We start from the raw sequence: 115,343 nt of genomic DNA, 5'->3' as shown, positions 1-115,343 counted from the left end.
GCCGATACAGGTCCCAGCATCATGACCTGCAGGTGGAATATATACTTTTTTGAAAGGAGTTTTTAAGATGATCTTTCCGTTGGCTACAGAATTTTGAGCTACACCGCCAGCAATACACACAGAATCTAACCCAGTTTTTTGTTGCAGATGCGTCAGCATATGATAAATCACCTCTTCGGTAATTCTTTGTATAGATGTTGCCCAATCTCTATGCGATTGTTCTAATGGCTCTTCGGTTTTTCTGGCAGGGCCAAATTCGCTAAGCAAGGCCTCGCTGTAAAGACTATCCATGGCTGGAATGCCTCCTTCCCAAGCCATATTTACGCCTTTAGTAGGATGATTGAAGTACTTTAGTTCTAACTCGAAAAGACCATTATGCTTAAACTTAATCACCTTTCTCAGCTGATCCAAGTATTTCGGTTCACCGTAGGGTGCTAAGCCCATTACCTTATATTCATCACCGTAATGCGGAAAACCTAACCATTGTGTAAAGGTGGTATAAAACACACCAATGGAATGCGGATAAGACACCGTTTCCATCACCTCTATTTTGTTGCCCTTACCGATGCCGGTCATGGTACTAGTGAAATCTCCAAAGCCATCAATAGAAAGCAATGCCGATTTTTCAAAAGGTGAAGCAAAGAAAGCACTAGCCAAATGACTTCTATGATGCTCTACATTATGAATTTTAGCCTTTAATTCTCCGGCCTGTAAATTGAAATGTTGCACAAATTCATCTTCTATAGATGCCGCCTTTTTTAAATTTTTCACCCTATCAAGGATGTTGCTCAGCTTCAATCTATTCTTTAGCGCAGTCATAGCTTTTTTGCCTAAGTTCGCTTTAGGATCTCTTGAAATAGCAATATGATCTATGTCTTTAATTGAAATGCCTGCTTCTTTAAGACAGAAGTTAATTGCCTCAGTAGGAAAACCCGCCCAATGTTTAATTCGCCTAAAACGTTCTTCTTCAGAAGCTGCGATAAGCTGGCCGTTTTTGTAGATACATGCAGACGAATCTCCATGATAAGCATTAATTCCTAAAATATACATAATAATTTGCTGTCGTTAAATAACTGATTGCGAAGATATAAAAATGATAGATGTTCTAAAACAAAAAGGAGTATAGGGTTATGCTTTAGCAACTTTGCTAATATATTTTAACCAAATGTACACCAGTATAATCAATACGGCGTAAACTACAATATTGAATAGGTCGTGGTGATCCATATTTACTAGTGGATCTCTGCGGTTCCAATACAAGGATAATAATACGAGTCTCAAAGTGTTCAGCAGCTGAATAACGATCAATCCTAAAGCTAAGAAGCCGTATCTTGCTTTTATCCGACCTGGAAATGTAATTACAAATGCAGCGAATACGCTCATGACGCCATACCCTAAGCAACTATAAACCATGGTGAACCCATATTTACCGATCACTTTCAATTGGTATTTGTTTGTGTAAACAATATAATCGAACCATCTTAAAACCGTTGCAGTACTCTCAATAGTGAACCTGCGCCACCAATTGATATAATTTAAATGTTCATCTAAGAAAGGGATATAAATACCACCTTTGGCCGTTACACCTATAAATGCGGTATTAAAACCTTCCAATAGGAAATAGAGAGCTATAAAGTAGACTACGAACCTAATATAAGGATCTTTCCAGCGGGAAGAGATGTAGTTAATGAGCTTGCTCATTTCTTTTATTGTTTAATTTTTCTTCAATTTTAGTATCAATGATTATTCTAAACCAAAATCCTTGAAGGAAATGAAAAAGGATTCCAGTCCTCCCATCTAAGAAGCCTAATTTAAATGTCATTCTATATCCAAAATATAGGAAAGGTCTTACAAAACGAGGCATGTTCCACCAAATACGTTTTAAAGAGGCCATTCGCTGATATGGGTCGCCAAATAAATTAGGTTGAATGCTCTGTGTTCTCAAGGCCTGCATTCGCTCTATTTCCTCTTCGGCCACTAAGTCGCTGTACCTATTATGTTTGCTAATCCAAAAACTAATTTCATTTTCTTTCAAGTTCTCTTCTAAAATGTGCCCTTTTTTCCAAATAAGAGTATTACCTGTTACAAGAAACCGATGATCCATGTTCTCATTTAGGTCCGAATATCCAAAGTTACGACGAAACATTTTAAGCTGATATTTCGGATAGTAACCTCCGTATTTGATCCATTTACCTTTAAAGATGTTTTTGCGATTGAAGTAGATACCATTGATCTCTCTGTGTTGATCATCGTTAAAGCTAGCTAGTTGAGTAAAAAGCTCAGCAGTTACGACTTGATCAGCGTCTAGTCCGATAATCCAAGGCGTTTGAATATCGAAATTTTTAAGCGCAAAATCCCATTGTTTAGGGTGGTTTTCAAAGGAATGATACTTTATTTCTGCACCAAAACTAGCGGCAATCTGTAGAGTTTGATCTGTGCTTCCAGAATCTAGTATGAATAACGGCGCATTTAAACTACTGATGGAATTTAGCAAACGAGGAAGATGGATTTCTTCGTTAAAAGTTAGTATAATAAAACTAAATAGTTTGCTCATTTAAATGGTAGCTCTTATGACCATAGACTTCCAAAGATAAGGTAATCTTCCACAGCCGACGAAATGAGTAACTTTAAAGCCCTGTTCTGTTAGCAGCTTGCTCAAAGTTTTTTTAGACCATAGTTTAATGTGCCCGCCATCCCAAAGAGGATCTGCGTGGCTGTCCCATTTGCCTGTTAGGGCAATAGTAAGATTTTTAAGATAACCGTGATAGGGAGTTGACAATATAATTTCGCCTCCTCCATTTGTTAAAAGTATTTTCTTTGCAAACGAAATAAAAGTTCTAGGATCATAAAGATGTTCAATTACTTCCGTTGAGATAATTGTTTTAATTTTTTTACTTTGCAATTCAAAAGGCAAATCGTCTGAAGATAGATCCTGAATAAAAAAATTGTCATGATTTATCTTCTTTGCCTGATCAATGCCTTGCAAAGACGCATCTGTACCATATGCAGTAAAACCTTTTGATAACAAGGTATTTGTTAACCACCCATTACCACAACCTAAGTCTAGAATATCTCTATCTATATCCTTTTTTAGTAAAGATAATATAGGTTTTAATAGATAAGCTTGAGTATGAGCAGGTTCTGTGGTAGGGAAACCATAATCTTTGTATTCAGACATTTATTATATTAGTTTATAAAGTTCAAGATATTTATTTACGAGTTTGTCTTCATCAAAATCTGCTCTAATTATATTTAAGGCATTTTCTCTGATATTCGTTCTTTTTGCTTTCTCAAAAAAGGAAGTTTTTATACCCTGTGCTAATTTGTCAGGGTCATTTGTATCAAAAACCCATCCTAGGTTTGTATGCTCAACATAATCGGCAAGACCTACGTTATTACTAACTAAGACAGGAGTTCCTACAGACAGCGCTTCTATCACTACATTAGCGAAGTTCTCCTTAAAAGATGGTAATATAAGTAAGTCAGATGATGCTAACCATTGAAATTTTTGTTCATCGTTTAAATGACCTAACCAACTTATTCTATCGCTGATCTGATACGAGGACGTTAGAGTTCTTAAGTTATCCACATAAAGAGGATCTCCCTCTCCTCCAATATTTAAATGCCAATTTATGTCAACTGTAGCAAGCGCTTCAAATAGATTTTCCAATCCTTTTATTTCATTAATCCTACCTAGAAAAATAAGATTGAACCCCTCTATTTTTCCATTATTAAGTGGAGAAAAAGATGGCATTTTTACAAAGTTTGCGATTATGGTCGTCTCTTTATCTAGAAATCTACGGATGTCATCATTTTCTATCTTACTTGTAGCGTGAACGTATACATATTTCAGTAGACTTTTACCTATGAAAAAATGTATCACCCTTTTGCTAATTGAGTTATTGTTGCTTAGCGTATACTCGTTTAACATCCCTCTGGGTGATAAGATGACTTTTACACCATGCCATTTGGCTACCAGCGCAGAAAAAATGGAAACCAAGTTCCACCAGGCGTGAATATGAACCACAAGCTGCGGCTTTGATGATTGGCGTTTGACATTTTTGATTGTTCGGTGCAGAAAACTCAAAAGGGACGGAGAAAAGTGCGTATGATCTTTCGTTAAGCGTTTGAAATAATACACCTTCACACCATCTACCAATGTTTCTTTACCAATGGGTACATCCAATTCATCCTTGCCGTTAGCGGTAGTAGCTAATACTAGCACATCTTGGCCAGCTTTCACCAGTTCTTCCGACAGTTTGGAAACCGACATGGTTGGCCCGCCGTAAACGTAGGCTGGTTTATAGGCCGCACATATTTGGATGATCTTCATACCCCCTTAGCCCCCTGAAGGGGAAAAACAGTATAATGTCTTGAAAATGTCGATTTATTATTCACTCGTATAAAAACTCCCCTTTAGGGGTTGGGGGTTGACAACTTACTATGCTTATAACCATAAGAGAAATAAACAATAAGTCCGACAACTAACCAAATACCGAAGCCTACCCAATTGCTCAGCTCTAATTCGCACATCATATAAAGACAGCTAATTAAGCCCAATACAGGAATTAAGGAAAGATTTTTGGTGATGGATAAATAAGTTACGATCAAACAAATGATCATAAATATCCACATCGGAATTTTATGCTTGAACAAATGCCATCCACTTTCATATTTCTTAAGTTCGCTTACAGCCGATTTGGTCATGAAGCTTTCGTATTGCTCGGTTTTTAGGTTGCTCAAATAAGCTTCTGCATCAATTTGTTTGCCTTGCAACACCACTGGACTAGCACTAATTTCGTTCTTCACTGTTTGCAATTCCTCCGCATTTAATGAAGTTACAAAGGTTACAGGACTAATCACTTTGGCTTCGTTGGTGATAAAAGCTATTGTTTCCTTTTTGAATTGCGTAAAGGCAATCACGAAACCGCCAATTAATAGGATAGGCGCAACAAATTTTGCGTTTACGTAAGGGATCTTAAATTTACCTCGTTGTACATCTGGTCTGTTTTGAAGTACTAAAACCCCTGCACAAACCAATACAAAGGCAAACAAGGTGCCAATAGAACAAAGGTCGGTAACGGTAGTTAGGTTCAAAAATAAAGAGGGGATAGCCACTACAAAACCAACTACAATGGTAGAAAAAGATGGGGTTTTAAATTTAGGGTGGATTTTAGAAAAAGCAGGAGGTAGAAGACCATCACGGCTCATGCTCATCCAAATGCGTGGTTGTCCCATTTGAAATACCAACAGTACAGATGCCATCGCAAATACTGCACTCACGGCAATAATGCCACTCATCAATTTTAAATCAATCTGATCAAACACGTAGGCCAATGGATCGCCAACGGCTAAGGTGTTATATTTTACAATACCAGTTAAAACCAATGCAATAGCAATATATAGGGTTGTACAAATGATAATTGCCCACATCATCCCTCTGGGTAAATCTCGTTGCGGATTTTTACACTCTTCTGCTGTAGTAGAAATGGCATCGAAACCGATATAGGCAAAAAATACAGCCGATACGCCCTTCAGTACACCAGATATTCCATTAGGTGCAAATGGGTTCCAGTTTTCTGTATCTACATAGAATACGCCTACTGCCAATACCAACAAGATCACTGCTAGTTTAACCACTACCATGGCATTGCTGGCATTTCTAGATTCTTTCATCCCTCTATAAACCAACCAGGTAATAAAGATGATGATAGCTAGCGCCGGAAGATCGGCAACCAAATGGAAGCCTCCAATTTGTGGTGCGGTATTCCAAGCGTTGGCCGCAATACGGGTAGCATCATCTAAGTTAGCCATGCTCTTGCCTGCGTTTACCAAGGCTTCGGCATGTTTATGACCATTATAGGCGCTCAGGTAATCCATACTTGCCCAATCTGGCACATGGATACCATTAATGCCTAATGCGGGTATTTTGATGGAAGAGAGTAAGCCTGTAAAGTAATCGGACCAGGAAATGGCCACCGTAATATTGCCAATGGCATATTCCATAATCAACGACCAACCAATGATCCATGCCACCAACTCGCCAAATGCTACATAAGAATAGGTGTAAGCGCTACCAGAAACAGGTACCATCGACGCAAATTCTGCATAAGCGAAAGCTGCAAAGCTACAGGCAATAGCAGTAAAAATAAATAAAAAAATTACTGCCGGACCACCATCGGCACTTGCTTTACCAATGGTACTGAAAATCCCCGCGCCAATAATTGCTGCAATACCGAAAGCTGTAAGATCTCTTACGCCTAAAGTTTTATGTAGTGATGCTTCATGATCGCCATAACCTTTTTGGGCATCGGCCAATATTTTGCTAACTGATTTTTTTCTGAATAGGTTGTTTAGCATTTGCTAGGTTTTGTTTGATGTTGGCGCAATTTACGATTTTAGATTTATTTTATACGATGCATCTGAACGAGGTTCGTCATACCCAAATGATTGGGTGGGCGTAATTCGATAGAAGGGTTTATTTACCACCTAAGACACCTAAGTACATATCAGTTGCTTGATTTTGATTAACCGTATGAGACATTTAAGTTCATTTAAGATTTGGTTATTATGCACAAGCTCTAATCTTAGCGTCATGCCCAACTCGATTGGGTATCGTAATGCGATAAAAGGATTTTATTTACCACCTAAGATACCTAAGATCACTTGAGTTTTTATAGCATGCTATGCTGACATCACATAACACACTAACACAAATACGGGTATCCAAAATGGTTAAGCACTATATGTCCCCCTTTGGAGGGGGTAGGGGGAGGAATTAAGCCTGCTCCTATAAATCTTCGCCAGATCTCTTACCCCAATTTCTCCAACTCTTCCTTCACAAAGCTCGCTAACTCTTTGATATATTCTGCGCTGAAATCGAATTTGATGCCCGCAGTTTCGTAAATTTCATTCATTGGTTTAGTATAACCCAAAGCCAAGGCATCTAAATATTGTTGCAATCCTCTCTCAGAATTTTCCTTATAGTTTTTCCAAACGGCAATAGCACCTAGTTGTGCAATGGCGTATTCAATATAATAGAAAGGAACCTCGAACAAGTGCAACTGTTTTTGCCAAACGTTACCGAATTGCTGTTCAAATTCACTCCAATCTGCAAAGCCAGCACCAAAGCGAGTATAGATCTGTTTAAAAGCTTCTTCTCTATCGGCAGCGTTGTGTTCTGGGTTGGTGTAAATCCAATGTTGGAATTGATCGATCACCGCTACCCAAGGCAAGGTCTTTAATACATCTACCAACTGCTCTTTCTTAGCCCTGATCAAATCATCTTCCTTGTCGAAATACACCGACCATTGATCCATGGAAATTAACTCCATACTCATCGAAGCCAGCTCTGCCACTTCAGAAGGACAGTGTTTGAAATCATTCAATTCCAAATTGGCCGTTAAAAAGGTATGAATTGCATGACCACCTTCGTGCACCATAGTGGTTAAATCGCGTAGGGAATTGGCCGAGTTCATAAAGATGAAAGGTGCACCCGTTTCTGCCAGTGGGTAGTTGTAACCTCCAGGAGCTTTGCCCATTCTGCTTTCCACATCGAAAAGGTTGTTTGCTTTCATGATGGCTAATTTTTCACCTAAAGATGGATCGATCTGATTGAAACAAGCAATCGACTTGTCGATTAAATCTGCACCATTTTGGAAAGGCTTTAATGCCGGTTTCCCAGTAGTGCTCACTTCTAAATCCCAAGGTTTCAATTCTGCTAAACCCAAAACTTCTTGGCGTTTTTCGGCTTGCTCCTTTAAAATCGGCACAATTTCCTGCTCAATGGCTTCCGCAAATTTGTAACAGTCTCTTGGCGTATAATCAAAGCGACCCAAAGCTTGGAACATGTAATCTCTGTAGTTCTCGAAACCTGCGTTTAAACCTACTTGGTGACGTAGTTTCACCAATTCATCAAACAAGATGTTCAATTGGTCTTTATCCACCAATCGGCGTTGTTGTATGGTTTCCCAAACCTGCTGACGAACGCTGCGGTCGGTATCTTTTAAGAAATTGCTGGCTTGCTCCAAAGTGTACTCCTGATCGTTAATTGTCACACTCATGGCACCAGTAATCCCTTGATACTTTTGTTGTTTTACTTGTAGCTCAGTGAATAAAGGAATGTTTTCTTCCCTGAATAACTCTAAAGCCTTACGAACGCCACGGAGGTAAACGAAATATTTCTGTTCGTCTAACTCATCTACATAAGCGCTTTCTACTAATTTCTTATTCAATTCATTAGCAAGTGGTGCAATTTTCGGTTCAATCTCTGTAGCAAAATATTGAAAGTCTGTTACCAATTGCTCATTTGCGGTATCACAGCTCATTTTAATGTAACGCCATGCGAAATCTTCTTCCAGTGCTGCCTCCAGCTCGCTCTTATCTTTTAGCCATTGCTCAAGTTCAGCAGCGCTATTGATTGTTCTATGTTGTAATTCCTCGAAAATAGGAGCTAGGTTCTCCCATTTAATTTCTAGGTTTTGGGGGATGTAGGTACGTAGTATCATTTGTAGTTCTAATTTGATATTTACTTTAGATCAAAATGGTTTAAGATGTCTCTCCTGCAAAATTTTATCAATTGTTGAATAGATTTTGTGTCATTTTTATAAAACAAACTACGTGAAAAAAGTAGTTGATTATTTTATCTCTTTTTTGGAATCTCTCAGAAAGATATACTTAAATAGATCTTAAAGTCTAAACTAGTCTCTCTAAAATATTGTTTAATGAGTTCGACTTTAGGATTGTATTGGAGGTCAGAAAATCAATATTTGTTCTAAACTTGACATTGGTTATACTTTCTCAAGTGTCATTTAGATGTTTAAGGTATATATTAGTCTGTATTTGAAATGACCAATTTTTTATAATTTCAAAAGAACGTTGACCAAAGGACACATAATTTCTTTCTCTGATTATTTGTAATATATAATCGCCTAAAGATGTAGAAGATTGGTTTTCAAATATATATCCATTTTTATTATGTTCGATTAAGTCAGCAGCACTACCTACTTTATTGCTGCATATAATTGCCTTTCCACAAGCCATAGCTTCATTAATTGAAAGACCCCAAGTTTCACTTTTTGAAGGCAAGCAAAATATATCACACGCTTGGTAAATTACGGGCAAGTAATTTTGGTTCTGGAAATCCAAAAAAAATATATTCTTGTTCTCTTGTGCGAGTGTTTTTAAATGTTTTTCTTGAGACCCATTGCCAACCATTAGCAGCTTTATATTTGGTTGCTTTAAATTAACTAATTTAAAAGCATCTATTAATATTTGTAAATTTTTCACGTGGTCAAATTTACCAGCATATAATATTACTATATCGTTTGAGGAAATACCTAGTTTTTGTTTTAATATAACTACATCAGTTAGCCTATTTGCAGAAAATCTTTCGTTATCGATAGCATGAGGCGAAAAAATTAACTGCTCGTTTTTGATACCATAATTTTTAAAATAAGCTCTGTTATTGGTGCCGACATAAAATGCTTTATCAATATATCTATATACCCACTTTAAGTACACTTTTTTAAAAAATGATTTTAAATTTCGTTTTTCATTTAATAAAGTAGAGTCCCCTCTAAACCAAATGTGTATTTTACCTTTGAAATATTTCATCGTATTAAAGTGGCTTTTGTAGATGTAGCCGTGCACCAATATCGAATCTGGATGAAATTTTTCTATATTATCTATAAGTTTTGGATTTATAATTCCTTTACTATGATGCGAACCTGGTTCATTTGCTGAATTTTCTACAAATTCATAATCGTAACCTTCCAGTAACGGAATATCCCATTGGATTTCTTTACGAAAACCAGGATCGTATTTATTTGTTAGCCAAGATTCTCCCCATGTGTAAAATACCTTTAATTCGCATTTTTTAGCTAACAGCTGGAATACGGGAACATAGTATTGGATGGGGTGGGTAATTACTACAGCTAGTTTTTTCATGAGAAAGTTGATTCTTCTTTATAATTACTTAATCGTTATATTACTTTCATCTCTTCAAGCAATTTTTTTAGAATCTTTAAATAAGAAAAATTTCCGTCAACTATTTTTTGATAACCTTTTTGTGTTAGTTCTTTTAATTCAGATCTATTCTTTAGATATTTTTTAATTAATGGAATAATTTCATCTTCCTGCTCCCAAAGAATAGCTTCTTCTTTTGAAAAGAAGGATTTAATTTCTTCATTGGCTTCACTAATTAATGCAGTACCACTTGCTGGAATTTCAAAAGTTCTCGTTGTATGTTTTTCGTCACATAACTTAGAAACAAAACCAAAAGCTATTAATGAAGAAGAAATGAATTTTGTGTAATCATGATTAAACAGTCCGCTGCCGCAGTAGGTTAAGTTTTTATTTCCAATATTAAATTGAATAAATTTTTCCCAGTTTGGTCCGGCTAGTTTTAAAGAGATATCATTATCTAAAACCATTTGCAGAATTTTTTCTCTATTAGGTTCGTGATGTCCGATAAAAGCGATATCTTTTTTTTGCTCAAAAGAGTGATGAGGCATATGGACAGTTGGATCATAACCTTGTGTACAATATAATAGGTTAGCTCCGCTTTGTTTATAATAAGCTAGTTCGTAAGATTTTGTGGTAATGCAATAACTGTAATAAGGGATAGATTGGGAAAACAGCCTCGATTGGTGATATGTGAAGGCCGGATCTGGTGTGAAATGGATAATTTTTTTTGCGTTATTTTTTAAATGCTTTACTGTTTCTGGTGTAATTATTACACCTTTATCTATCCAAACAATATCAAATGAAGATTTTTCTGTTAAGGCAGTAATTTCTTTATTTATTTTGTGGAGAAGTGGCCCTGTTTTAAATCTCCAAGCTAAGGATCTGAATAATTTATTACTCGATTCCGATTTTTTTTGTAAATCATACTCAATAAAAACGAAATCTTTGAGAATAGATTTTAAGCTTAACAGCCGCATTGCAGACGTACTTCCCTCATGGCATTGGCCTACATATAATATAGCTCTTTCTTTTTTCATTGATATTTAAGTCTTTTAAGGAATAGTTTTAACGCAACAATTACCAATACCGAATTTCTGAAAAAATTAATAAATGGGTTTGCAGGGTCATCAATTGAAGCTAAGTTGTTTATTAAGGCTAAATACAATATAATTCCTCCAATTCCATATGTAGGAAAAGTCCAAATAGTTTTATATAGTATACCAAATGCAATAAAGATGGGGATGATATATAAAAAGCTCCCCAAGTCTAAAATAATAAAGCCAAAAAGAGAGGGAGAAATAGAAGTACCGGTAGGCCTATTCAAAATTTCTTCATTGAAAATTTTTCCTGCTTCTTGTTTAGGTTTATCTTTCCAAATAACTCTGGGTATAAAACCAAATATTGGTGAGAGTATAAATTTTTCCTGTAAGTGGAAATCTACATTAACCTTATCTACATCATATAATTTATAGGATAATGCACCAAATTGACTAAGATTTAATCTCGAGATTACTTTGTCAAAAGTGTTTGCTACAATTTCGGCGGGAGCTTCTATAGTGACCGTTTCTGTATTAATTTGATTAATAATATCATTGAATTCTATAATGTCATTGTTTTTCCTGTCCGAGAACGTTTCTCTCATAGGCTCTATAATTACATAGGCTATAAGGATAGAAAATACGCTTAAGACAATAAGTGACTTTGAAGGCTTATTGTAAATAAAAAAATGCGATACAAAGACCAATAGAAATGTTCGGATCACGTTTCCCTTCATACCCGAAGCCAAACTAAAAAGTACCTCTATACAAATAATTATAAAAAATAGATTTTTATATCTTTTGGTCTTGAAAAAAATTAAGCTAATGATTAATAACTGTAAGCTCGATACAGATGAGATAATATGAAAAACCTGACTAAAGTTTACATTTTGTTCTGTAACATTACTATTTGAAGCCCATCCGTATTGCCCACTATTAATTAAATAAATCTTTAAAAGTGTAGAAATGACGAAAAAGGTTATAAATACTGGATAATTGATCTCATTACTAAAAGCGAGATTTTTTTTTAAATTCAAGATATTTGAAAAAGAGCGGTTAAAAGCATTTGATATTCCATTTAGTTCATAACCTATTAAGATACATACAAGCGCAATATTGACCCAGAACATTAGTTTCGCTAAGTAGTAATAAGCAATAAATTCTTGGTCGGAAATTAAAGGTAGATAATCAAATTTACTCTCGCCCAGTAAAATGTAATTGCTTACGCCGTATGGAAGAAGAAATGTTAAGATAAAGGCTATACATATAGGATGCAATATGCCTATTTTTCCAAGCTGATCAATCTTAAAGTAAATTTCGACACTAACAATAATACAGGTTAAAAAAGTTTGATATAAGAATATTTGCTTGGGACTGCTTTCTATCAAATTGAGAGAGTATAATATAAAGCTTAAGGAGAAATAGCAAATAATCCTAAATAAAATATTCAAAACGCTAAAGTTTAAGAAGTTTTTTTGTTTTACTAAATTCGGGGAGATAGTAAAAAATAATGATAGGAAGTATTAAATATAGATAGAAAAGATGCAAGCCGTAATGATTAAATATGCACACACATATCGCTAAAAGTAACGTAGTCAATAAATTTAGTACTAAGAATGGGTTTTTACTAATATTGATGTTAAAATGGTTGATACAGAATATAAGTGGAATCAATGTGCTGCAAATTAACTCAGAAATAAGAATGCCAAAACCTATGCCAGCTACGCTCCAAATTTCATTAAATAAGTATATCAATGGAAATGTAGTAATTATCCTAACAAAGGTGATGTAACGTAATATTTTTAATTGGTTGGTACTTACGATAATTTGATAGTATAGCGCACTTATAGAGGAGAATGCAACAGCAATTACTAAACTAAAAAGTAATAAAAAATCAAAATGTAGCTTGTAGTGAGTCCACTTATTGTAAATTGTTTCAATAAACGGTAGTATTAAAATTATTCCTGTGTTTATAAAAAACGAGCTTGCGAAAGAATATGCTCGAAACAACAATGTGATGTTATGATTGTCTTTAGTTGCGTATAGCCTTGTTATTTCAGGATATATAGAATTGGTTAAAATGGTAGTACCGGCATTTATAGAATTTGTCAATGTCCGCATAGTACTAAATGTAAGCGATACAGTAGAGTTTGCAATGTGTGAAATTAAAATAATACTTCCATTTAAATTTAGTTGTTGACCTAGCGAATTGAAAGTAAAAGTAAAACTCTTTAATAGGTTTTGAAAACCTGTTTTGAGACTGAAACCGCTCCACCAAGGGTAAAATTCTTTGGTAATCTTTCTTATCCTCAAAAAAAGAAAGAAGTTGATAATACATGTTAGTACTGAATATAATATACAAGCATTTAAAATACTGAAATTAAAATAACCAATGGCTATAAGCGATGCAAATTGTAAAAAGCGGGTAATGATTCCCCATATCTGTGTTTCATTGAAATAATTTAACGGAATAAGCAAACGAACAAGAATGCCACCTATACTCCCACAAAGCCACCATGATATAATTAGAAGTAAAAAGCCCCAATGGACACTATTTTGGACAATTTTATCGTTTTCAATACCTAAAGGATAACTCAGATTATTTGTGATTATCAATACCACGACAATCACAATTTGGATTAACCCAAGTATGACTGCAATCATGATGGAAGATGATAAAGATTCTTTTGCTTTAAGCCTGTCGGTATGACATTCTAAATTAATTTTGTTTCCTATGTAGGCGGTATGGCCTGTGTCTAATATCTGAAATATACCATAAGCCGCCATTATTAATATCCACATAGAATAAGAACCTTCGCCCCAATAGCTTAGTAAAAACGGAATAAGTAAAATGCTCTGTAGAAAGGACAGAATAAATGAGAGTAAGCCTAGAAAACTGCTCTTTATAACCCTTTTTACTATTGTTCTTTCCATCAATTACCTGTTTCGTAAAAGGTTAATGATTACAGTTTTTAGTTTGCTTGAAACGTGTTGTTTAAAATCTTTCAAATAGATATATCGAAGGACTATATTCTCTTGGATACTGTTTTTATATTCCTCAATTGGGTACTTTTTAATATTTAGTATTTCTATAGGAAGTTTTAAGCTATGTTTGCGTGCGTACCTCCAAGCCGAAGCATTGGTTGGATGTAGGTTTTTTGTCGCTAGATTCCATTTTAGCCACTTAACATTATAAAAATCCTTTAAAAAATCGTTTGAATGCGACTGTGTTTTGCTTTTTCTGTACATTTCTTCATCTGTACGGACATAAGCCAAATGATACATATTTTCAGGAAGCTTAGCTGCTTTTGTGCCGTTTGTAGTTCTCCTTGCTGAAAATACTGTTGTAGTTTTTAGATTCACTACAACTGTAGGAGAAATTTGTTCGTGCTCTCCATTCGAGTCAATAAGTATATAATCCCTATTTTTCCAAAAATTAATCCAAGAGGTATAATAGAAATCGAAATTTGGGTGTTCTTCTATATATTTTTTATTTTTTACAAAGCTATCTTTATGATAAAACTCATCAGGATCAATAACGAACATATAATCAAACCCCTGTTTTTTCGCTTCCTCTAAACATTCGTTTCGCATTTGTTCTTCATAGTCCCAAGTATCTTCAATCAATTCAATTTTGTCTGCGTGTTTAGATTTTAATATAAACTCTTTTGTTAAACTATTAGTAATTGTTTTTCTAGCTTCAGGTATATACGCAAAAGGGACTTTACTATATCCAATAAATATTTTATCGAAATGAGGTCCACAATTTTCCAAACACTGATGGAAAAAATCCTTGTTATCGAAACCTAGTATCTGTACACAGAATTTCATAGTCTATTTCTGAAAAATTTTATCCTTTTTCCATCTTTTAAAAGAAGAAATAACATTACGTCTTTCTATTATCATGTGTTTTAAGGAGACAAGCTTTAAAATCATTAACCAGTTGTTTAAGTATTTGATATTGAACTTCTTGCTTTTGAAGATATGGCTAAACATATACTTAGGATAGACATAAAATCCAAATAAGATAACTTGATTATAAACAAATTGCCGCACATAACTAGCTCTCGTTGTTTTTGCAAATCTATCTAAATAGCCAAAAGTGTTAGCAAGCCTAGCTCCATATTTATTAAAACTTTGGGTTATACCATCCTGTCTCGGATGTTTACATGCTATAACAGGTCCCGCAGGTATAATCACGATTTTACCATTTCTAGCTGCTAAAATGCTTATAATTAAATCTGCTGATTTATTTGACTCCCAGATATGCTTATCATCTTCCAATAAGTCCTTGTTTAGTAGCCACATTGATGGAAAGCCCAATTCATATCCAGATTTAACAATTCTCTCTTGGTACTCTTTAGGGCTAAAGTAAATCGTTTCGGAAATTTGCTCGGGTGTTTCAAATACTCCAGTACTGGTAAAGTAGTTAGTGGGCAAAGTAGATATTAGTGAAACATCATCTTGTATATGTTGAGTAAAAGATGATAATCCTCCCTTAATAAGGTAGTCATCTTGTTGAATAAATTTCACCCATTTTTTTTTGGCATTTTTTAATAAAAAATAATGATTTTCCCATAAACCTAAATTTTTAGAGGGCTGAATAATTTTTACGTTCTCAAAAATTGAAAATTCTTTTTCGAGCTCCACAAAATTGTTGTTAGGACTACAATCATCAGATACTATTATTTCACCAGGTTGCTCATTAATTGCAGTGTATATAGCTTTTTTAGTAAATTCGGTTTCTAAGTATGATGGGATCAGAATAGATACATCATTAGCGGATATCGGCACTTTTGGGATTTAAGGTTTAAAGAGGATTTATGCTAATTACAAATCCTTTAGTAACAATTGATAATCTATTTCTTCTTTTTTAAGCCAAGTTCTGCTTTTGACACCGTTCATGCCGTCAAGTAGGGAACCGAAATCAAATAAGAAAATATTCTTTTTTAATAAGTTTAATCTTTTCATTAACACCCTGCCGCTACAACCCATCGCTACGATAACTACGCCAAAATTTGTTCTGTTTGCTAAAATAGGGGCTACTTGCTGCTCAATTTCATCAATAGCGTTGTAGGCATTATTGTCAGGAGTACCAATAATTTGTATTTCTTCACCAAACAACCTTTGCAGAAGATTTTCTTTAACGTGCTGATTACCTATGAATAAAAAAGTCTTCGATTTTAAGGCTTTTAAAAAATCATTAGCTAATGCTGGGTGATAAGTAGCTGCATAGTGCAAGGCTACCGGACTGTAAATCTGGTGCCCGATAAAATATGGATAGCTGCTTTTTAAAAGATGAGAGGCATAGGCATCTGATACAAGATGATTTCCGGAATACATCTCTTTTTCATAGCCAAAAGCTTGTGAATGTATACTTAAAGATTTGTAAATATTTTCACCAGATAGCGTAAAGGCTTCTTTCATTTCTGTTGCGAGTTTTTCAGAAGCTTTTTGGTATAAGTCTGTTTGGTTGTTCAACAAGAATACGTCTCCGTCTCCAAACCTCATGTAGCAGCCTCGCTGTTCCTGTACTATCGTCTCTTTTATTTTAATTAGGGTTTCGAGAGGAGAAACAATCCTAATGCTATTAACCGTCTGCACTAGTTTTTCAGAAAATAAAATATCTTCCAACTTCCGCTTAACTGGTTTAACTTTTAAAATGCGCTTAAAAATTGCTTGGGCAATATTTCTTAAAATCTTACGCAATTCCTTTTTCTAATGTCCAATTTGTAGGCGTAAAAAATCTCATATGCTTAGGGAAATTTCGTTTTCTAAAAACAGCTCTTCCTTGTTCCATATAAAATTCAAAAGCATCGCTTACACGAGCAATTTCTTGTGAGTGTGCTATGCCAAACCAAATATGAATAACATATTTTCCGGCGGCAAATAACAATTCATGCGTTTTAATGTTGAGTGTATAAATACTGTTAATATCTATTTGATCAAAACTAATGTCATAATCTTCATTAGAAATATGTGAAATGAGCTCTCCCGATGGAGTTTTGATATCTATCGCTACGCTGAAGTCTTTTATTTTTCTTAAAAATTTGATCTGTAGAGAAATTTCTAGTTTTTGACCTATAGACAGTATGCAGTTTTTGGTCAGTTCTTTTTTTAAATCAGAGAATTTTAAAGAAATGAGCTCTATATCTTCAAGTGTTTGGTAGGTTTTCTCTGCGGTAATATGATGATCAGTAGAAGTGGTGTATGCTGCGATACAGCTTTCGATAGTTCCATGATAAGCAATAGTACCATTTTTTAACAAAATGCCTTTACTGCATAATTGTTGTACACTACCCATATTATGGCTTACGAAGAGTACCGTTCTACCTTCGCTTTTACTTACATCGCCCATCTTGCCAAGGCATTTGCTTTGGAATTCGGCATCTCCTACAGCAAGCACTTCATCTACAATTAAAATTTCACTTTCTAAATGGGCTGCAACTGCAAAGGCCAAGCGCACATACATACCAGAAGAATAACGTTTTACGGGTGTGTCAATATATCTTTCTACACCAGCAAATTCTATAATTTCATCTAATTTTCGAGTAATTTCTTTTTTGCGCATGCCTAAAATGGCACCATTTAAATAGATATTTTCTCGTCCGGTCAATTCTGGATGAAAGCCTGTACCTATTTCTAATAATGAGGCAACGCGACCTTTACCTGTGATACGTCCAGAAGTAGGGGCGGTAATGCGACTTAATACTTTCAATAAGGTGCTTTTTCCTGCTCCATTTCTACCAATAATTCCTACAGCATCACCTTGTTCAATCTCGAAGTTGATGTCTTTTAACGACCAAACAATATCAGTATTGCCTTTCATTGTACGGTTGTTGGTTTCGCCAATTCGTAGAAATGGATCTTCTTTACCGCGTATGCTGGCATACCAACGCTCTAAATCACGGCTAATGGTACCAGTACCTATTTCACCTATTTGATAGGCTTTACTGAGGTGCTCTACTTTAATTGCTATGTTTGACATTTATTTAGTCGCTAACTTTAGAAATGCTCGGGTTTGCATAGACTCTTCTTTGCATTTGAAGAAAAAGCGGTAAGGAAAAGTTATTAAGGTATTTAAAATATGCTTGAAAAAATGAGGTTGCTTTAAGCCGTATTTAAGCAAATATCCAATGAAATATGCGCTTCCCTTTTGTTCAGAAGGATTTGCGTATGCTGCCTTTATACTCGCCAAAGTTCGTTTCCATTGTGCGCCTAAAGTATGATTGACTGTTTTAATATTGCGGTCGTGGTAGATATAACTATGATCTACGATACAGATTTTCAAATTGTGCCATTTCACTCTATCGCAGTAGTTGTCGTCTTCGCCGTAATGGAAAAACGCCGGCGAAAAACCACCTACTTTTTCTATGCATTTGTTGCTAACCAACCAAGCTGCTGCATTTACAAAATCACAATCATAAATATTTTCAAGCTGCTCAGACGTCTTTTCCGAAGCTGATTTTTTACGGCTAGCATTATCTAAATAGTTAGAAAAGTTTTGATCCATAGCACTTCCTTCAGCGTTTACATGTATAGGACTTAAAATTCCATAAACTGGATACTTTTCAGCTATGTAAATGAGCTTAGACAAAGTATCCGGCTGTACGCTGGCATCTTGATTAAGTAAAAAGGCAAAGTGATAGCCTTTATCTAAACAGATCTCCAAGCCGATATTATTTGCTTGTCCAAAACCGAGGTTTTTCTTCGTACAAATCAATTGCACATCAGGAAAATGTTGCTGAATATATATTCTAGTATGATCTGTAGATGCGTTGTCTATTACGATAATATCAGTATAATAGTCAGACTTAATCAATGAATTTAGACAAGTGCCAATCCAATTGTTAGTTAAGCCATTGTATGTAACTATAATTGATAGAACAGTGTACACTTTGATTTATCTTGCTTGTGCAGTTTTCTTCATTACGATCTCGGTTTCAATAATTTTCTCAAAACCTTAAAAGCGAATGATTTTCTAAATTTCTCATCAAAAGGGATCAAATACCAGATACGCTTTCTTCGAATAAAAGTATTGTTGAAATAATGTTCTAAGTTAATTCCCTTTTCTTGCGCTCTTAATATTCTAACCACCCAAACCCAATAGTAGGCCAAATCTCCCTGCGCATTGGTAGATATACCCTTATCATGAAACCTGTAATAATACAATGTTTCAGGAAGATGGATGCAGTTGCCAGTATCGTAAAGTTTTAGATAAAGGTCTTGGTCTATTGCTCTTTTGAGTGTAACATTTAAACCACTTGTTCTTTCGTAAAATTCTTTTTTAAACGTAGCAAAAGGACCTATTCCCTTATCATTAAAAAAGGCATATTCCCCATTAATTACTTGTTCAGTTTTATACTCACGAGTGATTTGCAGGTGCTCATTACACTCGTAATAGTCGCTGTAAATTAAAGCAGCCTTAGGCTTGTTCAGGTGCGCCCGCACCATTTTGCTAATGGCATCGAGTGTAAGTGTGTCATCAGGATCTAAAAACCCACAGATTTCACCAGTAGATTCGTCGATACATCTCTTTTTTGTATAGCCTACGCCTTTATTCTCCAAGTTGCTCAGCAGTTTGATATGGCTGTGCTTTAAGTAGGGCTCAATAAAGCTTAGCGAATTATCTGTAGAAGCGTCATCTATAATGATAACTTCAATGTTCGGGTAATCTTGCTTTAAAACGCTGTCTAGGCATTCGGAAATGTACCTTCCGTTATTGTAATTGGCTACTAAGACGCTAAAAAGAGGCTGCATTAAACAGTGTCTACGAAATTCTTCTCTACTTTATTAAATACCACAATACCCACTAGAAGAATAACTAAAGTAATAACTGTAGTGTAACCAATTGCACCCCAGCTAAAAGTGCCACTGCCTAAAAAGCCGTATCTAAAAGTCTCGATCAATGGAGTCATTGGGTTGTATTGCACTAGCCAACCCAAAGGTTTTTTAATTACTATGCTTAGCGGATAGATGACTGTGGTGGCATACATTAGTAACTGTACGCCGAAAGTGACCAAAAAAGCTAAATCACGGTATTTAGTCGTCATAGCTGAAATTAACATACCAGCTCCTAAACCTAATAAGGCCATTAAAAGTATGATGAGAGGAAATAAAGAAATAGCCCAAGTAATACCGAAATCTTCTTTGGCAATAAAATAATAGTACGCCATTACCAATAGGAACAACAAAAATTGTACACCAAATCTTATCAAATTACTTACCACAATGCTCAACGGCATAATTAACCTCGGGAAGTAGACCTTGCCGAAGATATTAGCATTGTCTTTGAAAACGGTGGATGTTTTGGTCAAACAATCAGCAAAATAATTCCAAGTAGTAATACCCGCCATATAAAATAATGGCTGCGGTAAATCATCAGTACTGATTTTAGCTAATTGTCCAAAAATAAAAGTAAATATGATGGTAGTAAACAGCGGTTGTATAAAAAACCAAAGCGGTCCTAATATGGTCTGTTTATAGAACGATACGAAATCTCTTCTTACCAAGAGCCAAAGTAAATCTCTGTAGGCCCAAGTATCTTTCAACTTTAGGTCTAGCAATGAGTTTTGCGGCTCAATGCTCCAGTCGTACGATTGTCGGGTGTTCATGGATTCGAATTGCGTTTGGCGTGAAGCGTTCAGTTAGATAAATTTAATAGTAGCTTTTTCTTTTGGTTGGCGTTATCACTAGCCAATGTTTTTCTGTATTTTATTGTTGATAATACCAACAATGGGTTTAGCATTGCTATCAATTAAGTGATTCTGCAATTAAACAATTAACCTTTTCTACGTATTGCTCAAAACCAAAATGCTTCAATGTCAGTTCCTGCTGTATTTTTGGTTGATGCTGAGTATTATGGATCGCTTTCTGTATGGCTTCAATAATTGCTGCTTCGCTATCAGGGTTTACTAATTGACCTAACTGACCGTTTAGAAGTGCGTCTGTGCTACCATCAACGTTTCCACCAACTACCTGACAACCACAAGAAGCAGCCTCTATGAGTACGATACCAAAACCTTCTTTTTTACTTGGTAGTACAAAGCAATCAGCCAATCTATAGTGTGCTTCAATTTCCTGTTCATCTATAAAGCCAACGATTTTTATATTTTCGGTAACCTTGTGCTTCTCGATTAACTGTGTCAATCGGATTTGCTCCTGCTCTTCGGCTTTACCGCCTATAATATAAATGAGTTGGGGAAACTGATCTCTTAGTTCTTTCAAAGCATTGATTACCAAATCATAATTTTTGGCGTGTTCAGTAGCCGATAACCTGGTTAGCGTAAACAAAACAAAAGCGTCAGGTTTAATATGGTATCGCTCTAGCAGGTTTTTAGGTTTGTCAAAATCCTTTATCACTTTGTAAAAAGGATCGATCGTGTTGTTCAGCACTTTAATATTTGCCGATGGAATTTGATGCCTTTCTATCAATTGATGTTTGGTATAATTGCTTACTGCCCAAATTTCGACTTTCTCTTGTAAGAACTTCTTTTTCCAATTGGGGATTGCTCTCCAAACTTCAATGCCGTGCGCCCAAAGGATAATTTTTGCACTTGGCTTTATGCGCTTAACTATTTTGCCGAATAGCAATAAGTTGATGTGACTTAAAATCAACTTATCTGTACTAAATGCTTTTTTTATTAAGGCCCAAGCGAAAGAAACTTGTTTTCCTCCAAATCCTTTAAAGTTACTCTTTGCAATATAACGCTTGTCAGCATGAGTATTGTCATCATACATCGAAAAAGTACTTAGCTTAACATCCTCATTTTGCTGAATTGCAAAAATGAGAGACCTGCAAGCTTTTTCTATCCCGCCTGTAATGCAAAATGTTTTTAAAGTAAGAAAAAGAATGTTCAACGAAAACTAATAAATAATGACTAATAATCAATTACCGATATACAATGATCAAATAAACAACCGGAAAATAAACTAATGAACCAGTGAACTAATCTCACAGCTTCGCCCTTTCAGTCCCATTTTGGTACCTAAGGGTATTAATTTTGATCCGATAGCTATCGGATGATTAAGTCTAGAATGATTGAATAAGCACGGATTAAGGTAAGAGAAAATATTCTCTCACTCCAATCATTCAAAATTCTATATCTTCTACTTCAACGGCTCTACATAGGCCATCGAAGTTTTCACTTCAATTGCGTAGCCCAAGTTTTCTAGTTTTAAAACAAGGCTTTTTTTATTTTTGATTGACACTAGGTAGGCAATCATTCCCTTAAAAGGACCTGCATTAACCAATACTCTTTCGCCAGGCTGAATATCATGTTCAATCAGCTCTAAATCTTCGCCCGAAGCCATCAATAGCTTCAAGTCATCCATTTGTTTATCAGGCATAATGGCAATTTTTCCTGAAAAATACAGGAAACGACTAATACCTTGCGTCATGAAAACTTCTGCGTGTTCTTTGTTAGAGATGCGAACAAAAAGATAGGATTTAAACAACGGCTCTTCTACAATTTTCTTGCGGTCGCTCCATTGCTTCACTTCCTTTTTAAGCGGTAAATAGGCCTCAATTCCTTTTTTTTGTAGTTCTTGATAGGCCTTTTTCTCTGCTCTAGAATTCGTATACACCGGATACCATCTGTACAAACTATCGATCATTGTCTATTTCCTTTTCCAAAATTCCCACCATTTCTTGTCTTGCTCGTCACTGTAGTAGCCACTACCATTGCCCGTATTCGAATAATCGGAATAATAGTAGTAATTAGCATAGTAACTGCCTGTATAATTGGTGGTATAATATCTGCTGTGTAGGATGTCGTTATCAAATGCGTTTAAAATAATCGCAATGTTAGAGAGGTTAAATTCTTTCGATAATCGCTCTGGTACAGAAGCAGCTTGGTATCGAGATACGCCCGAACGCACTACAAATAAATTTACATCGGCCATTCTAATCAAAGGAATAGCATCAGAAACCAAACCTACTGGTGCGGAGTCTACAATTACAAAGTCGTAAGATTTGGTCAACTCTTCCAAAAGATTTTTCATTTTATCAGAATACAATAATTCTGAGGGGTTAGGCGGTACAGGCCCAGCCGGGATAAACCTTAAATTTTCTACTTCAGTATCAAAGGTAATTTCCGACAGCTCAGCTTGGTTAGAAAGATAAGAGCTTAAGCCTTTGAGGTTGCTTACCTTAAAAGTGTGTTGCAATTTCGAACGTCTTAAATCGGCAGCAATTACAATTACTTTTTTATCGATCAAACTTAAGGTACTGGCCAAGTTTACGGTAGTGAAAGATTTACCTTCGCCAGAAATTTCTGAAGTAATACACACTACCTTGCTCTGTTTTTCGGAAGCTAAGAAACTCAAATTGGTTCTTACCGATCTTACTGATTCAGCAAAAAGCGACTTTGGATTTTTAATGGAGAGGATCTGACGGTTGTCTTCGTCAATCGTGTCTTGATATTTCCGAATTACCCCAATGATAGGGATATTGGTTAAGCTTTCAATCGTTTCTTTATCGTAGATAAAAGGGTTCAACATCCTCACCAAAAATACCAAGCCAATACCAGCTACTAAGCCCATTATTAAAGCAGTGATATAGGTTTTCTTGTGGATAGGGGAGATTACGTTAGTGTTGTACAAAGCTAAATCTACAATGGTAGCGCCTGGTGTGATCGCTGCTTTACTGATTTGTGCTTCTAATTTCTTTTCAGATAGATAGCTGTAAACCTTTTGATTGATCGCTGCATTAGAAGTGAGATTGATCAATTCACGCTCTGCTTTGGGAATGGTGTTGAAGGTTTGTTTGATAGAGCCGATTTGCTGCTCAAGAAATGCTATAGTTTTTTGGTTCTTTTGACGTTGGCTATTGGCATTGCTTACGAAGGCCGATTTAATGTCTAAAATCTGCTTGTCAATATGTTGTACCTTGTCTGAAGTTGACTTAAAGGTGGCAAGCGCTACTTCTCTCTCCGTTAGTAAAGTGTTGTATTGCGCCAGTAAAGAGCCAAGCATAGGATCTGTAATGCCCTGCAAATTGTAATTAATAGCATTTAAATTTTTATTGCCTACAATTTCTTTCTCTAATTGATTAATGAAAATACCTTGCAGATTGAGCGTGTTTTTCTCAGTTTCTAAATCGGTAAGTTTCTTCATTACATCTTGTCCTGTAGCAGAAATATCTAATACCTTATTCGCAACTTTAAACTGTTCCAGCTCCGAACCAGAAGATCTAACGGCTTTAGACATATTCTGTTGTAAAGTGTCTATGAACTTTATTGTTTGCGTAGCTGAAATGGTTTTCTGCTCTCGATCATAACTTACGTAAGATCTTAATACAGCGTTTAATATGTCTGTAGCAAAAAACGGATTTTTATCGGTTTGAGATAAGCTAAGGATGTTGGTGCCTTTTGTCTCGTTCATATTCAGGCCACTGGCGATGCGGCCTATAAAACTCGATGGTGAATTGAATTTAAAGCAGTAAACTGAGCTGTTATTGTTTGAAAAGGTGCTGTTGGTGATTTTGAACTTAATACCCGGAACAGATATAATTTGACCTGTTTGGTAGGTTTTAACCACTTCTTGGCCATTTTCTTGATGACTTAATTTAAAAGACTTGTTGTCAATAGGCTCATACTCGAACAGGTTACGGAAAAACTCTAAGCTGTCTTGCTCGATAATGGCGATACTTAAAGGTTTTTGGGGATAGATATCGCTGGTTCTTATCCGTCCTTTAAGATAGAATGAAATTTTATAATCTAAACTTTTTGCAGCATTTAATAAAACCTCCCTAGATCGAATTACAAATTGCTCTGATTGTATCTTGTTATTCCGATCAAAATTGCTCCTTACATTTATAAGCTCAGAAATTTCTGAACGCTTTTCTTCAAATTTTAAGGATGCACTGGTATTAAAAATGGGAGGTGTATACCAAAGATAAATATAGGCAATTACCATGGCTATAATGACAGTGCTAGCTACCCAATACCATCTGCTAAGTATAATCTTTACGATTTTAACATAGTCTATATCTTGCTGCACATTCGCGTTTCCGTTGACCTGTTGTTCCATCTATTTGGCAATATTGTAAATAAGTAATAAGGTGTTTACGGCAACTAACCCAACTTGGATAAAGGTAGAGTAAGCTTGGAAATTTTGGCTGCTAGAGGCAATTCTTCGAGGTTCTACATACACAATATCTTTGGCACGTAGTTTAAGTTTCGGATCTTTGATGAAGCTATAGTCGTTCAGATTGACTTGAATGATCTCTGGATTAGCCCTGTCGCCTCTAAAAATCCTCACCATTTTCCTGTTGGCATTGATATTCACACCACCAGCATCTGCTAAGAGGTCAATCAATTCGTAATCTTCTCTGTCGATGATATATTTTCCTTGTTTGCCTACTTCACCTAGTAAAACAATGTAGGCATTGGCAATCCGCACATCAATTAGGGGAGCATTTAGTTCTTTGGCTTCGTATGCTTTTTGGATGGCCGCCGCAGCTTGTGTACGGTTTAAGTCCGATACTTTAATGTTTCCAATTTTAGGCAGCACTACTTCGCCGTTAGCATTTACTTTAAAAGTAATATAGATGTTTTGTAAATTGTAATTAGTCACCTCGGGTCTTCTGACTATCAGGTTCATGTCTTGTACATTTCTAATAGCCAATTCATCTTCGGGCTTAATGAGGTTGTAGTAATCTTCACTTTCGGCCACGTTGCTATTAATTACCCTAACGGTCTTTACAGTATCGGCATCGTACGGTGTCTTTAGCAGTGCCTGTCTGTTCCTAAACGAACAAGAGCTCAATAGCAGTGCAACAAGACCAATAAAAAATGGTGTTGTTAGGTATAATTTGTTGTACTTCATTAGTTTGAATGAAGGGGCAAATTACAACTTTTTATTGTTAGTCAAACGATAAAAATAAAAAACAGGTGTTAAGAATTTTTAAAACCATTGGTTTTAAGCTTTCACAAAGGATGCTTTTTTCAGCGCTTTCAAATGTTGCCTGATAATTCAGTGTTAATCGTATGAAAAATTAGAAATAGAACTGCCATTAGCTAGGGGTCTGCTTCGTACCTGCTTCGGTACTTGTTCGGTAAAAGTGGCGTTTTACCGAAGCAGGTACGAACACTAACCGAACAAGCACCGAAGAAATACTGTTTTAGATGTGCGAAGCGTTGGTAAGAAGTGTTTTGAAAATTATTGATGTATTGCCCCTTAAGGGCAATATTCTTAGACACTAGCCAATGGTACTCCATTGGCTAGTGTAGTGATAGGCTTTCAGCATAACTAAATAAATATCGGAAATCGCCCACCAAATTGCCTGAAAGGCTTTTATAAGCTAGCACAATGCTTGTATTGTGATTAAGCGCCAAGTAGCAACACCAGTTCCACACAGCCTACACATGATCTAGCATTAGGATGATACATGAATAACACATGATCAACACAAGAATGGTACATCATCAACAGATGAATCACACATGGTGAATTAATAATTTCCGCTATTGCGCAGTATTTGTATTTTTACAACCAATAAATCTAAAAACTTTGAAAGTAACCATCATTACGGTAGTTTATAATGCAGAGCAGCATCTTCACGACTGTATCAAATCCGTACTAGCGCAAAACTATCCTAACATAGAGTATATTTTAATTGATGGTAACTCTACTGATCGCTCGTTTCAAATAGCGCAAGAGTACGCAGATCGTATAGCTGTATTGATTTCGGAACCAGATCGTGGAATGTATGATGCCTTAAACAAAGGAATTGCCTTAGCAACCGGAGAAGTGATAGGTATTTTAAATGCTGACGACTTACTTGCCGATGAAGATGTGATCACAAGAGTGGCTGAACTATTTCAGCAACGTAAAGTAGAAGCAGTTTATGGCGACTTAAACTATGTGGCGCAGGATGATGTCAATAAAATTCAGCGTAAATGGCGTGCTATGGAAGCAAAGCCAAGGGATTTAGCCTTGGGCTGGATGCCCGCTCATCCTACCTTATATATAAAAACATCACTTTTCGAACAGTTTGGCGGCTATAAGCTAAACTATGGCTCTGCGGCAGATTACGAGCTGATGCTACGATACCTTTACAAACATAAAGTAACCACAGCGCATTTACCTAAATTGATGATTAAAATGCGTAATGGCGGTATGAGCAACCAATCCCTAAAACATCGGTACGCCGCTTTCCTTAATGATTATACTGCCTTAAAGCACAACAATGTTCCTTTACCTGTATTAGCCCTGTTGCTGAAAAAGCTTAGAAAAATTAGGCAATTTTTTTAAGGTGTGTTGTGTTTTTAATATCCCAAGTTTAAAATTATAACACCCTTCTTAAATGCCCTTACGTGTCTTATGTGGTTAAAAAACAGTCGTAAAAGCATATATCTCATCTTAAATGAACTAAAGTGTCTTAGGTGGTAAATTATTTAATTTAAAATTAACAACGCTCAGTTTATATTACCTTATATATCTTATGTGGTTAAAAAAAGTCGTAAAAACACATGTCTCGTCTTAGTGGACTAAGATTTCTTAGCTGGTAAAATATCCTTGCATAAGCTTATGCGTAAGTAAAATACCCAAAAATGGGTATGTGAATTTTTAACGCTTTTTGCTTTTTTTGAAATAATACAACTGAGTTGTTTAAATAAATCATATTTTTGACTGTCAATCATTTATAGAACGACAATGCCCAAACAACTATTTGCCGAATACCCTTTGGTGTTCTATATTTCTATTATTACGCTGGCGTATCTGTTAGTGAGGTTTGCTATACCATCAATTATCCACGCTGCTAACAAGCATAGTTTATTTGATTCTACAGATTTACATCGCAAAGAGCATAAAGGAAATATTTCTAGATTGGGCGGAATAGGTCTTTTCTGCGGCTTCACCATTACAGTTTTATTGTTTGCTACAACGGTACATTACCAGGAAGCAAATTTCTTAATAGCATCTAGTATTTTATTATTCGCCTTAGGGATTAAAGACGACATCTACGGCGTTAGTCCAAGTACTAAATTTGCATTACAGATTGTAGTTGCTTTAATTTTGGTTGTTCTTGGCGATTTTAAATTATCGAGCCTATATGGTGTATTCAATGTTTGGGATGTACACCCTGTGGCCGGAGGTATTTTTTCCATCGCACTAATTATCTTCATCAATAACGCATTTAATTTGATAGATGGGGTAGATGGATTAGCAGGTACTGTGGGTGCGATTGTTAGCTTGTGCTTTGGGGTATTTTTTGCCTTGGGGAACGACGTAGCTTATGCCTTTATCGCCTTCTCGATGTTGGGTGCAATTTTAGGTTTTTTAGTTTTCAATTATCCGCCAGCAAAGATTTTTATGGGCGATACGGGTTCGTTGATTATTGGATTAGTTTGTGCCGTATTAGCCATTAAGTTTATTGAGATCAATAAGGTTGGTGTTGTTCCTGGGCCTTTCTTTAGTTCTGCACCCTCCATTGCAGTAGCGGTGCTTATTGTTCCTATTTTCGATTCATTACGTATATTTTTTATTAGATTGATTAACAGGAAATCTCCTTTTAGAGGCGATAGAAACCATATTCATCATCGTTTGTTGCGCTTGGGTTTAAATGCAAAGCAAATATTGTTGGTCACTGTAGCCTTTAACGGAAGCATGATTGCGCTAACATTAATGTTGAGCCATCTTGGTAATTTCGCACTTATCTTCTTGCAAATTGCAGTTTGTATGGTATTCAATACTGTGCTAACCTATGTAAAAGGTAAAAAAGTGAGAAAAACCTATACCATTAAGGATGTTTTCCTGAAGGATACCGTTAAGGTGTCATAGTTTCTTCTTTATTTCAATTTCTGATTTTCTATTCTGCAGATATTGGTAGCTTTGCGATGTAGAATGATATCGTTCTACTTTATCATCACCCACCAAAATGAATATAGCCATCAATGGTTTTGGCCGCATCGGTAGAATGTTCCTGCGTGCTGCGTTACAAAGAAAATTCAATGTCGTTGCCATCAACGATCTAACTACAGCTACAACTTTAGCTCATCTATTCAAATACGATTCTGTTCATGGCGTGTACCCAGGTGTGGTGTCTGCCAATGAACATTATTTGAATATTGACGGTCAGCAAATTCAAATTATAGCGAACAGTAACCCAGAAGTTTTACCATGGACGGACTTAGGGGTAGATCTTCTGATAGAAGCAACAGGCAAGTTTGCTAACAAAAAAGGTGCTGAAAAGCATTTACAAGCAGGCGCTAAACAAGTGCTAATTTCTGCACCAGCATCAGATAAGGAAGTTCCAATGGTGGTAATGGGTGTTAATGATGATACTGTAGATTTTTCATCTCCAATTCTTTCTAACGCTTCTTGTACCACTAATAATGTAGCACCAATGGTGAAGGTGTTGGATGATATTTGGGGTATCGAAGATGGTTACATTACCACAGTGCATTCTATGACAGGCGATCAAAACTTGCATGATTCGCCACACCAAGATCTGCGTAGAGCAAGAGCGGCTTCTTCGTCTATTATTCCGACTACCACAGGCGCTGCAAAGGCGATTACGCATATTTTTCCGCATTTAGATGGGAAATTGGGTGGGGCAGGTATAAGGGTGCCAGTTTTAAACGGATCGCTAACAGATTTTACTTGCATCCTTAAAAAGAAAACTACCATACAAGCTATTAATGATGCTTTTAAAAGTGCAGCGAGTGGCGCCATGTCTAATATTGTCCAATACACCGAAGATCCAATAGTTTCTATCGATGTCATCAACAATCCTTACTCTTGTGTGTTTGATTCTCAGTTGACCTCCATTGTTGGAGATTTAGTGAAGGTAGTAGGCTGGTACGATAATGAATCAGGTTACTCGAATAGGCTGGCGGATGTAGTAGAGAAGATAATGATGGTTAATAAATAACCAATAATCAATTTACAATAATCAAATTACTAGCGGTGCCTGAGAATAGAAGCATCCAAAAACAATGAAACAATTTAGCAATAAAGCAATTTAACAATATATCAAGCAACTATGATCAAATTTGTTCCTTTAGAGCTAGTGCTGCCATTAAGAAGTAAGATGCTAAGAAATGGCGCTCCTGAGAATGAATGTGTTTTCCCCACAGATAGCATCGAAGGTGTTTTTCATTTGGCATACTATGTAGATGAGACTGAGGTTGCAACGGTAGCTAGTTTCTTTCCGCAAAATATGGAGGATAAAGAGGGGCAAGGTTATCAGCTTCGCGGAATGGCGACAGATACACCCTTTTTTGGAAAAGGTTACGGCGCCACTTTGGTAAAATATGCGGTAGATTACATAAAAGAGGCAAAAGCTGAGTATATTTGGTGCAATGCCCGTACTTCGGCTGTAGAATTTTACAAGAAGCAAGGCTTCGATATTGTTTCAGATGAATTCGAAATTCCAGGTGTCGGCCCGCATTACATCATGATTTTAAACCTAATATAGCATATAGAAAACAATGAAAACAGTAGACCAGTTTGACTTTAAGGATAAAAAAGCCATTGTAAGGGTGGATTTTAATGTTCCTTTAGATGCCGATTTCAATATTACAGATGATAAAAGAATGCGTGCTGCATTGCCAACCATCAAGAAAATCTTAGCAGATGGTGGCTCAGTGATTTTAATGTCGCACTTGGGGCGTCCGAAAGAGGGACCGACCGACAAATATTCTTTAAAACATATTGTAGCAGATTTATCTCGTATGCTAAGCTTAACCGTAAAATTTGCTGATGATTGCATTGGTGAGGATGCGATTAACAAGGCTGCTAATTTATATCCTGGTGACGTTTTATTGTTAGAAAACCTTCGTTTTTATAAAGAAGAAGAAAAAGGCGATGTTGCATTTGCGGAGAAATTGTCTAAATTGGCTGATGTGTATGTGAATGATGCATTTGGTACTGCACATAGGGCACACGCATCTACAACTATCATTGCTCAATTCTTTCCAGAAAATAAATATTTCGGTTATTTAATGGCTGAGGAAGTTAAGAATGCAGAAAAAATCATTAACGATGCTGAAAAGCCGTTCACCGCTATTATGGGTGGAGCTAAAGTGTCTGACAAGATTTTGTTGATCGAAAGTTTATTGGAGAAAGTAGATAACCTGATTATCGGTGGCGGTATGGCTTATACCTTTGCAAAAGCACAAGGTGGCGAAATTGGTACTTCTTTATTAGAGGCTGATAGAATGGAACTTTGCTTGGAGCTGCTAGAAAAAGCAAAAGCTAAAGGTGTAAACTTGGTATTGCCTGTTGATACTGTAATTGCAGATAAATTTGATAACGAAGCGAGTAAAGATCAAGTAGAAAGTGGACATATTCCTGCAGATTGGATGGGCTTAGATATCGGTACAAAAACCGTAGAACTATTCAGTGATATCATCAAAAACTCAAAAACCTTACTTTGGAACGGTCCAATGGGCGTTTTCGAAATGGAAAGCTTTCAACAAGGAACCAAAGCTGTTGCCGAAGCAGTAGTAGAAGCGACTAAAAATGGTGCTTTCTCATTAATTGGTGGTGGCGACTCTGCTGCTGCGATTGCTAAATTTGGCTTAGAAGATGAAGTAAGTTATGTATCTACCGGTGGTGGTGCTTTATTAGAGTATATGGAAGGTAAAGAGTTGCCAGGTGTAGCTGCTATACAGAAATAGTGGTTAATCTGGTTTAAACCATAGATAAAAATTAAACGTTAACGGATGCGTCCTCACCTACAAGCATAAGATAAAATAATCTGTGCATCTGTGGCTGTATAAATTTTAAAAAACAAAGGTTAACTCCTTGTATATAAGCGGCCCCGACTGAAAAGTCGGGGCCGCTTTCTTTTTTACCACCAGCCAAAAATGCCCTAGCAATATTAAAAAGTGGGTTAAAGTGGTAAGAAATATGTGTTGAAAACTTTTTTGTGGTAAAAAGTGGTAAAAAGTGGTAGAAGTGCTTTACTTTTACACTAGATAAAAAGTGTAATTACTATACATGAACCAACTCATAGGAGAATTTGATTGCAAAATGGATGCGAAGGGGCGCTTGATGGTGCCTGTTTTGCTGAAAAAGCAATTGCTCGATGTAGAGCGAGATGGGTTGGTTGTGAATAGGGGTTTCGAGAAGAACTTAGTGATTTACCCTAAGAAAGTTTGGGATGAAACAGTAGCCGAGTTGAGCAAGTTGAATATGTTCGAGAAAAAGAATCGTGAGTTTGTGAGAGCGTTTCAACGAGGAGCGATGCCTTTAACATTAGATGCTGCGGGTCGTGTGCTTTTACCGAAATCTTTGGTGGAGTATGCTGGTATCGAGAATGAATTGGTGCTGGCCTGTCAGTTGGATAAGATTGAGGTTTGGGATAAGAAGGTTTATGACGGGCTTTTTGACGATGTGCCAGAAAATTTTGCTGCATTGGCAGAAGAGGTGATGGGCGGTAAGAGTGGTCAAAATAAAGGAGGTGCTGATGGAGGATAATTACCATGTGCCTGTTTTATTGCAAGAGTGCATTGATGGTTTGGCGATTAAGCCAAATGGTGTGTATGTAGATGTGACTTTTGGTGGTGGCGGGCACTCTCGAGAAATTTTAAAGCATTTAGGTGCTGATGGAATTTTGGTTGCTTTTGATCAAGATCCTGATGCGCAACGAAATAAAATTGATGACCCTCGCTTTCGATTTGTAGATCAAAACTTCGGTTACTTAAAAAATCATCTTCGCCTTTTGGGTATTAAACAGGTGGATGGAATTTTAGCTGATTTGGGTGTTTCATCTCATCAGTTTAATGAGCCGGAAAGAGGTTTTTCTACTCGCTTTGAAGCTGATTTGGATATGCGTATGGATCAGCAGCGTGCTTTAACCGCTGCGGTTGTGCTTAATACCTACACTGAAGAGAATTTGCATAAAATTTTCGGCTTGTATGGTGAAGTGCAAAATGCAAAATCTTTAGCCAGAACTATTGTGACAGCACGTTTGGATGAGCCAATTCAAACTTTGTCTGGTTTTAAAAATGTAATTGCGGCTCATATTCCTCGTGGAAAAGAGCACAAGTATATGGCGCAGGTTTTTCAGGCTTTGCGTATCGAGGTGAATGGTGAAATTGAAGTATTAGAGCGCTTTTTGGAGCAATCGGCAGAGGTGTTAAAGCCGGGCGGTCGTTTGGTAGTGATTTCTTATCACTCGCTCGAAGATAGGCCAGTAAAGAATTTCCTGTCTAAGGGAAAATTTAAAGGTGAGGTAGAAAAGGATTTTTTTGGTAACGATCAAAAGCCTTTTGATGTCATCACTAGAAAAGCAATAGTAGCCGATGCGGATGAATTGGCTCGTAACAGTAGGTCTCGTAGTGCTAAACTGAGGATAGGAGAGAAGCGGTGAATAGGTTTAGGGAGAAGCTAGAGGAAGAATTGGCTCAAGAAGATGAACCAGTTCTGAAGAAGGAAGAAGAGCCTCGCAAGAAAGAGCGTCAAGAGCCTGCGAAAGAAGGTAGTGCAACAGCTTTTTTTAGAAAGTTGTTCGTGGATGGTGCTGTTTCTAAAGAGACGGCAACTGATATGCTTCCTTACTTGATTTTCTTGTGTGTGTTGGGGATGATTTATATCGCTAATAGCCATATGGCAGTAAAACGAATTAGAGATATAGATCGCTTAAGTAAAGAAGTAAAGGAGTCGAGTTGGGAGTACAAATCGCTAAAGGCGGATTTGATGTTTAAAAGTAAAATGACTGAAGTGGCCAAAAAGGTAGATACGTTGGGATTGCAAGAGTTAATTGAGCCACCAAAAAAAATAATAGTACAAGTTAAATAATGAATATCAGGGCAAACATATTACTCAGAGTGTACTTGGCTTTTGGGCTAATTGTACTTTTTGCGCTTGCGGTTTTCGTTAGGTTATGTGACGTGCAATTTAGGCAAGGGCACAAATGGGTGGCTATGGCCGATAGTTTATCCATCAAAGAATTTGAAATTGAGGCAACCCGTGGCAACATCTATTCTGTGGATGGTAGTTTGCTGGCTACATCTGTTCCTGAATATGAATTAAGAATGGATATGTATGCTGGTGGTATCCAAAGTGATAAAGTCTTTAATTCAAAAGTTGATTCCTTGGCAATGAAACTGTCGAGTTTCTTTAAAGATAAAAGCACAAAAGATTATTCTAGGTTATTGCGTAAGGCTAGGCAAGATAGTGCTCGCTATTTGCTCATCAAGCGCAAGGTTTCTTATCAGGATTTGAAAATTGTGAGAACTTTCCCTTTATACAATATCGGAAAGCATTCGGGTGGTTTAATGGCTATCTCGAAGAATAAGCGGATTTTGCCTTTTAAAGCTTTAGCTGCCAGAACAATCGGTTATAAAAATGAAAATGTAGCTAATGGCGTTGGTTTAGAAGGTGCTTATGGCAACTACATTAATGGTGAAACTGGAAGGCAATTGAGGCAACGCATTACTGGCGGTGTTTGGATTCCGGTAAATAGCGACGCTGAAGTTGCACCTAAAGACGGTGCGGATATCATTTCAACTATTGATATCAATATCCAAGATTTGGCACAAAGTGCTTTAGAAAAACAGCTGATTAAAAGTCAGGCGCACCATGGTTCTGTAATTGTAATGGAAGTGGCTACGGGAGAGGTTAGGGCGGTTGCGAACTTCACAAAAGTAGAAGAAGGTGTGTATAAAGAGCAGTTCAACTATGCCATTGCAGGTAATCAGGATCCTGGTTCTACTTTCAAATTGGCTTCTTATATGGCTTTGTTAGAAGATAAAAAAGTTGATACCAGCACTTTGATAGGAACTGAAAACTACCGGTTGCCGGGTGGGCATACGATTAAAGATTCGCACGGTAGTATTGGCGTGGTTACAGTAAAAAAGGCATTCGAGCAATCGTCTAACTCTGCTATTGCGCAGTTAATCAATAACCATTACAAAGAAAACCCTAAGAAATTCACAGATCACTTATATAGCTGGCATCTGCATGAGAAAACAGATTTGCAAATCCCTGGCGAAGCGAAGCCTTGGGTTAAAAATCCAAGTGCCAGAAGTTGGAATAAAAACATGACGCTACCACAAATGGCTTATGGTTATGAAATGATGTTAACACCGCTAAAGATGTTGACTTTATATAATGCTATTGCTAACGACGGTAAAATGGTAGCGCCAATTTTTGTGAGAGAAATTAGAAGGTTGGGCAACCCGATAGAGCAGTTTAAAGCAAAGGTGATGAATGAAAAGGTATGCTCTGACGAAACTCTATCAAAGTTAAAAGTGATGTTGGAAGGTGTAGTGACTAACGGTAGTGGTAAGCAAGTGGTGTATAATCCTTTGTATAAAATTGCTGGTAAAACAGGCACGGCGCAAGTTGCAGATGCTAATTTGGGTTACAAAGCTAAACGTCAATATCAGGCATCTTTTGTAGGTTATTTTCCTGCTGATCAACCTAAATATTCAATGATTGTGGTAATCAATGATCCCAAAGGTGCTTATTATGGTGCTTTGGTTTCTGGGCCGGTATTTAGAGAGGTTGCCGATCGTATTTATGCCAGCGATGTAAATATGTACAACAAAGTTGAAGAACGTTTTGCTGGAAATACAGTAGCGCCTGAGGCGAAAGCGGGCCAAAGTCAGGCAACTAAAAAAGTTTACAACGCATTTGGTATTAAGGCGCTTTATGCTGCAAAATCTGGTTATTTCAATTCTGTTGATACCAATAATGGTGTGGCCTACGAAGAAAATACCCCGGTTAAAGGAGTAATGCCGAATGTAAATGGTATGGGTTTAAAAGATGCAATGTTCCTTTTAGGAAATGCAGGCTTAAAAGCTCGGGTTAAAGGTAGTGGAAAAGTAATCAGCCAATCTATACATCCTGGTAGCAGGATTGGTAAGGGCTTGATGGTAGATATATTGTTGCAATAAGAAGATTTAAAATGAGGAAATGACGAAATGAGAAAATAATGCTGGAGCATAGTCCAACATTTAAAAATTACTCAATTAATCATTAATAGAAAATATGAATTTACAAGATTTACTTTACGGAGTTTCGATTAAAAGCTTAAAGGGAATGCCTCAGGTAGAGGTAACTGCTTTGGCTTTTGATTCTCGTTTGGTAAATCCAGGAACTTTGTTTTTTGCTATCCGTGGTACAGCGGTTGATGGACACAAATTCATTGACCAAACCATTGCTGCTGGAGCAAGTGTAATCGTTTGTGAAGAATTGCCTGCACAACTAAACGAGCAAATAACTTATGTAGAAGTTGCAGATTCTGCGGAAGCATTAGGTATCATTGCTTGCAATTTCTACGGCAATCCATCTGCAGATTTGAAGTTGGTGGGCATTACTGGAACTAACGGGAAAACCACTATTGCTACGCTGCTTTTCCAACTATTTGGTAATCTAAATTATGGCGTAGGCTTAATTTCTACGGTTCAAAATCAGATTAACGATAAAGTAGTGCCAGCTACGCACACAACCCCAAATCCAATAGCACTAAATGAGCTGTTGCGTGATATGGTGAATGCTGGTTGCGAATATTGCTTTATGGAAGTAAGTTCTCATGCGGTTTCACAACATCGCATTGCGGGATTAACCTTTGCAGGGGCTGTGTTCTCTAACATCACTCACGATCACTTAGATTTCCATAAAACCTTCGATAACTATATCAAAGCGAAAAAAGGCTTTTTTGATATGCTGCCTAAATCGGCTTTTGCCTTAACGAATGCCGACGATAAAAATGGTATGGTGATGTTGCAAAATACCAAAGCTTATAAAAAGACTTATGCGTTGAAACAGATGGCTGATTTCAAAGCGAAAATCATCGAGAATAAATTCAGTGGATTGCATTTGGAGGTAGATCAAACTGATGTTTATTTCAAAATGGTTGGCTCTTTTAATGCTTACAATTTGTTAGCGGCTTATGCTACCGCAGTTTTGCTAGAGCAAGATAAAATGAGAGTGTTAACTACACTTAGCGCTTTGTCTGGTGCCGAAGGAAGGTTTGATTATATCGTGTCAAAATCTGGCATTGTAGGGATTGTAGATTATGCACACACACCAGATGCAGTTCAAAATGTGTTGAGCACTATCGCTAACATCAGAAAAGGAACAGAGCAAGTAATTACGGTGATTGGTTGTGGTGGCGATAGAGATACCACTAAACGCCCAATAATGGCGCAAGTAGCCTGCGATTGGAGCGATAAAGTGATTTTAACGTCTGATAATCCTCGTACGGAAGATCCGCAAGCAATCATAAAAGATATGGAAGCTGGAGTTTCGCCAACTAATCAACGCAAAACGATCAGCATTTTAGATAGAAAAGAGGCAATTAAAACAGCTTGTCTTTTGGCTCAACCAGGCGATATCATTTTGGTTGCAGGTAAAGGACACGAAAAATACCAAGAAGTCAATGGTGTAAGACATCATTTTGATGATAAAGAGCTCATTAAAGAACAACTAAATTAAGCTAGCAGATGTTATATTTATTATTCGAATATCTACATAAAAACTACGATTTTCCGGGCTTAAGGTTGTTTCAATACCTTACTTTCAGATCATCTTTGTCTATTATTTTATCATTAATCATTACTACGGTTTACGGTCGTAGAATTATTGATTATTTACAACGTAAGCAAGTTGGAGAAACCGTACGTAATCTTGGATTAGAAGGGCAGATGCAAAAACAAGGTACCCCAACAATGGGTGGTATCATGATTTTGATGGGGATTTTAATTCCAACTTTGTTGTTTGCTAACCTTACAAACATCTATGTAATTCTAATGATTGTAACTACCATTTGGATGGGTGCAATTGGTTTCTTAGATGATTATATCAAAGTTTTTAAGAAAAATAAAGAAGGTTTAGCCGGGCGATTTAAAGTGGTTGGACAAGTAGGTTTGGCAATAATTGTGGGTTGTACCATGTATTTTCATCCTAGCATAGTAGTGCGCCAAACAGTTGATGAAACTGCGAAATTGGACACTGCAAAAGTACAAAGCGCAGCGCCAATGGTGTTGCGTAAAAAAGGCGAAACTTATTACTACACACAAGATGTAAAATCAACGAAAACTAATATTCCATTCTATAAAAACAATGAGTTTGATTACGCCAAAGTAGTTAAGTTTTTAGGCGAGGGATATGAGAAATATGCGTTTGCGGTGTTCTTGTTGTTCGTTATCATTATTGTAACTGCGGTTTCAAATGGGGCAAATTTAACCGATGGTATAGATGGTTTGGCTACGGGAACTTCGGCGGTTATTGGGATAACGATGGCGGTGTTTGCTTACGTATCGGGTAACACGGTAATGGCCGATTATCTGAACATCATGTACATCCCTAACAGTGGCGAGCTCATCATTTTTGCAAGTGCTTTTATTGGTGCGTGTATAGGTTTCTTGTGGTACAATTCATACCCAGCTCAAATTTTTATGGGCGATACAGGTAGTTTAACCATTGGAGGTATCATCGCTGTATTTCTAATCATGACTAGAAAAGAGCTGTTAATTCCAATTATATGTGGTGTGTTTTTGATAGAAGTGCTGTCCGTGAGTTTGCAGGTAACTTATTTTAAATACACGAAGAAACGTTTTGGGGAAGGTAGAAGGATTTTCCTGATGTCGCCATTGCACCATCATTATCAAAAGAAAGGTTATCACGAAGCTAAGATTGTAACCCGCTTCTGGATTATTGGGATTTTGCTAGCGGTAATTGCTTTTGTGACGTTGAAACTGAGGTAAGAAAAAGGATAAAAGAACAAAGGAAAAAGACTATAAAATAAAGACGAAATATTTTTCGTCTCAACAAAAAAAATGAACTCAAATAATAACATATCACAAAACAACCTTAAGTCAGCGATGGCAACGGGTGCTCGTGTTGTTATTTTGGGTGCGGGCGAAAGCGGCGTAGGAGCAGCTAAATTAGCGCAAAAGCAAGGCTTCGATGTTTTTGTATCAGATTTTGGGAGCATAGCCGATGCTTACAAAGCCGATTTGCAAAGGATGAACATCCCTTTTGAGGAGAACCAACATACCGAAGCATTGATTTTGAATGCAGCGGAAGTAGTAAAGAGCCCAGGTATTCCTTCAAAAGCACCAATAGTAAAAGCGTTGGTAGAAAAAGGTGTTCCAGTAATCTCGGAGATTGAATTTGCAAAGCGTTATACCAATGCAAAAACAATCTGCATTACAGGTTCAAATGGTAAATCAACTACCAGCTTATTGACCTACCACATCCTTAAAAATGCAGGATTAAATGTGGGTTTGGCCGGAAACATAGGTCACAGCTTTGCGGCTCAGGTTGCAGATCAAGATTTTGATTGGTACGTGTTAGAAATATCAAGCTTTATGCTAGATGATATGTACGCCTTTAAGGCTGATATCGCAGTATTGCTAAACATAACACCGGATCATCTAGATCGGTACGATTATAAAATTGAGAATTACGCAGCTTCGAAAATACGCATTGTACAAAATCAAACATCAGCCGATGCTTTTGTATACTGTGCAGATGATGAAGAGACGAAAAAAGTACTAGCTACTGTAAATATACAAGCCCAAACTTATCCTTTTTCTATCCTAACGGAAGTAGAACAAGGTGCCTATTTAGCGCAGAATAATATCCACATCAATACAAATTTAAACAACACACTAACCATGTCAATTTCAGAGTTAGCCTTACAAGGTAAGCACAACATTTACAACTCAATGGCCTCGGGCATCGTAGCAAAAGTTTTAGAGCTACGTAACGAAACTATCCGCGAAAGCATGGGTAATTTCAAAAACATTGATCATAGGTTAGAGTTTGTGGCGAAGATAAATGATGTAATCTATATCAACGATTCGAAAGCTACTAACGTAAACTCAACTTGGTACGCACTAGAAAGTGTAAGTACTGATGTGGTTTTAATTATGGGTGGTGTAGATAAAGGCAATGACTACGAAATGCTGCGTGACTTGGTGAAAGGAAAGGTGAAGGCTATTATTTGCTTGGGTAAAGATAACAAGCGCATACACGATGCTTTTGAAGATGATGTGGAAGTGATCGTGAATACTTTTTCTGCAGAAGAAGCGGTTCAAGTGGCTTATCACTTGGCTAAGAAAGGAAGCACGGTATTGTTGTCGCCAGCTTGTGCAAGTTTCGATTTATTTAAAAATTACGAAGACCGTGGCAACCAGTTTAAAGCTGCTGTGAAAGAATTGTAATAAAGACCAAAGCAGAAAGACTAAAGCTGAAAGAACCCCAATTAACTAGGGGAACAGAAATAAAAAGCTAAAATGACCTAAGGCGTCTTAGGTGGTAAAAATAGATAAATGTCAGTCTGAGCTTGCCGAAGACTAAATTAAAATTAACAAAATGTTTAACATCAACGCACTTTTAGAACGTACCAAAGGCGACCGTTGGATCTGGATTATCATTATCCTGCTTTCGATGATTTCTATTATGGTAGTGTATAGTGCCACTGGCGCTATTGCTTATAAAAAAGGCATTTCGGTAGAGAGGTATCTTTTATTTAAGCATGTGATTTTTGTATTGTTAGGTATTGGAATGATTTACATTGCGCATTTGCTCGATTACAAGTATTACGCAGGTATCTCTAAAATTTTGATGATTGTGACTGTGCCATTGTTGCTTTACACATTAGCATTCGGGCAGTCATTAAACGATGCATCTCGTTGGGTAAAAATTCCAGTGATTGGATTAACTTTTCAAACCTCCGATTTAGCTAAACTTGCTTTAATTACCTTTTTAGCAAGGATGTTAACCCGTAAGCAAGAAAACATCAAAGACGTAAAAAGTGCATTTATTCCAATTATGGGATCGGTTTGTGTGGTTTTTGTGTTAATCGCATTGGCCAACTTATCTACTGCTTTAATGTTGTTTGGCGTTAGTATCTTGTTGCTGATTATTGGACGTATCAGTATCAAACAGATAGCTACAGTTTGTGCAGGTGGTTTAGTGTTATTGATGTTCGTTGTGTTCTTAGGTCCTAGGAGAGAAACTTATAAATCACGTATCAATTCGTTTTTACATCCAGAACTTCAACACTCTGATAAAACATACCAGTCTGACCATTCAAAAATTGCTTTGGCAACTGGTGGTTTGCTGGGCAAAGGACCTGGCAACAGTACAGAAAGAAACTTCTTACCGCATCCATACTCCGATTTTATTTTTGCCATTATTATTGAGGAATATGGAACGGTGGGCGGTTTAGCGGTGATTATGTTGTATTTGGTTTTGCTCTACCGCTGTGTAAGGATCGTCAATCGAAGTCCCAAGGCATTTGGTGCATTGCTTGCGGCGGGCTTAAGTTTCAGCTTAACCATACAAGCCTTTGCAAATATGGCGGTTGCGGTTGGTTTAGGTCCGGTAACGGGTGTGCCTTTACCGCTGGTAAGTATGGGTGGTACCTCAATGATATTTACAAGTATTGCATTCGGTATTATCTTAAGTGTAAGCCGCGATGTTGAAGAAAATAGTAGTAAAATTAAAAAAGAAGATAAAGTTATTGTAGGCGAAATACCTGCGGTGGCTTAGGAGGGTTTGTTCGTCATTGCGAGGAAGAATGACGAAGCAATCTCTAAATTAAAATATAGATGATGAAAACAAGATTGCTTCGTTCCTCGCAATGACGCAAACGAATTAATTAACAACATGAATAATTTCCCAAAAATTATCATATCCGGTGGTGGCACAGGCGGGCATATTTTCCCCGCCGTTGCTATCGCTAATGCCTTAAAAGCAGTTTCGCCGCAATGCGAAATTTTGTTCGTTGGGGCAGAAGGTCGCATGGAAATGGAGAAAGTTCCGGCGGCTGGATATAAAATTGTGGGACTTAATATAAGTGGCATTCAGCGAGGTTCAATTTTTAAAAACCTTGGACTGCCTTTTAAGGTTATAGGTAGTGTGCGCAAAGCGATGAAATTAATTGCCGATTTTAAACCCGATGCAGTAGTTGGGGTTGGCGGTTATGCTTCAGGTCCGTTGCTTTATGCGGCTTCCCTAAAAAATATACCTTACTTGATACAAGAACAGAATTCTTACGCAGGCATTACCAATAAATTGTTGGGTAAAAAGGCAGCTAAGATTTGTGTAGCTTTTGATGGTATGGAAGCTTTTTTTCCAGCCGATAGAATTTTGAAAACTGGAAATCCGGTGAGGAAGAACATTGTAAATATCGATGGTCGCCGTCATGCCGGTGCAGAGTTGTTAAAGCTAGATCCGTTAAAGAAAACCATTTTAGTTACTGGCGGAAGTTTAGGTGCAGGTACTTTGAATAAGGCAGTAGAAAAACACTTGGCAGATATCATCGCACAAGATGTGCAGGTAATTTGGCAAACTGGCAAATTCTACTACAAAGGGATCATTGAGAGATTAGGGGTTGAGTATCATCCAAACGTTCGCATCCTGGAATTTTTAAACCAGATGGATTTAGCTTACGCAGCTTCAGATGTGATTATTTCTAGAGCGGGGGCAGGAACCATTGCAGAGCTTTGTCTCATCAAAAAACCTGTGATCTTGGTGCCTTCGCCTAATGTTGCGGAAGACCACCAAACTAAAAATGCTTTGGCATTGGTGAAGGAGAACGCAGCAATACTAATAGCAGATACAGCCGCCGAAGATACCTTGGTAGCACAGGCGTTGGAACTGTTAACTAATAAAGAAAAATCAGCCCAGCTGAGTGAAAATATAGGAAAAATGGCTTTTGCTAATGCTGATGAGGTTATAGCGAAAGAAGTGTTGAAACTAATAAGAAGCTGAAAGTCTAAAGCAGAAAGACCAAAGCACTATAGATATAAATAATAAACAATGAACAGGGAAAAGGCAGCTTTTAGCTTTAGTCTTTTCGCTTTCAGCTCAAAGAAAAATGGAACTGTCAAAAATTAATAGGGTTTATTTTGTAGGCATAGGAGGTATAGGCATGAGTGCGCTTGCCCGCTATTTCGCAAAACGTGGTTGCGTAGTTTGCGGCTATGATAAAACTCGTACAAACTTGACGATCCAATTGGAGAACGAAGGAATTGTTATTTCTTATTTAGATGAAGAAGATACTATCCCGTTTGCATTCCAAGAAAAATATGAAGATACTTTAATCGTTTATACGCCCGCAATTCCGAAGAATTCGAGCATACTCAACTTCTTCCAAAACAAAGGTTTCGATTTAAAGAAACGTTCGCAAGTACTAGGAATTATTAGCGAAGGAATGTACTGTATTGGCGTTGCTGGTACGCACGGCAAAACTACAACCTCATCTATGGTGGCACATATTTTAACCGATACTGGTTTTGGCTGTACAGCATTTTTAGGCGGAATTACTACCAACTACAATAGTAATGTGCTTTACGGCAAAAACAATGTGGTAGTGGTAGAAGCAGATGAATACGATCGTTCTTTCTTAACCTTGCATCCCGATGTGGCGGTAATTACATCGATGGATGCCGACCATTTGGATATATACGGCGATGAAAGTCATTTGCATGAATCGTTCAATTTGTACGCTTCGCAGTTAAAACCAGAAGGGCGTTTGTTTATTAAAGATGGATTGCCAATTGCCGGAATTACCTATAGCGCAAATGGAACATCGGCCATTAATGCCAAAAACATAAGGGTAGAAGATGGTTGCTTCGTATTCGATTTTGAAGATGGCTATAATACCATTAAAGATTTGAAGTTAGCGATGCCAGGTAAGCACAATGTGGAAAATGCTACTGCCGCTATTGGTGTGGCTTTGAGTTTGGGCATTCATCCTAACAGTGTGAAAAAAGCGATTGCAAGTTTCAAAGGCGTAAAACGTAGGTTCGAAACTATCGTTAAAAGCGACGAGCATATTTATATAGACGATTATGCGCATCATCCTGAAGAACTAAGAGCTTGTTTTGATGCAGTCAGACAATTGCACCCAGATAAAAAATTGACAGTGATTTTTCAGCCGCACTTGTTTACGCGTACACGCGATTTCGCTGACGAATTTGCCAAGGTATTAAGCTCCGCTGATGAAATTATCCTGTTGGAAATTTATCCAGCAAGAGAGTTGCCGATTGAAGGCGTAACCTCGCAAATGCTATTGGATAAGATCAATCATCAGAATAAACAAATTTGTGCTAAGGAAGATGTGTTAGCATTGATAAAAAGTAAAAACCCTGAACTAACTTTGACGGTTGGTGCAGGCGACATTGATACATTAATAGAGCCATTAAAAAATACATTAACCCATGCTTAAAAGAATTAACTGGAAAGCGATTTTTAAAGGGTTTGCCTGGCTCACTTGCTTGGCAGGTGTAGTGGTATTAATGGGCTTTATCGATACTAAAAAGAAATCGGTAAAGTGTGCTAAAATCGAGATATTGATTCCGGGAGCGGACAATTTTATTGAAATTGAGGAGATTGATGCGATTTTGAAACAAAGTCAGGGAGATTTGATTGGTAGAAACTTAGAAGGGGTTAATCTGCACGACATTGAGAAAAGCATTGCGGCAAATCCTTACATCGGTTTTGTAAAGGTTTATGCAGATATGAATGGAACTGTATTCGTTGAAGTAAAACAGCGTCAGCCAATCCTTAGAATTTTGAATGCTGGTGGGCAAGATTACTACGTAGATAGCGATGGTTTGAAAATGCCAGTATCGCCAAACTTTACAGCAAATGTTTTGGTGGCTACAGGTAACATTTTGGAAGGATTTAATGGTAGGGTAGATACTTTAATGACCAACGTTGCAAAAGATCTGTACAAAACTGCAATGTATGTAAAGAGAGATACACTTTGGGATGCGCAGATTGAGCAGCTTTATATTAATGACAAAAGCGATATTGAAATGATACCTCGTGTTGGTAACCAACGCATTGTATTAGGAAATGCAAAAGATATCGGTGCTAAGATGGATAACTTGTTAGCTTTTTATAAGCAAGCAATGCCAAAGGTTGGATGGAATGCTTATCGTTCTATCAACTTGAAATACGTAAACCAGATTGTAGCAGAGAAAAGGGATTCGATAACGATTAAAAAACTGGAGAAACCCGCAGTGCTAGATTCTGCAGTGAGACAACGACAGGTAATAGATGCGGCAGTGCAGTCTACTATCCAAAATGAGATAAGAAAGGCAATGGGCAACGAGACAACTAGAGAAGAGAAAACAACATCAGCCCCTGCTAAAACAGAACCTAAGAAAACAGAAAATATAACAGATAAAAATAAAGTAACAAAAAGCGTGGAGAGCGTAAAGAGTTCAGAAAGTAAAGAAAAAGAGAAGGAAAAGAAGACAACAGCAGCAAAAACAGAAACGCTTTCACAGAAGCAAGCAGCTTCTAAAGAAAAATCATCTACCAAAGAAAAACAGTAACAAAAACTAACAGATAATATCAAACTCAACAATAAATAATAATGGTTATGGGCAAAGAAAAAACTACCATTCAATCTCCAATCGTAGTCGGATTAGACATCGGTACTACCAAGATCTGCGTAATTGTGGGACGCAGAACCAATCATGGTAAAATTGAAGTTTTAGGGATCGGCAAAGCTGAGTCTGCAGGAGTAACCCGCGGCGTGGTTTCAAACATCCAAAAAACGGTTCAAGGCATTAATGCTGCTGTAGAAGTTGCAAGCGCACAATCAAACGTAGAGATACGAGTGGTTAATGTAGGTATCGCAGGTCAACACATCAAGAGTTTACAGCACAGAGGTATTTTAACTCGTAGAGAGTTGAATAACGAAATCAGCAAAAAGGATATCGACAAGTTAATTGACGATATGTTCAAGTTGGTAATGCCTCCAGGAGAAGAAATTATTCATGTTTTACCACAAGAGTTTACGATAGATAACGAGCCCGGTATCAAAGATCCAGTTGGTATGGCAGGGGTGCGTTTGGAAGCTAATTTCCATATCATTTCTGGTCAGGTAACTGCGGTTAAAAATATCATGCGTTGTGTAACAAATGCAGGTTTACAAACGCAGGAACTAATTTTAGAGCCTTTGGCTTCTTCTGAATCGGTGTTGAGCGACGAAGAGAAAGAAGCAGGTGTTTGTCTAGTTGATATTGGTGGTGGTACAACCGATGTGGCGATTTTCCACGAAGGTATCATCCGTCACACAGCGGTAATTCCATTTGGTGGTAACAGCGTAACCGAAGATATTAGAGAAGGATGTTCGGTAATGCGTAACCAAGCCGAATTGTTGAAGACTCGCTTTGGTTCTGCCCTTGCAGAAGAGAACAAAGAAAATGAGATTATCTGCGTTCCAGGATTACGTGGTCGCGAACCAAAAGAAATTTCTGTGAAAAACCTTGCCTACATCATCCAGGCCCGTATGGAAGAGATTGTAGAGCACGTTTATTACGAAATTAAATCATCAGGATACGAAAAACGCCTAATTGGTGGTGTGGTAATTACCGGTGGTGGTGCTTTGTTGAAACACTTGAACCAAATGGTAGAGTATGTAACTGGTTTAGATTGCCGTGTTGGATATCCGAACGAGCACTTATCTAAATACGAAGATATGGCTAAAAATATCTACGAAGATTTGAAGAGCCCAATGTATGCAACCTCTGTAGGTTTGCTAATTAAAGGTATTCAAAAAGCAGAAGAGATGTTAGAGGAAATGAAACAGCCAGGCGTGTTTGTAGAGAAGCCAAAAGAAGTTAAAGAGAAAACGAAACGTGTGGGTTTGTTCGATAAATTATTAGGAAAAGCGACGGAATTTATCAAAGATGATATGAACGTTAGCGACGAAGATTATATCAAGTAGTAATATTTTTCCACAATTCAGGAATTTTCCACATTCTTAACACTTGTGGAAAACGACTGTTAAAAAAGTGTTAATATTACAAAAGGAATGAACAGCCCAAATTAGAATTTTAAACTACTGATTCATAACAATATGAAGTTCGAAATGTTAAAAGATAAATCTTCAATTATCAAAGTTATTGGTGTTGGAGGTGGTGGAGGTAATGCGGTAAACCACATGTACCGTCAAGGAATTACTGGTGTAGACTTTATAATTTGTAATACTGATGCACAAGCGTTAGAGTTTAGCCCAATTCCTAACAAAGTACAGTTGGGAGCAAGCTTAACCGAAGGGATGGGTGCTGGTTCTATTCCGGAGGTTGGAAAAAATTCTGCTATAGAAAATATAGAGGATATCAAGACCATGTTAGGTCCACAAACCAAAATGCTTTTTATTACAGCAGGTATGGGTGGTGGTACTGGTACTGGTGCCAGTCCAATTATAGCAAAAGCAGCTAGAGAACTAGATATATTAACTGTAGCAATCATCACTACACCGTTTTCTTTCGAAGGAAAAAGACGTAAAATGCAAGCTGATGATGGTTTAGAGGAGTTAAAGAAATACGTAGATTCTTACTTAGTGATTTCTAATGATAGATTACGTGAGATCTTCGGGAACCTAACTTTAGGTTCTGCATTTGCACAAGCGGATGATATTTTAACTACCGCTGCTAAAGGTATTGCAGAGATCATTACTGTTCCAGGTTATATCAACGTCGATTTTAAAGATGTGAAAACTGTAATGAACGAAAGTGGTGTTTGTATCATGGGTAGTTATGCTGCCGATGGCGATAACCGTGCTTTAGCTGCAGTAGAAGGTGCATTAGCATCTCCATTATTAAAAGATAATGAGATTGAAGGTGCAAGATATATCCTTTTAAACATCAGTTCTGGTGTTAAAGAGGTAACTATGGATGAGGTGTCGATCATTACAGATTATATCCAAGATAAAGCTGGTTTAAGTGCCGACTTAATTTGGGGTAACTGTATCGATGAGAACTTGGACGATAAGATTTCAGTAACAATTATTGCTACTGGTTTCCAAACTACCGAACAAAGAGAGAAAGACAAACAGAACGTTAAAAAAATCTCTTTATTAACACCTGAAGAAGCTCCTTTGGTAAAACCTGTTGAACCTGTTAACTCTTTCATCACACCCAAAGAGGCTCCAGTAAGTAATGAGCCTGTATTGAAAGTGCAAGCAGAGGAAGCAAAGCAACCAGATTTATTTGGTGATTTGTTTAATATAGCCAAACCAGTTCCAGTTGCTGCTGCTCCGGCACCAGCTCCAGAAGAAAATGGTATGGTTTTCCATAAGTTAGTAGAAGAGGAGCTTCCAGAAGAAGAGCCAGCTCAAGTAGAGGAGCCTGCTTTTCAATTTGAAGTAAAGGTGGCAGAAACTGAGTTCGTTTTCGAAACTCCAATTGCTTCTGTTGAGGAAGATGTAGTGGAAGAAACGCCTGTAATGACAATGCCTACACCAGAGCCAATTCAAGAGTTCAGTGCAGATCAAGATAAAACGGACGAATCAATTGAAGAGCAGCTGAGAAAATCAAAGGAGAGAATCTTAAGATTAAAAGATCTGAGCATGAAATTGAGGACCACTAACGGTTTACAAGAGTTGGAAAATGTACCTGCATATCAACGTAAGCAAATGCAGTTGCAACAAATCCAACACTCATCTGAGTCGCAAGTATCAAGGTTTACCTTAACTAACGATGAAGATGGAGAAACAGGAATTAGACCTAACAACTCATTCTTACACGATAATGTGGACTAACGAGTTAATTTAGATAAGTTAAAGCCTTGGCAATTTATGTTGCTGAGGCTTTTTCGTGTTTAACATCACGTTTAATGGGTTGCCAAATCGTGATTTTAACCGTAAATTTGCGCTCAATATTCACATATACAATAACATCTTACACATAAATATAACACATTGGATATTTTTGATAAAGTAGCGAAACGCATGGGACCAATTGGTCAACACCAAAAATGGTCACATGGGTATTTTTCTTTTCCAAAATTAGAGGGAGAGATTGCGCCTCACATGCAGTTTAGAGGCAAAGAACATTTGGTATGGAGCTTAAACAACTATTTAGGTTTAGCTAACCATCCAGAAGTTAGAAAAGCAGACGAGCAAGGTGCTGCAGAATTTGGAATGGCCTATCCAATGGGAGCCCGTATGATGTCGGGTAACTCGAAATATCACGAGCAATTAGAGCAAGATTTGGCAGCATTTGTTGGTAAAGAAGATTCATTTCTTTTGAATTTCGGTTACCAAGGTATGGTTTCTATTATCGATGCATTGTTAGATAGAAATGATGTAGTAGTTTACGATGGTGAGTCGCATGCTTGTATTTTAGATGGTTTGCGTTTGCACATGGGAAAACGTTTTGTGTACAAGCACAACAATGTTGAAGATGCTCGTAAACAATTGCAAAGAGCTACCAAATTGGTTGAGCAAACTGGCGGTGGTATCTTATTAATTACTGAAGGTGTATTCGGTATGTCGGGTGCGCAAGGTAAATTAAAAGAGTTGATCGAACTTAAGAAGGAGTTCAATTTCCGTTTGTTAATTGATGATGCACACGGTTTTGGTACAATGGGCTCAACGGGCGCAGGTACGCACGAAGCACAAGATAGCATAGAAGGCGTAGACGTTTACTTCGCAACTTTTGCAAAATCTATGGCTGGTATTGGTGGTTTTGTGGCGTCTTCAAAAACGCTAACCGATTATTTTAGGTATAACATGCGTTCTCAAACTTTTGCCAAAGCATTACCTATGCCAATGGTTATCGGTTTGATAAAACGTTTAGAACTGCTAAAAAACAATCCTGAGTTAAGAGAGAAATTGTGGACAATTGCGACCACTTTACAGAATGGTTTGAAAGAGCGTGGGTTCGATATTGGTGTAACGAATACAGTAGTAACCCCAGTTTTCTTAAAGGGAGAACTTTCTGAAGCGACTGCACTAACACATGATTTAAGAGAGAACTATGGTATCTTCTGTTCTATTGTAGTGTATCCAGTTATTCCAAAAGGGATGATTGAATTGAGATTAATCCCAACCGCAGTACATACAATTGAGGATGTAAACCGTACACTAGATGCATTTAGTGAGGTTTCTGACAAATTAAAAAGTGGTTATTACCAACAACATTTGTTTCCGAGAGGAGAATAAAATAGCAAGTGAAGAGCCTCGATTTTATCGGGGCTTTTTTGTTAGTTTTTGATTTACAGTGTTTTGCTGTGAATAAATGTATGATTTGTGGAAAAAAAACGCAAAAAACCGTACTTTTTCTTTGGCGAGGTATTTTTTTATTAAAATAAACCTCTTACTTTAGTAATTGAGTATTAATCAAAACCTTAAAAACTAATAGGAGTATTTAAAAAATGAAAAAATTTGCTGAAGTAAAAGCACTAGTAGCAGCTTTAGAAGCTGATGTGGACAAGTTCTATTCTAAGTCTAACAGTGCTGCCGGAACACGTGTTCGTAAAGGTATGCAAGATTTAAAAAATTTAGCTCAGAGCATTCGTTTAGAAGTGCAAGAAACTAAAAACAAAGCTTAATTTAAAACGCATTTGTGAACAAAAAAGCACCTCTGACCAAGGTGCTTTTTTTTGCTTATATCCTTCGTATAAGTCGATAATCATCAGGGTAGGTCCCTTCTTCAAACTTTACCAGTTTCTGCCTCTCAAACACAAAGAACTTGTAAGATTCTGTAATGTTATTATACGTTCTGTAAATCACATCTCCTTTTTGGTCGCCATAAACCTGTACTGCAGATTTATTAAACCGTTTAAATTCTTGTTCATCCATGCCTATGGAAAATTTCGGCTCGTAATATTGCATTACGTTACAGCTCATTGTGCCTAGCACAAGTAGCAATAGTACTAATTTTTTCATTTGTGTGTTTTAAGTGTGTTGCCTAAAAATAAGCAATTAGTATGCCTTAGGCTTATATTTTGATGACAGAACTTGTAACACTTTTATGATAAGATGACATCATCATTAACTTATAGATTCATCTTTAAAAAAAGTCCCGATAACAATTTGCTATCGGGACTGGTTTTTATTGTGTGTTGGGAAAAATTCTTAGTGGTGTTGCTCCCACTCATTTACATCTTTGTGGTCGTAAGGTTCTACCATTTGTTCCTCAATGGTTTGCCCTTTTTTGTTGAAACCGAACTTCTCTAAAATATTATCGAAGATTTGGTACATTACTGGTACAACCACCAAGGTAAGGAATAGCGAACTGGTTAAACCTCCGATGATTACCCACGCCAAACCGTTTTTCCAGTCGGCACCGGCACCACTTGCCAATGCAATAGGCAACATACCGATTACCATGGCGATGGTGGTCATCAAAATTGGACGCAAACGAGCGTGGTTAGCTAATATTAAAGCTTCGTGAGTTGATTTGCCTTGCGCTTTCATTTGGTTGGTAAAATCGACCAAGATAATTGCGTTTTTAGCTACTAGACCCATTAACATAATGAAACCGAGGATAGTAAAGATACCCAATGCATTGTTGGTTAAAGCCAAGGCAAGCAAGGCTCCGATTAATGCTAGCGGTAAAGAGAACATTACCACAAACGGATAAACGAAACTGTCGTAAAGTGCTACCATGATTAGGTAAACCAAGATTACAGCTGCTAGTAATGCGATACCTAAAGTACCGAAACCTTCACTTTGGTTTTCTTGGTCACCAGCCCAGTAGAAGCTAATGCCAGCAGGTTTTTTCATCTTATCTAATTGCGCTTGGAAATCTGTAACTACAGTACCAGTTGGTACACCTACAGTTTGCGCTTGGACGGTTACCGAGGTAGATTTATTTAAACGCTCTAATAAACTTGGTCCAGAACCTTCTTTAATTTCCGCAAATTGCGAAAGCTTAATTTGTTGGCCAGCTTGGTTTACGAAATTCAAATTACGTACATCGTCAATGTCTTTACGGTCAAAATCTTGGTATTGGATATTGATATCGTACTCGTACTCGCCTTGACGGAACTTACCATCTGTATTACCCGCAAAAGCAGTTTGCATGGTAGAACCTACAGTTGATAGATTTAAGCCTAAAGCCGACATCTTATCGCGGTCTACTTTTACGTTAATCTCTGGTGTTCCTTTTTCTACCGAAAGCTTAGTTTGTGTAGCTCCAGGTACTTTCGCAAGTACAGCTTGAGCTTTTTCAGCAAAATTCAATACGCTATCTAAATCAGAACCTAGTACAACGAATTGGATAGGGGCATCATCTGCAGTTCCCAAAATACCAATTGGCACGGTTTTAATTTTAGCACCAACCAATATTTTTTCTAGCTCACGGGTGTAAGTTGTAGAAATAATGTCTGAAGAAACGTTGTCCAACTCTTTTTTGTCTTTCAACTTCACGTTGATTTCTGACTTGTAAGCAGTTGCTGTAGTAGCTCCCATACCGCCACTAGATTGACCAACAGTAGTAATCATTTGAACTACCTCTGGCTTGTTGCTTAGATAATTTTCAGCTTTTTGCGTGTAGAAGTTGGTTTGCTCTAACGAAGCATCTTTAGGCATCTCGATTTGTAACAAGAACTCTCCTTTATCAGATTTAGGGAAGAACTCGAAACCGATGAAACCACCAAATAATAAACCACAAGAAGAAAGGAATAAAACAAACATACCGATTAAGGTAATCGCTTTGTTTTTAAGTGTCCAGTTTAAGATGTTAGTAATCCAGTTTGTGAATTTATGAAGTTGTTTTTCGAACCAAAGGATGAATTTACCAAATGCGTTTTTACCTTCGATACGCTCTAATTTACCAAAACGAGAGAATATTAATGGTACAATGGTAAACGAGGCTACTAACGATAGTAAAGTAGAAATAATTACCACCACACAGAACTGACGTAAAATGTTGGCCACCATACCTGTACTTACAGCAATAGGGAAGAACACTACCACAATTACGAAAGTGATGGAAACTACGGTAAAACCGATTTCGCGAGTACCATCTATAGCTGCACGTACCTTGTTTTTACCCATCTCCATGTGGCGCTGGATGTTCTCCAAAACCACAATCGCGTCATCCACGAGAATACCTACCACGAGTGATAGACCTAGTAAAGACATCAAGTTTAAGGTATAACCAAACATTGAAATACCGATAAACGTAGCAATTAAAGATGCAGGAATAGATACCATTACAATAACCGCATTACGCAAGCTATGTAAGAAGAAAAGCATTACCACTGCTACCAAAATAACCGCTAAAACTAAATCGTGGATTACCGCATCTGCAGATTGTAAGGTATAGTCAGAACTATCATTTACAATTTTAATATCTAAGCCGATGTTTTTGTAATCTGATTTTAGTTGCTCGATGATTGCTTTAGTGCCCTCACTTACTGTTACGGCATTGGCATCACTTTGTTTAATAATTTGTACCGCAATAGAGTTCGCTCTGTTGATACGGGCAATTTTCTCTGTTTCTTTTTGCGTATCCTGAATGTCGGCAATATCTCCTAAACGGATTTGTGCACCGTCTTTACTAGTAGTTACTACCAAGTTGCGCATTTCTTCGATACTAGCGTACTTACCAGATAAACGCACCAAAATGTCTTGTGCTTTGGTTTTAACACTTCCGGTAGGGAAATCTAAGTTAGAACTTAAGATAGCTTGTTGTACAGTAGGGACAGATAAGCCGTAACCTTGTATCTTTTTAGCATCTAATGCTACTTTAATTTCACGCTCAGAACCACCAATTAAGTTTACTTGTGCCACACCAGATACACGAGAAATGATTGGTGCAATACGTTTGTCCATCAAATCGTAGAACGAAATATCGTCCATGTTGCCAGATGCAGACATCGTAATTACAGGGAAATCATCTAACGAGAATTTACTTAACGATGGCTGTTTTACATCGTCCGGTAAATCGGCCAAGATGGCGTTTACCTTTCTTTGCGCATCGTTTAGTGCAATGTCGATTACAGCTTTATCGGTTAGGGTAATAATTACAACCGATAAACTTTCGTAAGAGTTTGCGTTAATTTTCTTGATGTTTTCCATCGAAGAAACGGCATCCTCAATTTTTTTGGTTACAGTACTTTCTACCTCATTTGGCGAAGCACCTGGATAAATTGTAGAGATAGATACTACGTTTGGAGAGAACTTAGGTAAAAGCTCATATCCTAACGAGAAATAACTCAGTAAGCCTAGCAAGGTTAGTGCGGTAAATACCACAATTACCAGCGAAGGTCTTTTTATGGATATATCAGTAATTTTCATTTTATTTAGTATTGCGTTTGGCGTATCGCGATTAGCGTTGGCCAGTTTTAGCGCCCAGTTTTAATTGCTGAGCTTTTTACTTTTTACTTTCGACTTTTTACTTAATCACAGTAACTGCAGTGCCTTCTGTTAAGTTAATTTGACCGCTTGTAATTACTGTTTCGCCTTCTTTCAAACCACTTAAAATTTCTACGCTTTCGCCTAAAATACGTCCAGATACTACTTTACGAGTTTCTGCAGTGTTTTTAGCAGTTAAAACAAATACTTCGTTACTGCTTACACTACCCACAAAAGAAGTACGTGGAACCAAAATTGTTGGTGCTTGTTTAGGGAATTTGAATACCGCAGTACCGTACATACCTGCTCTTAAGCTACCTTTTGAACTGTTGGTTACTTCAACCTCGATAGGGAAATTTAAAGTTTGGTCTGCTTTTGCAGCAATAAAAGATACTTTACCAGTAAATTTCTCATCAGGGAAAACGTTAGATTGAATGTCTACTCTATCGCCAATTTTCAAGTTTGCAACCTGACCTTCGTTAACGTTTACTTTCAATTTCAACTTAGAAACATCAACTAACTCAAATAATTTCGTTCCTGGAGCTACTACAGCACCAACTTCAATCATTTTTTTGTTTACCACACCGTTAATAGATGAACGGATGTTGGCATCGCTCAATTTACGTTGTTGTTGTTGCAAGCGTAGTTTTGCGTTTTCTGCAGAAAGTTTTGCTTGGTCTAATTGCTGTTGCGTTACACCACCAGTTTTAAAAGAACTCTCATAACGAGCTAAATCTTTTACTGCGTTTTGATAAGTTGCTTCTGCAGTTTCTCTGTCTGTGTTTAAAATTTCAGCGTCAATACGAGCTAATACTGTACCTACACTTACTTTACTACCTTCTTCTACATAGACTTTAGATACACGACCACTGTTTTCTGCCGAAAATTCTAATTCTTTGTTTGGAGCAAAAGTACCATTAGCACTAAAGTCTAAGTTAACTTCTTTACGCTCAACCTTAGCACTTTTAACAGCAACTGCGCCACTGCCTTTGGCAATAAAATCGGTAGTTTCTTGTGCTTTCTTTTTGTTGTTGGTTAATATATAGCCAATTCCAGCTAATACTAGCGCTATTACAACGATTATAGTGATTACTCTTTTCATTATTTCTTGGTATTATTTCTTCTAAATTTTGGTTTATTGTGCTAAAGTTTTGATTTCTCCTTTAGATTTGATTAACTGTATTTCGGCAACTTTGTAGTTTAACAAAGCTTGCGTATAACTATTTTGAGCTTGTGTCAACGAGTTTTCAGTATCTAACAAATCTGTTAAAGACGCCAAACCATTGTTGTAGTTGTTTTGCGTACTTACATAGATCTCTCTAGCCAATTCAGCATTTTTCTTTTGCGAATTGATGGTGTTTAAACTATTACGTAACTGAATTTTAGCATTTTCATAAGCCATGTTTAATGAGTTGGTTTGCTCAAAACGATCTGCTTCAAATTGTTTGATTTCAACATCTGCTTGTCTAATTTTAGAACGAGTTAAGAAACCATTGAAAATTGGAATACGTAAGGTTACGCCAATTGCCGAAGCATCAAACCCGATAGCATTACGGTTAGAAGTTAAAAAGTCGAAACCGTTAGACTGACTATTGTAGTTATAGTTAGCATTTAATGATAGGCTAGGGTAGTACTCAGAAACATAAGCTTTACGTTGTAAATCAAGTAGCTTTCTTTGCACGTCCATTAACTTCATTTCTGTACGAGCAGCTAGATTAATGGTGTCTGCTAAAACTGGATTTTGTTTCACATCAGTAAGCTCAGACGGTGGTAATGTAATTGATGTTGTAACTGGCATACCCATAGAAAATTTCAAAACGTTTTCATATTGAGTAATACCATTTAAAACTTGTTCTCTTTGTGTTTCCAAGTTCGTTAAGTTTACATTGATACGATCAACATCAATTTTTTTAGCTAAACCATTTTTGTACTGATTAGAAATGATCTTTTCTACAACCTTTACGTTTTTAATGTTGGTATCAATTACATTTAGCTGTTGTCTGTTCACCAATACCTGATAATAGTTATTAGCAACCTGCTCAATTACTTGCTCTTGCGTAAGTTGTGCGTTCAATCTATAATAGTTTTCACTAGATCTTGCTGCTTGCAAGCCAGTAAATACAGTTTGGTTAAATAACTGTTGTGATAATTGTACACCTGCAACAGAATTCCAAGCCTGGCCCATTTTAAAAGATTGCGTTTGACCGCCAATATCAGCAACTAATTGGCCAATAATTGCATTGTAGGTTAAGCCTGCATTACCTGTAATTTGTGGTAAAGCTTGCGCTCTAATTTCCTCGGTTTTGTATTTGCCTTTATCTATTTCAAGGATGGCTTTTTTAGCAGCCGTGTTGTGCTCTAGCGCATAATTTAGCGCTTCTTTTAACGTTAGCGGTTGTTGGGCAACGCTTAACGCTGGCAAGCCTATGCTGGTGATCAGCAGTAATAATAGCTTTGCCTTTTTTATTCTAAACATAGTCGATATAATTATTAATTTTTGGGTGAATGCTCGTTTATTAAATGGTATTTTCTTTCTCTTTTTTTTGCAAGAGTTCTTCGTCGTATTTATGGATTAGTTTTATACCCTCATTGTTACAAATTCCAAATAAAAAATGTCTGGTTACTTCAACCATAATACTCGATAAACTATTTTTATTGGTATCGTAATGCCCATTTTGGGTGAAAACAACATCCACCTGATCAAGCCTCATTCTGGCAATAATCTCGCTATTAATTTCAGCTCTGTAAAGACCTTCTTGTTTTCCTCTTTCTAAGTTTTCTAAAATCTTCTTGCCTATTTCTTTTTCTTTAAAGGCGATGAATTTTAACCAAGCTTCTTGATGATATTTTTGCAGATCATAAAAAAGCATTGGGTTCATCGTTGCTAAAAAATAATCCATGTCTTGCATGCCAAAGTAAAGCTCTTGTACTGCGTTTTCAGAGGCATCAAAACATTTGTTCATCTGTAAATCTTGGTTCACAATCCGGTCGCGAATTAGAATGTTGATGAGCTCATTCTTGTCCTTAAAATTCTGATAGATGGTTTTTTTGGATATGCCCAAATGTTTCGCAATATCATCCATCGTCACACTTTTAAAACCATACTGGCAAAAAAGTTTGTCGGCCCCGTCTATGATATAATCTTTTACTTCCAATTTATTTTCCTTTCAAAAATTCGATGCAAAACTATGGAAACTTTTTTTAATCCAAAAGTTTCCTATTGAAAATTTTTGAGTTTTATAGTAATTTACAATTGGCAGACAAACTAAAGTGAAGAGCTAACAAAGTGCTAAATCGTAATCCGATGCTATTGGATATAAAATCATTACTACATTTGCAATAAAAAATAGCTCAATGCCGCTTCTAGAAAATTACTCCTTAAAACAACTCAACACTTTCGGAATAGATGTGAATGCAAAACTATTTGCAGATATCACTAGTGAAGCAGACTTAGCGGAAGTTTTTAGCGACCCCTTGGCTAAAGAAAATAAGTTGTTGATTTTGGGTGGTGGAAGTAATATGCTGTTCACCAAAGATTACGATGGGATGGTACTTAAAGTTAGTATCAATGGCATTAGTGTTGAAGAAATTGGAGATGATGTTTTGGTTACAGCAGGCGCTGGAGAAGTTTGGGATGATTTAGTGAAATATTGCGTTAGTAAAGGCTATGCTGGTATAGAAAATCTTACTTTAATTCCTGGTACGGTAGGGGCGTCGCCGATACAAAACATTGGTGCTTACGGTGTAGAAATTAAGGATGTGTTGGAAAGCTGTACGGCGTTTGAAATAACTACTGGCGAAATTAGAACTTTTAGCAGGACAGATTGTGAATTCGCCTACCGAGAAAGTATATTTAAAGGAAAACTCAAAGGAAAATATATCATTACTTCGGTAACTTATAAGCTTTCGAAAACAGCAAAGATCCAAACCCATTACGGGGCAATTAATACAGAGATGGAACGGAGGGGGATCACAAATCCAACCATTGCCGATGTGTCTGAAGTTGTGGCTGCTATTCGCGTAAGTAAATTGCCAGATCCTAGTACAATTGGCAATGCAGGCAGTTTCTTTAAAAACCCAATTATAGATAAGGAAGTATTTGACGAGCTGGTGTTGCAATTTCCAGACATCCCTCACTATCCTGCACCAGATGCTAGAATTAAACTAGCTGCAGGATGGCTAATCGAAGCTTGCGGTTTTAAAGGTATGGTAGAAGGGAATACCGGAACTTGGAAAAACCAAGCACTTGTGCTAGTTAATCATGGTGGTGCAACAGGACAGGAGGTGTACAGATTTTCGGAAAAAATTATTAATACTGTACAGCAAAAATTTGGAGTGCTTTTAGAAAGAGAAGTAAATATTTTTTAATTTGACGTTTGGAGTGCTTTCTAGCGCTTTTTGAAGTGATTTTTTTCAAAATTGTAATTTCAGCCATCAGTATTTGCTGTTTTTGGTATCATAGTTGTAATGTGTTACACGACTATGACAGTTGCCGCCCATCAAGCATCTGTTCTTTATTAACTAAAAACTAAAAAGAATATGACACAGCTGCAATTTAACGAACAATTGAACGATTACTCTACCTCTTTGAAATCATTTGCCTTAAATTTTACTAAAGACCTGGAAGACGCGAATGATTTGGTGCAAGATACCATGTTGAAAGCCGTAACATATTACAGTAAGTTTAAGGAAGGAACCAATTTGAAAGGTTGGTTATTTACCATTATGCGTAATACTTTCATTAACAATTACAGACGCTTGGTAAAAACAAATGCATTAATTACGCAAAGCGATGATATTACTTATGCTAACTTACACTACAGTGCAACTAATAATGCAGTAGAAAGTAAGTTCGTATTAAAAGATATCAATAAAGCTTTAGATTCTTTAGCTCCAGAATATTATGTGCCCTTCATTAAATATTTCGAAGGCTTTAAATACCACGAAATTGCTGAAGAGTTGAATATTCCAATTGGCACGGTGAAAACTAGAATTCACGTTGCTAGAGGTCAACTGAAAAAATATTTAAAAAATTACTCTGCTGATAGAGGTTAATTTTAACGAATACACTGAAAGCCCCGGATTAATCGGGGCTTTTTTTATTTAATGCGGTTCATGCTTACAGTAAGAATTTGAATACGAGTTTCAAACCATTAATAAAATTATACTTTTGTGGATTAACCCCACACGATGATAAAATTTGCTTTTCTGTTCTTGGCACTTGGACTAATAGTATTTCCGCTTGTTTTACAATTCGATAAGAAGATTTTTAAGGAGGATGCTTCAAGGGCAGTAATTGGAGCTAGTTTAGTTTCTGGAGTTATCTTCTCTGCCATAACGTTGGCCATGCATTTAGCTGGATTATTACATTTTGATATTGCTAGTAGTATAGGAGTAATTATAGGAGGTGTTCCTTTAGAACAGTTTCTCATAAACTTCAGTTTCAGTTTTGCTGCTGTTAGTATATATCAATATCTCAATATCAAGTTTCCGAAAAACGACTTACAGAAATACAGCTTAGCGGTAAGCAACTTATTGTTGGGTTTATGTGTAGCTTTTTTGTTTTTTGGCTATACAAAATGGTACACGGTGTCTACTTTTGCAATACTCGCAATTGTTTTGTTTTCAATAGAGTATGTAGGTAGGCTAAGATTCATGTATAGGGCTTATCGTGCTTTTTTGGTGATGTTGGTTCCTTTTTATTTAGTGTATGGAATTCTTTTTTGGAATGGCATTGTACGTGTGACCGAAACCCAGCTTACGGGAATGTTTGTGATAAAGATCCCAATTGAAACCCATTTTATTGCTTTAGCTATGCTACTGGTAAGTGTATATGTTTTTGAGTTTTTAATGCGTAAACGTTTGGTATAGTGGAACTGCAAACCTACACTAAACAGCAGTTGGCATTGCGCAATGGACAAGATAAACCTCAGATTTGGGTAGCTTATAAAGGTGTTATTTATGATGTTACCGAAAGCAGGCTCTGGAAGAACGGCAAACATTACGAGCATTGGGCGGGACAAGATTTAACCGATGAACTTGCTGATGCGCCACATACCGATGCGGTTTTTGAGAAGTTTGACAAGGTGGGGAGTTTGGCTTAAGGTAATGACTAAACAAAAATAGCCCCGGTTGTAGCGGCACCGTAGGTACAGCGTAAAACGGGACTATCTGTTTATAGCAGCAGTATTAGTGCGCTTCTAAAAATATTATTGCTTAATCTCGAAGCTGCTTAAGCTTACAAATTGCTGTAAACGGTTAGTGATTTCTTCTTGGCTTAGGTCTAATAATCTCTCTGTACCAAATTTCTCTACGCAGAAGGAAGCCAATGCAGAACCGTAAATCAACGCGTTTTTCATGTTATTGAAGTTGATGGTGCCCACTTTTGCCAAATAACCGATGAAACCACCAGCGAAAGTATCGCCTGCGCCAGTTGGATCGAAAACGTCTGCCAAAGGCAATGCTGGAGCAGAGAAAATTTTGTCTTCGTGGAATAACAAAGCACCGTGCTCACCTTTTTTAATGATCAGGTATTTTGGCCCCATTGTAAGGATTTTTTTAGCTGCTTTTACCAAAGAATATTCTCCAGATAATTGGCGAGCTTCAGCATCGTTGATCGTCAAAACATCTACCAATTTGATAGTTTCCAATAGATCGTCCATCATGATATCCATCCAAAAGTTCATGGTATCAAGTACAATTAGTTTTGGGCGATTTTTTAATCTTTCGATAACGGTACGCTGAATTTGTGGTGTTAGGTTGCCCAACATTAAATATTCGCAGTCTTGATAGCTATCTGGAATTATTGGATCGAAATTTTCTAATACGTTTAATTCTGTAATTAAAGTATCGCGACTGTTCATGTCGTTGTGGTATTTTCCGCTCCAAAAGAAAGATTTTTCGCCTTCTTTAATTTGCAGACCTTCGGTATCTACACCGTGTTTATTTAAGGTCTCGATGTCCTCTTTTTTGAAATCGTCGCCAACAACTGCAACAATTTTTGTTTGATTATAGAAGTAAGAAGCAGCTAAACTAGCGAAAGTTGCAGCGCCACCAACGATTTTATCTGTTTTTCCGAACGGTGTTTCAATAGCATCGAATGCTACAGTACCTATGATTATCAGGCTCATACGTTATTTATTGATGTTTTTATCTTTTTTTTCGCTACAAATATTGCATAAATAATTTAAAAGCCCTAATATTGCATTCCCAAAACGAGCAAGAGTGTTCAAAATCATAAAGAGCATTTTTAAACGTTTTAAGGATTGCCAGCATTCCTTCTTAGCTCAGCTGGTTAGAGCATCTGACTGTTAATCAGAGGGTCGCTGGTTCGAGCCCAGCAGAGGGAGCAAAAAGCCTTACTTAAGTAGGGCTTTTTAATTTGAAAAATTGATAACCATCCTTTCGAGGAAAATTCCTTCTTAGCTCAGCTGGTTAGAGCATCTGACTGTTAATCAGAGGGTCGCTGGTTCGAGCCCAGCAGAGGGAGCCAATGCCCTTCACGATATTGTGAAGGGCATTTCTGTTTTTAGTTGATTTTCAAATCGTTGCATAGGGCAAATAGAGGCCGATTTTTGGTTCGAGCCCAGTACCCGTACCCATACTGTGCAAAGCTTCTAAAAAACTCAAACTTGCTTTACTAACACCTTCTTAGCGAATAGATTATAATTTATATTCTCCGCTTTTTTCGGTTCGATGCTGTTAAATTCGATAGAAATACATGTTTTACTAGCATTATAGAGTTTAAATGCCTGTTCTGAGAAGAAGTAAATTAAGTCTATATACTTTTCTGCTTCCTCTTCTGAAAGATTCGTGCCTTTAGCTTTGAAGTCTTCGATAACCTTTTTAGTGGTAAGAGATCTGTTGATTTGATTTTCCATTATGGTTGGTTTTGGTGAAAGATGCCATAATAGTTTGTTGTGGTTTAATCAAGATATGAAAAACTTTGGGATCATCGGTAGTTATGTCCAAGAATGCATTTGGAAATGCACAAGATACTTTTGATTTTGCCAAAGTTGGCTTCTATGCATCGAACTAAAGTCCCTTCAACGAGGAAATTAAAACGCTAAGGACTGATTGTTATTAGTGCTTTATCATACTTAAAATTTCAGGATGCCCTTGCAAACACAGCTCTGTAAAATCCTTTCAATAGTTTGTTTTCGATATATGTATATTGCAAATGATAATTTTTTTAAAATGAAGCTATGTTTATTATGTCAACAAAAAGAAGCCGATAAGAAAGGATCGCACTTAATTCCTCATTTTCTGCTAAAAATGGTTGAAAATATCGATAATTCTGGGGGTAGAGACAAAGGTTTAGGTTTTACTTTAACCGCAGAAAGTTCTAAAGTGCACTTTGAAAGGGGGGTATCACCAGAGAAAATAGAAGAAGTGGTGGGGAATTTGCCTGATGAAGAATTGCAAAGTTTTAAGAATCCATCCATCCAAGATTATATTTTTTGCTCAGATTGTGAGAAATTTTTATCCACGATTGAAAGTAAATATTCTCAATCTTTAAAAACTCATGGGACTGGAATTTTTCAAAGTAATAAAGATCCTTTGAATTCTGCCGTTTTATGGATTTCAATATTTTGGAGAGCTTCTATATCAGGTGTCTATGGATTTAAAATGTCGAATCAAGACGAGGAATTATTGCGTTCCGCAATTTGTGCCTTTGCACTTGCAGGAAAAATTGAAGATGTAGAAATACCCGAAAACTTAACAAAAGTAGGTTATAAGGTAATTAGAAGCCCTGGATTTTCGGAAAAAAAGATAGGATTTACTTTTTTTGAGCCAAGTGAAAAGAAACCATTTTGTATGTTGATTGGTGAATTCGTGGTTATTTTAAACGTGAATTACGAAAATGATTTGAATCCAGTTTCATTTATGGGTTTTGAAAAATTATTTGCCGAGGCTCCGGTTAACAATTTCAAGGATGGAGAACTGATTTTGAGTTGTGAAGATGCATTTTTTGATGCCGCTAATGCAGAACTTGTATCAAAATATATAAAAATTAGATTGAATTATTTAGGTAATCTGGTTCAAGAAGTTGCACAATTCATGTATGGTGAAAGGATCATAGTTCCCGAATTTCTCGTTAAAATAATTTTGGCAGAGATTACACAACAAGAGGAAAAACTAGGGGTAAAATATACTTATGAAGCCACAATTAGATATATCGTTGAATGCTTTACAAATATGCATATTGTAAAGTATTAAAATTCAAATAGGCCTCAGTTAGTATGAAGATATTTTTGCTGAAATTTTCATACGCTTTTACAGACGTTAAATAATTAGGGTTTTGATTAGTGTTTTCTGAAATCGGGTGGAGAATTACTAAAAAGAAATATTAAATGTTCCAATGTAGATCAGCGCATCAAGGAATAGGACTCGAATAACAATAGGCTAATTTTTTTCTTTGCTTTGAAGCCTTCGACGACTTTTTTAATGGTAAGCGATCTTGTTACTTGGTTTTCAATTACGGTTGGTTTTGGAGACTAATGCCATAATATTATGTTTGAGTTTTATTAAAATAGTATAAAATTTTGAGGTTCTATATCTGAAACAATTAACATGGTTAATCATCCTACATTAATATTTAGACAGCACATTAACAAATTCCAATAAGAGAAATCATATAGCCATTTTCCACTTGTTACTTCAACTAGTACAAGGTACTCACCTTGTACTAGTTGAAGCAAGTAATACTAAGATAACGTGACCTGAAAACTTTTCAAACCAGCTTTGATGTTTTCACCATTTAGCATTCTAAATCCATCCAAAATATCATCTATTAAATTAGGTGTAAAACGATAAACTTTGTTTTTTACAAAAGCAGCCAACTGACATTTGCTTTGCTTAACATTTAATTTATAAAATGTTCGGTATCCACGTAATTCCATTGGTGCACCAGCAAGTTCTATTACAGGTTTATCTAAAAGTATAGCCAATATTTCCTCAAAAGTTCCTTCCCCATCTACATTTTCTATCAATACCCATTGCCAATACCAATTGAGGAACCTATTCATAGAACGTACCTGAATAATATTTAACTCCGCACCAGTATCTACAAAACTCCACATTGTTTCAATAGCTGTTTCAATTGCGTTACAGAAAAAATGTTTGAGGCCTTTTTTAATCTTTGCATTCTCGTAAATAGAAGCATACTTATATTCTGTTAAAAGACCCCAGACATCAGCTTGATAATCAGCTTCTTCAATTACTTTCGGGAATTGCCCAATGCCATTAGCAATTTCCTTTGTTAGTCGATGTCCATCTTTACTGTAGTGTAGGGCTTCATGAAAAAAGAATAGCCTACTGGCCTGCATAATATCTGTATCTGTTGATTTACTAAGCCTTTTGGATAAACCGAAAAGAAACCCGTCATCTATCAGCCAAGTATTGTCTTTTTCTATATATTCAAACCCATCTTCTACATCAACAGTTTCTACATCTATCCTATCGCTCTTTAAGCTGGTTTTATTTATATCAGTCACTGTAGACCAAGGATGTTTCAATTGTTTAGAAACTTTTTTGTATTCTGCATCAGTTGAACAAACCATTTGCAACCAATTTTCTGATTTCTTTCCAGCAATATTGGTTATGAATGGCTTTAAATTATTATCCAACTGATCTTGCCAGGTTGTTCTAATTTTTTGAGCAACATTTCGGTCATCCTCTGATAATATAACCCGACTGTCAACTTCTTTGGTAACCAGTATTGCTTCCTTGTATTTTGGGCTTTCGTCACGGCTGAATTGGTAAGTCTGTATGAAAGGATAAATGTTTGTATTTATTAGTGTTCCCAATGCAAAAGGTAAACCGGCCGACGCCGCGATAAATAATTGAATTTTATCTCGGTCACTCAATTTGTTAGCATAACTATCTAAAACTTCCTGAAATGCTGAAACCACTTTCTCTATACATCTCTGGTCATAAAGAGAATCTACATTTGGTGTTTGCAAGGTAATGTCGAATTCATTTGCAGGATTTGCAGCAACCTCATATGTAGCTTGTGGGTCAATATTATAAGATGTGGCTATTCTGATACTAACGTCTCCTTTTCCTTTTTGAGTTTCCGACGGTAGGTTTATTGGCAAGATTGAAAATTCATATTCAGCAGAAGGCTTATCAGTTTCCTTTAGCCATTTATGTTGCTTATGATGGTATTGATAAATTACATATGGATGTGTATTTCCAATCAAAAAGCCAAAATGGAAAGCAATAGGGATAGGAGTTAACCCAAAATATGCAATCAAAGCACCAGGATGTTCCTCTAAAACTGGCTTTACTATCTCAATAAATTTTCTTTGCTGATAAAGTGCAAGATTATCGTAAGATAAATTGTAAAGCTCACTTAGCTTATTGTTGCCAGCTTCGAAATCAATGAATTTATATTTTATGGACTCATCGCTACTCAAAGCACTTAAGCATTCGGCCTCAGTGATTTTTCTATCTAAACCATAATGGGCAATAACTATTGTTAATCTTTCTTTCATATCCGCTATTTAATTAAAGGTGATGGTTTAACTGTTTTCAGAACATCCAAATACAAATCAACTGAAAAAGGCGTATTGGTTTGGATTGCTAAAAACAATGCTTGTTTACCAACTTTTTGAATTAAGTCTGAAAAACTATAAAGAACTTTTCCTTCACTTGCTTCAATCAGTTTGCCTAATTCAGCAGAACTTAAAGTAGCGCCTTCAAATATGCTTTCAAATACTAATTTTCGAGATTCTGCGTCGGGTCTTTCAAATTCAATTACTTGCACCGCTCTCCTAATAACAGCTGGGTCTAACACCTTAAGTCGGTTTGTGATTAAAATTACAGCAAGCTCTATTTTCTCTCGTGAAACAAGATCTATCTGCTTAATCAAAACATTTAATCCAGCACGATCTTCGTGATGCGCCTGGTTTTGATCTCTATCGGTTGCTAAATCATCAGCCTCATCAATGATAAGAATACCCATTTCTTCAGCCTTGATGCTCTTTTTTACTTGAGTAAAAGCATCTGTTATACGGTTGCCAATTTCACCAACATGCCCCCCGCCTCTAATATTTGATGGCGTTTCATATGTAATAACACGTTTTTGAATAATGTTGCTCAATGGGGTACCTATGCTATGGGCAAGAGCGGTCTTACCACAACCTACATCTCCAGATAAAATGATTAGCGGTGTGCCAGATAATATATTTGAAAAGAAAGCTAATTTATTAGCATGATGTGTTTTATGCCATTTTTCAACTTTTGTGGTGTTGAAAAATAACTCTAAAGAGTTTAACAATGCCTCCTTTTGGTCATCAATTGCAATCAATTGATCAAATGCTCTTTGTGATGCTTTGTCAGGGTGCTTATTTTGTTGTAATTGGACGTCCATATGTTATTTTGTTATTATTGACCTAGATAATTTTAAGTTATTGCTAACATAATCTCTTTCGGATGTTTGGTTACCTGTTAACGGTGAACCATTTGTGCCCCATCCTCTGCGCCCTAATTCTTCGTTTACACCCGCCGCATTAGAGAGGCTATTATCGATATCGGCAAATAGTCCAGCAGTTGTGCCAGCAGGTATAGACCAAAAATTAATACCTCCTGATGAACTTCCGCTAGATAGGTAACCGCCAACGCTTACTGTGTACTTATATGACTGGAAACGTGTTCCCGATTCATTGTAAAGTTGGATCTCGAAAGATTTTAAAACCTTTGCTTTTAAAGTATAGGTTATGTCTTCAATCCAATTTTTAGCCCTGTCATAAGTTATAATTCCTCTGTTCGCAAACCCTATAATGTCCTCATAGGTATTTTGCATTACCGCCTTAACATCAGCTTCTGTGTAAGAATCGGTACCTGTAAATGTAAATGCACTCATATTTTTTTGTTAATCGCAGTGTGATGAAAATATTTTGCCAAATAATAATTGTAATTGAGTCAAACTGTCTCCGTTCCGACCATCAAGATCAGCCACTATGGCCCTGTTCATGATTTCGGAAGCTTCTTGTAGCCATTCCGCAAGGTCATCAACTTCATACCATGACCAATTTCTAACGACATTGTTATCGGCCATCACTGGATCAAGTACTATCCAAATTTTCGATGAATCAGGGGTGATGCTCTTGTAGTAGTCTTTAAACCAAATTGTCTCTTTTTGTTTTACAATATGCGCTAGATAAGAAAACCAATTTGCCAAGGTTTGAGGGTAGGTTGTATCGTCACCACAAGTTTCATAAGCTTTAGCAGACAAAAGATTTATCAAGAAACTCGGAATGCTAAGTTTCTGGTTGGTTTCATGTTCTTTGTTAATTCTCCACCACTTTAGCAAACGAATCATATCGTTGAAAGTAACGATACCATCATTTGCTTTTGTTTCCGCTGTTCTTTTTCTGATAAATTCCCGATGTTTTTCAACACGGGTTCTAATCTGCTCGCCGGTGTTGCGGATCAGTATCTGTTCGCCAGCCTTACCGCCTTCAAACATGGGTACAAGATCGAATGTTAGCTTCTCATTATCAAAAACGATATTGACGGAACTTTTAGTTTCTTCTATCTCATGGTCCGGGTAGCATTCCTCAGCATACTTTTTAAATCTGCGGATTAGCGGGCCAAATTCCGTCTCTTTATCTTTTTTAACTACAAAGGGTAGATCAATATCTTGACCCTCGGTAGTGGTATTTCCGTACATGTGGCGACGCAATCCGGTACGAGTGGCGAAAGATCCAGAATGTGGCATGTCTATAATAGTTAACCCATCCGATTCAGCTTTTGCTTTAATGTTAGCTCTGACTTCATCCGATTTTTTCTTAATTGCTTCTCGACTTTCCTTTGTTGGAGCTATCCAAGCAACAAAGTTTTTTATTCTAACATGAAGCTTGCTTTTGTGATTGTATGAACTCATTCCTTATGTATTTTTATTTTAAATTTTTTATTGAACTACTTTTTAATCCGATACCGCATCTGCGACCTACCTTACTTTTAATTTTTTGTTTCCCATGTTTTTATTAATTTTAATCTTACTAAATCCTCAACCTCTCAAAATAATGCACTATCAACCAAACGCCCTTTTATTAAGTACGAGAATCGTTACTAACGGTTTTACGTATATCAATTGTAGCATATGATGGATCGAAGCGAACTTGAAGATGCTACTACAGCGGAACTTATCGAATACATCCAAGGAAAGGATGATTTCATGGAAGCTGCGAAATGCGCATTTGAAAATTTTTTTCTAAAATTTGAAAATGAGCTAACAAAGAAATGCCGTGTTGTTGCTAAGAAATGGGGATACGATCAATCTGTAGGAGATATTATTTCAGAACAGGCACTAGAGAAATTTTGGTTGAAAGCAGACCGTTTTAATCCGAGTGAATGCAAAGCAAGTAATTTGGATAGATGCGTACTATTTTACATATTCAGGATAGCTCAAAGGCTATTGTGCGATAAAAATAGAGAGGAAAATAAAACTGGAGATGACTATTCTGGAGACGAAGACATTATAGTTGAGTTTCCGAGCTTAGAAAATCTTTCTTTGCCAACTGAAAAAGCTAAGGATTTAAAATTGAAAGCCGAACTAATTGAAAAAGCTTTGGACAGGCTTGGTCCAAAACATAAAATAATTTATTTAACATACCAGGCACATGAGCGTAAAGGGATGAAATTACCAAGACGTTTATTAGAGAAGTTAAGAGATGAGTTGGAGTTAACTCAGACATCCATCAGGATATATAAAAAAGTGGCAACTGACACTATTACTCAAATAATACAAATTTATGGCTCAAAATAAATTGTTTCTTGATCCTGAGGAAATTACAGTCTGGTTAGCTTCTACTGGCCATTTATTTCCTAGGAACGAGCTAGAGTTAAAAAGATTCAACAAACTTTTTGATGATAATGATGACATCAAGTTAGCCGATTCTAAAGTATCACTGGATAGAATATTTTCCGGAACTGTAAAGCAGTTCCCAGAAGAAATACCATTTCTAGCATTTGATAAAAATCAAATAATTTCAGAGTATAAGATGGTTGCGCGAAATGGATTAGAAGGATTACCTGAGCATATTTTAAATAAAATGTTAGATAATCAGAAAAAAAATGACGCCGATAAGACAGAAGAAGATAAGTGAATTAGCTGATTTTGTGTCTAAAGAATTCTCACTAGGTAACCTTACTGACTTAATTGCTGCTGCTGATTCAGAATCTCTCTCCGTATATTTTGATCATTATGAAAACAGCTTTGATGGAATGCTAGTACATTATGAGAGACAATTTCACGTTCATATAAATCTTGATAAAGGGAATACTAAAACTTCAAAAAGAGGCCGCTTTACTTTGGCACATGAGTTGGGCCATTTTTTTATAGATGAGCATAGAATAGGCTTAAAGCATGGACTTCTGCAGCCTCATCCTTCTCATAACAATTTAAGTCACCATAGTTTAATTGAAAATGAAGCTGATTACTTCGCAGGCTGCCTGCTTATGCCTGAAGGAAAATTTAAAGCTTTTTGTGCTCGAAAACCCTTCTCTTTTGATTTGATAAATTCTATATCAGATAGTTTCCAAACTAGTTTGGTCGCCTCTATCTTGAGATTTATTAATATTGGTTCGAGGGAATTCATGGTAGTGGTTTCCAGAACTGGTGTAGTAAAGTGGTTTTCAAAAAGTCACGACTTCCCAAAATTTGCTTTCCGTTTTAAGGTTGGTATAAATCTTCCAAAAGGTACTTTGTCTGCAAAATATTTTCTAAACCCGATTATTCCTTATGAGTCGCTAATAGAAGATGTTGATCCCGAAAGTTGGTTCTATATTAATGACAATAGGGCCAATAGCACGATGTATGAGCAGTGCTATTTCTCAGATATTAATGGGTATTTGATAACTCTTATCTGGTTCAAGTAGATAAAAAATCGCCTGTTTCAATCAATTCAGCTACAAACTGGTTTGAATTGAAGAGCTCCTATACCTTGATTAAATAGTGTAAACATCTTTTCAAAATCTAATATTTGTATTTTTTGACCATGTTATTTTTATTAAAACATTGAAATTTCGTATTTCTTCGGCAAAATCATTGCATTATTCTAAAGGATCTTCATCAATTTTTGAAATTCTAGTCAAATCATCAAGCAAATTTCTGGAAAAATACACAGTGTCGGGAGCTTGTTCATTCGAGCTAAACCCCACTCCGTCCGAGTGGGGTTTTTTTGTATATTGGTGTTATGGTCTACCTATACATCCCAATCGCTGTGAAAAAACTTAATTTGGTAATCTACAAATATGCTTAGCCATACCTTAAATTCACTTTTCGAAAGAGATTTAAATAGAGTAATTAAAGAACTTGAACTTTATCATACTGAATCTAATATTTGGCTTATTGAAAAAGAAATAGCTAATTCTGCAGGTAACTTAGTCTTGCATCTCATTGGGAATTTAAACACCTACATAGGCAAAGAAATTGGCGGGACAGCTTATGTAAGGAATAGAGAGTTGGAATTTTCTTTAAAAGATATTCCTAGGCAAGAAATGATAACACAGTTGCAGGCTACCATCGAAGTTATTAAAAGCTCAATGAATACATTGACAGACGAGGATATGAAAATGGATTACCCGATAATTGTATTATCACAAGTAACCACAACTGAGTATTTTCTGTTGCATTTGTTAGGTCATTTGAACTATCATCTCGGCCAAATTAACTACCATAGACGGTTGGTACAAGAGTAGTTCTAAAAAGCTAAAAAAGGCTACCTGACCTCTCAGGTAGCCAAACCAAACAAATTACTATTTTTTCAAATTAACGGTTATTGTGTTTTTGGGATAATGTTTTACGTTTAGTGAAAGACAATTTTAAACTGGCTGAATAATCTAAAATTTTCTTTTCATTTAACTATAGCGTCTAATTTGATATTCTAAAGTTACATGTAGTGATTTAACTCGCAGTATGTAATTCTACTCGAAATTCATGTGTTTTTACTCGAATAAATACTTGAATATGATTAAAACCGTGTGAGTTCAATAAGTATTTTTCGAACTGGAGAAAAATCAACCCAATATTTTATCCTTAAATAAGTATAACTTCCTAATTTGGTGTCATTGTTAAAAGAACCAAATATTTGCAAGCCTCATTTAATGCCAGAAAAAGAAAAGATTAAGCTATTGTTTCAAGAAATCCAACAAGGAAAAAAGGAGGCTTTTAATCATCTTTTTACTATTTATTATTGGCGATTGGTAGCATTTGCGAAGCAATACACCAAGCAATTAGAAAGTGCCGAAGAAATTAGCTCTGAGCTTTTTGTGAAGCTTTGGCTTAAGCGATCGGAACTTTCTAGCATTCTAAATCCAGAAGTTTATCTATATATCTCCGTAAAAAATGCTTGCCTAAATTTAATCAGGAATGGGAAAAGACAAGTCGTTATAGTTAGTGAAGATGAAACCATAGTTGAAAAAGACGAGACAAGTTACTCGCACCTGGAAGATAAGGAACTGATAAGATTGCTAGATGCCGCCGTCTCATCGCTTCCCGAACAAAGAAAAATCATTTTTAAGCTGATTAAGGAAGATGGATTTAAAGCCTCGGCAGTTGCACAAATACTGGGATTGTCGAAAAGAACGGTCGAAAATCAGTTGTATAAGGCTGTAAAAACATTGGCAGATGAGATTAGCGAATATTTAGGTTATCATCCTCAAGCTAAAACAAGCAAGAAAAATTTGCCACCTGCGTTATCAATTCTATTTTTTTAGGCTAAGTGAGTATTCATTTAAAAAGTAGTGTCTTTAGGTTGTAAGCATTGAACAAATGGAAAAAGATAAGTTCATCGAGTTGTTGTCTAAAAAGCTGTCGGGAGAAATTTCGGAGACTGAACAAGTGCAACTGAACCACGCCCTAGAAAATGAGACGTATCAAAAAATGGCTTCCCAAATGGATAGTTATTTTGCTGAAAAGAAGGAAGTGGAGGCTGCACCACTAGTTCTAATTTGGGAAAAAATAGGAGAAGCCCAAACTCATGCAATGGTGGATAAATTCGATTTTACAACACCGAAACAAAGTCTATTTTCAAGCATTTTATTTAGGGCCGCAGCAATTTTGGTAGTTGTTTTCGGAGTTGGCTTGATAAGCCATTATTTTCTAAATCGCAACGAAACAACAACACTAGTAGCAAGCAACCAGAAAGTTTTTAAGGTTTTAGATGATGGCACCCACATTTGGCTCAATAAAAAATCTACCCTTAGCTACAACGAAGATTTTGGGAAGGAAAGCCGAGAAATCACCCTTGATGGGGAGGCTTATTTCGATGTCGTAAAAAACACTGCTGTTCCGTTAATTATTCATGCTGGTGAAGTAGATATTGAAGTGAAGGGCACAGCTTTTAACGTAAATGCCTATCAGGAAAATGATGGCGTGGCAGTAGCATTGATACGTGGCGCCATAGCAGTAACCGATAGACAAAATGCAAAAAACAGTGTGTTACTTAAACCCAACGATAAGCTCGTTTTCTTGAATAAATCTACAGCCAAAGGAGCTTTTAATATCACTTCATTACAACCAGAATTAATTTTAGAAGAAGCTAGTTGGACAGCAGATACTTTGGTTTTTAAAAAAGAGAAGCTGGTTGATTTAGCACCCAAATTGGAAAAGAAATACGACCTAAAGATTGAAATACGTAGCGAAAAACTAAAAGAAAAGCGCTTTAGTGGTACTTTCACTACCGAAACTATCCATCAAGCGATGGAAGCCTTGAAACTTTCTTATCCGTTAACTTATACCATTACTAATCGTTTGGTAATTATTAAGGAATAGGGATGAAGAGAATACTGCTATTTACTTCCATTTTTTTGACTTATTTCTCGATATCAGCGCAAGACCGAAAGTTCACTTTGCAAAAAGAAAATATTCCACTACCATCTTTATTCAGGGAAATTCAAAAGCAATGCGGTTACACATTTGTTTACAGCGATGATGTGGTTTCTGATACAATGACCGTAACCGTAAGCGCCAATCGTTTACCAGTTAGCGAAGTCTTAAAAACTGTGTTGCCAAGCAAAAAGCTATTCTATCAGTTACTATCTGAGCGTATGATTGTGATTGGAAGTGAACACATTTCAACTAAAGAAGATGGCATTTCTAAAAGCTATTTAACAGGAGAGATTATAGGTGCCGATAAAGAAATTGTTCCCTTCGCAACTGTAACACTTTTGGAAAACGACACGCAGGTAAATGGTGCCATAGCTAACGAGAAGGGGGTGTTTCAATTCTCTCATCAGCTAAAATTCAACGTTTCTTATACCTTAAAAATATCGTCTATGGGTTATGAAAACGTCCAGGTCGATTTTGTTCAAACTGCACATCAGCCTTTGCAAAAAGCCTTTGGACAGCTAAAGTTGAAACATAAAGCGAGAGTTTTACGAGAAGTAAACGTAAGTGGAGCACAAAAAGTAATTGAAATGGATGGCAGCAATATCATTTTCAACGTTGCCAGAAGCCTTACAGCGCAAGGCACTAATGCACTAGAATTGTTGGGCAGAGCACCTGGCGTAACGGTTGGAACGGATAACAATATTTCATTGAACGGAAAAGGCGGAGCAGCTATCTTGATAGATGGTAAACAGACTTACCTGTCAAATCGTGAAGTTGCCGAATTGCTGAAATCCATGTCGGCCTCCGAAATAAAAGCCATAGAAATTATTAGCAGTCCAAGTGCAAAATACGATGCTGCGGGTACGGCTGGCGTAATTAATGTGAAAACCTTAAAGTCTAATGTGCAAGGTTTTTCGGCAGCATTAACTAGCGGCTTAAGTTATGGTGTGTACTTGAGGAATAATCAGGATGTGGCGTTAAATTACAGAAAAAATAGGCTCAACATTTTCGGTAATTACAGTCATTTTGTTGGTTATTACTCGTATTTATATGGTGGCGATAGAATTCAGGCAGGCAAGTTTTACAATAGTTTCACTGACGACGTTGATAAGCGTAACAAAATGGGTTCTCGGCTGGGTGCAGATTTTGCCATCGACAAGAAAAACACCATCGGAATTTTGCTGAATGGGAATTTTATTTTCGGAGGCGGAATTACTGATACCCGAACCGACATAGGCATTGCCCAAACCAACCAAATAGACCAAACATTAACGGCTATTAACGATTATTATCAGCAAAAAACACAGCGATACAATGTTAATTTAAACTATAAATACGAAGATACTTTAGGGAGAATTATCAATTTTGATGCAGATTATGGCGATTTTACCAAACGTGCAGGCAACTTACAAACCAACAAATACACCGCTAGCAATGGAACGGTGTTAAGTGATAATTTGTATCGCTCTTTAAATGCAATTGATATTGGTTTAAGAGCCATCAAGGCTGATTATACCACCAAAGTTTGGAAAGGCAAATTAGAAACTGGACTTAAGTTTTCGTCAATATCCGCAGATAATGACTCTAGATTTTTGGAGGTTTTGCCAACTGGCGAATTTCGAGATCCAGACCGCTCCAACAGATTTGTTTATCAAGAGGAAATTGCGAACGCTTATGTAAATTACCAGAAACCTATAGGGAAATGGCAATTACAGGCAGGTTTAAGGGTAGAAAACACAGCATCGAAAGGAGAATTGGATGAAATTTCTATTGTAGCAGGAAATATGAAAATGACTGAAAGGAATTACACTAACTGGTTTCCATTTTTTGCTGCGACGGTAAAACCATCCGCAAATCATAATTATTCTTTAAGCTATTCTAGAAGGATAGACCGACCAGCCTATCAAAACCTTAACCCGTTTATTTACCTATTAGATGAGCTTTCTTTTTGGCAGGGAAATCCGTTTTTAGCACCACAGCTAAGCCATCGTTTGCTCTTGCAATACGTTTATAAAAGTTCTACAATTATTGGTTTAAGTTACACCTATACTGATAAATTTAGTGTAGAGGTTACAGATAAGGTTGATGATAGCAAAATTGTAATGACGCCAAGAAATTTGGGTGTGCAACAGCATTTGGCTTTAACGTTAACCCAAACTTTAAGCCCCGCAAAGTGGTGGAATATTACTTTTAATGGTGTTTTATTTGGACTTAACAATGATATTGATTTTGGTGGAGGAAGAGAATTGGATTTGCAACAATTTGCAGGGCGAATAAATTTACAGCAGAGCTTTAAACTACCGTACCGATTTAATGCGGAGGTAGTAGGGATTTACAATTCGAGGAAGTTAGCAGGTGCAAACCAGTTTCATAGAGCAACAGGCCAAATAGATTTGGGCTTACAACGTAACTTGATGAATGATAAAGCGACCATTAGGCTGATTTTTGCTGATATTTATAAAGGTATGCAAGGCAATTCGGTGCAATCTGTTGGCGATTTGTATATCCGTAACTTTAGTTATTTCGAAACCAGACAGGTAAGACTAAATTTTAGTTACAGGTTCAGTAGTGGCAATTCCAAAGGACCTAGAGCTCGAAGCTCGGCACTAGAAAATGAGCAGGGAAGGATTAAGTAAAAGTATACGTTATGTAAATTTAAGGCTTTAAACCTAGGTCAATGAGGCTAGTTTTGTCAAGCTGTAGTAAGCTACGCAAACAGTCTTGATTGTTGGCTTCATTTTCATCAAGAATAAATAAGATAAATATTTTCTTTACCTTCGTCGCCCCGCAAAATTTTATTGCTTTAGCTTCCTTCTCATGAAACGATTTTTATATGGTATCGATTTTGGTACCACCAACTCTGCTTTGGCCATTTACGACGAAGATTCGAAAGAAATTCACAGTACTATCATTATCCCTTCCTTAATTTATTTTTATCATCAACTAAATACCAGTGCCGAGAAAAATTATGTGGTAGGCGAAGAGGCCATTAACGCTTACTTGAGTGATGGTATGAAAGGTCGTTTCATCAAATCCATTAAGCAAATTTTATCGAGAAGCAGTTTTTCTGAAACACGCATTCACAACCGTAGGTACAATGCTTCAGATTTAGTGGCTATTATTTTGAAAGAGCTTAAGGACAGGGCCGATGAAATTGTTGGTCAAGATGTACAAAAAGCTGTAATTGGTAGGCCCGTTTTCTTTGATGACGATAACGTACAGAAAGACACTTTAGCGCAAAACCGCTTAAACAAGGCAGCGGAACTGGCTGGTTTTACCCAAGTTCGTTTCCAGTTTGAGCCCATTGGTGCTGCTTTTGCTTACGAGCAAACCTTAACCAAAAAGGAACATGTTTTGGTTGGCGATTTAGGTGGAGGTACAACCGATTTTACTTATTTAATACTAGACCCTGCTAAAGTTGGAAGCAAAGACCGCAAGAAAGACATGATGGCAACCGGCGGTATTTATGTAGGTGGCGATAGTTTTGATTCTGCCTTTATGTGGGAACGTGGGACACCTTACTTTGGTAAACATACTACTTACGAAGCTACACTTGGGAAAGTGCTGACAGTACCAAAATCATTGTTTGCTAATATATGTTCTTGGGAGCAAATGAACTTTTTTAATGGTCAACGCATTAGAAAGGATATCGACGATTACTACTACTATTCGGGTAAAGATAGGAAGTTTAAAAACTTGATCACACTCATTGAAAATAACTTGGGTTATTCGGTATTTCAAGCCATTGAGCAAACGAAGATTGCTTTGTCGAATGAAGAGCAGACTAATTTCGTTTATCATCAAATGGAAATAGATATTGATGAGGAGGTTTCCTTAGCTGATTACGAGCAAATCATTAAAAAAGATGTAGACAGAATTGCCAATTACTTGGAGGAGTTTTTACTACAAAATAATATCGATATACAAAAGATCGATAGTCTGTTTCTAACTGGTGGTACTTCTATGGTGGCGAGTATTCAATCTTTATTCAAGACAAAATTTTCTCATATTAAGTTAAACTCTGGCGATAATTTTAAAAGTGTGGCGAAAGGTTTGGCTTATAGCGGTTATTTATTTGAGGATTGAAACAGAAGATATTTTCATATAAATTAAAACTTTTTAAGGCTAAAATCGATTATGTAATTGATAACTAATTACTAATCATCATGGAAAATCAACATAATTCAGAACAACCAGGCGATCACGTAGATAAGCAAATTGAGAATGCAAAAGCCGAGATTGACCAAACGAAGGAAGCAACGCCAAAGGTTGAAATCAAATCTCAAGAAAATGTACTGTCTGGTTTGAGCGATAAGGAACGTTCGCAGGCAGCAGAGTTGGATAATAAAAACATGACCGGCTTGGAAAGTGATTTAGATAATGCTGGTTTATCTGAAAAGGAAAGAACAGATGCAGCCGAAGCTGATGGTAAAATAGGCGATGAAAACAAAGGCGGTTTGAGTGATAGGGAACGCCGAGATGCCGCTGATGAAAGTTGGTAGTTGAAATTCTTTTCGCTGTCATCCAGAGCGTAGCGAAGGATCTACTAAATCAAAATAGATGTCTCGTAGCCTCGACATGACAGGATGTATATGATATTTTTAAGACTTACGAAGTTTTTGAAACTTCGTAAGTCTCTGATATTACCCCAACAAAACCTTATCTGGTGTAATTGGCAAATCTCTTAATCTTTTTCCTGTAGCGTTATAAATGGCATTGGCAATTGCGGCGGCAGTACCAATAATCCCTACTTCGCCCAAACCTTTAGAACCTTGCGGATTGATATTTGGGTCGGGTTTGTTAATAAAAGCCACCTCAATAATTGGTGCATCTGCATTTACAGGAAAGTGATAACCTGCAAAATCGTTACCCACCAAAGTTCCCAAGCGTTCGTCTGTTGCTTGTTCTTCCATTAAAGCCATACCGATACCACCAACTGCCGCTCCCGACATTTGATTAGCTGCTGCTTTTTCGCTGATAATTTTACCACCATCAGAAACCGTCACTAACCTTTCAATCTTCACTTTTCCTGTTTTGCGGTTTACGCGTACTTTGCAAAAATGTGCTGCCGATGAGCAGAAAGCATATTTTTGTCGCTCTGCACCTGGACCAGAACTAGCTTCAACTTCTAAAATGGTCAAGTTATTTTTCTCCCAAAGGGATGGATAACTGATGAATTGGTTGTTCGCTGTTTTGAAGGAAACTCCAGTATCCGATAACAAGATATCAGCCGCTGCTGCATTTTTATAAGCTTCGTTTTGCATTGCAGCGCTTTCTGCTAATTTCAGTTTTAGCGCATTTACCGCAGCTACTACTGCTCCACCAATAGAAGACAAACCATTACTTCCACCCTGACTAGGTGCAGGCGGGAGGTTAGAATTGCCTAACTCAATCTTGATTTTACTTTTGGAGATACCTGTACTATCGTGAGCAATGTTCTGCATCGAAATTCCTGTTCCTGTACCGATATCTGTCATCGCCGTTTGTACGGTAATGGTGCCATCTTTCTGCATTTGGATGCCTGCACTAGCCGTTCCTCTACCTGCGTTCCAAGCACCAACAGCCATGCCGTAGCCAATACTCCAATCACCTTCAATAGTTTGAGAATGCGCAGTTTTTCTGTCTTTCCAGTTAATCATTTGCGCACCTTTTTCTATGCACTCGTTAATGTAGTTGGTAGACCAAGGCAAACCGTTGTCGGGATGTTTTTCTAAAGCTAGGTTTTTCATCCTTAGCGCAACAGGGTCCATTTTAAGTTTGTAGCTCAGCTCATCAATGGCACTTTCTATGGCAAAATCTCCGGTACAATCGCCTGGTCCACGCATCCAAGTTGGTGTAGATAAGTTTAAAGGAACAGTTGCCGCTTCGGCTTTTAAATTATCGAAATGATAAATCAATCGCGTTACACGAGTAATGCCCTCGTTAAAGTTTTCATAAAATGATGTCCCATTTTTAGCCTGATGATGGATGCCTACGAATTTGCCATCAGCATTAGCACCCAATTTGATTTTTTGCCAAGATGCAGGACGATAACCCACTGAATGGAACATCTGAGGTCTGGTTAACATCAGTTTTACTGGACGTTTAACCAATTTTGCCGCCATGATACACGCCAAGGCATGAGGCCAAACTCTTAAACCCGAGCCAAAACCACCACCTACAAACTCACTAATCACTTCAATATTATCCACAGGAATATTGAAAAGCTTAGCAAAAGTTCGCTGCACGTTATTTACACCTTGGTTTTTATCGAATAACTTCAGTTTATCATCAGCTGTCCATTCTGCAATGGTGGCATGCATTTCCATTGGGTTATGCACTTCAGCTTTAATGTTGTATTCTGCTTCTACAGTTTGCGCAGCGTTATTTAGTGTTGTGATATCACCTCGGTCTTTTCCTGCAGCAGTAAGTGATACGAGACGTAGCGCATTGTCAAAATCTACAATCTTTATTTCTTCCTTATACTCCGCAGTTACCAACGATGCCGCATAAGTAGCATCTTCCAAAGTTTCTGCAATAACCAAAGCAATGGGCTGTCCTTTGAAATAGATTTTATCGGTATGGAAGACAGGTAAGCCAAAGCGAGCTTCCTTAATTTTTGCTTCATCGGCCATACCTGGTACCAATGGCTTTTGCAAATGCGTAATGATATTTAGTACACCTGCAACTTGCTTGGCGTTATCAAGGTTGATGCTTTTGATAGTTCCTGCCGCAACTGTACTGCCTACCAAAACAGCATGGCAAAGTCCGTTAACCTTATATTCTGCAGCGTATTTGCCGCTGCCAGTAACTTTGGCAACACCTTCTACACGACCATCAGCTGCGGTCATTAATTCGTATGGTTCGTCAAAAAATCCCATCAATTCTTAATTTATGGATTTAAACATTGTTGTAATGCAGTTTCAATTGCTCCCTTTAACATCGGGATTTTGAAACCGTTATGCGCTTGTGGCTTTAAGCCTTTAGTGGCGATATTTGCCGCAGCTTCGAAAGTTGCTGCATTGGCAGTTTTGCCTTTTAGATATCGCTCGGCTTCGAGCCAGCGCCAAGGTTTGTGTGCTACACCACCTGATGCTAATCTTGCTTCCACAATCTGATTTCCTTTTAGGTTAAGTGCTGCTGCCACAGAAACCAAAGCAAAAGCATAACTATCTCTATCGCGAACCTTCACGTAAGCGCAGTTCTTCGCAAAAGCATTATCGGTTAATTCTATGGAATGGATAAGCGCATTTGCTGGTAGGTTATTGTCTCTCTCGGGAGTTGTTCCTGGTAAGCGATGAAAATCTTTAAATGCAATGAGTTGAGTTTTGCCGCTTTTATCTTGAGTTTTCACTGTAGCATCTAGCGCAGCTAAAGCCACACATAAATCTGACGGATGAACTGCAATACATTGTTCGCTGTAACCCACAATAGCCGACATACGGTTTTCGCCTTTTATGGCACTGCAGCCCGAACCAGGTTTGCGTTTGTTGCAAGGCGTAGTTACATCGTAAAAATACGGGCATCGAGTGCGTTGCAATAGGTTTCCACCAGTTGATGCCATGTTGCGAATTTGAGGCGAAGCACCAGCTAAAACTGCTTTGGCCACCAACGGATATTTTGCTAAAATGGTGGCATCATTAGCTAATGGCGTATTGCGCACCATTGCACCAATTTGTATGCCTTTTGTAGTCGCTTCAATTTTTGCAGGCAAAGCCGATGTGATATCTACTACGCTTTCTGGCTCGGCGATATGCTTTTTCATCAAATCTACCAAGTTGGTACCGCCTGCAATATATTGCGTAGTGCCAGTTTTCTTGGCTAATGCCTGATTAATGGCTGATGATTTTGAAAATAGAAATGGTCTCATTTTGCAGCTACTTTTTGAATAGATTCGACAATACCATTATAAGCGCCACAACGACATAAGTTGCCACTCATAAATTCCTTAATTTCTGCTACCGATTTTGTGTGCCCTTCTTTTACGCAAGCCACTGCCGACATGATTTGCCCAGGTGTGCAGTAACCGCACTGGAAACCATCACATTCAATGAAAGCTTCCTGCATAGGGTGCAATTTGTCGCCATCGGCTAAGCCTTCTATTGTAGTTACTTCTTTACCGGGAACCGTTGCCGCTAGCGTCAAACAGCTCAATACACGTTCGCCATTGATATGAACCGTACAAGCACCACATTGTCCGTGGTCGCAACCCTTTTTAGCTCCCGTAAGGTTCAAATCTTCCCGAAGCAAATCCAACAGGGTAGTACGGGTATCCGCCTTGATGGCGTAACTTTTTTTGTTGATAGAAACTGTTAACGGAAGCTGTTCTTTTTGCGGTACAATGAAGTTTTTAACTTCTTCGTAAAATGCTTTTACACCTCTGGGAATAAAAGCCAATGCACCTAGCATCGACGAGGTTTTCAGGAAAAACCGTCGAGAATAATTGTGTTCCTGCTTCATAAAGACGAATAATCGTTTAAGGCAAAGGATTTATTAATGAAATTGTTTTGTTTATCGGGGATGCTTGTTTAGGTCATCCTCTAAATAAAAGTAGTAAAAATAAGTTGGGATTGGTTAGCTGGTTTCTTTTTGAAGGTAGAAATGTTACACTTAGCATGGAAGGCGAAAGCTGTTTTGCTTCTTATGCTTCAAGGTTGTATCTTTCCAATGAAGTAAACCGAAAATGACAGCTGAAAAAGTAGAAAAAGAAATATCAACAAAAGATCGGATCAAAGCCATTGTAGGCGGTTCTGTAGGAAATCTAGTTGAATGGTACGACTGGTATGCCTACGCAGCTTTTGCTATCTACTTTTCCGGTTCATTCTTTCCAAATGGTAACCAAACAGCACAGTTACTTAATACCGCTGGTATATTTGCAGTTGGTTTTTTAATGCGCCCCATTGGTGGTTGGCTTTTTGGTACAGTTGCGGATCGTGTTGGTCGTAAAAAGGCAATGACGGTTTCCGTGTTATTGATGTCGTTTGGATCGCTACTTATTGCATTAACACCAACTTATGAAACCGTAGGCATATTTGCTCCTGCTATGTTGCTTTTAGCTCGTTTGTTGCAAGGTTTAAGCGTGGGCGGCGAATATGGTGTTTCTGCGACCTATTTAAGTGAAATGGCCACCAAAGATAAGAGAGGGTTTTACTCCAGTTTTCAGTATGTAACCTTAATTGGCGGCCAGCTTACCGCACTAGGCATACAACTCATTTTGCAGAAGCTTTTTCTTACCGAAGCTCAGTTGCATGAATGGGGTTGGCGTATTCCTTTCGTAATTGGTGCTGCCTTATCTGTTATTGCACTTTACCTTCGCTCTAATTTACATGAAACAGAGTCTTTTGAAAAAACTACAGCTAAGCCAAATGCAGAGCAGCGTAAAAAAGGTTCAGTTAAAGAGCTTTTGAAACATCCAAAGGCTTTAATTACGGTTATAGGTTTAACATTGGGAGGTACGCTTGCATTTTATACCTACACCACCTACATGCAGAAGTTTTTGGTAAATACGGTGCTGTTAACCAAACAAGAAGCAACGCTCATTTCGTTTTTATCATTGTTGATATTTGCAATGATACAGCCACTTTTCGGACTATTATCTGATAAAATTGGTCGTCGACCGTTGCTGTTAGGCTTCGGCATTACTGGCACATTATTTACCGTTCCTTTGTTGAATGGTCTTAGCGGCGCATCGAGCATGTGGGAGGCATTTGTTTACCTGATTATTGCACTGCTTATTGTTTCGGGATATACCTCTATCAACGCTGTTGTAAAAGCCGAACTATTTCCAACACATATTAGAGCCTTAGGTGTAGGATTGCCTTATGCTATTACAGTAGCTGTTTTTGGTGGTTCGGCGGAATACATTGCGCTGTTGTTTAAGAGGGAAGATGTAGAACACTATTATTATTGGTATATCACCGCCTGCATCGCTTTTTCGCTTGTCGTTTATATCTTTATGAAGGATACCAAGAAAACATCGATGTTGAATAAAGACTGAGTTTTGTTGATGAAATAAGGGTTGAATCTACGATGGAATAATATTTATCGTAAATTGCTGAAAGCTAAATTAACATGGAAAATCAATCAATAATTACCGAAGATATAAACCTTGAAAAAGATGAACAGGTAGAAATTCAATATCTCATCAGTGAAAACAAGTTTATATTTTTATCAATCATTTCTGTAGGCGTATATCCAGTTTGGTGGGCATACAAAGCTTGGCGATTTTACCAACAGAAACAACGACTAGATATTTTTCCAGCATTGAGGGCAATATTTGCTATCTTATTTTTAATCTCTCTTTTTGAAAGGACACTAAAATTTGCAAAAACTAAAGGCTACAAATCTAGTTATTCTCCTATACTACTATTTTTAGGGATTATTGCTTTTAGCTTGTTGTCGTATCTTCCCGATCCTATGTGGCTAGTCTCGATTTTAATCGTGGCTTTTTTTATACCACCGTTTAATGCATTTAATTTTGCTAGACGTAATTCGACAGACTTAGTGATAGTTGAACAAAAAGCATTTAATACTAGACAATATATACTCATTATAGTTGGAGCTATATTGTGGAGCTTGTTTTTGTTAGGATTGTATCTAGAATGGTCGGGATATTATTTAGCATATTAAGCCTATTATAAATACGGAAACTAAATTGAGCGATACAGAACAAAATATCACCACAACTAAAAAACTACTGCCCATAATTTTGGCAACATCCATTTTTATGCAGATGTTGGATTCTACCATCCTCAATACCTCATTGCCTACTATCGCTGAAGACTTGCACGAGTCGCCTTTGAATATGCAAAATGCGATTATCAGCTATGTACTAACTTTGGCTTTGTTTATGCCTGTTAGTGGTTTCTTGGCAGATAAATTTGGTACGAAGAAGATTTTTATCGCATCGCTGATTTTATTTGCTTTGGGATCGTTGTTCTGTTCACTTTCGCAAAGTTTAACCCAGTTGGTGTTTGCCAGGGTGTTGCAAGGCATTGGCGGTAGTTTGATGACACCTGTAGGGAAGCTGGCACTTATCAGAACTTTTCCAAAAAACGAGTTGCTTAAAGCTATGAATTTTGCCATCATTCCAGCATTGATTGGTCCGGTTTTAGGACCTTTGGTGGGTGGTTATATGGTAGATTATTTGTCTTGGCATTGGATATTTTTAATCAACATCCCAATTGGTTTGCTTGGAATAATACTAAGTATCAAGTATATGCCAGATTATAAATCCAACCTCATAGATTTTGATTTAAAGGGATTTCTAATTTTCGCTGCGGCATCATTGCTTTTGTCAATTGCTTTGGAGATGTTTGGTAACACAGCCCACGTGACACCAGTTCTATTGGCGTTTTTTCTAGGCTTTTTAATGCTGTACTTTTATTATCGTCATGCAAGCAGAGATAGAAACCCGATTTTTCCATTAAACCTGTTTCAGGTACGAACTTTTAGGGTAGGTATTGTGGGGAGTTTGGCGACACGTTTGGGGATTAGCTCGGTGCCTTTGTTGCTGCCAATGATGATCCAAATAGCATTCGGGCAATCTGCGGTTACCTCTGGTTGGATTGTTGCTCCGATGGCACTTACGGCAATGTTAGCCAAATCTAATGTCATCAAAATACTGAATAGATTTGGCTATAGGCGCACGCTGATGTTTAATACTTTTATGATTGGTTTGCTGATTTGTTGCATGGCAATTCCAGTAATCGAAACTTCCATTTATTGGTATATGCCAATCATCGCAATGTTAGGTTTCTTTAACTCGATACAATTTACAGCGATGAACTCTATTTCGATAGCCGATTTACGCCATTATCATACCAGTAGCGGCAATTCGTTGGCGTCGGTAAACCAACAATTAGCTATCGGTTTTGGTGTAGCCTTTGGGTTAATAGTTTTAAAGGTTTTTCAGGGCGATGTAAAGCTGATCCACAACGAAATACATAATGCTTTTCGCTATACTTTCCTAGTTATTGGCGGTTTAACAATCCTATCGGGATTTGTTTTCCGAAGGTTACATTTTAAGGACGGGGAGAATATGAGGACGACAGATTAGTTTAGCCACAGATGCACGGATGATTTTAACATTAGATATGGTAGCTTTCTTTATCTGTGCATCTGTGGCTAAAAAAACTAGCTGTTTTTCAACGAAGCCATGTCAATTACGAAACGGTAACGCACATCGCTTTTTAGCATACGCTCGTAAGCAGTGTTAATGTCCTGCATTTTGATGATTTCGATTTCAGAAACGATACCTTTTTCACCACAGAAATCTAACATTTCCTGAGTTTCGGCGATGCCGCCAATTACAGAACCAGCTACAGATTTACGTCCTAAAATCATTGGAACGGTATTTAAGATTGGCTCTAAACCACCTAAGTAACCCACTAAAACTAAAGTTCCGTTGATGTTCAACGTAGCTACGTAAGGATTTACATCGTGAACGTAAGGTACAGTATCAATAATCACATCGAACTGACCACGTACTGCTTTCATTTGTGCTTCGTCTGTAGAGATTACTACATGGTCAGCACCTAATGCTTTTGCATCTTCAGTTTTGTCTGGAGTTCTAGAGAATAAGGTAACATCAGCACCTAAGCCTTTTGCCAATTTGATAGCCATGTGACCTAAACCACCTAAGCCAACTACTGCTACTTTGCTGCCTTCTTTTACATTCCAATGCTTTAATGGCGACCAAGTGGTAATTCCCGCACATAATAAAGGAGCTACTGCTGCTAAATCTAAGTTTGAAGGTACCGCTAAAACGAAATCTTCTTTCACTACAACTTTCTCAGAGTAACCACCAAAAGTTTGCCCGCCTAATTGTAAATCTTGTCCGTTGTAAGTGCCAGTGAAGCCATTTAAGCAATATTGCTCTAAATCTTGCTGACAGCTGCTGCAAGTTTTGCAAGAGTCTACAATACAGCCAACACCTGCTAAATCGCCTACTTTAAATTTAGAAACAGCGCTGCCAACTGCGGTAATTTTACCTACAATTTCGTGACCTGGTACTGCTGGGTAAATAGAACCGCCCCAATCGTTACGAGCTGTATGTAAATCTGAATGGCAAACGCCACAGTATAAAATCTCAATCTCTACATCGTTGGGTTGTACTGCTCTACGGTTAATGCTCAAAGGAGCTAAATCTGTTTCGGGTGCCGTAGTACCGAAAGCTTTAACACTTGTTGTTTGCATGTTTTGATTATTTTTGATTTTGAGTTACAAATAACGGAGATACTTGTTAACGCAATGCAAAAGTCAAGTCATTTTTTTGAGGTGCGTAGATTTTATTTCGAATGATTGCTAGGCTTTAGGTATGGAATTAATCCTTTTAATTAACTCGATACATGCTCTGCCGTTATGGTAAGGACATTTCCAAAAACCTGCTTTATCTTCGTTTGGCATTGGTAATAGATTTTCATCTACACCCCAAAACCATTCGCCGTTTTTAGTGTCTTTGAGGTGTTTTTTGATGAATTCCCAAATCTGGAAGATTTCTTTAAGGTAATTTTCATTGCCTGATATTTGCCAAGCATTAAAGAACCCAACCATGGCTTCTGCTTGTGGCCACCAATGAAATTCGTTTATCCAATGTTGGTTTTCTTGGTCAAATTCGTAAGCTAAACCTCCGCTTGCATGTAAGCCTCTCGATGCAGCATCAGCCATTTTTAGAGCCAGTATTTTAAAATCCTGAATTTCTTCCTTGTCATTGATAATTTCTGCGGCTTCTAGTAATAACCACGCTGCCTCTATATCATGTCCAAAAGATACTAGTGTGGATTTTATCTTCCAATCCATATCGAAAAACAGTTGCAAATGTCCTGTTTGTGGATGGATGATATGTTCTCGGAAGTTCGCTAGCAATTGTTTAATCGCTACTCTTAGTCCATTATCAGGCCAAACTAGATACAGATTTGCATAAGCCTCAATCACATGCAAATGTGTATTCATCGACTTTTTGTCGTTTTGGTCTTTCTCGCTTAACCTTAAATCTGTGAGAGGTTGCCAATCTTGTGTATGTGCTTCAATATAGCCAGTATCAGTGCTGTCGTAACTATATTTTTCTAGTAACTGATAGGTTGACTGGGCTAGTTTCAAAGCCGCTTCTGTTTGGGTAGCTTTGTAATATTCGGCTAAAGCGTAAATAGCAAAAGCTTGTCCATACACTTGCTTTTTGGTGTCTAGAGGTTTGCCTGCTACGGTTAGCGACCAATAAAATCCGCCCTCTTTTTCATTAATAAAAAAATCAGTTAAATACTGATAAGCTCGATGGGCAACTTCGAGGTGTTCTGCTTGCTCATTTAGTAAGTAAGCAGAAGAAAAAGTATAAAGTATTCTAGCATTTAACACCAATCCCTTTGGTGCAAAAATGGTGTGGTTCTCATTGGTGACTTTGCCATGAAAGCCACCAAATTCTTCATCTATAGTATAGTCAGTCCACCATTGTAGTAATTGAGCAAGCTCTTCTTGTAATTCTGTTTGAAGTGTTTTTAGCTCTTGCATTAATGGTGTGCAGATTGTCCGTTCAAATGTACGTTAATCTCTTCCTTTGTTGTTATCGATTTATTTCTGTCGATGATATCAATGATGGTTTGCACAGTTGCAGCAGACCTTAATCCATCTTCGGGGTTGTTGATTACATAATCCACCAATTGTTCGATGCTGCTTGTTGCTACGTGAATACGGGTGTCTGAGGAAGCGTAGTAAATATAAACTGTTTCATCTTCATCGGCAATCCAGCCGTTGCTGAACACCACGTTAGATACATCGCCAATTCTTTCTTCGCCTTCTGGCGCAATGAAATATCCGGCAGGTTTATGAGTTACTTTGGTTAAATCGTGCAGGTCGGTCATGAACATGTACAACACGTAACGCAAACCAGCTGCAGTATTTCTAACGCCGTGTGCCAAATGTAACCAGCCCTTTTGGGTTTTGATAGGGGCAGGACCTTGTCCATTTTTAGCTTCATAAACGGTGTGGTAAACCTTTTTGTCGATTACAATTTCTTGGTCTATCTCCGCATTTTCGATAGATTTTGATAAACCGAAGCCAATACCACCACCTTTGCCTGCTTCGATAAAACTATCCTGCGGGCGAGTGTAGAAAGCGTAGCAACCGCCTACAAATTCTGGGTGTAAAACCACATTGCGTTGTTGTGGAGAGTTGGTTTTCAAATCTGCTAAACGTTCCCAGTTTTTAAGGTCTTTAGTGCGAGCGATACCGCATTGAGCAATGGCTGCAGATTGGTCGCCTTCACTTGCCTTTGGGTCTCTTCGTTCTGTACAAAACAAACCATAAATCCAGCCATCTTGGTGTTGTACTAACCTGATATCGTAAACATTGGTATCTGGATTTTCGGTTTCTGGCATCATTATAGGGTAGTCCCAAAACTCAAAATTATCTATCCCGTTAGGGCTTTCGGCAATAGCAAAAAACGATTTCCTGTCTGCACCTTCCACTCTTGCCATCAAAATGTACTTGCCATTCCATTTTATTGCGCCTGGATTTAACACTGCATTGATACCGAAGCGCTCTATTAAAAACGGATTGGTATCTGGATTAAAATCGTATTTCCAATTTAATGGAATATGTTGGGCCGTAAGCACGGGATTTTTATAACGATGATAAACTCCGTTGCTAGGGTTAATTTGGGTATTTTTTTGTTGTAATAATTGCTCTTGTGCGCTGCTCATTTGCGAGATGCGTTCTTCGAAATTCGTCTTCATAAGTCTTAATCTTCTAATCTATTCCACCAGGTTCTTTTTAAAATGGTAACGATAACCACCAAAATGGCTACGGTTACTAGCAGCGGCGTGTACATGCCCGTGATTAAATACATTGGAAATATGGTTAAACACAGCTGGGCAACAATGCCGATGGCTACGTTAAACATATCGAGTTTGAAATTTTTGTTTTCTTTGAAAGATGGGTCTTCTGCCGCAACTAAATTGTGTATCGGTTTCCAAAAGCCCCAAGGTTTTACGTTGCTATAAAATGATTTTAGCACTACCATGTCTGTTGGTGGAGCGGTGTAAGTTCCAATCAAACATCCCGCTAGTGACAATAAAAAGAGTGCTGGCCACCAAAATAATGGCAATCCGGTAGTAACGTAGGGCATCAATAATGCTGCGCCAACCCCAACTGCCATTCCCCAGAAAAAACCGTGGGCATTAAAGCGCCACCAGTACCATTTTAGACAGTTGGCTGCTACATAACCTCCGTACAAACCACCTACAATCCATTGTAAAATGTTGTTCACGTCTTTGGTTAAAAAACCAAATCCAATACCCGCTGCAACTACAACTACACCTACAATGTAGTTCATAGAGATGATTTTCTTGGTCGGCGCTTCTGGATTGATGTATTTTAAATAAATATCGTTAACGATGTAGGCCTGTGCTGCATTCAACGTGCCACTGAAAGTTCCCATAAAAGCACCAAGTAAACCAGTAAGTACCAAACCTAGCACACCAACAGGCAAAAAGTTATTGATGGTTGCAGGTAATATCCTTTCGAAATCGGTAATACCATCTGGACCTTTTAAGTACAATTGGTTGTAATAAAGTAGCGCCAAAACAGTTAATCCTGTTACCATCGAATAGCGGATTGGCAATAGTACAATACTCACAAAGCCTGTCATTTTACTTGCTTCTTTAGGGCTGCGGGTACTTAAAATTTTCTGCATATCGTAGTTTGGCGCAGGGCCAGCCAATGAAGCGAAAACGCCTTTCAACAACATCATCATAAAGAAGATGCCAAATAAACTAAAGCCATCTTCTTCTATTTTTTTATTGGCATCGGCGGCAATGGCACTCCAATCTAAGTCTAAATTCCAGCCAAAAAGTGGGTTATCCCATCCCTTTGGTACATTAAGCGTTTGGTTTTGCAAGTGCATTACGGCAATTACGCCAATGGCGATACAAGCCAAAGTCATGATGGAGTACTTGATGGCATCGCCTAAAACGATACTGTGCATACCGCCAATAATGGAGTAGAACATGGCGAAAAGCGTAAACACGATACCGTAAAAATGCGGCACATATTTGCTCGGTACATCAAACGGGATGTAAGCTTGCACATATTCCCAAGGGATAAAAACTTCGATGAATTTACCTAAGCCGATGAAGCCGTATGCCAAGAAACCCAAACAGCTAATTAATGCAAAGGCGATGATGATAGCATGCGAACCTGTAACACCTTTACCCACCAATCCAAATCTGGTTTTTAGCCACTCTGCGCCAGTTGTTGCGTTCGACCTTCTTAACCATTTAGATAAGAACATCATCATGAACACCTGATTGAAAACCGGCCATAACCAAGGTATCCAAATGCTTTTGAACCCATAAACAAAACACACGGAAACCATCCACATGGTACCGCTAATGTCGAACATATCGCTGGCATCGCTTAAGCCAAGCATATACCAAGGCAGTTTTTTGCCGCCCATTAAGTAACTTTCCTTGTCTTGTTTGGCTTTATTCTTCATGTAAAAACCAATCATTACCATGGTAATTAGGTAAACGACGAGGATGGCAATATCTATTAGTTGTAAGTTCATCTAGTTTGGTATATTTTTTTGGTTCCTAATGTCTTTTCAAATAGCACTTGTTTGTTCTGGTAGAATTTCTTGAAATCGTTTGCCGATACTTGGCCTTTGTAGGGCGCATAGTAGTGCATCTTTTTCGTGGATGGCATATAGCCCGCATTACGCCACACCAATACATAAGAGAGTGGATAGTCTTTAATGGCTGGCCATAATGTCTCCGTCCACCAATTTGGGTCTGGAATATTCTCGAAACCTGTTTCGGCAAAGGCTGCTAATTTTTTCTTCTCCTTAGCTAGCTTAGTAACTATTTCTGATTGTTTTTTAATTGCATCTATAAAATCTTGTTTTTTACTGATGTCGAATTGATAAGTATCGAAACTGAGCACATCTACATAGTTATCGCCAGGATAGCTCCTCAAAAAATCAGCTTCTGTTTTAAAATCGTTGGTATTGTAAACCATAATGAGCTGGTTCAGTTTCTTCGTTTCCCTTAAATAGTCTGTAGTGAACTGCCAGATTGCCTTCATTTCTTCGGGTGTATTACCGTGACTGCCCCACCAAAACCAGTTGCCAGTAAGTTCGTGAAATGGTCTGAATAAGATTGGAATTGCTTCTCCCTTACTTCCTTTTAGGCTATGTAAAAATGTTGCAGCTCTGTCTAACCAAGTTTTATAAAGCTGATGTTTCTCGCCATTTGGCAGAATAGATTTTACGGTGTTACGAGTGGTGTCCCAAGATGAACCACCAGTAAGTGGATTGTCGAAATGCCAGCTGATGGTAATGACTGCACCTTTTTGATAGGCAGTTTTGATGAACTCACGCATCTTGTTAAAGGGCACACCATCAATGTTCTTTTCAGCTTGATGTTCAATTTTGCTAATATCCCATCCGTATATCGCGGGGTAGTCGTTAACAACCTCTTTAATGTCGCTTTTGCCAGCTTTATACTTCCAGCCTACGCCGTAAGCTAAATCATCTTGATGACCAAAAAGTATATGGTTTTTAATTAACTGATGTAGGTTTTGATAAAGCGTTTTAGTAATGGGCGTAGCTTTATCATTGCTCAGTTTCTGTGCGAAAGTAGTACTGGGACAAGCAAATAATAAAAATAGCAAAAGGGTATTCTTCATGTAGTATCGGCTTTAAAGTTTTGGTAAAACGCTAGTAATGGGTTTGCCTATGGGATGTCCGTTTTCAAATTTTATCCCTAAAAATGCGGCAATAGTTTGTGCAATTTGGTTTTGGTATAGTTGTCCTTTTTGTTTGATTTCTCCCAAAGGTTGTGTGTCTGGCCCCATTACTGCCAAGAAAATCTCGTTAGAATGTGGTACGCTGTAATAATGATGCTGCCAATTGTCTCCGTAACCTCTGCCATGGTCTTCGGTAATGATAAATGTAGTTTGGCCTTTATAGAATGGGTCGTTTTGCATGAAATTCCACAAATCGGCAATCATCTTATCATTGTAATTGGCAGCATCTAGGTAATAGTCATATTTTCCACTGTGTGCCAAAGCATCAGTTTCTATAAAGCTAATTTGTAATACTCTTGGGTGATGTAATTTGATGTGTTCTTTGGCCAAAGCGTAAGTAACAGCGTCGTGTCTTTGTCCTTGCCCGTAATCTTTGGGTAGCCACCATTGCAAATCGTTTAGCATTTTTTGCACATCGCTTAGGTTTTCGCCTTTCACGTTGTTGTAGCCTGAATTGATAGGAAAACCAGCTCTTTCTTGGTTAAGGATTTTGTTGAAAGTATCCCACGATGTGTAGGTAGCAACCTTGTCTTTGTAGGCGGGTATCTTATTCAGGAACTCCAAAACGTTCACATTGTGATTAGCTGGATGTGTATTAGAATTCACTAAAGTATCGGGATAGCCCGTGAAAATCTCATTGTAACCTGGGTAAGAGAACCAGTATTTGTTGCTCACATCTACCTTGTTTCCATAATTTCTGTTGCCGTAAATCTGCCCATTTTTAGCAATGGTATTCCAGAAGAAGGGCATCAGCTTTGCCCTTCTTTCTGCTGCGGTTTTGCCCCAATATTTTCTTACACGCCACGTAGAGTCTTGCGAAGTAAATTTCTTTCCATGCAAGTTGCTAGAGTCTGCACCATCAAAAAGTTCTTTCCAGCGGTAGCCATCAAAAGTGATGACCACCACATTTTTGGTTTTTTGAGCAGCACTGAATTTTACAAACAGCAAGCAACAAGCAAATAGAACAAAACTTAAGCGCATGTAATCCTTAATAAAAACCTACATCATCAATAAATATCTGCGATGCGAAACCGCTAAACTCTTGAAAAGTGATATACTCAATTGAAGTAGGATTGCCAATGTTGATGAACGGTACTTGATAATCTGTCCATTTGCCTTCATTTAACACAAGGTCGTAGGCAGTTGCTGCTGGAGTAAGTGCAATTCTTACTTTTTTGCCTTGCGTTCCAGGGCCGCCAAACATTGATATTTTAACCATGCTGTAGCCTGCTGTTGCAAACTTGGCTACTAATCTAAATCTTACCGCAGAAAATGCTTTATGGGTTACATTGATAGCTGTAGTACCTCTACGTGTATTGGTAGCGCTTGCTAAATCAAGCGAAGTTGTCGAGTAAGAAGTGTTTGTCCAAGCGTTTTTAAGACCGTCATCGTAAATCACATGTTTTAAACCGAACGTTTTAGTGGCAGTTACGTTGCCTACAGGGGTTGAAATTACCACTACACCAAAAGTGCCGCCAGTTGGAACTTTAATTTTTACCTGTGTTTGGGTACTCGACACAATCGTTGCAGCCACACCGTTAATAGTTACGCCTGTAATTCCTTTAAAGTAGTTCCCATCAATGGTTACCTCTTGGTCTACATTGCCAGCACCTGGACTAAAATCTACAATTTGTGGACCTGGCTGTTTAATTTGGAAGTTCAGGGTAGCTGTCCCGTGTTTTGTGGTTACTTTAATTGGGTTGTTAATTGGGTCTGTTAGGTTAGCAGGAATTTTAACAGTGATGGTGTTATCGTCTGCATACGTTAACGAGTCTGCCGCTAAAGTACCATTGAAATCTACTTGAGAAGTAGTGCTCAAATTGGTTCCTTTAATGATAATCCACTCGCCATACCCAATAGATTGCAAGTTTGTAGCTCTATCGTTAAGTGTGGTTACTGCACTTAAAGTTGGCGCTGTGGTATCTTCGGTCTTGTCTTTTTTACAAGCTCCGATGGTTAAAGTAGCTAACAGAAATAAGCCAGCTCTAACGTAATTCTTCATCATTCTCATACATATAAAAATTTAATGTTTGATATTACCAGCCAAAGTTGTTTTTACCCTTAATGGCTGTATTTGAGTTTAATTCGTTTAATGGAATAGGTAGCAATAAATTTTTCTGCTGACGGACTTTCGAAATGTTGTTCTGTCCTGTACTAATCTTGTTCATCACTTGTAAATAAACACCCCAACGCATTAAATCGAAACGTCTGATGCCTTCCAAGTTGAACTCTCTAGCTCTTTCTGCTAAGACATAACTGCGGAATTGCTCTGGTGTCATTCCAGCTGGAGCATAGGCTTCAGGTACTGGCATAGCAGGTGTGCCAACGGTTGGAAAAGAACGAAATCTCACCGTATTTAAAGCGGTATAAGCATCTGCATTAGCGCCGTTAATTTCATTTTCGGCTTCGGCAATCATTAAATAAACCTCAGAGTAACGCAACAGCGGATAAAAAGCATCGCTATTAGCTACGTTAGGGTCTGATACACCTGCATATTTGATAGTGTAAGCACGTTCTGCAGTGGTACTGCCCGTATTATTGTAAGTAATTCCGCCAACTACCCTATATTGTGCCGACTGCCACGAAGGATAAAAAATGTAAGTGCCTTGCAAAGTTTGATAGTTATGGGTAATACCATCTAGCACACGTTTATCTTGTACATCATAATCGTTGTAGTGGTTGTTGGTAGTCCATACAGCGCCCACACCAAAGGTAGAACGAGCAGAGAAATAAACACCCAAATTATTCATGAAAGCAGAGCCAGCCAACGATTGCAATTGCCACATGTGCTCTTTGTTATTTCTTCCTGCAATGCTCCATAAATCTTTCCAGCTTGCAGTAAGCGCATATGGGTTATTAGCGGCATTTATTACTTCTTTGGCCTTATCTCTAGCCAAGGTATAATAAGCTTTCGCATCTAATCCTTCCAATCCTTTTACTACTTCTTTTGCGTAGGTGTAGAAGCCATTATCTGTTCCACCACGAACAATTACATTTCCTGTAGAAGCACCCGATGCCATAGTTAGATAGGCTTTAGCTAGAATTGCTTTTGCTACCCCTTGTGTTACTCGGCCAACTTCACCAGCCTTTGCATGGCCAGCAGGGAAGAGGTTAGTTTCTGCTAGTTTAAGGTCGGCAATAACTACGTCGTAAGTTTCTTTTACTGTAGCTCTCGGTACGTTGGTTTCAGGATTGCTGGCAGACAGTGCTTTTAGCTTAATTGGAACACCGCCGTACAGTTGCACCAATTGGAAATAAGCCCAGCCACGTAAAAAATAAGCTTCGCCAAGAATACGCTGCTTAATTTCAGCATCAATGTCTGTGATATTAGGTACATTCTCCAATACTGTATTTGCTCTGGCAATCATAGCATAGCAGCCCACCCATGGGCCATCTACACCCCAATAAGATTGAGGGTTGCCGGCACCTGTTGTACCTAAATACCAATCTGCTCCAGATACATGGTCATCATCTAGCATGGTGATGTTCCAAAATGGTTGTAAATACATTTCCCAAGAATATAGCTCGTTATATACACCATTGATGGCAGCTCTTGCATCGTTCTGGTTTTTATAAGAGTTTTCTGGCGAATAAAATGAGAATGGAGTTTCCTCTAGGGCCTTTTTGCATGAGCTGGTGCTTAGCAGTGCCAGCCCTAGTACTGATGCCATAAAATATGTCGAAATCGCTTTCATGTGATTATTTTATTAAGGTTAAAAATTGCAACGTAAAGAGAAATTGTAGGTTCTGTTATTTGGATATCCTCCCAAATCAACCCCGAAAAGTGCAGGGTTATCTCCGTAGCTGTTCATCTCTGGGTCGAAACCAGAATACTTAGTGAAAGTAAATAGGTTATTTACACCTACAGCCACTCTCATTCTAGAAATTACAGTCGATTTTACAGGAATTTCATAACCTAAGGTCACATTCTTAATCCTTACGAAACTGCCATCTTCGATAAATCTTCTGCTAAACAAAAGGTTTCTAAAGAACTGACGCATAATTTTTGGACCAGTCGCGTTGCTGTTGTCTTTTCCTTGTGCCCAAGCACCATCAGCCATTTCTTGTGTGATGTTTTTGTTGGTTCCCAAGTTGGCGTTAAATCTGGTATTCATGTTAATGATGTCGTTACCTTGTACACCATTTACAAATACACTTAAATCAAATTTTTTGTATTTGAAGTTGTTGGTAAAACCGAAAGTGTAATCTGGGTTTACATCGCCAATAAAGGTTCTGTCGCCCTGCGACATGGTTGTTGGGTCGCCGTCTAAGTTTTTATATTTGATTTCTCCAATGGTACGTAAAATAATAGCATTCCCTTGATTGGTGTATTGTGGGTCGTTTCTTACTTCGGCCTCGTTGTCATAGTAGCCATCTTCGATGTAGCCATAAAGCGCACCGATTGGTTTGCCTACAGTTTGGATAAATGGTGCGTCGCCAGTAGAAATGTTGCGGGCATATTGCTCAGTTACATCAGCACTTAAGCTTAAAATTTTATTTCTGTTGAATGAGATGTTGAAATTTGAGCTCCATTCAAAATCTTTGGTTTTAACCACTTTTCCGTTTAAACTAACTTCTAAACCTTTGTTTTCGATAGAGCCAGAATTTACCAGCTTCGTTTTAAATCCAGTTGATGATGGAATAGTTAAGTTCTGTAAAAGGTCATCGGTTATTTTCTTATAAGCTTCGATGGTTAAGTTTAGCCTGTTCTTGAATAAACCTACATCCAAACCTAAATTATAAGAGCTGGTAGTTTCCCATTTTAACTTATCGTTAGCTGGACCGGCAAAAATATCGTTAGCTAAACCCGTTTGTATAGCGCCTCCGAACACGTAGTTGTAGACACTCAGTTTTGCAAGAGAAGCATAAGAGCCAATACCTTGGTTACCTGTTTTGCCATAACTGAAACGTAGTTTTAAATCGCTAACTACTTTTGCGTTTTTCATGAAATCTTCGTTCGAGATTTTCCAAGCAGCTGCTGCTGAAGGGAAACCTGCCCATTTGTTGTCTTTACCGAATTTACTAGAACCATCTTGACGAAAAGATAAAGTCAGTAGGTATCTATCATCATAGCTGTAGTTTGCACGTCCTAAAAACGACATCAATGTAGATTGATAGCGATTGGTAACTACTGGCATAATTACTTCGCCAGCTGCTAGGTTTTCGTTTTGCAAATTATCGTTAGGGAAGGTTTTTGCCTCTGCTCTTTTGCTTTGTCCGTTGGTGCGTTCAAAAGTTCCTGCACCCATCACGTTCAAACTGTGTTTCTCAATTTTTTTATCGTAAGTAAGGATACTTTCAGAAGTAATGTTGTTCCAAATGTTGTCAGATTTTAATCCCCAACCTCTCATTGCAAAGCCTTCAAATACTGTTGTTGGATAGTATTGGTCTCTGGCGCTGCTAGAATAGTTGAAGCCTATGTTCTGTCTAAATTTGAAATCCTTCAAGAATTTAGCTTCCAAATAGTTTGATGAAAAGATGTTTAAACCTCTTACTTTGTTCAATACATCGTTTACGTAGATGTATGGGTTGGTAATAAAGGCATCGCCCACGCCATCATAAGCGATAGGATCTGTAATGGTAGAAGGGAAAGTTAGTGCAGAGCGGATAACACCTGCACTAGCCGCATCAGATTTATCTGTGCCTGTTTTTACACCATTGGTTAAGGTACTAGCTAATGACGTACTTGTACCAATCTTGAAAGTCGGACTAAGGTTCCTGCCTAAGTTTAAGCCTAGTCCAAATCTGTTGTAATCCGAATTTTGGATAGTTCCTTCTTGGTCTAAATAATTAAACGTAATGCTGTGCGAACCAGCATCGTTTCCACCATTTACGTTTACAGAGTAATTTTGGTAAACACCATTGCGAAAAATCCTGTCTTGCCAATTATTGTTGTTGCCAATATAGTCTTGCGGCCCTTTGTCATAGTAAGTTTGTCCAGGGTTTAACGGGTCTGGAACATTTTCGCCTCTGTATGGTAGTGTATAATTTGTGCCTGTATAGATGTTAGAATTTGTATAAGCTAAATTTTGATATTCAGCATACTCAGCAGCATTTAACACATCTATTTTTTTAGAAACCTGCGAAGAACCAACAGTGAAATTTGCTTCAATTCTGTCTTTGCCGCTTTTTCCTTTTCTAGTAGTAATTAATACTACGCCGTTGGCACCACGAGAACCGTAAATTGCGGTTGCCGAAGCGTCTTTTAAAATGTCGATACTTTCAATATCATCCGGGTTGATGAAAGACATGGCGTTAAGCGTCTGCTTTTCGTCATCGCCAATAGACATTGGGGTAGAACCCGAGCTAGAGTTGTTAAAAGGTACACCGTCAATTACATAAAGTGGTTCTGTTCCGCCTAGAAAAGAATTAGAACCTCTAATTCTGATGCTCAATCCAGCGCCAGGAGCGCCGTCGTTTTTCGTAACGTTTACACCTGCAATTTTGCCTTGCATGGCTTGTAAAATGTTGGTCGGCGCATCTCTAATGAATTCTTCTCGTTCCAATCTGCTAACAGAGCCCGTGAGGTCGCTCTTCTTTACAGTGCCATAACCTACAACAACTACGTTAGATAGTGTGGTGCTGCTTTCTTTAAGTCTAATGTTGAAATTGGTATTGCTGCCAATGGCAACTTGTTGTTCTTCCATTCCCAAAAACGAGAATACAATAGTTTGTGCGTTGGCTGGGGCGGTAAGCATGAAATTTCCGTTCACATCTGTAACAGTCGAAACTTTAGTGTTTTTGATGCTTACTGAAGCACCAGGAAGAGGTGTGCCGCCTTCGCCGACTAATCTTCCAGTTAACTTCTTTTCTTGTGCAAAACACAGTGTAGTTGCGAACAGACATACAAGTACTGCCAATAAATTAGTGGTTAGTTTATTAAGCATAAATGGTTTATTTGGTTGATATCAAAAGTAGTTGCGAAAACTAACTTTAAGATAATACTATTTTATCTATTTGTAATGTTTTTAATTCATTGAACTTATTTTTTAGGCAAAATAGTAGGTTTTAATTGTTGTAAGTGTCTTTTTTATTGATTGATAGTATTTGTATGTCTTATATTTGTTGTTGATATTATTTTATCTTAATAATTGATATTATATTCACTTTTCTATGCATTCAAGTATCATAAAGGAAATTACTCCACTAACAAATAGCGATTGCTTTACTATTTTCGAAAGGAGAAAGCAAGATTTTGACTTCCCTTTACACTACCATGAAGAGATGGAGCTTAACTTTATTTCTAATGCTAGTGGTGCACGTAGGGTAGTAGGCGACCACATTGAAGAGATAGGTGATATTGAGCTGGTGCTGATTGGCTCTAACTTACCCCATGTTTGGGAAACGCATAAGCTGAATGGCAAAGAAATTCATGAGGTGACTATTCAGTTCCATAAAGATTTGTTTGATGAGAAGTTCTTACGTCGTAACCAACTGCGTATCATCAGAGAGATGTTCGAAAAGGCAAAATGCGGTATTCTGTTTTCCGAAGAAACAGCAAAGCTTATTGGTCCTCGTTTAATAAAGCTTAACAAGCAACATGGGTTCGATTCGGTTCTGGAGTTGATGTCTATTCTACACGACTTATCTAGTTCACGAAGTATGCGTACACTTTCAGATTCCACTTTTAGTCAGGCGGAGTTTTCTTACAGCAGTAGAAGGGTGGAGAAAGTAATGGAATACATCAACCTTAATTTTGACAAGCAAGTTTCATTGGCAGAAGTTGCACGCATTGCAAATATGACCGAAGTTTCTTTCAGTAGGTTTTTTAAGAACAGAACTGGGGTAAGTTTTATAGATAGCTTGATAGAAATACGCTTGGGACATGCATCTAGGAAGTTAATCGATACCACCGAAGCTGTTTCAGAAGTGGCTTACAATTGCGGCTTTAATAATATCTCTAATTTCAATCGCATCTTTAAGAAGAAAAAAGGCTGTACGCCAAAGGAATTTCGTGATAACCTTTCGGGTCATCGCATTTTTGTTTAACCAAATTAATTACCAACCAAATATTGTATGAACAAGTGCTTATATCTACTCGGATTAATACTTTTATTTATTTCAGCTGATGCTAAAGAAGCTAAATTTTATGAAGCCAACCATCCTTTTGTGCAATATACAGGTAGGTTTGATTTTAGTAACTCGCTAAAGCCTAAAGTTTGGGCTTCGGGAGCGTATGTTCAAATTAAATTCAGCGGCAGTTCTTTTTCCGTAAAAATTAACGATGAAATGTTGTGGGGCAAAGTGCTTAATTACTTAGAGGTAAAAGTAGACAATCAGCCTGCTTACAGAATTAGGCTTACAGGCAAGGAAAATGAAATTGTGCTGGCTAAAGATTTGCCCAAAGGAGCACACTCTATACTAATTTGTAAAAACTCTGAAGCCGAGAATGGCTATATCGAATTTGTAGGTTTTACTTGTGAAAAACTGTTAAAACCTGATGCAAAGCCAGTAAGAAAGTTAGAGTTTATTGGCGATTCAATTACTTGCGGTGCAGGTAGCGATGAAAGTGAAATAAAGTGCGAAACTCCAGGCGCTTCGTGGCACGACCAACATAATGCGTATTTCGCCTATGGCCCAACAACAGCTAGAAGTTTAAATGCACAGTGGCATCTTTCTTCTGTTTCTGGCATTGGCCTGATGCATAGCTGCTGCGATAAAAAAATAGTGATGCCACAAGTTTTTGATAAAGTGAGTTTGGCAAGAGACACCATAGCATGGGATTTTAAACGCTACCAACCCGATGTTGTGACCATTTGTTTGGGGCAAAATGATGGCGTACAGGATTCTGTTAAATTTACTACAGCCTACATCAGTTTTGTGAAAAAGCTGCGTTACTACTATCCAAAATCAAAGTTAGTGTTGTTAAGCAGTCCAATGGCGAATGAGAAATTGAAGACAGCTTTGGTGAAATACATCAATGCGGTAACCAGTTCGCTTCGGAAGGAGGGAGAGAAAAATATTGGGAGTTATTTCTTTACCAAACAATCGCGAAGAGGCTGTGGTAGCCATCCATCGTTGGCAGAGCACAAGCAAATTGCAGAAGAATTGACTGTTTATCTTAAAGAGGAGATGAAATGGAAATAAAAAAGAGTGATTTTTGCTGAAATGAAGCTTAGGGGGATAGGCGTTTAAAGCAGGTTCAGAATAGTAAATAAATAAGAGGTAGTTCTACAAATTCACGTATCTTGTTTACCATAAAACAATATTGTGTCAATGAAACTGAATTTCCTTACGCTTATAACGGCGATCATAATTTTCACGTCTTGCAACGAAAAACCAACCGCTCAAACAGATACAGCAGATGTGCCTAACGCACTTACAGATAAAAATACGGGGATTGAATATAGTTTGAAGAAAGGCCGGTACGATTTATTGGAAACGTTATATGATGAGTTATTGCAGAAAGATACCAATCTTAAAAAATTGGAAGATCAGATTGTGGTGGTTAAAAGTAGCAAGTTCGATTCATTGAGCAAATTCCAAGGTTTTAATGGGAAAAATGAAGCTTACTTCAATTCTGCAAAGTTCCAAGCTAATCAAATTACAGATTCGGTACTGAAAAAGAGAGTTCAGCAGCTGATTGCTGACAAACAAGCTGCTTACAAGAAAAAAATGATAGGACATCTAGCTTTGGTTGATACCATTAATGTTAATGATAAGAAAATTGCCGACTTGCATCGTTTGTTAAAGATCACCAAGACTTTACCTATGATTGATCAATACCAAAATAAACTGCCAAGTACGAAATCGATGGAGAGTTATATCGTAGAGCAAAACAACGTAATTGAAAAGCAAAATAGAACTATCAAATAACAATTCTATGTTGCGAGATACCTTTGTTGCGTTGGCAAATGGCTATTCAGATGATTTGGTTCTGATAGACCAACTTTGGCAAGAAATTGAGCAATGTTATTCGAGTAGCAAAAGGCATTATCATAACCTGCAACATCTTTCTCATTTACTTGCACAAATTACTGAGGTAAAAGTACAAATTCTGCAATGGGACGTGGTATTGTTCTCACTGTACTATCATGACATTGTCTACAAAGCAACAAAGTCAGAAAATGAAGCTAAAAGTGCAGTTCTTGCAGTAAAAAGGATGTCGGAATTAGGTGTGCCCAACGAATTGATCGAAAATTGTGAAGCTCAGATATTGGCTACAAAATCGCATGAACTTAGTGGTAATAGTGATACTAATTTATTTACCGATGCCGATCTAGCTATACTTGGTTCCAGTTGGGAAGATTATGTCGCGTATTATGAGTCTGTAAGAAAGGAGTATGCGGTTTATCCAGATTTCATGTATCGACCAGGAAGAAAAAAGGTGTTGGAACATTTTTTGAAAATGCCTAAAATCTATAAAACGGACTATTTCTATCGAAAATTTGAGGCTGAAGCTCGAGAAAATATAGCGAGAGAAATAGCTTTACTTTCTTAATACAGGTTTCACTTAATCTTAAATTTTGAATAGGAAATAATAAGGCGGGTGAGAACACCCGCCTATAATCGTGAAATTCAAGTCTTAGTTCCAACTAAAATTACCTTAAAAACACGTAGAGTATGTGCTCTATCGCTTAAACTTAACTAATGCCTAGTTGAACCTTTGCGCCAATGATATGGTTTTCATCTTGCGTTTCAATAGCAAAAAAACCGTAAGCCAAAGGAGCGGCGGCGGCACGTTCTATTGTTTGCTCAAATAGTTTGTCCCAAACTTGCCCGCCTTTTATTTGATATTCCAGGATGAGTTTTTTCAAACTTTCCTCACCGAAAATGGATACATGACCAGAAAAATCTTGAGAAGTATCGCTTACTTGTGCCGTTGACCAATCGATTAAGCCAGTAACATGACCTTCTCCGTTGGTGATAACGTGGCCAGCATATAAATCACCGTGAATAAAGCGGGTAAAGTTAGGCCAAAGCAAATCATTGTCGAGCCATTTTTGGTAGCGGTTTTCGAGCTCTTTGCTAATTCCCAATTCTGATTTTACCAATTGCAGTCTGTCGGCAATTTCACTTCTCAGATCTGTTAGCTTCATTACCTTCAAATTGTTTTGCGCCGCTTGGCTTTCTGGTATGCTATGTAGTTGAACCAAAACTTTGGCAAGAGAAGAAACATAGTTAGGATTATCTTTGTCCATGTTCCAGGTCACTTCGTATGTTTTTGCATCGAATGTAAGTGTAGGTTTGCCATTTAACAAAGGATAAGCGACTAGTTTTTCAGTAGCGATCTTCCAATTTGGAACTTCTACGGAAAGATGCTTGCTAACGAGATCTAAAATACGTTTCTCCGTCGCAATTTGTTCTCCTAAATTCTCACGACGTGGAATACGTAAAAGCCATTGGTTTCCATCTAAGTCGGTAGCAAAGCCAACTTTAAAATCTATACCCATTTCATTGAATTGCATTTCTTCTCTAAGCAGCAAGCCATGATCTTTGGCGAGCTGTTGAATATCTTTAATTTTCATTTTAATCTTTTTAATGCGTAAACATTTAACTAATTGTTTTTAATCTGCGTTTTTGTTTTTCCAAGTTGTTTTAAGGAGGGGGTGCAGAAAGAGATAATGCCGATAGCGATTACTAAGCCTCCACAGATTAAGAAGGCATTATTAACGCCTATCTTCTCTGCAATTAATCCAGTAAAGAGCAGTCCGACTACGCTTGGTAAAACTGCTACGCTAAAGTAGAGAGAGAATACGCGACCTAGCATATTGGGACTTACCTCTATTTGCAATACAGTGGTAAAGCAGGCAGAAAAAATAGACAATGCAAGTCCACCAAAAGTGGTTGCCAAAACAAAACCTACAAACCATTCTGATGGGAATGCACCACATAACACGAAGGTTAGCCCTAATATCAAATGCATCGAATTGATCAGTAAGATCTTAGATACTTTAACTTTAAATATTCCCAAAACACTGCCACCAACTAGCATTCCAATTCCCCAAACTATTTCTATTAAACTCATTTCCCATTTTCCGCCTTGGTGATGCCCTATGGTAAGCAAGGGGAACATAATTGCGGCTGGCATAATGAAAAAAGTGATCAGCATAGCGTAAAGGAACAAGAAACTTAAGCCTCTGTTTTTTAGAACTGCATTACACCCATCTTTAAGTTCTTGTAAAACAACGCTAATGGATGATTTTGTTGTTGCCTTGAGATGAGGAATGCTGACGAATAGTAAGGATGAAATTGCTACCACAGCTCCAATGATATCTAGATACAGTACATTTGAAATAGAAAGGTAGGTAATAGCCAATGTGCCAACTGCAGGTCCGCCGATGCTACTTACCGATTGCAAAACCTGATTAATGCCTGAAACCCTAAGCAATTGATCTTCTGGGACGATGAGTGGCGCCACAGCTTGTAGGGCAGGGGCATGAAACGCATTGCCTACCGAGCGCAAAGCTAGCATTACATAGATCCATACCAGGTTAACGGTTTCATTTCGAAGAATAAATATCATCGCTAAAGCGCATATGGCTATAAACGCATCAGAAAAAATCATTACTTTTTTTCTGTTCCAGCGATCTATAAATACACCAGCAAAAGGGCCAATTATGGTTTGAGGTAGCATTCCGGCAATTCCGGCGTAAGCCAAAACCTGTGCAGATTCGTATTTTAAGCTAAGCCAAATTATAATTGCGAACTGTACAGCGTAGCTGGTAAGCATTGATACGAACTGTCCGGCCCATATATACAAATAGGTCTTTAACCATTTGTGATTTCCCATAAAATTTGATTGAAAAAATTATACAACAAACAAGAAGAGCAATTGGAAAACTGTCTTCGAAAAGGATGTGGAAACTATGAAGTTTCCCTTATAAAGTGAACCAAGGCTTTGCCATGTTGTACTTATTTTGATTAGTGTATGGAATAAAAGTAGCAAATTATGTTTCGTTTAAAGAATTTTGTTTTCATTTTCTAGCTGTCATACGCTCTTTTTTTTTGCGCTATACCTGTCGGTTGGTTGCATTGGTTTAGGTTAAATAGCCCTTGATTGAACGGAATAGCCAATTGGCCTATGCGTGGGAACTATGGAGAGAAAGCAGGACTATCGGAACTTAAAAGCTTGTGCTACTGCGCTTCAAATGCTAAGCAATGAAATGACAAAACAAAAATTACAAAACAGAAGTTATCTATAAAAAAACAAATGTATTATGGATAATCAAAAACCAGCTAAAGACAAATTGCACGCTAGCGATTTGGGCGAAACCAAAGATTTTAACGAATTGTCTTACGATAAGGATAAAAATAGTTTCGAGTTTGATGTAAAGGGCGAGGAAAAGGATTACGATCATCCGCTACCTTATGATACTTCGGCGCCAAATGGCGAAGACAGCGTATCTACCTACGATGAGGCCAACCGCTATGCGGGCAAGGATTATAGTGATGATGAAGAGGTTGACGAGCAGTTAGAAAGCAATGCCATGCATATTGATGAAAGTGGCGAAAGTGTGTTGCTTGACCCAGCAGATAAGTTATTGGCGCAAACCGAAGAAGATTTAAGGGACGATTTGGATGAGGAAGGGTATCCGAAAAATGATTTGCCACGTTAAGGCAGTAAATCCAAATTAAAGCGTTTGCGGAACTCTTCTAACTGCGGATTTTTTTCTACCAAATAAGCGTATTTGTCTTTGTTGGTATAAATTCTATCGCTTAGCTTAGGTTCTATCCGTTTGGTCACAATCTGTATATCGAAATTTTTGAGTTGCGATCTGATAAAGTTAAGCAACTCAATTTTTTCATCTTGTAAAGTACTTTCGAGTGCTATATTTTCTATAGAAACAATAATATCGAAGCCATCTAAAACAGGTTCATTGCTGCTTAACAAGGTGAATAAATGAATTTTATCTTCATTGCTTGCCTTCTGGATGCACTGTTTCCAAACAGCCATAAACTGTTCTTGCGTAAAAGCTTGCTTATCGCTTCCACTAACATATTGCGGACCTTTATCGTCGCCTTCTAAATTGCCATTATTACTAAAATCTGTTAGCGAAGGAATTAACGAGCCTCCAATATTCTTAGCTAAAGGCTGTATTTTAATAGGAGAGGTAGGCGGCGCACTAACTTTGGGAGCTTCGGGTTTTTGAGGTTCTTGGCTTACTTTGGCTTCAGGAGATGGCAAAGGAGCAGCAGCCGTTTGGGTAATAGGCTTTGCTTTACTTTCTTCTTTGGTCTTTAAGCTTTGTTCTTTAGTCTCTTGACTTTGGTCTTTCGGCTTTGAGTTTTCCGATTGCGCAGAACTAACTAAAGTTTTTTTTTTATCCTGATCTTGGTCAGTTGCTGTGTTGGCGAGTTGAATTACAGAGGGAATGTGGCACATTTTTATCAGTGCCAGCTCTACCTGCAACCGCTGATTTTTGCTGTTTTTGTAATTAAGATCGCATTGGTTGGCTAAATTCAACGCTGTTAAAATGAAACCTAAATTAGCGCCGTTACTTTGTGCCAGGTATTTCTGCTTAATGTTTTCGCTAACTTCTAACAGTTGGATAGTCTGGTTGTCTTTCCCAACCAATAAATTCCTAAAGTGACCAGCTAATCCGTTAATAAAGTTATTGCCATCAAATCCGTTATTCAATATTTCATTGAAAAGTAGGAGGGTATTGCTTACATCGCCGCTGGTTAAAAAGTCGGTAAGCTTAAAGTAGTAATCGTAATCTAAAATATTCAGGTTGGCAATTACAGCTTTGTAGGTTACATTTCTATTGGTGTAGCTAACAATTTGGTCAAACATCGATAGCGCATCACGCAAACCACCATCAGCTTTTTGTGCAATAATATGCAAGCCATCGTTATCTGTAGCAATACTTTCTCTCTCAGCAATTTTAGCTAAGTGATTAGAAATATCATCAACCTGTATCCTGTTAAAATCAAATATCTGACAACGAGATAAAATAGTAGGTAATATTTTGTGTTTCTCTGTAGTTGCTAAAATGAAAATAGCATACGGAGGTGGTTCTTCCAATGTTTTCAAAAATGCGTTAAAAGCACTTGTAGATAACATGTGAACCTCATCTATGATATAGATTTTATATTTTCCCGCTTGTGGCGGTATTCTCACTTGCTCAATCAAACTTCTGATGTCATCAACAGAGTTATTAGATGCAGCATCTAGCTCGTGGAAGTTAAAAGAATGTCCCGATTGGAAAGATTGGCAGCTTTCGCAAGTGCCGCATGCTTCCTGTTCTGGTGTTAAGCTGGTGCAGTTAATGGTTTTCGCCAAAATACGGGCGCAGGTAGTTTTACCCACACCTCGCGGTCCGCAAAATAGAAAAGCTTGCGCCAGTTGGTTATTTTTAATGGCGTTTTTTAAAGTTCCCGTAATATGCTGCTGCCCAACTACGGTTTCAAATGTAGCCGGACGATATTTACGGGCAGAAACAATAAAATTTTCCATTGGCACGAAATTAACAAAATTTTGAAAGTTGCAGAGTTCAAAAGTTGGAATGTTGAAAAGTTACTTTTACTATTTGCTTTTTGGAAATGTTCGGAAGCTGCATATCGGCAATTTTAGTCCCGCCTTTTGCTAAACCCAATTTTTAGGAAGTGCAATACGAAAACTAATTAAAGATGTAAAAAAATTGGGTACCGCTGTCAGTCGGGTTTAATTAACAAAGGCATTAAGTTTTGGCGGCAAACAGTTATCGCTAAACATCGCGTTTCGGCGGTAACTGCTAATTGGCAACTGTAAACTGCTTACTATATAATCGACTTCAACTCCTTCCTGTACTGCGAAGCACTTTTCCCTGTAAACTCCTTAAATATCTTATTAAAATGGCTAAAGTTATGAAAACCACTTTCGTAACTGATATTAGCAATACTAGTAGGTTTTTCGGCCAAAAGTTTCGACGCATGAACCACTCTGTATTCATTTACAAACTTTGTAAACGTCTTTTTGGTCATCTTTTTAAAGTACCTACAAAAGGCGGGCACAGTCATGCTTGCCATTTCGGCAATCTGGTCTAAGCTAATTTCTTCCGTAAAATGGTCTTTAACGTAATTGAAAACCATGTTAATCCTATCATTGTCTTGCGCCTGCATTTCCAAAGAAAAGTTTTGGGCGTTCAAAAGTTTATAGTCTGGTGCTTGTTCTAGTTCTCTTAGTACACCCAGTAGTGCCATCAGTTTTTCAAAGGGCCACATATTATTCATCTTCTCTAAAATAGGACCAACAAGTTTAATGGTATCAGCACCAAAGGCAATTCCATACTTGGCTTTCTCAAATAAATTAGCAATGCCCTTGGTTTCTTTCAGTTTCAAAAATGAACTGCCTAAAAAATCAGGTTTCATCTGTATCACCACTTCATTAATGTTACCTGTGGTTTCGTCGGTAAATCCGCAATGCGGTAAATCGCTACCTATTAATATCAAATCACCTTCGGTAAAATAAGAGATATGACTTCCTATTTGCCTTTTGCCAGTGCCTCCATTTACAAACACCATTTCAATTTCTGGGTGGTAATGCCATACGTGGGCTTTGTTGTTGGCGTTTTGCTGATATTTTGAATAATAAAAAGAACTGCCAAACGACGGTTCTATAATTTCGAAACTAGGTTTAATTTTTTTCATTTGATAACGCTAAGTTAACAATAAAAATATGTGTTTTTAACTAATGATGTTGATTGTTGTTTTTATTGGGTTAAAATAACATATATTTTAGCGAATTTGGAATATAAACATCATGAAATACTCGCTTAAATTTGCTCTTGTTAAAAAGGTACAAATATTCAACACATATAATGATGAAAAATTTATTAAAATTAAGCCTAGTTCTTCTTGCAGTTTTAACAGCAAACATCGTAAAAGCAGACGATAGCGAACTTTTGGTGAAAGTTGCCAAAGAGAATAGCAAATGGGTAAGCTTTATCACCGCTGATGCCAAAGAGTTTGACGTAGCTTTATATAATGCAGATGGCGATGTGATTTATGAAGACCATATCAAAACGGTTGGCAATAAATTCCAAACTTACGATTTAAGCACATTGCCAGAAGGAGCTTACCGATTGAAGATGGAATCTAATGCTAAATTGGTTACGTATGATATAGAAATTAACGCAGGTAATGCGGTGCTTTCACAACCAACTGTTATAGAAATCAAACGTCCTAAACTTATTAAGGAAAAGGATATGTTAACCTTAGATTTAAATGGTACTTGCAAAGGTGAGGTTGCTATTACAATCTATAACGAGTATAATGAGAAACTTCACGATGATGTCTACAGCAGCGATGCTAAAACAATCAAGAAATTTGATGTGAGTAAAACTCCGTCAAAAGAGTTAACTTTTGTAATTTCTTCTAGAGGACAAGAGTTTTCTGAAACGATTAAGCTTTAAGAGAGCAATTTGTAAGAGAGAGTAAAAGCATTGCCATTTGGCGATGCTTTTTTGTAATATACCATATTCTAGGTATATACCTTTAGGTTTTTTTAGCTTTTCTTTGCAGCATGAAAACGCTCCAAAACTTTTTAGTCTGTGCCAAGTTGTCTCTTGGATTTGTAGTTTATCTTTATAAAATGATTAAGTAGCTGTGCTAACTAACCATTTTTGCTAAAAACATTCCCAGTCTTTTGCAATTTAATTTTCATTGTTGATGTTTGGTGATCTATTGTTTTAGGTATAAAGTTGTAGATTCTAAGTCGTTTAAGTCTTTATATAAGATGTAATCAGGCTATTCGCTTGTTTTTATATATTTGTCAATATATTTTTATCTAAATATGCTCATGTTTCGCATTCTAATAATTGGTTTAGTCCTTTGTCCGTTTTTTTCTTTTTCCCAAAATAAATTTCTTGAGGGTTACGTGGTTACTTTGCAAGGAGATACCCTCAAAGGTTATGTAGAAGGGAAGGAATCTGGTACAACACTTACGCAGGCACGTTTTAAAGCAAATAAATCCGCTGCTATACAAAGATTTTCGAAAGAAGATTGTATTGCTTTTGGCTTGTACAATAGAGATGCTTATGAACGGCATACCGTGAGCATAACAATGTCTAAAGTAGAATTAGGAGATTTATCTGTAGGAGTAGATACGGCTAGTAGACGTGAAATCATTTTTTTAAGGGTATTGCAAAAGGGAAAGAATGTAACATTATATACTTATACCGACAATGTGAAAACGCGATTTTATATCAAGGAAGAAGGTGAGTTGGAGCCCACAGAATTAATATATCACCGATTTTATAATCCTGATAATACTTCACAGATTATTGAAGGTTCGAAGTTTCAAAGACAGTTGCAAGCATTGTTTAGGGGATATAAGGTTGAAGTAGAGGATTATCAGCTTGAAAGAACTAGGTACGCCGAGGATGATGTCCTAAAGCTGGTTAGTCTTATCAATAGTTATCAGAAAGAGAAGTCTAAATATAAGAGATCTACGTTTTATGCTGGTGTTGGTTTAACTCATCTGTCAACTAGTTATTTCGGTGAACATTTGCTAGCAAGGGAGGATGTGGTTTCTAAAACTATAATAGTACCTTTTGTGTCAACAGGGATAGATGTGTATGTTAATCCTGCTTATGCAAGAGCTTTTTTTCGAATTGAGGCAAGCTTTTTCATTACAAAACATAAGTTTGAAAAAAAGGAGCCAGATTTTATCTTTCCTGCTGCTGCACACGAGTTTAAGCAATTTGTGGGTATACTTTCGACAAGCTTTTTATATAATTTTTATAAGTTTAATGACACTCAGGCCTACTTGGGTTTAGGGATCGCAGCAAGGTATGCTTCTACCAGTAATAATAGGGCAACTTATAGATACACAGCTAGTACGTTCGATCTGCCTGCTCCTGATATGCAAAAACTTAGGCTTCAGATACCGATAACAGCAGGTGTTGTTTTGTCAAAAAGAGCAGATGTTTCGTTTATGTATACATGGCGAACTAACATAGCAGAAAACTATGTTTTATTTGGAATTAGGACCACACAAGTTAAGGTTGGTTTAAATTACCGGTTTTAATAAAGGTATGCTCTTTCAAATAGATTGAAACAACGCTTTGATTTATAGAAATATATTGCTACATTTGCAGCCCGTTTTAATGCGGAAAAATTAAAAAATTAATTAAAATACAACAATGAATCAGTACGAAACTGTTATCGTTCTTACCCCGTTGTTGTCAGAAGATGCTGCAAAAGAGACAATTGCTAAATTTACAAGCATTCTTACTGATGGCGGAGCCGAAATTATCGCAGAAGATAATTGGGGTTTGAGAAAATTAGCGTATCCAATCGAAAAGAAAGGAAACGGATTCTTTCACCTTACAGAATACAAATCTGGTGGTGAGGTAATTAGCAAGTTAGAGTTAGAGCTTAAACGCGATGAGCGTGTTTTACGTTTCTTAACTGTAAGATTAGACCGTCATGCGGTTGCTTACAACGAGAAAAAACGTAGTGGAGCTTTTAACAAAACTAAGAAAGAGGAGGCTACAGCGTAATGGCAAGAGATCAAATCCAATATGTTACTGCTCCAAAAGTGGAGGATAACAGAAAAAAATATTGCCGTTTTAAGAAAAATGGTATTAAATATATCGATTACAAAGACGCAAACTTCTTATTGAAATTCGTTAACGAGCAAGGTAAAATTTTACCTCGCCGTTTAACTGGTACTTCTTTAAAGTTTCAACGTAAAGTGGCTCAAGCAGTAAAACGTGCTCGTCACATCGGTTTGTTGCCTTTCGTTACTGACCAATTAAAATAGGAGCTGAGCAATGGAAATTATTTTAAAGCAAGATATCAAATCACTAGGTGAGAAAGATGATATCGTTACGGTAAAACCTGGTTTTGGTCGTAACTACTTAATTCCTCAAGGTTTTGCAATTTTAGCAACTCCTTCTGCGAAAAAAGTATTAGCAGAAAACTTAAAGCAAGCTGCTTTTAAACAAGAGAAAATTAAGAAAGACGCTGAAGGCATAGCTGCTAAATTAGCTGATGTTAAATTAAGCATTGGTGCTAAAGCAGGTGAAACTGGTAAAATCTTTGGTGCTGTTAACACTATCCAAGTGGCTGACGCATTAAAAGCTAAAGGTTTTGAAGTTGATCGTCGTCGTATTACTTTCGAAACTGAGCCTAAAACTTTAGGTGAATACGTAGCTAACTTAAACTTACATAAAGAAGTTAAAGTTAAAGTTCCTTTCGAAGTAGTAGCTGAGTAATTTTAGCTTACAAAAGATAACAAGCCCCGGATTTAATTCGGGGCTTTGTTTTTTACAGAGGGCTAAGTTTTTACAAATCAGGTCTTTTATTATATTTGTTGCCCAATTCATTAGATCGAGTAGCTGGTCTTAAATAGTATATTGATGAAATATCTTAAATCGATAAGATTAATATTGCTTCTATGTATGTTGGCTTTTGCGGCGCAAGCTCAGGAGATAGCTCCTAAGCTGTCGGATACGATCAAGAAAACCATCTTCACTACCTACTACGCTAAAAAATTCGAAGGCAGAAAAACCACCAGCGGCGAACGCTACCGTGCAGCTAAATTTACAGCCGCACATCGTACATTACCTTTCGGTACTATCATTAAAGTTAAAAACCTAAGAACAGGGAAAACTGTAGAAGTTAGAGTAAACGATAGGGGGCCTTTCAGTAAGAAATTTTCTTTGGATATTTCTAAGGCTGCAGCCCAAGAATTAGGTATTTATCGTCTTGGTTACGCCCGTGTAGAAATTGCTTATGTACTCAACTAAAAATGTATGTAATTTATACACTTTCTAAAATTATTAACACTCTATTTGATTTCCTAACTCCTTAAAAAGAAATAATTAGCTTTTTTCTTCCCTGTTTCTGACAAAAATCTGATTAGAAATAGACATCATTTTGGAGGCATGTTAACAACTTTGTAACATAAAAAATGCCTTAACTTTTATATTTGTTATACGAAGTTCTTTAATAGAAAGCACCCAAAATATTATTTAACTAATTGTTATTTAGTTTATTAAAAAGGATGGTTTTTTCAATTCCTTTTCGTTTATAAACTAAGTGATGTTTCTTGGGCTGTGTAACTTAACCAAAGAACCAAAATAATGTGTTTGCTGTAACCGTATTTTAAGAATGTAAAACAAGAGTGATTATGGAAGATGAATTATTACTAAGAGAAAACAAAGACCGCTTTGTGCTTTTGCCGATTAAATTTCCAGCTATCTGGGAAATGTATAAAAAAGCTGAAGCTAGTTTTTGGACGGCAGAAGAAATTGACTTGTCGGACGATATTAAGCACTGGGAAAACCTAAACAGTGGCGAGCGTCATTTCATTTCTCATATTTTAGCATTTTTTGCTGCTAGTGATGGTATCGTTAATGAGAACCTAGCGGTAAATTTCATGAGCGAAGTTCAAATTCCGGAGGCACGTTGTTATTATGGTTTCCAGATCATGATGGAAAACATCCACTCTGAAACTTACGCGTTATTAATTGATACTTACGTTAAAGATCCTGAAGAAAAAGATAGACTATTCCATGCAATTGATACCGTACCGGCGGTAAAGAAAAAAGCAGAATGGGCATTACGTTGGATCGATAACGGAACTTTTGCTGAGCGTTTGGTAGCTTTTGCTGCAGTAGAAGGTATTTTCTTTAGCGGTAGTTTCTGCTCTATTTTCTGGTTAAAGAAACGTGGTTTAATGCCAGGTTTAACTTTTAGTAATGAGTTAATTTCTAGAGACGAAGGTTCGCACTGCGAATTTGCTTGTTTGTTATATAGCATGTTGCAAAACAAATTAAGCGAAGAGCAAGTACATACCATTATTAAAGATGCAGTAGAAATTGAAAAAGATTTCATTACTGATGCTTTGCCAGTTAAATTAATTGGTATGAATGCAGATTTGATGAAGCAATACATCGAGTTTGTAGCCGACAGATGGTTAGCTGAACTTGGTTACTCGAAAGTTTATAACGCTACCAATCCATTCGATTTTATGGAGATGATTTCACTGCAAGGTAAAACCAACTTCTTCGAAAAACGTGTGGGCGATTATCAAAAAAGTGGTGTGTTAACTTCTTCGGAAGACAAAGCACAAGCTTTTTCGCTAGATGAAGATTTCTAAATGAAGGTATCAGGTGTGAGGTTTTAAATACTAAATACCAATATCTAAATGCTAAATAATATTTTGAAACCAGGTGCCGATGTGAAAATATGCACCATAAAATTTTGTAAAGGATGTTTGTAATAAAAAGAGATGGCCGTAAAGAACCGGTAAAATTTGACAAGATTACAGCTCGTATTGAGAAGCTGTGCTATGGTTTTAATGCTGAATTAGTAGATCCTATTGATGTTGCCAGAAAGGTAATTGAAGGATTGTACGATGGTGTAACTACATCAGAATTAGATAACTTAGCAGCAGAAACAGCAGCTTCTTTAACTACGAAACATCCAGATTATGCTTTGTTAGCATCACGTATCGCGGTATCTAACTTGCATAAAAACACTTTGAAATCTTTTTCTAAAACTATGGAGTTGCTGTATAAATACATCGACCCAAAAACTGGAAAAGATTCTGCTTTAATAGCTGATGATATTTGGCAAGTAATCCAAGATAACGCTGATGTTTTAGATAGTACCATTATTTACGATAGAGATTTCGGTTTCGATTACTTCGGGTTCAAAACTTTAGAAAAATCTTATCTTTTAAAAGTTAACGGTGTAATTGTAGAGCGTCCGCAACATTTATTTATGCGTGTGGCTGTTGGTATCCACAAAGGTGATATTGATAGTGTAGTTGCTACTTACAACTTAATGAGCGAGCGCTGGTTCACTCACGCAACACCTACGTTGTTTAACGCAGCTACGCCTAAACCTCAAATGTCGTCGTGTTTCTTGTTAACGATGCAAGATGACAGCATTGAAGGTATTTACGATACGTTAAAGCAAACTGCAAAGATTTCTCAAAGTGCTGGTGGTATCGGCTTAAGCATCCACAACATCCGTGCTACGGGAGCTTATATTGGTGGTACTAACGGAACTAGTAACGGTATTGTACCGATGTTACGTGTATTTAATGATACAGCTCGTTACGTAGATCAAGGTGGTGGTAAACGTAAAGGTGCATTTGCAATTTATTTAGAGCCTTGGCATGCTGATGTTTTCGAATTCTTAGACCTGCGTAAAAACCACGGTAAGGAAGAAATGCGTGCCCGTGATTTGTTCTATGCACTTTGGATCAACGATTTGTTTATGCAACGTGTAGAGGAGAATGGTGATTGGAGCTTATTCTCTCCAGACGAAGCACCAGGTTTAGCAGATTGCCATAGCGAAGAATTTAATAAGCTTTACACAAAATATGAGCAAGAAGGAAGAGCTCGTAAAGTGGTTAAAGCACAAGAGCTTTGGTTTGCTATTTTAGATTCGCAAATTGAAACTGGTACTCCTTATTTGTTGTACAAAGATGCGGCTAACTCTAAATCAAACCAACAAAACTTAGGTACTATTAAGTCTTCTAACTTATGTACGGAAATCATCGAGTATACTTCTAAAGACGAAGTTGCTGTTTGTAACTTAGCTTCATTGGCATTGCCACGTTTTGTAATCAATGGTGAGTTTGACCACCAAAAATTATACGATGTAACTTATCAAGCAGCATTAAACTTGAATAAAATCATCGATTATAACTATTATCCAGTTAAAGAAGCTGAAAACTCGAACTTACGCCACCGCCCAATTGGTTTAGGTGTACAAGGTTTGGCTGATGCATTTATTTTGATGC

The 115,343-nt window shown here is 37.4% G+C and carries 100 protein-coding genes, 2 tRNA genes and 1 pseudogene (2 of these 103 cut by a window edge); 52 read left to right on the top strand and 51 right to left on the bottom strand.

What is annotated here, in order from left to right:
* From AC23ME_RS17630 to AC23ME_RS17515, 24 genes and pseudogenes are all read right to left on the bottom strand, one after another.
* Nucleotides 1-1,050, bottom strand: the 5' portion of a protein-coding gene (locus tag AC23ME_RS17630) for a carbamoyltransferase family protein (protein WP_487729079.1). It extends 675 nt beyond the left edge of the window; only the first 1,050 of its 1,725 coding nucleotides appear in the window; its start codon is at nucleotides 1,048-1,050; its stop codon lies beyond the left edge, outside the window.
* A 78-nt stretch (nucleotides 1,051-1,128) separates the two neighbouring features.
* On the bottom strand, nucleotides 1,129-1,701 hold the full coding sequence (xrtY, locus tag AC23ME_RS17625) for an exosortase Y (protein ID WP_487729078.1): 573 nt from the start codon (nucleotides 1,699-1,701) through the stop codon (nucleotides 1,129-1,131).
* Entirely contained in the window at nucleotides 1,685-2,554 is an 870-nt protein-coding gene (locus tag AC23ME_RS17620) for a glycosyltransferase family 2 protein (RefSeq protein ID WP_487729077.1), read from the bottom strand. The genes xrtY and AC23ME_RS17620 overlap by 17 nt, the downstream gene beginning before the upstream one ends.
* Nucleotides 2,555-3,178: a class I SAM-dependent methyltransferase gene (locus AC23ME_RS17615; protein ID WP_487729076.1), complete on the bottom strand. Its 624-nt coding sequence runs from the start codon at nucleotides 3,176-3,178 to the stop codon at nucleotides 2,555-2,557.
* 3 nt (nucleotides 3,179-3,181) lie between these two features.
* The gene (locus AC23ME_RS17610; protein ID WP_487729075.1) at nucleotides 3,182-4,333 is read right to left on the bottom strand and encodes an XrtY-associated glycosyltransferase XYAG1; all 1,152 of its coding nucleotides are present in this window, start codon (nucleotides 4,331-4,333) and stop codon (nucleotides 3,182-3,184) included.
* Between the two features lie 83 nt (nucleotides 4,334-4,416).
* A complete protein-coding gene (locus tag AC23ME_RS17605; RefSeq protein ID WP_487729074.1) occupies nucleotides 4,417-6,360 on the bottom strand; it encodes an amino acid permease in 1,944 nt (647 codons plus the stop codon).
* 452 nt (nucleotides 6,361-6,812) lie between these two features.
* The gene (locus tag AC23ME_RS17600; protein WP_487729073.1) at nucleotides 6,813-8,507 is read right to left on the bottom strand and encodes a M3 family oligoendopeptidase; all 1,695 of its coding nucleotides are present in this window, start codon (nucleotides 8,505-8,507) and stop codon (nucleotides 6,813-6,815) included.
* Nucleotides 8,508-8,799: 292 nt separating this feature from the next.
* Nucleotides 8,800-9,948 carry a glycosyltransferase gene (locus tag AC23ME_RS17595; protein WP_487729072.1) on the bottom strand — a complete coding sequence of 383 codons (1,149 nt, stop codon included), beginning with the start codon at nucleotides 9,946-9,948 and terminating at the stop codon, nucleotides 8,800-8,802.
* A gap of 35 nt (nucleotides 9,949-9,983) precedes the next feature.
* Complete coding sequence (locus tag AC23ME_RS17590; protein WP_487729071.1) at nucleotides 9,984-11,003, bottom strand: CgeB family protein; 1,020 nt, start codon at nucleotides 11,001-11,003, stop codon at nucleotides 9,984-9,986.
* Nucleotides 11,000-12,391, bottom strand: coding sequence for a hypothetical protein (locus tag AC23ME_RS17585; RefSeq protein ID WP_487729070.1), 1,392 nt, complete (start codon nucleotides 12,389-12,391; stop codon nucleotides 11,000-11,002). Before AC23ME_RS17585 ends, AC23ME_RS17590 begins: the two co-directional genes overlap by 4 nt.
* A gap of 67 nt (nucleotides 12,392-12,458) precedes the next feature.
* Nucleotides 12,459-13,937, bottom strand: a complete 1,479-nt coding sequence (locus tag AC23ME_RS17580; protein ID WP_487729069.1) for an MATE family efflux transporter — start codon at nucleotides 13,935-13,937, stop codon at nucleotides 12,459-12,461.
* 3 nt (nucleotides 13,938-13,940) lie between these two features.
* On the bottom strand, nucleotides 13,941-14,834 hold the full coding sequence (locus tag AC23ME_RS17575) for a hypothetical protein (protein WP_487729068.1): 894 nt from the start codon (nucleotides 14,832-14,834) through the stop codon (nucleotides 13,941-13,943).
* A gap of 3 nt (nucleotides 14,835-14,837) precedes the next feature.
* Complete coding sequence (locus AC23ME_RS17570; RefSeq protein WP_487729067.1) at nucleotides 14,838-15,797, bottom strand: glycosyltransferase; 960 nt, start codon at nucleotides 15,795-15,797, stop codon at nucleotides 14,838-14,840.
* A gap of 36 nt (nucleotides 15,798-15,833) precedes the next feature.
* Entirely contained in the window at nucleotides 15,834-16,712 is an 879-nt protein-coding gene (locus AC23ME_RS17565) for a GT-D fold domain-containing glycosyltransferase (protein WP_487729066.1), read from the bottom strand.
* A complete protein-coding gene (locus AC23ME_RS17560; protein ID WP_487729139.1) occupies nucleotides 16,705-17,475 on the bottom strand; it encodes a Wzt carbohydrate-binding domain-containing protein in 771 nt (256 codons plus the stop codon). The genes AC23ME_RS17565 and AC23ME_RS17560 overlap by 8 nt, the downstream gene beginning before the upstream one ends.
* A pseudogene (locus tag AC23ME_RS17555) lies at nucleotides 17,467-17,772 on the bottom strand (ABC transporter ATP-binding protein); the annotation flags it as partial. The gene AC23ME_RS17560 and the pseudogene AC23ME_RS17555, both read right to left, overlap by 9 nt.
* 219 nt (nucleotides 17,773-17,991) lie before the next feature.
* Nucleotides 17,992-18,900 carry a glycosyltransferase family 2 protein gene (locus AC23ME_RS17550; protein ID WP_487729065.1) on the bottom strand — a complete coding sequence of 303 codons (909 nt, stop codon included), beginning with the start codon at nucleotides 18,898-18,900 and terminating at the stop codon, nucleotides 17,992-17,994.
* A gap of 32 nt (nucleotides 18,901-18,932) precedes the next feature.
* Nucleotides 18,933-19,763 carry a glycosyltransferase gene (locus tag AC23ME_RS17545; RefSeq protein WP_487729064.1) on the bottom strand — a complete coding sequence of 277 codons (831 nt, stop codon included), beginning with the start codon at nucleotides 19,761-19,763 and terminating at the stop codon, nucleotides 18,933-18,935.
* A complete protein-coding gene (locus AC23ME_RS17540; protein ID WP_487729063.1) occupies nucleotides 19,763-20,617 on the bottom strand; it encodes an ABC transporter permease in 855 nt (284 codons plus the stop codon). Before AC23ME_RS17540 ends, AC23ME_RS17545 begins: the two co-directional genes overlap by 1 nt.
* Nucleotides 20,618-20,756: 139 nt before the next feature.
* Nucleotides 20,757-21,863 carry a glycosyltransferase family 4 protein gene (locus AC23ME_RS17535; RefSeq protein ID WP_487729062.1) on the bottom strand — a complete coding sequence of 369 codons (1,107 nt, stop codon included), beginning with the start codon at nucleotides 21,861-21,863 and terminating at the stop codon, nucleotides 20,757-20,759.
* A gap of 249 nt (nucleotides 21,864-22,112) precedes the next feature.
* Nucleotides 22,113-22,619, bottom strand: a complete 507-nt coding sequence (locus tag AC23ME_RS17530; RefSeq protein ID WP_487729061.1) for a UpxY family transcription antiterminator — start codon at nucleotides 22,617-22,619, stop codon at nucleotides 22,113-22,115.
* A 3-nt stretch (nucleotides 22,620-22,622) separates the two neighbouring features.
* The gene (locus AC23ME_RS17525; RefSeq protein ID WP_487729060.1) at nucleotides 22,623-25,034 is read right to left on the bottom strand and encodes a GumC family protein; all 2,412 of its coding nucleotides are present in this window, start codon (nucleotides 25,032-25,034) and stop codon (nucleotides 22,623-22,625) included.
* Nucleotides 25,035-25,832, bottom strand: a complete 798-nt coding sequence (locus AC23ME_RS17520; RefSeq protein WP_487729059.1) for a polysaccharide biosynthesis/export family protein — start codon at nucleotides 25,830-25,832, stop codon at nucleotides 25,035-25,037.
* Between the two features lie 191 nt (nucleotides 25,833-26,023).
* Nucleotides 26,024-26,224 (bottom strand): hypothetical protein, encoded by a 201-nt coding sequence (locus AC23ME_RS17515; protein ID WP_487729058.1) that lies wholly within the window; start codon nucleotides 26,222-26,224, stop codon nucleotides 26,024-26,026.
* Between the two features lie 292 nt (nucleotides 26,225-26,516).
* Between AC23ME_RS17515 and AC23ME_RS17510 the strand changes: the two genes are divergently transcribed.
* The 20 genes from AC23ME_RS17510 to AC23ME_RS17415 all read left to right on the top strand — a co-directional run bounded on the left by AC23ME_RS17510 (nucleotide 26,517) and on the right by AC23ME_RS17415 (nucleotide 50,282).
* Nucleotides 26,517-27,260, top strand: a complete 744-nt coding sequence (locus AC23ME_RS17510) for a glycosyltransferase family 2 protein (RefSeq protein ID WP_487729057.1) — start codon at nucleotides 26,517-26,519, stop codon at nucleotides 27,258-27,260.
* 402 nt (nucleotides 27,261-27,662) lie between these two features.
* Nucleotides 27,663-28,790: an MraY family glycosyltransferase gene (locus AC23ME_RS17505; RefSeq protein ID WP_487729056.1), complete on the top strand. Its 1,128-nt coding sequence runs from the start codon at nucleotides 27,663-27,665 to the stop codon at nucleotides 28,788-28,790.
* A gap of 97 nt (nucleotides 28,791-28,887) precedes the next feature.
* The gene (gap, locus tag AC23ME_RS17500) at nucleotides 28,888-29,883 is read left to right on the top strand and encodes a type I glyceraldehyde-3-phosphate dehydrogenase (protein WP_487729055.1); all 996 of its coding nucleotides are present in this window, start codon (nucleotides 28,888-28,890) and stop codon (nucleotides 29,881-29,883) included.
* A gap of 111 nt (nucleotides 29,884-29,994) precedes the next feature.
* Nucleotides 29,995-30,429, top strand: coding sequence for a GNAT family N-acetyltransferase (locus AC23ME_RS17495; protein WP_487729054.1), 435 nt, complete (start codon nucleotides 29,995-29,997; stop codon nucleotides 30,427-30,429).
* A gap of 13 nt (nucleotides 30,430-30,442) precedes the next feature.
* Nucleotides 30,443-31,633 (top strand): phosphoglycerate kinase, encoded by a 1,191-nt coding sequence (locus tag AC23ME_RS17490; RefSeq protein WP_487729053.1) that lies wholly within the window; start codon nucleotides 30,443-30,445, stop codon nucleotides 31,631-31,633.
* Between the two features lie 322 nt (nucleotides 31,634-31,955).
* Entirely contained in the window at nucleotides 31,956-32,435 is a 480-nt protein-coding gene (gene mraZ, locus AC23ME_RS17485) for a division/cell wall cluster transcriptional repressor MraZ (RefSeq protein WP_487729052.1), read from the top strand.
* The gene (gene rsmH, locus AC23ME_RS17480; RefSeq protein WP_487729051.1) at nucleotides 32,425-33,330 is read left to right on the top strand and encodes a 16S rRNA (cytosine(1402)-N(4))-methyltransferase RsmH; all 906 of its coding nucleotides are present in this window, start codon (nucleotides 32,425-32,427) and stop codon (nucleotides 33,328-33,330) included. The genes mraZ and rsmH overlap by 11 nt, the downstream gene beginning before the upstream one ends.
* The gene (locus tag AC23ME_RS17475; RefSeq protein ID WP_487729050.1) at nucleotides 33,327-33,758 is read left to right on the top strand and encodes an FtsL-like putative cell division protein; all 432 of its coding nucleotides are present in this window, start codon (nucleotides 33,327-33,329) and stop codon (nucleotides 33,756-33,758) included. Before rsmH ends, AC23ME_RS17475 begins: the two co-directional genes overlap by 4 nt.
* Nucleotides 33,758-35,860, top strand: a complete 2,103-nt coding sequence (locus AC23ME_RS17470; protein ID WP_487729049.1) for a penicillin-binding protein — start codon at nucleotides 33,758-33,760, stop codon at nucleotides 35,858-35,860. The genes AC23ME_RS17475 and AC23ME_RS17470 overlap by 1 nt, the downstream gene beginning before the upstream one ends.
* A 94-nt stretch (nucleotides 35,861-35,954) precedes the next feature.
* A complete protein-coding gene (locus AC23ME_RS17465) occupies nucleotides 35,955-37,403 on the top strand; it encodes a UDP-N-acetylmuramoyl-L-alanyl-D-glutamate--2,6-diaminopimelate ligase (RefSeq protein ID WP_487729048.1) in 1,449 nt (482 codons plus the stop codon).
* 8 nt (nucleotides 37,404-37,411) lie between these two features.
* The gene (mraY, locus tag AC23ME_RS17460) at nucleotides 37,412-38,674 is read left to right on the top strand and encodes a phospho-N-acetylmuramoyl-pentapeptide-transferase (protein WP_487729047.1); all 1,263 of its coding nucleotides are present in this window, start codon (nucleotides 37,412-37,414) and stop codon (nucleotides 38,672-38,674) included.
* 72 nt (nucleotides 38,675-38,746) lie between these two features.
* Nucleotides 38,747-40,138 (top strand): UDP-N-acetylmuramoyl-L-alanine--D-glutamate ligase, encoded by a 1,392-nt coding sequence (murD, locus tag AC23ME_RS17455; RefSeq protein WP_487729046.1) that lies wholly within the window; start codon nucleotides 38,747-38,749, stop codon nucleotides 40,136-40,138.
* 151 nt (nucleotides 40,139-40,289) lie between these two features.
* Nucleotides 40,290-41,471, top strand: a complete 1,182-nt coding sequence (locus tag AC23ME_RS17450; RefSeq protein WP_487729045.1) for an FtsW/RodA/SpoVE family cell cycle protein — start codon at nucleotides 40,290-40,292, stop codon at nucleotides 41,469-41,471.
* 117 nt (nucleotides 41,472-41,588) lie between these two features.
* Nucleotides 41,589-42,695: an undecaprenyldiphospho-muramoylpentapeptide beta-N-acetylglucosaminyltransferase gene (gene murG, locus AC23ME_RS17445; RefSeq protein ID WP_487729044.1), complete on the top strand. Its 1,107-nt coding sequence runs from the start codon at nucleotides 41,589-41,591 to the stop codon at nucleotides 42,693-42,695.
* A gap of 106 nt (nucleotides 42,696-42,801) precedes the next feature.
* Complete coding sequence (murC, locus tag AC23ME_RS17440) at nucleotides 42,802-44,154, top strand: UDP-N-acetylmuramate--L-alanine ligase (RefSeq protein ID WP_487729043.1); 1,353 nt, start codon at nucleotides 42,802-42,804, stop codon at nucleotides 44,152-44,154.
* Complete coding sequence (locus AC23ME_RS17435) at nucleotides 44,147-45,271, top strand: cell division protein FtsQ/DivIB (protein WP_487729042.1); 1,125 nt, start codon at nucleotides 44,147-44,149, stop codon at nucleotides 45,269-45,271. The genes murC and AC23ME_RS17435 overlap by 8 nt, the downstream gene beginning before the upstream one ends.
* Nucleotides 45,272-45,318: 47 nt before the next feature.
* Nucleotides 45,319-46,671 (top strand): cell division protein FtsA, encoded by a 1,353-nt coding sequence (gene ftsA / locus AC23ME_RS17430; protein ID WP_308849707.1) that lies wholly within the window; start codon nucleotides 45,319-45,321, stop codon nucleotides 46,669-46,671.
* Nucleotides 46,672-46,803: 132 nt separating this feature from the next.
* On the top strand, nucleotides 46,804-48,489 hold the full coding sequence (gene ftsZ, locus AC23ME_RS17425; RefSeq protein ID WP_487729041.1) for a cell division protein FtsZ: 1,686 nt from the start codon (nucleotides 46,804-46,806) through the stop codon (nucleotides 48,487-48,489).
* Between the two features lie 159 nt (nucleotides 48,490-48,648).
* On the top strand, nucleotides 48,649-49,893 hold the full coding sequence (locus tag AC23ME_RS17420) for an aminotransferase class I/II-fold pyridoxal phosphate-dependent enzyme (protein WP_487729040.1): 1,245 nt from the start codon (nucleotides 48,649-48,651) through the stop codon (nucleotides 49,891-49,893).
* Between the two features lie 212 nt (nucleotides 49,894-50,105).
* Entirely contained in the window at nucleotides 50,106-50,282 is a 177-nt protein-coding gene (locus AC23ME_RS17415; RefSeq protein WP_097132956.1) for a histone H1, read from the top strand.
* A gap of 55 nt (nucleotides 50,283-50,337) precedes the next feature.
* On the opposite strand, the gene AC23ME_RS17410 is transcribed toward AC23ME_RS17415, so the two are convergent.
* The 5 genes from AC23ME_RS17410 to AC23ME_RS17390 all read right to left on the bottom strand — a co-directional run bounded on the left by AC23ME_RS17410 (nucleotide 50,338) and on the right by AC23ME_RS17390 (nucleotide 57,191).
* Complete coding sequence (locus AC23ME_RS17410; protein WP_487729039.1) at nucleotides 50,338-50,619, bottom strand: hypothetical protein; 282 nt, start codon at nucleotides 50,617-50,619, stop codon at nucleotides 50,338-50,340.
* Between the two features lie 189 nt (nucleotides 50,620-50,808).
* Complete coding sequence (locus tag AC23ME_RS17405) at nucleotides 50,809-53,979, bottom strand: efflux RND transporter permease subunit (protein ID WP_487729038.1); 3,171 nt, start codon at nucleotides 53,977-53,979, stop codon at nucleotides 50,809-50,811.
* A gap of 97 nt (nucleotides 53,980-54,076) precedes the next feature.
* Entirely contained in the window at nucleotides 54,077-55,138 is a 1,062-nt protein-coding gene (locus AC23ME_RS17400) for an efflux RND transporter periplasmic adaptor subunit (RefSeq protein WP_487729037.1), read from the bottom strand.
* A 33-nt stretch (nucleotides 55,139-55,171) separates the two neighbouring features.
* On the bottom strand, nucleotides 55,172-56,512 hold the full coding sequence (locus AC23ME_RS17395) for a TolC family protein (protein WP_487729036.1): 1,341 nt from the start codon (nucleotides 56,510-56,512) through the stop codon (nucleotides 55,172-55,174).
* Nucleotides 56,513-56,552: 40 nt separating this feature from the next.
* Complete coding sequence (locus tag AC23ME_RS17390; protein ID WP_487729035.1) at nucleotides 56,553-57,191, bottom strand: TetR/AcrR family transcriptional regulator; 639 nt, start codon at nucleotides 57,189-57,191, stop codon at nucleotides 56,553-56,555.
* Nucleotides 57,192-57,390: 199 nt separating this feature from the next.
* Between AC23ME_RS17390 and murB the strand changes: the two genes are divergently transcribed.
* From murB to AC23ME_RS17370, 4 genes are all read left to right on the top strand, one after another.
* Entirely contained in the window at nucleotides 57,391-58,404 is a 1,014-nt protein-coding gene (murB, locus tag AC23ME_RS17385; RefSeq protein WP_487729034.1) for a UDP-N-acetylmuramate dehydrogenase, read from the top strand.
* 171 nt (nucleotides 58,405-58,575) lie between these two features.
* Nucleotides 58,576-59,091 carry an RNA polymerase sigma factor gene (locus AC23ME_RS17380; RefSeq protein WP_487729033.1) on the top strand — a complete coding sequence of 172 codons (516 nt, stop codon included), beginning with the start codon at nucleotides 58,576-58,578 and terminating at the stop codon, nucleotides 59,089-59,091.
* A 135-nt stretch (nucleotides 59,092-59,226) separates the two neighbouring features.
* Complete coding sequence (locus tag AC23ME_RS17375; RefSeq protein WP_487729032.1) at nucleotides 59,227-59,907, top strand: lycopene cyclase domain-containing protein; 681 nt, start codon at nucleotides 59,227-59,229, stop codon at nucleotides 59,905-59,907.
* On the top strand, nucleotides 59,907-60,140 hold the full coding sequence (locus AC23ME_RS17370) for a cytochrome b5 domain-containing protein (RefSeq protein WP_487729031.1): 234 nt from the start codon (nucleotides 59,907-59,909) through the stop codon (nucleotides 60,138-60,140). Before AC23ME_RS17375 ends, AC23ME_RS17370 begins: the two co-directional genes overlap by 1 nt.
* 105 nt (nucleotides 60,141-60,245) lie before the next feature.
* Here AC23ME_RS17370 and AC23ME_RS17365 read toward each other — a convergent pair whose 3' ends face one another.
* Nucleotides 60,246-61,166: a PfkB family carbohydrate kinase gene (locus AC23ME_RS17365; RefSeq protein ID WP_487729030.1), complete on the bottom strand. Its 921-nt coding sequence runs from the start codon at nucleotides 61,164-61,166 to the stop codon at nucleotides 60,246-60,248.
* 145 nt (nucleotides 61,167-61,311) lie between these two features.
* On the opposite strand from AC23ME_RS17365, the gene AC23ME_RS17360 reads away from it, so the two are divergent.
* Together AC23ME_RS17360 and AC23ME_RS17355 are read left to right on the top strand one after the other, a co-directional pair.
* Nucleotides 61,312-61,385: transfer RNA gene (locus AC23ME_RS17360), tRNA-Asn, on the top strand.
* A 66-nt stretch (nucleotides 61,386-61,451) separates the two neighbouring features.
* A tRNA-Asn gene (locus tag AC23ME_RS17355) sits at nucleotides 61,452-61,528 on the top strand.
* A 133-nt stretch (nucleotides 61,529-61,661) separates the two neighbouring features.
* On the opposite strand, the gene AC23ME_RS17350 is transcribed toward AC23ME_RS17355, so the two are convergent.
* The gene (locus tag AC23ME_RS17350; protein ID WP_487729029.1) at nucleotides 61,662-61,916 is read right to left on the bottom strand and encodes a hypothetical protein; all 255 of its coding nucleotides are present in this window, start codon (nucleotides 61,914-61,916) and stop codon (nucleotides 61,662-61,664) included.
* Between the two features lie 316 nt (nucleotides 61,917-62,232).
* Here AC23ME_RS17350 and AC23ME_RS17345 point away from each other — a divergent pair, with 316 nt between their 5' ends.
* Nucleotides 62,233-63,255: a hypothetical protein gene (locus tag AC23ME_RS17345; RefSeq protein WP_487729028.1), complete on the top strand. Its 1,023-nt coding sequence runs from the start codon at nucleotides 62,233-62,235 to the stop codon at nucleotides 63,253-63,255.
* Nucleotides 63,256-63,743: 488 nt separating this feature from the next.
* Here AC23ME_RS17345 and AC23ME_RS17340 read toward each other — a convergent pair whose 3' ends face one another.
* The 4 genes from AC23ME_RS17340 to AC23ME_RS17325 are packed head-to-tail and all read right to left on the bottom strand — an operon-like array spanning nucleotide 63,744 to nucleotide 67,927.
* Complete coding sequence (locus AC23ME_RS17340) at nucleotides 63,744-65,534, bottom strand: SAVED domain-containing protein (RefSeq protein ID WP_487729027.1); 1,791 nt, start codon at nucleotides 65,532-65,534, stop codon at nucleotides 63,744-63,746.
* Between the two features lie 5 nt (nucleotides 65,535-65,539).
* Nucleotides 65,540-66,412 (bottom strand): AAA family ATPase, encoded by an 873-nt coding sequence (locus AC23ME_RS17335; RefSeq protein ID WP_487729026.1) that lies wholly within the window; start codon nucleotides 66,410-66,412, stop codon nucleotides 65,540-65,542.
* Nucleotides 66,413-66,415: 3 nt separating this feature from the next.
* Nucleotides 66,416-66,904 (bottom strand): HORMA-1 domain-containing protein, encoded by a 489-nt coding sequence (locus AC23ME_RS17330; protein WP_487729025.1) that lies wholly within the window; start codon nucleotides 66,902-66,904, stop codon nucleotides 66,416-66,418.
* A 9-nt stretch (nucleotides 66,905-66,913) separates the two neighbouring features.
* Complete coding sequence (locus AC23ME_RS17325) at nucleotides 66,914-67,927, bottom strand: CBASS oligonucleotide cyclase (protein ID WP_487729024.1); 1,014 nt, start codon at nucleotides 67,925-67,927, stop codon at nucleotides 66,914-66,916.
* Between the two features lie 219 nt (nucleotides 67,928-68,146).
* Here AC23ME_RS17325 and AC23ME_RS17320 point away from each other — a divergent pair, with 219 nt between their 5' ends.
* From AC23ME_RS17320 to AC23ME_RS17280, 9 genes are all read left to right on the top strand, one after another.
* Nucleotides 68,147-68,812 (top strand): sigma-70 RNA polymerase sigma factor region 4 domain-containing protein, encoded by a 666-nt coding sequence (locus AC23ME_RS17320; RefSeq protein WP_487729023.1) that lies wholly within the window; start codon nucleotides 68,147-68,149, stop codon nucleotides 68,810-68,812.
* On the top strand, nucleotides 68,799-69,152 hold the full coding sequence (locus AC23ME_RS17315; protein ID WP_487729022.1) for a hypothetical protein: 354 nt from the start codon (nucleotides 68,799-68,801) through the stop codon (nucleotides 69,150-69,152). Before AC23ME_RS17320 ends, AC23ME_RS17315 begins: the two co-directional genes overlap by 14 nt.
* Nucleotides 69,121-69,924, top strand: coding sequence for an ImmA/IrrE family metallo-endopeptidase (locus tag AC23ME_RS17310; RefSeq protein WP_487729021.1), 804 nt, complete (start codon nucleotides 69,121-69,123; stop codon nucleotides 69,922-69,924). The genes AC23ME_RS17315 and AC23ME_RS17310 overlap by 32 nt, the downstream gene beginning before the upstream one ends.
* A gap of 375 nt (nucleotides 69,925-70,299) precedes the next feature.
* Nucleotides 70,300-70,746: a DUF1572 family protein gene (locus tag AC23ME_RS17305; RefSeq protein ID WP_487729020.1), complete on the top strand. Its 447-nt coding sequence runs from the start codon at nucleotides 70,300-70,302 to the stop codon at nucleotides 70,744-70,746.
* Nucleotides 70,747-71,151: 405 nt separating this feature from the next.
* The gene (locus AC23ME_RS17300; protein ID WP_487729019.1) at nucleotides 71,152-71,763 is read left to right on the top strand and encodes an RNA polymerase sigma-70 factor; all 612 of its coding nucleotides are present in this window, start codon (nucleotides 71,152-71,154) and stop codon (nucleotides 71,761-71,763) included.
* Nucleotides 71,764-71,818: 55 nt separating this feature from the next.
* The gene (locus tag AC23ME_RS17295) at nucleotides 71,819-72,820 is read left to right on the top strand and encodes a FecR family protein (protein WP_487729018.1); all 1,002 of its coding nucleotides are present in this window, start codon (nucleotides 71,819-71,821) and stop codon (nucleotides 72,818-72,820) included.
* A gap of 2 nt (nucleotides 72,821-72,822) precedes the next feature.
* Nucleotides 72,823-75,513: a TonB-dependent receptor gene (locus tag AC23ME_RS17290; protein WP_487729017.1), complete on the top strand. Its 2,691-nt coding sequence runs from the start codon at nucleotides 72,823-72,825 to the stop codon at nucleotides 75,511-75,513.
* 181 nt (nucleotides 75,514-75,694) lie between these two features.
* Nucleotides 75,695-76,963 (top strand): Hsp70 family protein, encoded by a 1,269-nt coding sequence (locus AC23ME_RS17285; RefSeq protein WP_487729016.1) that lies wholly within the window; start codon nucleotides 75,695-75,697, stop codon nucleotides 76,961-76,963.
* A gap of 80 nt (nucleotides 76,964-77,043) precedes the next feature.
* Complete coding sequence (locus AC23ME_RS17280) at nucleotides 77,044-77,379, top strand: hypothetical protein (RefSeq protein WP_487729015.1); 336 nt, start codon at nucleotides 77,044-77,046, stop codon at nucleotides 77,377-77,379.
* A gap of 141 nt (nucleotides 77,380-77,520) precedes the next feature.
* On the opposite strand, the gene AC23ME_RS17275 is transcribed toward AC23ME_RS17280, so the two are convergent.
* The 3 genes from AC23ME_RS17275 to AC23ME_RS17265 are packed head-to-tail and all read right to left on the bottom strand — an operon-like array spanning nucleotide 77,521 to nucleotide 81,316.
* A complete protein-coding gene (locus tag AC23ME_RS17275) occupies nucleotides 77,521-79,737 on the bottom strand; it encodes a xanthine dehydrogenase family protein molybdopterin-binding subunit (RefSeq protein WP_487729014.1) in 2,217 nt (738 codons plus the stop codon).
* 11 nt (nucleotides 79,738-79,748) lie between these two features.
* Entirely contained in the window at nucleotides 79,749-80,726 is a 978-nt protein-coding gene (locus AC23ME_RS17270; RefSeq protein ID WP_487729013.1) for an FAD binding domain-containing protein, read from the bottom strand.
* Nucleotides 80,723-81,316 carry a (2Fe-2S)-binding protein gene (locus AC23ME_RS17265; protein WP_487729012.1) on the bottom strand — a complete coding sequence of 198 codons (594 nt, stop codon included), beginning with the start codon at nucleotides 81,314-81,316 and terminating at the stop codon, nucleotides 80,723-80,725. The genes AC23ME_RS17270 and AC23ME_RS17265 overlap by 4 nt, the downstream gene beginning before the upstream one ends.
* Before the next feature lie 223 nt (nucleotides 81,317-81,539).
* On the opposite strand from AC23ME_RS17265, the gene AC23ME_RS17260 reads away from it, so the two are divergent.
* The 3 genes from AC23ME_RS17260 to AC23ME_RS17250 all read left to right on the top strand — a co-directional run bounded on the left by AC23ME_RS17260 (nucleotide 81,540) and on the right by AC23ME_RS17250 (nucleotide 84,914).
* Nucleotides 81,540-82,853: an MFS transporter gene (locus AC23ME_RS17260; protein WP_487729011.1), complete on the top strand. Its 1,314-nt coding sequence runs from the start codon at nucleotides 81,540-81,542 to the stop codon at nucleotides 82,851-82,853.
* Nucleotides 82,854-82,927: 74 nt separating this feature from the next.
* Complete coding sequence (locus AC23ME_RS17255; RefSeq protein ID WP_487729010.1) at nucleotides 82,928-83,485, top strand: hypothetical protein; 558 nt, start codon at nucleotides 82,928-82,930, stop codon at nucleotides 83,483-83,485.
* Between the two features lie 25 nt (nucleotides 83,486-83,510).
* Nucleotides 83,511-84,914: an MFS transporter gene (locus AC23ME_RS17250; RefSeq protein ID WP_487729009.1), complete on the top strand. Its 1,404-nt coding sequence runs from the start codon at nucleotides 83,511-83,513 to the stop codon at nucleotides 84,912-84,914.
* Between the two features lie 77 nt (nucleotides 84,915-84,991).
* Here AC23ME_RS17250 and AC23ME_RS17245 read toward each other — a convergent pair whose 3' ends face one another.
* The 9 genes from AC23ME_RS17245 to AC23ME_RS17205 form a co-directional block, all read right to left on the bottom strand.
* Nucleotides 84,992-86,053 carry an NAD(P)-dependent alcohol dehydrogenase gene (locus tag AC23ME_RS17245; protein WP_487729008.1) on the bottom strand — a complete coding sequence of 354 codons (1,062 nt, stop codon included), beginning with the start codon at nucleotides 86,051-86,053 and terminating at the stop codon, nucleotides 84,992-84,994.
* A 108-nt stretch (nucleotides 86,054-86,161) separates the two neighbouring features.
* The gene (locus AC23ME_RS17240; protein ID WP_487729007.1) at nucleotides 86,162-87,361 is read right to left on the bottom strand and encodes an AGE family epimerase/isomerase; all 1,200 of its coding nucleotides are present in this window, start codon (nucleotides 87,359-87,361) and stop codon (nucleotides 86,162-86,164) included.
* Nucleotides 87,361-88,584 carry a glycoside hydrolase family 130 protein gene (locus tag AC23ME_RS17235; protein ID WP_487729006.1) on the bottom strand — a complete coding sequence of 408 codons (1,224 nt, stop codon included), beginning with the start codon at nucleotides 88,582-88,584 and terminating at the stop codon, nucleotides 87,361-87,363. Before AC23ME_RS17235 ends, AC23ME_RS17240 begins: the two co-directional genes overlap by 1 nt.
* Before the next feature lie 5 nt (nucleotides 88,585-88,589).
* On the bottom strand, nucleotides 88,590-90,416 hold the full coding sequence (locus AC23ME_RS17230) for a sodium:solute symporter family protein (RefSeq protein ID WP_487729005.1): 1,827 nt from the start codon (nucleotides 90,414-90,416) through the stop codon (nucleotides 88,590-88,592).
* Nucleotides 90,413-91,534, bottom strand: a complete 1,122-nt coding sequence (locus AC23ME_RS17225) for a glycoside hydrolase family 26 protein (protein WP_487729004.1) — start codon at nucleotides 91,532-91,534, stop codon at nucleotides 90,413-90,415. Before AC23ME_RS17225 ends, AC23ME_RS17230 begins: the two co-directional genes overlap by 4 nt.
* 12 nt (nucleotides 91,535-91,546) lie before the next feature.
* Complete coding sequence (locus AC23ME_RS17220) at nucleotides 91,547-92,635, bottom strand: alkaline phosphatase family protein (protein ID WP_487729003.1); 1,089 nt, start codon at nucleotides 92,633-92,635, stop codon at nucleotides 91,547-91,549.
* A 7-nt stretch (nucleotides 92,636-92,642) separates the two neighbouring features.
* Nucleotides 92,643-93,659 (bottom strand): IPT/TIG domain-containing protein, encoded by a 1,017-nt coding sequence (locus AC23ME_RS17215; protein WP_487729002.1) that lies wholly within the window; start codon nucleotides 93,657-93,659, stop codon nucleotides 92,643-92,645.
* Between the two features lie 31 nt (nucleotides 93,660-93,690).
* Nucleotides 93,691-95,325, bottom strand: a complete 1,635-nt coding sequence (locus tag AC23ME_RS17210) for a RagB/SusD family nutrient uptake outer membrane protein (RefSeq protein ID WP_487729001.1) — start codon at nucleotides 95,323-95,325, stop codon at nucleotides 93,691-93,693.
* 42 nt (nucleotides 95,326-95,367) lie between these two features.
* Entirely contained in the window at nucleotides 95,368-98,541 is a 3,174-nt protein-coding gene (locus tag AC23ME_RS17205) for a SusC/RagA family TonB-linked outer membrane protein (RefSeq protein WP_487729000.1), read from the bottom strand.
* Between the two features lie 226 nt (nucleotides 98,542-98,767).
* On the opposite strand from AC23ME_RS17205, the gene AC23ME_RS17200 reads away from it, so the two are divergent.
* The 4 genes from AC23ME_RS17200 to AC23ME_RS17185 all read left to right on the top strand — a co-directional run bounded on the left by AC23ME_RS17200 (nucleotide 98,768) and on the right by AC23ME_RS17185 (nucleotide 102,095).
* Nucleotides 98,768-99,643, top strand: a complete 876-nt coding sequence (locus AC23ME_RS17200; protein WP_487728999.1) for an AraC family transcriptional regulator — start codon at nucleotides 98,768-98,770, stop codon at nucleotides 99,641-99,643.
* A gap of 27 nt (nucleotides 99,644-99,670) precedes the next feature.
* A complete protein-coding gene (locus tag AC23ME_RS17195) occupies nucleotides 99,671-100,741 on the top strand; it encodes an SGNH/GDSL hydrolase family protein (protein WP_487728998.1) in 1,071 nt (356 codons plus the stop codon).
* A gap of 129 nt (nucleotides 100,742-100,870) precedes the next feature.
* On the top strand, nucleotides 100,871-101,470 hold the full coding sequence (locus tag AC23ME_RS17190) for a hypothetical protein (RefSeq protein ID WP_487728997.1): 600 nt from the start codon (nucleotides 100,871-100,873) through the stop codon (nucleotides 101,468-101,470).
* Complete coding sequence (locus AC23ME_RS17185; protein WP_487728996.1) at nucleotides 101,442-102,095, top strand: HD domain-containing protein; 654 nt, start codon at nucleotides 101,442-101,444, stop codon at nucleotides 102,093-102,095. The genes AC23ME_RS17190 and AC23ME_RS17185 overlap by 29 nt, the downstream gene beginning before the upstream one ends.
* 142 nt (nucleotides 102,096-102,237) lie before the next feature.
* Here the strand turns inward: AC23ME_RS17185 and mph are convergent, their stop codons facing one another.
* Nucleotides 102,238-103,122, bottom strand: coding sequence for an Mph(E)/Mph(G) family macrolide 2'-phosphotransferase (gene mph / locus AC23ME_RS17180; RefSeq protein ID WP_487728995.1), 885 nt, complete (start codon nucleotides 103,120-103,122; stop codon nucleotides 102,238-102,240).
* Nucleotides 103,123-103,151: 29 nt separating this feature from the next.
* Nucleotides 103,152-104,387, bottom strand: a complete 1,236-nt coding sequence (locus tag AC23ME_RS17175; protein WP_487728994.1) for an MFS transporter — start codon at nucleotides 104,385-104,387, stop codon at nucleotides 103,152-103,154.
* Between the two features lie 427 nt (nucleotides 104,388-104,814).
* On the opposite strand from AC23ME_RS17175, the gene AC23ME_RS17170 reads away from it, so the two are divergent.
* Entirely contained in the window at nucleotides 104,815-105,213 is a 399-nt protein-coding gene (locus AC23ME_RS17170) for a hypothetical protein (RefSeq protein ID WP_487728993.1), read from the top strand.
* On the opposite strand, the gene AC23ME_RS17165 is transcribed toward AC23ME_RS17170, so the two are convergent.
* Nucleotides 105,210-107,054, bottom strand: coding sequence for a DNA polymerase III subunit gamma/tau (locus AC23ME_RS17165; RefSeq protein WP_487728992.1), 1,845 nt, complete (start codon nucleotides 107,052-107,054; stop codon nucleotides 105,210-105,212). The genes AC23ME_RS17170 and AC23ME_RS17165 overlap by 4 nt on opposite strands.
* Nucleotides 107,055-107,356: 302 nt before the next feature.
* On the bottom strand, nucleotides 107,357-108,226 hold the full coding sequence (locus tag AC23ME_RS17160; protein WP_487728991.1) for an AraC family transcriptional regulator: 870 nt from the start codon (nucleotides 108,224-108,226) through the stop codon (nucleotides 107,357-107,359).
* 170 nt (nucleotides 108,227-108,396) lie between these two features.
* Here AC23ME_RS17160 and AC23ME_RS17155 point away from each other — a divergent pair, with 170 nt between their 5' ends.
* The 8 genes from AC23ME_RS17155 to AC23ME_RS17120 form a co-directional block, all read left to right on the top strand.
* Nucleotides 108,397-108,990 (top strand): T9SS type A sorting domain-containing protein, encoded by a 594-nt coding sequence (locus AC23ME_RS17155; protein WP_487728990.1) that lies wholly within the window; start codon nucleotides 108,397-108,399, stop codon nucleotides 108,988-108,990.
* A 386-nt stretch (nucleotides 108,991-109,376) separates the two neighbouring features.
* A complete protein-coding gene (locus tag AC23ME_RS17150; protein WP_487728989.1) occupies nucleotides 109,377-110,606 on the top strand; it encodes a hypothetical protein in 1,230 nt (409 codons plus the stop codon).
* A 115-nt stretch (nucleotides 110,607-110,721) separates the two neighbouring features.
* On the top strand, nucleotides 110,722-111,081 hold the full coding sequence (gene rpsF, locus AC23ME_RS17145; protein ID WP_487728988.1) for a 30S ribosomal protein S6: 360 nt from the start codon (nucleotides 110,722-110,724) through the stop codon (nucleotides 111,079-111,081).
* On the top strand, nucleotides 111,081-111,344 hold the full coding sequence (gene rpsR, locus AC23ME_RS17140; protein WP_097132857.1) for a 30S ribosomal protein S18: 264 nt from the start codon (nucleotides 111,081-111,083) through the stop codon (nucleotides 111,342-111,344). The genes rpsF and rpsR overlap by 1 nt, the downstream gene beginning before the upstream one ends.
* 10 nt (nucleotides 111,345-111,354) lie before the next feature.
* The gene (rplI, locus tag AC23ME_RS17135) at nucleotides 111,355-111,798 is read left to right on the top strand and encodes a 50S ribosomal protein L9 (RefSeq protein WP_487728987.1); all 444 of its coding nucleotides are present in this window, start codon (nucleotides 111,355-111,357) and stop codon (nucleotides 111,796-111,798) included.
* 144 nt (nucleotides 111,799-111,942) lie between these two features.
* Nucleotides 111,943-112,332, top strand: a complete 390-nt coding sequence (locus tag AC23ME_RS17130) for a septal ring lytic transglycosylase RlpA family protein (RefSeq protein WP_487728986.1) — start codon at nucleotides 111,943-111,945, stop codon at nucleotides 112,330-112,332.
* 383 nt (nucleotides 112,333-112,715) lie between these two features.
* Nucleotides 112,716-113,687: a ribonucleoside-diphosphate reductase small subunit gene (locus AC23ME_RS17125; RefSeq protein ID WP_487728985.1), complete on the top strand. Its 972-nt coding sequence runs from the start codon at nucleotides 112,716-112,718 to the stop codon at nucleotides 113,685-113,687.
* Nucleotides 113,688-113,800: 113 nt separating this feature from the next.
* Nucleotides 113,801-115,343: the 5' portion of a ribonucleoside-diphosphate reductase subunit alpha gene (locus tag AC23ME_RS17120; RefSeq protein ID WP_487728984.1), read on the top strand. The gene runs 842 nt beyond the window's last position; 1,543 of the gene's 2,385 nt are visible here — the first part of the coding sequence; it begins with the start codon at nucleotides 113,801-113,803; the stop codon falls past the right edge of the window.

It is taken from the genome of Pedobacter sp. T50_32 (genome assembly GCF_057652195.1).
The sequence above is the reverse complement of the archived record's forward strand: the minus strand, read 5'-3'. Positions and strand labels throughout refer to the sequence as shown.

Excerpts from the sequence above, each read along its gene's own strand:
- AC23ME_RS17290 (WP_487729017.1), top strand. The coding sequence starts at position 72,823 with ATGAAGAGAATACTGCTATTTACTTCCATTTTTTTGACTTATTTCTCG.
- rpsF (WP_487728988.1), top strand. The coding sequence starts at position 110,722 with ATGAATCAGTACGAAACTGTTATCGTTCTTACCCCGTTGTTGTCAGAA.
- AC23ME_RS17225 (WP_487729004.1), bottom strand. The coding sequence starts at position 91,534 with ATGAAGAATACCCTTTTGCTATTTTTATTATTTGCTTGTCCCAGTACT.
- AC23ME_RS17335 (WP_487729026.1), bottom strand. The coding sequence starts at position 66,412 with ATGGACGTCCAATTACAACAAAATAAGCACCCTGACAAAGCATCACAA.
- murC (WP_487729043.1), top strand. The coding sequence starts at position 42,802 with ATGGAACTGTCAAAAATTAATAGGGTTTATTTTGTAGGCATAGGAGGT.
- AC23ME_RS17175 (WP_487728994.1), bottom strand. The coding sequence starts at position 104,387 with ATGGGAAATCACAAATGGTTAAAGACCTATTTGTATATATGGGCCGGA.
- AC23ME_RS17220 (WP_487729003.1), bottom strand. The coding sequence starts at position 92,635 with ATGCGCTTAAGTTTTGTTCTATTTGCTTGTTGCTTGCTGTTTGTAAAA.
- AC23ME_RS17575 (WP_487729068.1), bottom strand. The coding sequence starts at position 14,834 with ATGAAATTCTGTGTACAGATACTAGGTTTCGATAACAAGGATTTTTTC.
- AC23ME_RS17520 (WP_487729059.1), bottom strand. The coding sequence starts at position 25,832 with ATGAAGTACAACAAATTATACCTAACAACACCATTTTTTATTGGTCTT.
- murD (WP_487729046.1), top strand. The coding sequence starts at position 38,747 with ATGAACTCAAATAATAACATATCACAAAACAACCTTAAGTCAGCGATG.
- AC23ME_RS17240 (WP_487729007.1), bottom strand. The coding sequence starts at position 87,361 with ATGCAAGAGCTAAAAACACTTCAAACAGAATTACAAGAAGAGCTTGCT.
- AC23ME_RS17260 (WP_487729011.1), top strand. The coding sequence starts at position 81,540 with ATGACAGCTGAAAAAGTAGAAAAAGAAATATCAACAAAAGATCGGATC.
- rsmH (WP_487729051.1), top strand. The coding sequence starts at position 32,425 with ATGGAGGATAATTACCATGTGCCTGTTTTATTGCAAGAGTGCATTGAT.
- AC23ME_RS17255 (WP_487729010.1), top strand. The coding sequence starts at position 82,928 with ATGGAAAATCAATCAATAATTACCGAAGATATAAACCTTGAAAAAGAT.
- gap (WP_487729055.1), top strand. The coding sequence starts at position 28,888 with ATGAATATAGCCATCAATGGTTTTGGCCGCATCGGTAGAATGTTCCTG.
- AC23ME_RS17545 (WP_487729064.1), bottom strand. The coding sequence starts at position 19,763 with ATGCAGCCTCTTTTTAGCGTCTTAGTAGCCAATTACAATAACGGAAGG.
- AC23ME_RS17315 (WP_487729022.1), top strand. The coding sequence starts at position 68,799 with ATGGCTCAAAATAAATTGTTTCTTGATCCTGAGGAAATTACAGTCTGG.
- AC23ME_RS17405 (WP_487729038.1), bottom strand. The coding sequence starts at position 53,979 with ATGAAAATTACTGATATATCCATAAAAAGACCTTCGCTGGTAATTGTG.
- AC23ME_RS17435 (WP_487729042.1), top strand. The coding sequence starts at position 44,147 with ATGCTTAAAAGAATTAACTGGAAAGCGATTTTTAAAGGGTTTGCCTGG.
- AC23ME_RS17345 (WP_487729028.1), top strand. The coding sequence starts at position 62,233 with ATGAAGCTATGTTTATTATGTCAACAAAAAGAAGCCGATAAGAAAGGA.
- AC23ME_RS17605 (WP_487729074.1), bottom strand. The coding sequence starts at position 6,360 with ATGCTAAACAACCTATTCAGAAAAAAATCAGTTAGCAAAATATTGGCC.
- AC23ME_RS17195 (WP_487728998.1), top strand. The coding sequence starts at position 99,671 with ATGAACAAGTGCTTATATCTACTCGGATTAATACTTTTATTTATTTCA.
- ftsZ (WP_487729041.1), top strand. The coding sequence starts at position 46,804 with ATGAAGTTCGAAATGTTAAAAGATAAATCTTCAATTATCAAAGTTATT.
- AC23ME_RS17325 (WP_487729024.1), bottom strand. The coding sequence starts at position 67,927 with ATGAGTTCATACAATCACAAAAGCAAGCTTCATGTTAGAATAAAAAAC.
- AC23ME_RS17160 (WP_487728991.1), bottom strand. The coding sequence starts at position 108,226 with ATGAAAAAAATTAAACCTAGTTTCGAAATTATAGAACCGTCGTTTGGC.
- AC23ME_RS17560 (WP_487729139.1), bottom strand. The coding sequence starts at position 17,475 with ATGTATGTGCGCTTGGCCTTTGCAGTTGCAGCCCATTTAGAAAGTGAA.
- AC23ME_RS17130 (WP_487728986.1), top strand. The coding sequence starts at position 111,943 with ATGAAATATCTTAAATCGATAAGATTAATATTGCTTCTATGTATGTTG.
- murB (WP_487729034.1), top strand. The coding sequence starts at position 57,391 with ATGCCGCTTCTAGAAAATTACTCCTTAAAACAACTCAACACTTTCGGA.
- AC23ME_RS17540 (WP_487729063.1), bottom strand. The coding sequence starts at position 20,617 with ATGAACACCCGACAATCGTACGACTGGAGCATTGAGCCGCAAAACTCA.
- AC23ME_RS17155 (WP_487728990.1), top strand. The coding sequence starts at position 108,397 with ATGATGAAAAATTTATTAAAATTAAGCCTAGTTCTTCTTGCAGTTTTA.
- AC23ME_RS17235 (WP_487729006.1), bottom strand. The coding sequence starts at position 88,584 with ATGAAGACGAATTTCGAAGAACGCATCTCGCAAATGAGCAGCGCACAA.
- AC23ME_RS17300 (WP_487729019.1), top strand. The coding sequence starts at position 71,152 with ATGCCAGAAAAAGAAAAGATTAAGCTATTGTTTCAAGAAATCCAACAA.
- AC23ME_RS17530 (WP_487729061.1), bottom strand. The coding sequence starts at position 22,619 with ATGATCGATAGTTTGTACAGATGGTATCCGGTGTATACGAATTCTAGA.
- AC23ME_RS17245 (WP_487729008.1), bottom strand. The coding sequence starts at position 86,053 with ATGCAAACAACAAGTGTTAAAGCTTTCGGTACTACGGCACCCGAAACA.
- mraY (WP_487729047.1), top strand. The coding sequence starts at position 37,412 with ATGTTATATTTATTATTCGAATATCTACATAAAAACTACGATTTTCCG.
- xrtY (WP_487729078.1), bottom strand. The coding sequence starts at position 1,701 with ATGAGCAAGCTCATTAACTACATCTCTTCCCGCTGGAAAGATCCTTAT.
- mraZ (WP_487729052.1), top strand. The coding sequence starts at position 31,956 with ATGAACCAACTCATAGGAGAATTTGATTGCAAAATGGATGCGAAGGGG.
- AC23ME_RS17270 (WP_487729013.1), bottom strand. The coding sequence starts at position 80,726 with ATGAGACCATTTCTATTTTCAAAATCATCAGCCATTAATCAGGCATTA.
- AC23ME_RS17380 (WP_487729033.1), top strand. The coding sequence starts at position 58,576 with ATGACACAGCTGCAATTTAACGAACAATTGAACGATTACTCTACCTCT.
- ftsA (WP_308849707.1), top strand. The coding sequence starts at position 45,319 with ATGGGCAAAGAAAAAACTACCATTCAATCTCCAATCGTAGTCGGATTA.
- AC23ME_RS17125 (WP_487728985.1), top strand. The coding sequence starts at position 112,716 with ATGGAAGATGAATTATTACTAAGAGAAAACAAAGACCGCTTTGTGCTT.
- AC23ME_RS17615 (WP_487729076.1), bottom strand. The coding sequence starts at position 3,178 with ATGTCTGAATACAAAGATTATGGTTTCCCTACCACAGAACCTGCTCAT.
- AC23ME_RS17170 (WP_487728993.1), top strand. The coding sequence starts at position 104,815 with ATGGATAATCAAAAACCAGCTAAAGACAAATTGCACGCTAGCGATTTG.
- AC23ME_RS17365 (WP_487729030.1), bottom strand. The coding sequence starts at position 61,166 with ATGAGCCTGATAATCATAGGTACTGTAGCATTCGATGCTATTGAAACA.
- AC23ME_RS17350 (WP_487729029.1), bottom strand. The coding sequence starts at position 61,916 with ATGGAAAATCAAATCAACAGATCTCTTACCACTAAAAAGGTTATCGAA.
- AC23ME_RS17285 (WP_487729016.1), top strand. The coding sequence starts at position 75,695 with ATGAAACGATTTTTATATGGTATCGATTTTGGTACCACCAACTCTGCT.
- AC23ME_RS17395 (WP_487729036.1), bottom strand. The coding sequence starts at position 56,512 with ATGTTTAGAATAAAAAAGGCAAAGCTATTATTACTGCTGATCACCAGC.
- AC23ME_RS17525 (WP_487729060.1), bottom strand. The coding sequence starts at position 25,034 with ATGGAACAACAGGTCAACGGAAACGCGAATGTGCAGCAAGATATAGAC.
- AC23ME_RS17410 (WP_487729039.1), bottom strand. The coding sequence starts at position 50,619 with ATGAAAAAATTAGTACTATTGCTACTTGTGCTAGGCACAATGAGCTGT.
- AC23ME_RS17310 (WP_487729021.1), top strand. The coding sequence starts at position 69,121 with ATGACGCCGATAAGACAGAAGAAGATAAGTGAATTAGCTGATTTTGTG.
- AC23ME_RS17450 (WP_487729045.1), top strand. The coding sequence starts at position 40,290 with ATGTTTAACATCAACGCACTTTTAGAACGTACCAAAGGCGACCGTTGG.
- AC23ME_RS17305 (WP_487729020.1), top strand. The coding sequence starts at position 70,300 with ATGCTTAGCCATACCTTAAATTCACTTTTCGAAAGAGATTTAAATAGA.
- AC23ME_RS17620 (WP_487729077.1), bottom strand. The coding sequence starts at position 2,554 with ATGAGCAAACTATTTAGTTTTATTATACTAACTTTTAACGAAGAAATC.
- AC23ME_RS17200 (WP_487728999.1), top strand. The coding sequence starts at position 98,768 with ATGCATTCAAGTATCATAAAGGAAATTACTCCACTAACAAATAGCGAT.
- AC23ME_RS17295 (WP_487729018.1), top strand. The coding sequence starts at position 71,819 with ATGGAAAAAGATAAGTTCATCGAGTTGTTGTCTAAAAAGCTGTCGGGA.
- AC23ME_RS17280 (WP_487729015.1), top strand. The coding sequence starts at position 77,044 with ATGGAAAATCAACATAATTCAGAACAACCAGGCGATCACGTAGATAAG.
- mph (WP_487728995.1), bottom strand. The coding sequence starts at position 103,122 with ATGAAAATTAAAGATATTCAACAGCTCGCCAAAGATCATGGCTTGCTG.
- AC23ME_RS17580 (WP_487729069.1), bottom strand. The coding sequence starts at position 13,937 with ATGGAAAGAACAATAGTAAAAAGGGTTATAAAGAGCAGTTTTCTAGGC.
- AC23ME_RS17165 (WP_487728992.1), bottom strand. The coding sequence starts at position 107,054 with ATGGAAAATTTTATTGTTTCTGCCCGTAAATATCGTCCGGCTACATTT.
- AC23ME_RS17190 (WP_487728997.1), top strand. The coding sequence starts at position 100,871 with ATGAAACTGAATTTCCTTACGCTTATAACGGCGATCATAATTTTCACG.
- AC23ME_RS17400 (WP_487729037.1), bottom strand. The coding sequence starts at position 55,138 with ATGAAAAGAGTAATCACTATAATCGTTGTAATAGCGCTAGTATTAGCT.
- AC23ME_RS17515 (WP_487729058.1), bottom strand. The coding sequence starts at position 26,224 with ATGGAGTACCATTGGCTAGTGTCTAAGAATATTGCCCTTAAGGGGCAA.
- rpsR (WP_097132857.1), top strand. The coding sequence starts at position 111,081 with ATGGCAAGAGATCAAATCCAATATGTTACTGCTCCAAAAGTGGAGGAT.
- rplI (WP_487728987.1), top strand. The coding sequence starts at position 111,355 with ATGGAAATTATTTTAAAGCAAGATATCAAATCACTAGGTGAGAAAGAT.
- murG (WP_487729044.1), top strand. The coding sequence starts at position 41,589 with ATGAATAATTTCCCAAAAATTATCATATCCGGTGGTGGCACAGGCGGG.
- AC23ME_RS17150 (WP_487728989.1), top strand. The coding sequence starts at position 109,377 with ATGTTTCGCATTCTAATAATTGGTTTAGTCCTTTGTCCGTTTTTTTCT.
- AC23ME_RS17610 (WP_487729075.1), bottom strand. The coding sequence starts at position 4,333 with ATGAAGATCATCCAAATATGTGCGGCCTATAAACCAGCCTACGTTTAC.
- AC23ME_RS17490 (WP_487729053.1), top strand. The coding sequence starts at position 30,443 with ATGAAAACAGTAGACCAGTTTGACTTTAAGGATAAAAAAGCCATTGTA.
- AC23ME_RS17590 (WP_487729071.1), bottom strand. The coding sequence starts at position 11,003 with ATGAAAAAAGAAAGAGCTATATTATATGTAGGCCAATGCCATGAGGGA.
- AC23ME_RS17340 (WP_487729027.1), bottom strand. The coding sequence starts at position 65,534 with ATGAAAGAAAGATTAACAATAGTTATTGCCCATTATGGTTTAGATAGA.
- AC23ME_RS17330 (WP_487729025.1), bottom strand. The coding sequence starts at position 66,904 with ATGAGTGCATTTACATTTACAGGTACCGATTCTTACACAGAAGCTGAT.
- AC23ME_RS17470 (WP_487729049.1), top strand. The coding sequence starts at position 33,758 with ATGAATATCAGGGCAAACATATTACTCAGAGTGTACTTGGCTTTTGGG.
- AC23ME_RS17215 (WP_487729002.1), bottom strand. The coding sequence starts at position 93,659 with ATGATGAAGAATTACGTTAGAGCTGGCTTATTTCTGTTAGCTACTTTA.
- AC23ME_RS17375 (WP_487729032.1), top strand. The coding sequence starts at position 59,227 with ATGATAAAATTTGCTTTTCTGTTCTTGGCACTTGGACTAATAGTATTT.
- AC23ME_RS17205 (WP_487729000.1), bottom strand. The coding sequence starts at position 98,541 with ATGCTTAATAAACTAACCACTAATTTATTGGCAGTACTTGTATGTCTG.
- AC23ME_RS17495 (WP_487729054.1), top strand. The coding sequence starts at position 29,995 with ATGATCAAATTTGTTCCTTTAGAGCTAGTGCTGCCATTAAGAAGTAAG.
- AC23ME_RS17320 (WP_487729023.1), top strand. The coding sequence starts at position 68,147 with ATGATGGATCGAAGCGAACTTGAAGATGCTACTACAGCGGAACTTATC.
- AC23ME_RS17230 (WP_487729005.1), bottom strand. The coding sequence starts at position 90,416 with ATGAACTTACAACTAATAGATATTGCCATCCTCGTCGTTTACCTAATT.
- AC23ME_RS17465 (WP_487729048.1), top strand. The coding sequence starts at position 35,955 with ATGAATTTACAAGATTTACTTTACGGAGTTTCGATTAAAAGCTTAAAG.
- AC23ME_RS17600 (WP_487729073.1), bottom strand. The coding sequence starts at position 8,507 with ATGATACTACGTACCTACATCCCCCAAAACCTAGAAATTAAATGGGAG.
- AC23ME_RS17415 (WP_097132956.1), top strand. The coding sequence starts at position 50,106 with ATGAAAAAATTTGCTGAAGTAAAAGCACTAGTAGCAGCTTTAGAAGCT.
- AC23ME_RS17210 (WP_487729001.1), bottom strand. The coding sequence starts at position 95,325 with ATGGCATCAGTACTAGGGCTGGCACTGCTAAGCACCAGCTCATGCAAA.
- AC23ME_RS17275 (WP_487729014.1), bottom strand. The coding sequence starts at position 79,737 with ATGGGATTTTTTGACGAACCATACGAATTAATGACCGCAGCTGATGGT.
- AC23ME_RS17265 (WP_487729012.1), bottom strand. The coding sequence starts at position 81,316 with ATGAAGCAGGAACACAATTATTCTCGACGGTTTTTCCTGAAAACCTCG.
- AC23ME_RS17595 (WP_487729072.1), bottom strand. The coding sequence starts at position 9,948 with ATGAAAAAACTAGCTGTAGTAATTACCCACCCCATCCAATACTATGTT.
- AC23ME_RS17505 (WP_487729056.1), top strand. The coding sequence starts at position 27,663 with ATGCCCAAACAACTATTTGCCGAATACCCTTTGGTGTTCTATATTTCT.